Below are 115,343 nucleotides of genomic sequence, written 5' to 3'. Positions count from 1 at the left end.
TGCGTTTATTTGACTATAAATCTGTATGGACTTCCAATTATGGCAGGATAATTCAGAAGTTGGATGATGGCACATATCAACTTGTAAAAGGTGTATATTCAAGAACAACAAAGGAATTGACCTACACATTAGATAGGAATGTTTATTTCAAGTCTAAGAACAGATGGGGATATAGGAAGGAGAAAGTAACTGCCAGTAGCCTTGTAATTCAGATGTTTGTTGTAAATTATGACATGAAAAACAATACAATGGTATGGCATAAGAACAATGATATGAAGGATAATTACTACAAGCATTTATTCCCAGTCACAGATAAACAATACAATGAGATTTTGAGGGTACATGAACAGGACGGAACAATCACAGATAAACAGATTATGGAGAATGTCAATGCGGTAGAGTTTAAACCCGATGATTGGAAGCCTTGGTACAATAAAAGAACTTATGAAGGTGTAGGTTATGTAGGAGGAGATATTGATTATGAATCATACTCATTTATCAAGTGGAAGAATATGATCCAGAGGTGCTACAGTGATGTTGTGCATAAATTAAAGCCTTATTACATGGATAAGGAAGTTTGTATTGAATGGCAGAACTACCAAAATTTCAAGATATGGTTTGATGCACATTACATTCCTGGAACTAAGGTTGATCTTGACAAAGATCTTCTCTATAAGGAAGGTAATATATACAGTCCAGAAACGTGTGCATTTATGACTCATTTCTTGAATACAGTATTTGAAGATAGAGGAATTGAAAGCAATATCCAGCAGAATGATGATGGTACATATTCAGTATCAATAAATGTTCTTAATAAGAAAGTGGATATAGGTGTATTCGACACAGAGGAAGAAGCACATACTGGATTTATTGATGGTAAGATTGATTATATTTGTGACCTTGCAGAAAAGTGTAAGGGCAAAGTGCCAAATTATGTGTATGAAGGTATGCTGAATTATAAGATTGAGATTACAGATTAGGAGAATGGATAAATATATTGGATAGTATGTTTTATTATGAATAAATAACAAAATGATGTGGTTGTATTGATGAAAACTACAGTATATAGTGTTTTTTAAAGAAAAATTGTTGAAATCTAAAGAAAATGCTGGAAAGTATGTTACAATAAGGACAAGCTACTTAGAAAATTCTAAAGAAGTGCTTGCATAGTATGTATTGAGATGATACAATTATAAATGAGATAGTCTAAGAAATAGGTGGATTAGTTATAATATCCATACGTCCTGTAGAGGCAGTATTGTTAGGTTGTCTTGCATATGCAAGACAATTTTTATATATGAATAATTTGAAGGCAAGGCAAATGATGTACAATGGAAAAATTGAAAGATGTAGTATTAAGAAGAAAAAGAAAATAAATATAAAATCATTACTTTTATGGTATTTAGGAATAGTTATTTCTTTTTTACCAATTCTAATTGATATGATTGTATATTTATCTAAAAATGAAAACTTCACTAAGCAATACTGGATTGGGGTTTGTCTTAGGGGAGATGTGCTTTGGATTTTAGCAACTATTATCATACTTACAGCAATAGATTATTTTAGTAATGATGAGAAAAAAGGAACACTTAAATTAGTATGTGCAATTATCGGTATGGTGTTATGGGGAGTTGTATTTGCCGTTTGGAGTGTTTTTAAATATATTTATACTGTGGATTATGAAGGGAATTTTCCTATTATTGTAACATTTGCAGTTTCAGCAATTACATTAATGTGTTGTTCTCCATTACAAATTAAGATAGAGGAGGTAAAAGATTGATAATTTATTTTATAATTATATTATTGGTATTATTGTTTTTTGTTAGTGTTGTTCCAATTATGCAACTTCTTATATCTAATATGAATGCAGCAGATAAAGTTGAATACGAATTTCCATCGGAATTGTTTAGTAGCGATATGAAGGAATTGAAATATGAAAATATAAGTGATTCAAGAATTAATAGAATATCCATTCAGAATAGAGGGTCTGTTCGTTTGGCACAAGGAAATATTTTATCAAAAACAAGTTTGGAGGATAGAAAGGCAAAAGCTTATTCTGTTGAGTTGCCTTAAAAATAGGTATGAAGTTTGAAGAATATTGGAATGATATTTGCAAGATACATTTATTTACCAAACACTATTTGCTGTTGGCTGAAGAATTAGCCACCGAAGGGGATTTATTTTTACAACCATTGAAGGAACATAGGGATGCATACGATCATGTGATTAGAGTATATGCGACACGAAAAGGAATAAACAAAGTAAAAGATTCTGATTTATATATGCAAAAAAACATGACTAAAGCATTAGGGCATGAGTATAGAGCTTTTTTTGATACAGCAGATTGGTTAACATTGATTTGTAGAGAAAAAATAAATAATCTTCTTTACGGAAAGAGTAGAGAAGAAATTGAAAAAAAGTATTCAAAGTATAAAGAATTAAAGAAAATGCTCCTGGAACTACCGAATGAGATTGCTCAGTTACGTGAAAACAAAGATGTTGGAAAAGATAACATATCTCTTTTGGATGAAGTGGATCAATATGTGAAGATATTAGATAAATTGCTTTTATATTATAATGAATTGGTAATTGCAATCGAAAGGTTATAATGGATGGAATTAGTAATTATATAATATGTATTTAATTATGTAGGGTATATTGGATATTAGTTTATCTGATATGCCCTATTTTTTTTACTTTTTTGTTGGTGGATATGGTAAAATGGAGCATATAATCAATAATGTTGGGAGAAGTAAAAATGAGTGTTATATTTGGATATGTTATGGATAAGAAGGTTTATTTAGCAGCGGACAATAGAATAACAGATGCAGAGGGTAAATTCATATCGGATGATGATATAAAAATAGAAGTGGTTAATAATAATACGGCTGTAGTTTTTGCTGGAAACTATGGAGCACAATCTTTTTTTATGAAGTGCTATAAAGATATGCAAGGTTATCAAAATTGGTTTGTTAATGATCTTGCAAGTAATATATATTCGATGTGTAATGCAATTATCAATATGGATACTGAATGGGCAAAACTAATAGCAAATAGTAATGCTTGTTTTTTGGTTGCAGGAAGAACTGTAGATAGGAAAGCAAAATTGTTTGCAGTTACATTGAGGAAAAAACATATAGATTTAAAGCCAGTTTCAATGATGTTATTTCATCCTAATGATTGTGACTTTCAAACATGTGCAAATATTTTATGCAAAAACATAAAACAATATCCTGATGATTTTTCAAAATATACAATACATGAGATTTCAAAAATAAGTAATTTAGTAAGTGATTCTGGGAATGTGTGGATGTTTGATACAAAAAATGATGAAAGTACATTTGTTGCTTTGTAATTTATTATAATGGTTGGTCTGTATCAGATGGAATATATCTGACAATATCGCAAATATCACAATCAAGAATCCGACATAGATCATTAAGTGTCTTGGTAGATACATCTTTATTGTGTTTCAATCGGTGGAGTGTGCTGTGTGACATATGGTATTTATTTGTAAGTGTGTACAAGTTTTCACTTGATTTTTCAAGTGTATTCCAAAATGGTGAATAGTCAATCATCATAGCACCTCCGTTTCGCTAGTATATGAAACAAGTGTACTTTGTATTCTTTTACTTGAATGTCTTCGCAAAAACGAATATAATGAAAGTGTGAAGCTTTATAGTTATGAAAAAAATAAGAAGAGGAGAAATATGAGCTATGGCTATGATTAAGTGCCCTGAATGTGGTAAAGAAATTTCAGATCATGCAAAGGTGTGCCCTGAATGCGGATTTGCAATAAAAAAGAAGAGGGGAAAAGTGATTTTAATTGTTGCAATTGCTATTATAGTTCTTGTGATAGTGTCAACTGCTATTGTATTTATTTATAGAAATAAAGAAAAGCAAGAAAAGATAACTTCTATAAATGAAGTAATTCAGGAAATTGGAAAAGGCAACTTACCATCTCAAGATGCATATAATCAAATTATTTCCGACTATAATTCATTATCAGATACCGATAAAACTGAGATTGGTAATTGGAAAGTAGTAAGTAATTTGAAAGGGATTGATTTAGAGAAAGTTAACAAGATTTCTGAAAAAATTAATAAAATTAGCGATTCTAGTCCGTTTAATGAAATTGTCGAATTAAAAGAAGAGGTTGATTTGTTAGATTCTAATGTTCAGCAGTATATTGATTCTAGTAAATTAGAGAATTTAATGAAATTGACAGATATAGAAGAGGCAGCTTTAGCAGCATGTAAGAATATTAAATCTGTAATGAAAAATCAAGATAGTTTTGAAGTACAAAAGGTCACAGTAAAAAATGATCTTGATAAAAAGAATTTTTATTGGGTGCTTGTTGAATATTCTGGAACAAATAGTTTTGGAGGAACGTTAGATAAGACATCATGTTTTGGAATAACTTCAGATTTCGAAGATCCGTTTTTTGGTCTGGCACAAATAACTGGATATACCGACTATCTTGATAGTACAACATCATATAATGAATATACAAAATGTACAAAAAAAGAAGAAATAGTTGATCCAGATAAAATTACATACTATTTAAACAACTAAGCAGAATTACAGGGACTATTACCAAATGTAGTAGTCCCTTTTTTCTCATATTTCCTTTATTCTATGTGTAAATTCTGGATAAAAATTGCATAGACGATAACTTGCTATGGTGCATTTACGTTAGGGGGAGAGGATTTTGCAATTGATTTTATGACTCTGGTATAATAAAATAACGTAAATTATGGGTATAGGCGCAGGCTGACAGGTACTTATTTCTGCCATAGTTTTTCAGTACCCGGTATATAGCTAGGTACTTAAATCCCTGTGACTTAAGTGTACCCCCTCCCTGTTATAGGCTATTATCCTTTGCAAAAATAAGCGATTTTGAGATCAAATTGGCTTTGTAATTGCGTAGCTGATTAAGTTTACCTATGATGTATTATGAAGCAGATTTGGTGCGATTTCTATTGATTTTCTCTAAGGATATGGGGTTGTTTTTGTGGGGGACTGCATTTGGATTACCTTAAAATATCGTAAGAGTGTACTTATAGGTGGTTATAGGAATTTTACTGCGGAAAATATCGGTAAGGTGGAAATCGTCAGTCGGTATGTGTAACAACCAACTATATGACGGGAGAGAAAAATAAAGTCTTTTTGTGGTTTTTACTACCCCCTGACACGCTATATTATACTAAAAATTAAATCAAGTTCGATAGTCTGCTAAAACAATAGTAACATGTGAATACATCTACTATAGGTTATTTAAACGATACTAAACTATTCTAAAATGTAAATATACCCCACCCATATTTTGCATAGTAAAAATATATAATAAAAGTGTAGTCATATATAAAGACTGCACTTTTATTTTTTTAGGCTTCTTTTATCCTCTTGACTTTTTCCGTCTGTACTTCTGTACTTCCGTAATAGTTCCGTATATCGTCCATAGATAATTTTTTGTGGCTTCTTTTTCTGAATGATTCAGTATGAAAATACCACTTCTTTTTTTCTCTTGCCCACTTGAACCCTAAAGCCTTCAAAGTGTCTTTGTGTTCGTATGTGTTGCCATCTACCCATATCCAACAACCGACTATTTCAATATTGATATTCTGCAATGTGATAATACTTTGTAAAACTTCCCTTAACTTTTCATCTTCTGAAAAATCATACTTCATATTATCATAGCTCTTTTTGTCGGCGTCGCTTGTCTGCTCTGTCTTGTGTTCGTGCCTATCCTTTAACACTTTGAAAAGGTTGTCATATTCTGCATTGACTTCTTGCGTTGCCTTTGTGCTTCCGTTTGGGTTGTCTGGGTGGTACTTCTTTAATAGTTCTTTGTACTGTTTTCTTAATTCTTCCAGTGTTTCTACATTCTTAAAATATTTCATATAGAAAAACCTCCTTTAAAAATATATTGTTGATTGATTTGATAACTATATTATACACAGAAAAATGTGTATAGTCAATAAAATATACACAAAAGAGTGTGTACAAAATCAACAAGAATATTCACAGATATTTGTGCATATTGCCAATAGACTATACACAGATATCTGTGTATAATACAGTTACAAGGTCAAACAAAACAGACCTACACAAAATCAATCAAACATATTTAAGGAGGTAGTCATTATGACAAAAAAAGAATTAGAAGCAAAGGTTGAAGAAATCAGAAAGTACAAAACAATGATTGAGGAAGCAAGCAACATTGAAAAGGCTTTGGAAGCCGAGGTTATTTCTTATATGAATGAAAACAACCTTACAGAAGAACTTACAGACACGGCAAAAATTACCTATAAGTCACAGACAAGAGCAACGCTTGACAAGAAAAGACTTGAGGAAGATTTGGGAAGTCTGGAAGAGTACACCAAAACAACGACATACAGCGTATTACGAATTAAGTAATAAGTGGTTAGCAATCAACAGGGCAAAGGGTGGAGCAATCCACCCGATACCATCCAGGCAAGCGGTCAAGCCGTGGTATTCAATTACAACTTGCCTATCGGCTCAATAGTAGTCGTACAAAATCAATCAATCAATCAAAATACATATTTTAGGAGGTAGTAATTATGAACGCTAACAACAAGAATTATTCAATCAGACCATTAACAGAGGAAGAAAGAGTTTTTGCAGAAGAACATCACAATTTAATGTATCGCTATATGAGAATACATAGACTAGCTCCAGAAGAGTGGTACGACATTTTAATTATCCCATATCTGAATGCGGTGAAAAAATATCATGAATATGAGAGGTTACAGAGCCTTAAATTTGAGCAGATATTTTTCAGAACACTTGACAGTGCAAGAAGTAATTATTTACGAGATATGAACAGAGAAAAACATCGTCCGAAGAATGGTTTATTTAGTTATGATGCATTACTTGATGATGGTTTTGAAGAAAAAATTTTTGAATTTGAACTGATTGACCCATATACAAATGTTGAAAGACAGGTAATTTTAAAAGAATTATATAGAGAATTTTACAGAAAATGTACAGAGCGTGAAGCATGGGAGAACGATATTAGAAAAACTGAATTAGATATGCTGATTGAGGGACATACATTGAAGCAGATTTTAAGAACCACATTGAAGATGTATGGCGGATGTAATGATGACGGTTTGTATAGTTGGGGTTTAGATAACGACATTGAGAAGTTCAGAAAAATCTTCAAAGAGGTTTTTAGTATTTAATCAATGACAAAGTTGGGCGGTGTGTCAGAAATGGCACACTTGCCACCAATAGAAAGAAGATTATCGCATGGAAAATAAAGAGCAATTAAGACCATTGACAAGGGAAGAACGCAAGTTTTCAGAAGAGAATTACCATCTAATCATGGACTTTCTGAAGAAGTTAAAACTGGATGCAGAAGAATTTTTTGATATTGTTGTGTTTGATTTCCTGTTATCAGTAGAAAAGTATTTGAATGATCCGCAATTACAAGCGAAATGCAGTTTTGAAGCGGTTTCCTATATGTACATGAAAAGGGCGGTATTTGTTCACTTTAGAAAACAGAAAGCACAAAAGAGAAGTACAGGAGTCGGATCAAACATTAGTTTAGATTCAATGGGCATGAATATTTCTAATCATTCCACAATGGAAACAGCCTCTAATATGGAATATAGGGAAATGGTAAAGCAGATTGAAAACGGATTGACAGAAGAACAAAAGAAAATATTTTCTGACAAGGTAGAAGGCTATTCACTAAAGGAAATAGCGGATAATCACGGAATCAAACAGAAAAGAGCATATAAACAGTTTGACAAGGTAAAGCGAATTGTTACAGAAGTAATGGAAGCATAGAAAGGACGGAAAACAATATGTTTAATTTTAGAATCATCACAACAGCAGACGGAAACCAGATTATAGATAGAAGTCTTAAAACACCATATAATGCACTGACACCAACGCAAATGTTGGAATATACAGAACTTGATAATCAGATGGCATTTATGGACAGGATGGAACGCAAAGCCAAACAGAAAGCGGAGCATATGCGGAAACTTGCAAAGAATCCATTGTACAAAATGGCTTGTATGATTGGCTTGATATAAAAGAAAGAGAGGTAAGGCGAAATGATTACATCAAAATTTTTCAATATGGGACAGGTAGTAACTACAAGATCAATCAATGATCTTATGGCAGCGGAACAGAAATTTGCGATTGAGGTCACAGTTGCATTACAGAGATTTGCGGTTAAAGACTGGGGAGACATGAACACAGAAGACAAACAGACAAATGAGGATGCTTTGAATTATCCAGATGATTTATATGTTATGGGTGCTTACAATACCTCAAAAGGCAGAATTTGGATTATTACAAATCGAATCTCCGAAACACCAGGAGACAATGCGACAACAATTTGTTTCACGGATGAAAGATAAAAGGGAACTGTAAAGGATGGGACAGTCTGAAATAAGGCTGTCCTTAACAGAAAAGAGGTTGATATTATGGCTATAGTAATCACAAATGGAAACTATTATATATATCTGAATCAGAATGGAAAACATAGAAAAACAAAGGATGTTACACAGGCTTTACAGTATAGCACAATAAAAGAAGCTATTCGGTATATGAACCATGCACCGATAAAGACAGATGGTTATTATGTATATGACACATTTACTAATCATGTAATATGGAAGCATTTGACACCAGAAGAGAAAATTGAACTACAGGAACAGAAAAACGGAATTGGAAATGTAAAGAGAAGAAACAACGGCAGGATTAAGAGAAAGAAGTATTCACAGGCAACACGCAAACTAATATACAATAAATATGATGGTCGCTGTCAGTTATGCGGACGGAAAATATTGTTTTCTGAAATGTCATTAGATCATCATATAGCCTTATCAATGGGCGGTGTAGATGATGTTTCTAACTTAGAGTGTACTTGCTTGCCATGTAATCAATTCAAATCAAATATTGCACCGGAACTATTTGAGGATCGAATCAATGACATTTTTATGTACCAGATGGAAAAGAAAATAAAACAGCCGTGGAAATGGAAAGCAGTACATAAACTGATCTTATCCTGTATCGTGTGAATTTTGCTGACCTTGAAAAAATAGGGAAGGAGTGTTAGAATATACACAGAAATCAATGAATATTTGAATGGAGATATGTTAATGATAAATTATAATAAACTGATGCAGAAATTAAAAGAAAAAGGGATAACAACCTATATTATAAGGCAAAAAGGCTTAATTCCGCAGGGAATACTTACTAAAATGAAAATGTGTAGTGGCAATTCATGGGAAGAGATTGAAAATAATATAAAAGAATACAATGAAAAAGAAGATAATGTGAAAAAGGGAAGAGTGTTTGCTGGTGGTGATGTATCAACAAAAACCATTGAGGATATATGCCAACTTTTACAATGTCAGCCACAAGATTTGATTGAGTGGGAAGTGAAATTGAATCCAGAGCTATCTTATGAAAGTATTTGTGAGCGTGACAAGGCAGACACAGAATCACAGGATAATTAAAAAGGGCACTTGATTTCTCAAATGCCCTAGTGTATAATCTACTTAGAAAGTGAATCGGATATGACTCCGATTTGCCCTCAGTGTTAAAATGTTTATAAGAATAGCATCCTAAACTTTGGACGGTGTGGGATGCTATTTCTTTTTGTTATTATGATTATCTATGTAAGACAGAGCCGCAAAAACGACTAATAAAAGTGTAAGAACTTCCATTGTGTTCATAGGGCATCACCCTCCTTTGCAAACTAGAGGGCATCTAATAATCGGAAAATCACATCCTGCTTTCGTTTCAATTACACAATAACAGTATAGCATAAAGGGAACAGATGTTCAAACAAAAAAGAGGTAAATCTACTATATTATATATAGAAGAAAGACCTCTTATTTTTATGGCTGCTGTCTCTGGTGGATATTATCAACAGCCTTTTCTAATTCTATTGTCTGCCAGCGTTTGCGGATTACATCACTTTTCAGTTGTGCAAGTCGTTTGTTGGTGTATTTCTCAAACCAACGCATAAGGGATTTTGGAATGAATTTATCTGGTGTGTGTTGTAAAATGGAAAATAACATATCTTCCAGTTTAGACTGAATCTTATGTAGCATATCTTTGAAGCGGTTCGGCTTATGAATCTCAATGTAAATGTAAATCAACTCCTTCCTTATATAGTATAACGGAGATACGGAATATATACAAGGAATAAGGCAAAAATGACCTCAATTATTTTTTCAATATAAGGGGAATATTACTGAAAAAATGTGTATTAGTAAGTAGGAAGCAAAAAGAAATTTCAATAAAATTTCTGAAAATATGCAAAATAATAATTCAATAAAATTTCTGGGAGGTGTGTATTTATGGATGAACTGATAATGAATTTTGAAAACAAGATGCACTTAGAGGGAAAATCCGAAAAGACAATCAAAGTATATATTGCATCGGTAAAGGAATTTTTTAGATGGTTTAATGACAGCTTCGGTGATGTAGGATTTAAAAAGCTGTATAGGGAAAATATTCTGGAATACAAAAGTTATTTGAAGAATGTGAAAACTTGTAAGAGGACAGGACAGAATCTAAATGCGAAGTCCATCAATGCAAAGTTATCCGCACTCATTAAATATAATGAGCTGATGCAACCAGATAACATTGTAATAAGCAAAGCAGACTTGATAAAGGTACAAGCGGAGATAATTAGTCCTACTAATATCACGAAAAAAGAAGTTGAAGAGTTCAGACAAAGAGTGTTGCAATCTGAAGGATGTTCAGCAAAACGGAACTATGCCATTATTACCATTATGGCTTATGCCGGTTTACGAATATCAGAAGTATTGCATTTGAAAAAGGTAGATGTAAACACTGCTGCAAGCCAGATCAGAGTAGCAGACGGAAAAGGCGAAAAACAAAGAATTGTTATTATCAATTCAAAGGTTATCTCTGCTATAAGGGAATATCAGAGATCAGATAATGTGGAATCAGATTATTTATTCCATAACAGCAAAGGGAAGATTTTGAATCCGTCCACTATCAATAAAGTATTTGATGAATTTAGTGTTGATGGCTACCATATCCATCCGCATATGCTTAGACACTTCTTTTGTTATAACGCATTGGAGAGTGGAGCATATAGCATCAATGAGGTATCAAATCAAGCAGGACATACAAGTATAAAAACCACATTGAAGTATTTGAACCCTAACTTAGAGCAAATCAAGAAAAAGAGCGAATTATTATAAATTTTCTGGTAAGGAGGGGAAAATCATTTTCAAAATGTGCATTGTATATATGTAGGACACAAAAGGAAGGAGCGGTTGAGTGAACAAAGAACCGAAACCAATAACAAAGCAAACTATACTGCAAATTGTTATAGGAAGCATAATTGCTGTATTGCTGATAATTTACACATAATGGAGGTTAATTGAATATGGAAAAGTTTATTGAAGCTATGAGAGAAATGTCAAAGGAGATGGATAAGATGATGAACGGATCACAGGAGAACGCAGAGAACAGACAGGAGCTTTTTAACTTAGGATTTCAAATTGGTATGCAGACTGGAATTAAGTACATGATGGATAAGATCGAAAAGCAGTATGAGTTAGGAAAACCAATTCTTGCCAATGATAATCTGTATTGGTTAAAGGGAGCAAAGGAAAATTTGCGTGATATTATGGATGATATTGAAGCGGAATATAACGCAGAAATGAAAAAGAATGAATAAATTGGTTATCGTACACTATATCGTGTACAACGAAAACACTTGATTTACTAAGCAAAAATGTTTAGTAATTGCGATAACCTACCAAATTAATAGGGATTAAATTATATCGAGAATCATTCCTATGTAGTGAGTAATATTGAAAATGCGTACACTAATAAGTGCGTTAACTTACGACATTGAAAAAGCCTACTATATAGGGCATAAATAAGGAATTAAGCCCCAAAATGGCTTATCGTCAATAGAAAGCAATTTTTAGATGTAACAGGTATTATTACACAAAAACAACACAAGAAAGAGGGGCAATACAATGCAAATAAATATAGAAACAAAGTTCAACATCGGTCAAGAGGTCTATATCATCCAGAAAGCAAGGTCAAAAGAACCATGTGCAGCTTGTAATGGAGAAGGACATATTATTGTAGATGGTAATAGATTCTCATGTGATAAATGTTTTGGCACTGGTCGATTACACGGAAAGAGAAAAATATATCAATTAGCTGATAAAGACACCATTACTAATATCAAGGTATATAATTATCTGCTTAACACTGGTGGACACCACAACGAACCGAAAACAGTTGTGAAATATGGATTTGCTGATAGGAGCGACTATACAGATCAGAAGCTATTCCCCACACAGGAAGAAGCAGAAACCAGATGCAACGAACTTAATAAGGAGGTACAGTAACCCTGATTAAAAGTAAAAAAAATAATGATATGAAAAGCTATGCGGAGAAATTGAAAGCATATACCTATTACTCTTATATATCCTTAACTGCATGGATATTAAGCGGTGTAATACTTGCAGTTTTACTTATAATCGACATTAAATTACCAATTATCAGTTTAATGGTGTTATTGGTAGCTTGCGGAATTGATTTGTATATATATCATAAGAAGAAACAATTAGGAGTAGAGGAAGGAATTACACAAGCATTTCTTGTAAATGATGATACAGGCGAAAAAATCAAAATCAACATGCTAAAAATTGACAAGATGGAAGAGTTGTTGAATTTCTTAGGAATCGAATTTACGGAAAGCACTGTAGAGAATTAAATAAGGAGACTCAAGATGAGCATAAAAATTGAATACGACAAAGAAATAGATCAAGTGTTTATCAGTGGCGAAAACAAATCAATTCAAATAAATAGGATAGAAGTAGCAACAGTGGAAAAGATTCTGGAAGCATTGGAAATTCCATACACTGAAAAGTTGGGTGAGATCTTTTTATTTGATAAGGAAATAGCCGATGAAGATAAAACGACAATGTTATCTCAGCTTAAAGAATTGAGAGGAGGTCATGGATAATGGCAACAGATAGACAGACACCTTGCTTATACTATGTTTGTGCCGGACTTTGCACCAAAGGTAGAAAAGCGGATCACGTTCATTATTGCCAGCGCTGTAACAAATATAGACCGAGAGCAAGGGTAAGATATAAAAATCAAAAGAAGGAAAAGTTAGAGAAAATCAGGAAGAACGAGAGGTATTAGAATGAAGAGAAAATTGAAATTTTTTACATATGGATTCTATATAAGCATGGTTGTATGGGCGTGCGGTTTGGTCGCATCTCTGATTGTGGAAAATGTAACAATGAAAATCCTTTTGATTCTCATACCATTAGCAATATATTGGTTTTTCATAATAGGTAAAAGTATCATCGAGGAAAAAATGAGAAAATAAATTTACCACAAAAAGGGGAAAACATAATCTAAAAGGTGCATTATATAAGTGAAGAGGTAATAACAAATGAATGATGAGATTATCTTAACAGACAAAAATAATATAACAAGCGATGGAAAGAAATTTCCAAAAAATCCTAGACCAGAAGTGGTATATGGAGGAATCTTCCCAACAAAGGAAATGATTATAAAGAAGGTGAAGCAATGGCTATAACAATGCAAGATATTATTGAAAGCAACAGAATAAAGAGAGAAGCGTGTGAAAACTGCAAAGAGGATTTGAAAAATATTCTTACATCTGAACAGTTGGAAAAATTTGAGGATGCTTTTTACTCTGCTGTATAAGGTTATATTTTCACAAGGAAGGAGTAGTAATATTATGGAGACAAACAGTTTTAAATTGAACAATATTTTTGAAGAAAATGCAAAAGTATATCAGGCTAAGCCAGTTAGAGCAACAAAGTATCAGCCTGGTATGGAAACTGGATGGGTTGTATATATGCAGAATGAACCAAAACATGATATGGAAAACAATCTACATGAGGGCATGAAGTTCTTTGATGCAGAACAGGAAGCATGGGATTATATCAATGCAGATCACAAGCAGTATATTAACAAGAATGGTGTACCTACAGAAATAGCAGTAGTATATGAAGCACCAATGCCAGTATTACATAGAAAAGAAACAGATCCAGAAAAGAAAGTAGGATATACAGATTGTTTTCAAGGAAAGTATGCGTTACTTTCTAATGAGACAGAAATGTATGATTTCTTTATTTTGAAATATAATCATGAGACACCTGATAATTGGATTATACAGGATGCAGACGGAACTATTAGAGTTTGGGATCATAATAGTCCAGAGTGCTGCAATGAATTGTTTTTCGGAAAAGATGATGATTATGTCTGTGAGAAAGTTGCGGTATAACTTCTGAAATTTACATATGGAAAATAAGTCAAATTGATTGTATAATAAAATTGGTATTTAGGAAAACTTTCTAAATATGTTGGTTGATTGAAAAGGAAAAGCTATCGTGTTATGCGATGGCTTTTTCACTTTTTAGGGAGTTCGATAAGATTAGATTGTAGTATGAAAATGTAAGAAAATTCTGTAAGAAAATTCAAAAATTGCAAACTGATACATAAACCTTAATCAAAAAGATGATGAGTTCGAAAAGTTTAAGAAAATCAGGGGAATAATAAGATTTATGCTGATTTTTTAGCTTTTTTGTGAAGGGACTTAATACATATACACATAGAAAGTACAGGTATGTATCGAACTATGATTCGAGCATTTTTTACTGTAATAAAAATCTAAGAGTGTTGAACTTTATGGCATTTTTATGGCATGTAGATGAAAAAAAAATGAAGAATTTTATAGGAAAACTGGTTCGGAAATTATATGTGACTATTGACATAACCATCAATACTATTAGATAAGAAGAAACTCATACATATATAAGCCATCAGAAATAAACTAATCCGATGGCTTATACAGAAGAAATTAATTTGCGTAATATACTGATAAATTAATATGAGATGCAAAACTGTGGAAAATGCCACAGATTTTTTCTGGTTTTATTATATTTGTCAATAAATACACAATATATAGTATAAAATCTTAAATAAAAGCACTATATAATGCATTTCTTGCACCAAAAATGAAAGAACAATTTCATGTGGAATTTTACTGCTTTTTGTTTCGTATAGCTTGTTTTATTCCATAAGTAATAGTATTTAATTCCAAGCATTTTTTAATCAATTCATCTATATCGGTATCCTGTGTCGGCATTGTATATTCAAAATGGTAATCTAATTTTACATTACTAATAAAATCATTCAAGGATTTAATGATGTGTTCAAATAACCTTATGAAGTTAATTTTACATGGATGATGATTTATTAGTGCTTCATTTTTGGCAGCTAAAAGATATTCATGTAATTCATATATGAAACTTTCAAATCCGAAAAGAACATCATCTAACTTTTCAATGTCGGTTTTCTCATTTATGAGTATTAAATCAACAAATAGATTATAGTTTCCTTCTTCAAAGTTTATGTCGCTACATATGTCTGCATACGAATATAACAATTTTTGTTTTGCAGAAAAACTTTCAATATTACTATTGGTTTTCTGCAAATAATCTTCTCCAACAGTTTTTCCAAAACATGTTTCGGCATCACCGTGGAATAAAGGGAACTGGTATAATTTTTGAGTATAAGCAAATTCACCTTGAAAGTTTACTCGCATTGTTTTTACCAAATTGATCATATTTCTTCTATCGTCTGGTGTTTCACAGTAACTAAATTCATCTATGATTGTATCTGACAAATCCTTTAAATTCTTTTTCAGACGCATTAAATCAACTTCATATGGTTTATCCTGTATATAATATTCCATTCTCTTGATCCGTTCTTCATCAGATATATGCAGCATATCATGATCTGGGGAATAAATACCCATTGAATTTTGCAGGTAATGATTAGGAACAGAAACATTATCATTTAATTCTACCGTAGCGGTTGGAGATAAATATTTGATAACAAATTCCTCTGCATCCATATTCTCTTCTTTTGCAAAATCCTTAAATAGCAATATAAGATCGTCTCGTGAAATATTTTTTGTACGTCTATTTTCTATATTCGGCAGCCATGATTTGTTTTTGCCGATTTTTTCTGATAATTGGTATGCTGTCAAATTATGTTCTTTTCTTGTATCTATAATTAACTGTATTAGTTCGTCTGTTATTTTTATTTTTTTAGGGAACATGAAAAATTACCTCCTTAAATGATATGTACATATTATAATGTAAAAAGATAGATATGTAAACAACAAGCCTGTAAATACATAAAATGATAAAACATGTACATATTCAATAAAACAACTTGACAATATGTACATGCGGTGATATAGTAAGACCATGCAAGAGAGATACAAAGGTTTTCAAGACACATTACATCGTATTTCAAATGCAATTATAAAAGTGATTGGTACATAAAAGAAAAAGCCAATAGCAACAATCTGGATGCTGGTAACATCCAATGCTAAAGGCTCATGGTAATGTGACAAGTCTGGTAAACTTGACACACATATTGGTATCTAAAATACTATCATGAAAAAATCTTTTAGTCAAGCATTAGCTGTCTGCTAATGCTAATTTCCCAAACACATTTATATAGAAGAAACACAGTACCTTGACAACTTAATAAGAAATTCTGTATTACGGGGGAATTTCGTTTGTAAGAGGTGTATTAATAAGTAGAGGCACATGATAAGAGGAATCAGAGTGAGACTTATGTATTCTATTATGAAAAATCATTTTTCAAAAGGCGAATAAGTATATGGAGGGCAGAATGCCAATATATTTTTTAGCATTTAATGACGAGGGACAAGGAGGTGTGGAAAGCAATGACAAAGTTTGATTATGAAATCCTGATGTTGCTGAATGAGAAAAATGTGGATAATTCATTAAAAGCAATGAATATCTCACAGATATTAGAAGATATTTCAGTAGCAAAAAGGAAGTCGTACAGTACAGCTTATAGACATTTGCAGGAAATGACTAAGCAAGGATATGTGAAGTGTGGTCTTGTAGATGGATTAGCAAGTACATATTACATTGATGAACTAGGAAAAAAATATTGTAAAGCACAAAATTAAGGATGGTGTAAATGGCATACGGAAAAATTTATATTGCGGATTTGAGCAAGAAAGTAACGGATTTATTTAATGAGCTGATAGATGCAAAGAAATTGAATGAGAAAGAGTTTATCAGTTCTTTTAAAGAAAAATATCCTAAAGATTATGATTTGCTAGTCTACGAATGGGAATTTAAGGTACATGCATTCAAGAAGAATAAAAAAGGACACCCTGTACCTCATCCCATTAGACCAGACAGGATATTGAGTAATATGTATCGCAACTATTATTACAAGCTGATAAAGAAACCTAAGATACAGAAAGCCAAGGAGAATTATATTAAGAGGCTGAAATGTGAAATGGGTAAGATTGGTTACAAAATCAAAGAGAGCTCATTAAATAAAGGAAAATTTTCGGTAATTGATAAGAGCGATAGCAAGGATATTGCAACAGACCTTCAGTATCAAGAACTGAAAAAGGTTTGTAATCAGCTTATGGATAACAAAAAGAAGGGAGGTGCGAAGTAGTGAGTTTATCTATTAACAGGCTTGATGTAAATATAATGAAGATTCTTGCACAGGAAAAATGCTTTGATGAATTATGTGGTATGACAATCAACGAGATCAATACATTTTATGGTGAGGACGATTTACTTACTACAAGGCACAATTTGGTAATGCGTGTAAGAACATTGGTAAAAGATGGATATATGGAGAAAGGTATTAAAGACCATTTAGAATTTACCTATTTTATCACAGAAAAAGGATTAACAACAATTAAGTGGAATGGAGGAAAAGGCAATGAGCAATAGAGGTTTAGTAAATGATGTAGCAATAGTTGGTGTAGGTGGTGCAGGAACAAATATAGCCTTCTGCCTTGAAAAATTAGGATATACAACAATCCATATCAATTCAAGTACACAGGATGAATCAGCTATTAAAGGTGCAAAGAATATCAGACATTTAAAAGGGTTTAATGGGTGTGCTGGTAATCGTGCATTAGCAGAGAAGGCACTTGCTGAAAATATGGATATTGTAGATGAAATCTCTGCCCTTGAAGAATCTATTGTATATGTGATTTTTTCAAGTGCAGGTGGTACAGGTAGCGGAGTTTCTACAGCATTGATTGATATGTTGGTTGAGGAAACGGACAAGACTATTTGTGCAATCGTGGTACTTCCAGATAAAGACGAAGATTTTGATTTTCATGTAAACAGTTATAAGTGCTGCCAGGAATTACTTGAAATTGAAAATATGGGTTCTGTTATGTTCCTTGACAATAACAGTGGCAACAAGCAGACAATCAATAGTATCTGTACCACAATGCTTAACACATTTCTTTCAAACAATTCTGTATCGGAGTTAGGAAATGTAGACGAACAGGAAAAGAGGACTATTTTAAGCACACATGGAAGTATGGTGTTATCTGTTTTAGGAAATGAAAAAGCAAGTGCAGAAAAGGTTATTGAAATGCTTACAACGAACAATATCTTTGCACCAATACAGAGTGATGGAAAGTGTGAATATATCGGCATCATCAATTCTGCTAAGAAGATTAACAAGGACGATATTATTAAGATTGTTGGTATTCCAAGGCGAACATTTGAAGGCCATGGAAGTGACAAAACTATTACTGCTATATCCGGTTTATCATTCCCATTTGACCATCTTAACAGTATTAAGGAGATTGCAAAGCAGAAACATGATGAAAGAATCAATGCTGCGAAAGCAATTAAATCTAATGAGTTAGAAGATTTGGATTTTTCAGATGATATTGTGGTTGAAAAGGAGGAAAAACAGAAGCCTAAGAAGTTATCAAGACGAGATAAGTTGAAAATGCTTAGTAATTAAAAATGCAGATAGATAACAGAGAATGTATATATAGGCAATAGATAGACACTATTTGCATAACAGAAAAATACAGAAGTGAGGAGAACATATATTATGAGAAAGACAACAGCAAACAGATTATTAAAAGCAATCACAGACAATCTTGTATCAGTTACAAGTGCAGTAGTAAACCATGATGAAGGTATGAAAGAACCAATATCTGATGAAAAATTCAAGGAAGATTTGGAGTTCTATGTCAATTCGGGCATATTTGCCGATACGATTGATTTTTCGTATGAAAAAATTGCAGAAAATAAACTGCTCATTTCCATCGGGAAAGCAAGTTGTTACTGCTATGACGATATAGACGTGACATTGCAACTTAGTGATGGTGTAGATATGGAAACTGTCACAAAACAGTTGTATGAAGATCTCAATGAAAAATGGTCGGCATAAAGAGAGAACAATATATTAGAGGTCATTCAGTTTGAACGATAAAGGAAGTCACGAGATACTTTCTCATTCCTGCCTTATACAGAAGAAAGGAAGTATTTACCAATGGCAAAAGGATTAACAAGATGTAACATATGTGGGAAAGACAGTAGAGCAAGTATTTGAAAATCAGATGCTTATTAGCATCCATGATCGTGTCGGATATGGCAGTAAACATGATGGAAGCATGATTGATTTGGATATTTGTTGTGATTGTTTTGATAAGCTGATTGATGGATTCACAGAAAAATGTGCTATCAATCCTATTAAAGAGAATTATTAGAAAACGGAGGGATTAACAAATGAAAGGTACAGTAAAATTTTTTAACAACAGTAAAGGTTGGGGATTTATTACAAGTAAAGAAGGTTGGGAAGCATTCGTACATTACTCCAATATTGTAAATATGGAAGGTCGTAAGACATTAGATGAAAATGACATTGTTGAGTTTGAGTATGGAGAAAACTCTTTTGGTAGGGACAGCGCATTAAATGTACAGCCAATTCTTACAACACAGATGATAAAGAAATCATTGAAAGATGAACATTTACGCCTTAAAAAGATTGGACACAATTCATATTTGGTGATTGACGGAAATGACGTCATTCAAAGTCCAGAACAAGGCATGTCTTTTGAAGAACTTGCTGCATATGCTGGTTTTTCTGTCAGCGAAGAATAAAGGAGGATTAGAAAAATGAATGGGATTATTGAAGCTATTAAGGCTGCAAATGGAAGAACAGATATTACAGATACAGAATGGTATGCAATTATGAATGATTGTTGTTCTGTAGTGCTTAAGATTAAAAGACAGAATCAAACAATCGGCAAAATGAATGTCAATAGACATGAGGAAACTGTAGATACATATAAGTTTTCAAACTTCTGTAGCGATATGGATATTTCATCATATCAGATTTATAAGGAAGATATTGTATCTGTAAATGCTGAATATGACAAAGAGAAAGAAATTATACTGATTATTTGCAGATTAGAGAATGACATGGAAATTGATTTTGAGATGCAACCGTAAAAAATATTTTCCTAACGGAGAATATTAACAATAGGTGGGAGTCCTAATGAGGTATGTTCTCATTCCATCAAAACATAAACATAGAGGATCGGCGAAAAGTTGATCCTCACCTATAAAAATTTGGAGGACAAATAAAATGACAAAAGAACAGATTATTGAAAAAATTATGGGTGAGTACAAAACGTATGGGCTGACAAAGGAAATGGCAGAGATTATATATAATCTTGCAGTGGAGTTTGATGTGCCAAACGAAATGATTTATGAAGGAATGCGTTATTTATGTAATAATCAGTTTGGAATTGATGATATTACTGCATCTGAAGGTGTAGTACAGGGGGCATTGAATTATTCTGTTAATGATAGTATGAGAAGTAATCCAGGTGCATCAAGAGAATTGATCTCTAAAAATAAGGCTTGTGAAATTTTGGAGGAAGGAACAGAAAAACTCAGTGAGGGTTTTGCAAATATAGATTCGAAATTTCAGGAGATTGCAAAAGATCGTTTGAAAAAATTTGTAAAGGAACATATTTAAGAGATAGAGAAGCAGTTTAGAGAAACAATTTTTAGTATTTTATCCGAATAAAAACGGAGAATATTATAAATTACAGAGATATTTATTGCTATGAGATGATGCAACCGACTGTTGAAGCGAATAGTTACAATTCAGAACGGATTTACAAATCCCCTTTTATTAAAACAATTATCAGTGAAGATGCTGATTACATATTTGACGGAATCACAGGCACATTACCTATTTATTGGTGGTGTGCCTACATTAAATTGAAAAAGAGGTACATTTATATGGAACAGAGAGAAATCATATTAAGACAAAAGTTAGGTAAGCATGGCTATAAATTAAAAGGTGCAAATGAAAGATTCTTTGTTAAATGCACATATACAGACAAGGTAGCATCACCATTAGATGATAAGAAACAGCCAGTTTATATGACATTGGATGAAGTAGAAAAATGGCTGAACGACAGAATCAATGAAGAAAAGCAGAAGGAGCAGCTATGGAAAGACAAGCTCAATAAATATAAGAGCATTCTGAAATATCCACAGTATGCTGAGTGGTGCAAGGATGTTGTGTTTGATATTTTGAAGGAATATAAAGCAGTTATAAATGAAAATATCGACTTTATCAAAGCAGAGGTATTTAATTCCGAAAGTGAATTATACGCTTTTGTGGGATATAACGTGGAAAATATTTTGGATGAACTACAGATTCACAAATACGATATGTCAATGTCAGAGAGAATCAGAATTGCTTTTTCGGAGACATATTATAAAAAGTATGAAGAACTGAATGCAGATGTACTTGAAAAAGAAGTGGACGATGGAGAGTATATTTTACAGGATTTAGTAGGCGATGGCGAACTGACAGAGAATGATTTATTGGAGATCGCTTTCAATGACATTGGTGTTGATGGTCTGAAAAAATATATTTTGGAATAAGATTGGAGGAATGAGTTATTTATAAAGGATCTAATAAGACAGAAATGTACATAGTCAGATCACTCGCAATGACAAACTGGCTATGCAACAACGGATTTAAGATTTTAAAAGTCGAGGATTCGGAAAAAGATGATAAGTTAAAGGTTTTTTTATTTGAAGATTCGTCAGCTTTACACGACACTATGATGAAGTACAGAAAGAGAGTGTGAGTGTATGGCAAATGGCAAGCAGAATAAGAAAAAGACAAATTTAACATGGGAAGATTTTGAGACATATCTTCCTGATTATGGATTTGATGAAAAACAAATGGATTTTTTCAAGGATACATTTGAGATAATCACAACTAATCGAGATACAGACAAAGTTACTTGTTTTGCTAATAGATGCGGCATAGGAAAATCAACGTTTATTCATACATTTATGCATTGCTGCATTGGAGATAGTTTTTATGGTGGATGGCATAGACCTCAAGGATTATTAGTTATAACGGATTCAATTAAGAGATTAGAGGAGCTGTCCAGCACTAATAAAGACAGAATAGAAGCAGAAAAGTATTGGGGAGAAATTTTCAAAGAGTGGGGCATTGAATACCACTATAAGGAATTTGAAAAAAGTGTCATTGTACTGAGATCAGATGAACCATTTAAGGAGCAACTTATCAAGCAACATTATAAGCCAATAGTTCTACTTTCTACACAGCGTTATTTCATGTTAGGAGATAATATCAGAGAACAACTTTTCTCGTTTACTTATAATGGAGAAACATTAAAAAGAGATATTGTTATCTTTGATGAAAGCCCACAATTTTCAGAAACTGTCACAATCGACAGCGATAACTTGTCCAGAATCGAGGCGGCATTATATAAAGGGCTGTCCGATGAAGTTAAGGACAAGGAGTTTGTAATAAGAGAGTATAAGGCATTTAAGGATAGACTGCTTGAACAGATGGACGAGAAGGAAAAACTACTGAAGGATTCTAATGTTACTATATATTGGAAAGATACACGATATTCCAGTATAACACTAAATGATGATTTACTTTTTTCGGTATTGCAAGACAATATAGAGTCTTTGACAAAACAGTATAATTGCATATGGAAAGATATGCAGTGCTTAAAGGAGATTGCTAAGAATGGGGCAATATTTAATTCCGTAAAGAAAAAATATGGAAACTATGAACGCTCATTTGTGTTGGTCGTAGATAATAGGAATCATTTCTTTTTGGGACAAGATAAAAAGTTTTTTGTATTTGATGCAACGGCAGACATTGATCCGAGATATGACCTTGATTATGTGGAGATTGTAACAGGAGAAAAATATAATAAACCTTTGAATATGTTAATAACAAATGTTCAGATTTCCACTAGCAAAAATGTCATGTGTAAAGGAAATAAAAGAGCAATCACAACCTCAAATACTATCATTAAATACTTGAAAAATAAATTAAAACATGGCATAGGAAAGCAACGTGAAATTTTAATAGTAGTATATAGTGATTTGCTAAGACGATTTCAAAAGGAATTTGACAATGTAGGTTATTTTGGAAACCTTAAAGGATTCAATGATTTCAAGGATTTATACAGAATGGCACACATTGGAATGAACAGATTTCCTAACATGGCATATTTCTTTATATATTGCGGTTGTCATATGGAAATATACAGGCAGCTTATGGATATGTCAGAAGAAGAATCACTGGATTTCTTTAGTGCATTAAGTAAAAATCATAACAAGGAATACGAAAGTATTATAACATCCGTCATGCTTAGATGTGTGTTGGCTGATTTTGAACAGAATATATTTAGATTGGCAATCAGAAATTATAGCAATACGGAAAACGTTCATATCTGGACTTTCTACAATTCTAATGATTCACTGTACAGTGAGTTATCTTCAATGATCGAAGAAAGATATAAACCCTATGGAACAATATTCGAATATGAAGATACTCCCGAAGAATTACTAATTGAAAAGATTAGAGATAGAAAGCCACCAGAAGGAAAGAAAATGACAAATGCACAAAAGATTATAGAATGGTGTGATAAACAAGAATCTGGAAAAGTATTTAAGTTAAATGAGTTATTACAAGATACAGGAATGAATAATGATTCATTCAAAAATACTAGAAAAGATAATCAGACAATAAAAAAGTTATTTGATGATATGAAAACTGATAAAAGAGGTTATTACATGATTGTATAAATTTTTAGGGGGGATTCTCTAATATATTATATTAGGAAAACCCACCCAAAATGAGAATGGAAAAATAAATAAAGTTACAACTGATAATGATTTTCGTTTGATTGGACTGGCATATTGCGTAAGCAATGTGACAGGACATATCAACGAAAAAGGCTGACAGATTAGATTGCGAACTTGTTTAGCAAGATAAGATGGCAGACTAACAGGGTGTGGGATGTTCCCACTAATATATCCTACTTTCTTTGAAACCATCCTTTTCTACTAAGCTACACAACGCAATCAAAGATTGCTGTTCCGCTAAGTTGAAAAGCCTGCGCCAAAGAAAGTAACAAAGAAAGCGCATGAATCAGCGAATGTATCTAATAGAAACTTAATTTGAGCGTACATTGAATGGCTCAAAATATGAATTAAACATTATAATTCATACGATAAAGAGAGAGTATGTCGGCTGCCTATCGGCATCCGAAATAAGCACTCACTATTTATCGGAATGATAAGTTTACAATTTTTCACTTGATGGAAGGAGAATATTAAATTATGCGAATTTATAGCGAAATGGAATGTGATATTGGTTGCGAAGATGGTTACTTTTGTGAATATTATAATGAAGAGACTAAGAGCTGTAATTATCCCAATGTTTGTAATGTCTATAAAGAGAAAAAGGGATTATAAATATATGGAAGTTGAAATTTCACAAGCGTATGTGGATATGCATGAGTATTGATGAGTAAAGGAGATTTTAATAATGGTATTTAAGGAAGGACAAGACGTATATTTTTTGAACAGAATCAAAAAGAAACATCATAACGCCCATATGTGGGTTGTTGAACCTGCAATAGTAGTATCTGATAAAGGAAACAATCATAGAGTTGAGGTTAAAATTTCAGATCAGAATATTGTATCAATTCGTAGAGGAGTAATATTTGAAACTAAGGATAAGGAAAATGCAGAAGAAAAATGTGATTATTGGAATCATTGGGATAGATACCATAAGAGAAAACATAAGCATAAGAAGCATAAGTAGGGATAATTGATAAGTACAATTTTCATAAATAAAGGAGAGTTTAGAATGGCAAAAAATAATCAATTTTGTTATATGTGCGGTAAGTCCGTAAATGAAGTAAATAAATTAATTAAAGGTGAGTATGGTTACATCTGTGATAGCTGTATCAGTATAGCAAGTGACTTACTCAATGATGAAGAAGAGGAAAATATCGCAACTAATATGAAACTTGCTACACCTTCACAGATTAAAGCACATTTGGATCAGTATGTTATCGGACAGGATGAAGCAAAGAGAACACTTGCAGTTGCGGTATATAACCACTATAAGAGATTGAAACAGAATAAAAAATCTGATGTGGAAATTCAGAAATCCAATATTCTTATGATTGGTTCAACCGGCAGTGGTAAGACACTGATTGCCCAAAGTTTAGCAAAATTCTTAGGTGTTCCATTCGCTATTGCTGATGCTACAACACTTACTGAGGCTGGTTATGTTGGCGAAGATGTAGAAACAATGCTAAGAACACTCTTACAGAATGCGGATTATGATATTGAATTAGCACAAAGAGGAATCATCTATATTGACGAGATAGATAAGATTTCTCGTAAAGGCGAAAATATGTCGATTACTCGTGATGTATCTGGTGAAGGTGTGCAACAGGCACTTCTTAAAATCATCGAGGGTACAGTATCAGAAGTGCCGGTAACAGGCGGTAGAAAACATCCACAGGGAGAAACGGTTAAGATAGATACATCTAACATACTTTTCATTTGTGGTGGTGCATTTGATGGCATTGATAAGATTATCGGTAAGGGAGAGACGCATAATACTATTGGATTTGGTGCTAATATTGCCGATAAGAAAGAATCAGTTACCGACTTATCAAAGGTTGAGCAGCACGATCTTGTCAAGTATGGTCTTATGCCAGAACTTATAGGCAGACTTCCTATTATTACTGCACTTAGTCCGTTGTCAGAGGGTGATTTGGTACATATTCTCACAGAGCCAAAGAATGCCATAACAAAGCAGTACCAGGAGTTACTATCTATGGATGATGTGAAGTTAGAGTTTGAGGACGCAGCATTGAGAAAGATTGCAGAATTGGCTATTAAAAAGAAAACAGGTGCAAGAGGTCTTAGAAGTATCATTGAATCGGCTATGCAGAAAGTCATGTTTGATGTTCCTGATATGAGTAGTGCAAAGAAAGTTGTTGTAACTGCTGATTGTGTAGAAGGAAAAGCGGATGCACTTGTATATGGTGCAAGGGATAAGAAGATTGCTTAGTGTCGGTTAGCGTCCATTTGGACGCAGAGCGTGATCAACGACCACGAAATCGTGGGCGTTAAAATCTGGAAGGAGAATATACTATATGAATACATTTACAGTTACAACAGGCAACAAGAACGAGACAGAATTAGCAGAAATTACAAGGCTAATTAAATTAAATGATATGTGGTGCAGACAGTACCACAATGTTGTGACAAGTATATTTGAAAAACACAACAGCATTGATGATTGGTCACAGGATGAACTTATGAAGGTTGCATTATGCGGTGTGAAGTACATAAATTATGCGATTGATATTGATTCTGCAAATCACAGACTGGATAACGCATATCAGACCCCATTTGAAGTGAAACAAACAGCCTTTAATATGATAGATGCTTTATTTGGTCTTATTGGAAGAATCAAGCTGAAAAATCTGATTAAAATTTTCCCGATAGATAAGGAATATGATGGGGATAAATGGGGATGCAAAGACTACTTTTTCACAATGGATGTGTTGCGTGAAAGAGGACTTGATAATGCAGTTGGTCGTGATGGTGTATTTGATTTGCTATGGGATTATGAAAATCGAAAGTTAAGAAAATTGACAGTATTCTATATGAGTTGCATGAGTGCCATGTATCAGCGACAAACTGGTGTTACCTTTGCGGAAAAATTCTGCGAAGATAATAATATAGGTTCGTATAGTGTGGATCGTGAAAATGGCATTGTGATAGATAATCAAACTAGAAAAATTGCAAAATTGAGCAATAAGCCATCATTTATGCAGATTGTGAAGTAAAATTACATTTTTTGAAAAAGCGACCTTCAATATTGTGCCTGTGTAGGCAAGATATTTTTTTGAAAATCGGATGAAACTGTCGATTCAAATCTCCATATTTTTATCTGAATAAAGTGGTGGGTAGCCACTATAAAAACCCTATGTGCAGCGAAATAGTTTTGCGGTTGGAAATATCACCGTAGCTTGGAAAAGTAGACACATATACATCGAACATTAAGTGTGATATAATTTTTCTATAATAGATAACAAAGGAGTAAATATTTATGGAAAAATTACTACAATATACAGATTTTTTGTTAGCAATAGGTGTCATTCTTTTGTGGGTATTTTTAATTGTACTTTTTTTGAGTATGTGGATAGGAAGTAAATATACAAAACAGAAGTTTTTTAAAGCAGCTCGAAAATCATTAGAGTTTGAAAAAAATGAAGACATACTTAGTGAAATACGCAATGATTTCGAAGTATATAGAAAACATATGTTTGGATTTAAGAATAGTTCCATTATTGAATTGTGTCAAGAACTTGAACAAAAAATAAAATTAGAGGGGGACTTGGTTGTTGTTAGTAAATTGAATAAGATAATTACTTCTTTCAAGGATGAGTACAAATTTGATGATGAAAAAATGAATGAGGTTATTGAAAATGTTAGAAATAAATCGGGAAAAGGTGATGCTAGGAAAATTAGGGAATATTTAATCAGATTGAATGCTTATACTGATGGAATTTTATATGAAAAAGATAGACATTTAATAGATATACAAGATAAGCTAACACGAAGAAAATGGGTTAGCGTAATATGTGGAATTGTGGGATTTGTTGGAAGTATCGCATCAATATACAGTATATTTAAATAAATTTTTACCAACCGTCAATATTCGATGGTTGGTATTTTTTTGCGCAAAATCAGAAGTCAGATGGAGAATATTATATATAGAAAGACATTTTTACGAAAGGTGGTAGAGTATTATAGGACACGTTAAAGCAGGAAGAGTAAGGATATATAAATTAAATACATTCAAAGCATTAACAGATGAAGAGAATGAGATTTATAATGACAAGAAGAAAAAGAATGCAGATTTATTAGAAGTCATTCATAATAATAAATCTGTCAGAGAAGTATCAGATAAATACTTGAATGAAAGAAATGAGATTGCAATATTTGAGAATGATATTGTCAGACTTGCATTAGCTGATAGAGAGTGTGAGAAATGTGATTATCAGTTGTTGGATGAGATAATTTATATGGTAATCAACCATAATGAAATCTTGTGGCAGATTCTAAGAGATGGAATCAAAATCGGTGGTAAAGAATATATGTTATTTACTGCCACAACAGGACAGGTCAGAAATGTTACTGTTACTCTTATGAGGAAAGATTTTTTTGAAAAGCACAAAGGTTTTTTGATGGTAGGATTGACTACTGAAAGTATCAATGCTAATGGTGGTATGAATGTAGGAAAGTATTTGTCATATAATGCGTTATCTTTATCATCAAGTGTAAAACCTCAAACAGTAATAGATATTGACCGATGTATTGTTGTAGAAGGTTTTGAAACTGTTGTTACAGACAAGGTTAAGTATATTGATATTAAGACAGATAATAACGGACAATGTTATGTAAATGATATACCGAAAGAATACCAGACAAAGAGTATTTCTATTGAGCATACGGATGGTGCTGGTATGTTTATTCCAGGCGAATTACCTTCAAGCTGTCAGATAAGGGGCGGTTATATCAAAGGTGCTATGTTCCCATTTGACTTTAGACTGTTTACACATGAAGTATCAAATAATAGTGTTTTGGTTGATCCGTGGGGAACACCGCATGATGTAGAAGAGGAAGATATAAGGTACATCATTACAACAAGTCAGTTGAAGATGTGGAAACAGTATAACTCATGGGAAGATTACAAGACTAAGTTCAAGGAAAATAATCTGGAATTATCTATCAATTCTTATGCGAATACTCCTAAAGAAGAGGTCACATTCTCATATCAATTTTTACAGACACTTCCATATAATACCGATATTACAGAATTGTGTAAGTCTGCTATTGAAGATTTAACTAAGCTGAAAACAGATTTTGATTATATGAAGTCACAGCTAGGATTGACACTTGATGAAGTGACAAATGATGATACAGACGAAGAGACTAAAGAGCAGGAATCACAGACAGTAGATACAAATGTTGAAAGAGCCAATTATTATATTGCAAAGGCATTAGATATATACCCTCCACTTATTCACGATAAACATATTATGAATAAGGTACAAAGTCTATTCAAAGCAAAGAAAAGGGCATATATGGGCGGTAAACTTCCAATGAGAGGTTACTACAGTTATGTTGCACCAGATATGTATGCTTTTTGTGAATATCTGTTTATTGGTAATACTGACCCGCAAGGCTTAGTTCCAGAGAATTGTGTGTATAACAAATATTATGCTGAATGTGAAGATGTGGAAGAAGTATTATGTCTTAGAAGTCCACACTTATCAAGATATGAATATCCAAGACGAAAGTTAGTATCTTCTGATGAATGCAATAAATGGTTTGGATATATGGAGAGTGACACAGTTGTAAGCTCCCATGATTTAATTTCCAAGTCATTACAATGTGATTGGGATGGTGACGAGATTTTAGTATGCCCCGACAAAGCATTGTTGAAAGCAGCAGAATCATTACCACAAGAGCCATTATATTATGATATGCAGAAAGCAGAGCCACAGCAGATAACGAATGAGGCAATTTACAGCACTTTGGTTAAAGGTTTTAGCAATAATATCATAGGTGAATCAAGTAATGCTATTACAAAGCTGTGGAATGTTCCTGAGTTAGCAGATAATCCGCTTATGTATGATGATATGATAAATGTCATATGTGCATTATCAAATTATGCAATAGATTTTCCTAAGACTGGTAAGAATCTTGACATAGGCGAATATCAGAAGTTGTATAAAGAATTAGTTCCACCAGAGGATATAAGAGAAAAATTCAAGCCACAGAAGATTAAATATCCGCAATTTTTCAAATATGCCAAAGGTAAAAAATCTAATCTTGCTGAATACACAGATAGTCCAATGGATAGAATTGCACAATACATTGATAAAACAGTCGGTAGCAAGCATTATAAATATGAAATAGGAACTGATGAAGAATTTGATTACAGGCAGTTGATGAATAATTCTGTCGGGAAGAATAGCAAGCCATTATTTGAAGTCGATAGAACAGATGAAAGATATTTGAAAGCATATAATGTCTTGAACAGCAGGAAGAAAGCAAAACAGAAGTTATGTCAAGATGTTAAAAAGGAAATAGACAGGAAAAACACAGATACCAAAGAGATAACAGCTAAGTATGATGTATTTCATTATTACTGTATCAAAGAGATTAAGGATATTTTCACGGATAAAAATGGTATATTCAATGTTAATCTTGCAGTTAATTACATAATTGATATGGAATATAACAAAGGTGACTTTTATACCACAAGCAAGGATATTTTGTGGAAGTGTTTTGGTAATGTGATTGTAGATAATCTTAATCAGAATCAGAAAACTGGTATAACACTAAAGGAAAGACCAAGAATGTGTTATAAAAAAGCGGTTAGAGGTAATGATGAATTAGACCAGATGATTGCTGATAAGATGGAGCGAAAGAGTGTTGATATAACACGAGCGGATATGGATTATATGGGAGCAGTCCTTCAGACAAAGAAAAATGGTTCATATTATCAGAATGATATTGGGTTGCTATTTGTGTTATTGTGTCATTATAAGTATGCTAAACAGTCGGGACGATTAAAAGAAGATGGTTCATTCTATATCACAAGGAAAAAGCACAACACTATGATTAAGCCAAATGGTAAAAAGAAGAAAATCGACATATCCTATAATATGAATAAGATTATGGAAATGGTCGGTGCTAAATCTTACGCAGGAAGTTTTGCAAGGTTTATGAGTAGCGGTATTCAGATTGAAACTGATGAAAACAAAATCAGTATAAATCTTGATATTGAGGAAGAAGATAATACTGAGGTGTTATTTACAGTCCAAGATATTTACAATCCGATAATATATTTACAGGCATATAATGAAGATAAGGAACTATCGGAATGTGTTGTATGTGGTAAGCAATTTATTAAGGATAGAAATAAAAAGACCTGTAGTGATAAGTGTAAGAGTAAGTATCATAAAATATGTGTTGATAGAAATAATGATAAAAATAAGTCTGCTGCCATAGCAGATAAAAAAGCAATTTAATATTTTTGAATAAGAAACAGAGTATCAAAAAAGCCTAGAAAATAAGGGAACTTTGGTACTCTGATTTTATTTTTACAAAAATTATATAGGGAGAAGAACTAAAGATTTTTGAAATTTATTTCATAATAGCCGAATTATCGGTACTTTATTTCTGATCTCACGGAATTATCATTAAAGAAAGGAGACTTTTGATATGGATTTACAATTAAGAGCCAAAGAGTATCTGAAACGCTATGGCATAAAGAAAAAGTATCTGGCTTCTTTAGTTGGGATTTATCCAAGTCAATTGTCGCAATGGCTGTCTGGGGATTATGACTTAAACACGAACCAGATAAAAATAATTGAAGATTTTTGCAATGGTAAGTCTCAATATACAGAACTTAATTGACAAAATGATATAATAAATCCTTATAACTATATCACAAAACCAATTAAGAAAGCAATGTACATTATTGCTAAAATATCAATACCTGTATTTGTTAAAATTTCACAGAAAGGAGTGAGCAGAGAATGAGTAATAATCTGGATATTGATATTATGAAGCTGACATTGCCGAATGGAAGAACTTTAGAGAAGCAGATGAAGTATGAAGCAAAGCGATTCTTGAAGATTTTACAAGAGGAAATCGACAGATGGTATAGTTTATACTCACCTATAATATATCAAAGAACTTATGACATGCGAAATTCTATATATGCGGAGGATTTGGTACGAGTAAGCACTTCTGGTAATAAACTTCAAATAGAAATCAATTATGATGATACTGCATTTCATAAATCATTATGGCATGATAGTAAAATCAACTCAATCCTACTGATGAATGAAGGGTATCATGTGTCTAATGACTGGCACAGGGATATTGAAAATTTTGGCTATAGGGAAGGAGGTCACTTCCTGGAAAATGCCATAGAACGTTTTAACAAAGAAAATTACTTTGGTATTGATATTGAAATCAATTACTAAAGGAGGCTTATAAAATGGCTAATAACAATCTATTTACATTAGGATTGGATATAACGGCTACACAGAACAAAATGAGTAATCAGCTTAAACAGATAGCGAAAAATTTATCTGATAGCGATACTATTCGTGTGACTGGTGGTTTAGATATAACAAAATCACAAAACAAACTTCAACAGCAGTTGAATGACATTTCTAAGAATCTTAAAATCAATGTGGGAATAGTCAATATTGACACTTCCGCAATCAAGCAACAGCAAAATGCTATAAATCAGCAGATGAAATCTGGAATCAATGCAACAGGTGTTAAAATACCTTTTCAGTTTGATTTATCAGATGCAAATGCGGTTAAAGCAGAAATCAATAAAATCGTTGCAGACATCACCAATAATAAGGGTCAGTTAGTAAAATATAAAATCAATGTAGATGATAATGGACAGGCTACAAAAGCATTACTCACTTATAGGAATGAACTTAATGAGGTAACAAATGCTACATTAAAATTACAGTCTGTTGGTAAGTGGTATGATGCGAATGGTGTAGAACATAGCATTGTAAAATGGTCTGAAGGTCAGAAATCATTATCACAGAACATTGAAGCTACAGTAAAAGCTAATCAAAGACAGATGGAATCTGACAATCAAGTTATCCGTAAGAAACAGGAATTGATTGCACAGATGAAACTTCTTAATACACAGGCTGAAAAGGCTGGTATTTCTTTAAATTCTGATAATCAGAAATCGTTCAATGATTTATCTATCAATGCATCCACTTTAGATGATATTAAACAGTTAGAAAGTTATTTGCATTTGGCAAGAACCGAATATCAGACTTTCAATGCAGAAATTGCAAAGGGTACTCATGCAAGCTCATTAGAAGCTATGAAGAATACTTTAGCAACTATGCCACAGGAAATTGCTTTAATTGAAGCAAAATTCAATTCTATTAAAATGCCTGATAATGTAAAAACTCAGATTGAAGAGTTAAAGGCTTTAATGAAATCTATCAATAGTATTAGTGATCCGCAGGAAAAGATTGCAAAATACAATGAGATGGTATCTTCTTTGAAGAGTTTACAGAAACAGTATCAAGTTACTTCACAAGAACAAAAGAATCTAAATGCTGATATGGCAACTATGCAGGGTGCATCTACTCTTACTAATAGAATTATTTCATGGATGGGACAGAATAGAGAAGCCGCCGTACAGTATGACGCAGAGTTGAAACAGATAGTTGCTGATTTGCAGAACTGTAGTAATAAAACTGATTTAACAAGGTTACAGCAACAGTTTAGAGGAATACAAGCACAAGTTAAGGCTACAGATAGTGTGTCTACTGGATTCTTTGGTAATCTGAAAATGCAGTTAGGTGAAGCTATTAGCAATATGATGCGGTATCAGTTGGCTTACGAAATTATTCAAAAGACAACCAATGCTTTAAAAGCAATGATACAGTCTGTATCTGATTTGGACAAGAACCTAACTGAATTTAATAAGGTTGCTGATTTATCATATGAGCAATTATCCAATTTCTCGGATAAAGCATATGAAGCAGCAGATAAAATTGGCAGAACTGGTTCAGATATGATTGAAGCGGCTACAGAGTTTAAGAGGGCTGGCTATGACCTTGATAACAGTTTGCAGATGGGCGATGCAGCTCTTGTAATGACAAATGTTGCTGATGGTATTACACAGACTTCCGATGCGGCTAGTACACTGATTTCAGTATTAAATGGCTTTAATGTTGATGAATCGGATATTATGTCTATTGTTGACAAAATGAATAGTGTATCAAACCAAAGTCCTGTTGGATTTGATAATCTTGCAGATGGATTAGAGCGTGTTTCTGGTACAATGAATCAGGCTGGTAATAGCATTGATCAGACTATTGGTTTGTTGACAGGTGGTTTTACACAGCTTAGAAATATGGAAAAAGTGTCTACTGGTCTTATCGCAATCTCACAAAGATTGAGGGCAATAGACGAGGATGGAGAGGAAATTGACGGATTATCAGCAGAATTGGGAAAAGCTTTTGGTTCAATAGGAGTAAACATTGAGGATGCGAATGGTGATTTGCGTTCTACATATGATATTCTTTCTGACTATGCGAAGGTTTACCCAGAATTAACAAGTGAACAGAGACAATACTTTGGAGAACTTGCGGCTGGTAAACGACAAATTACAGTATTTAATGCTATTGTTGATGAAATGTCGGCAGTAGATAAAGCAATAGAACAATCTAAGGATAGTTTAGGCAGTGCAACAAACGAAAATGAGATTTACCGCCAGAGCATCGAGGGAATGAAAAATGAGTTCAATAACCAATTTCAGATGCTGAGTAAAGAAGTGATCTCTTCGGATTGGATTAAGGATTTAATATCTGCTGGAACTGATTTCTTAGGTGTATTAACAGATATTGTAAAACAGGATGATTTAGTTTCTGGTACTATCGGTGTTATAACCGAAGTACTTAAAACACTTGCATCTGTTTTGAAATCATTAACTGGTAATGATGGAATAGCAGCCTTGATTAAAGGCTTTATGACATATAAAACAGTTACAAAAGGAATTGACCTTTTCAACTTTATTAGTGGAAAGAAGAACACATTTACACAGACACAAAACGCTATGAACGCATTTTTCCAGAGTGCTGTCAATGGAAGTATGCAAGTCAAAGATGGCTTTTTGCAAGTGGGCGAAGCTGAAAAGCAGATGTTTAACAATTCCAATAAAAGCGGTTGGGGTATAAATTATCATTTATCATTGTTATTAGTGTACTGTGCCCACCCTTCTAAGGTTGTGTAATAATGCCACGTAATTAACGGACGGGAATAATCGCATGATAATAAATCATAAAAATAACCGAATATGCTGGGAAAGCACTTAAACTATATACCAAAGCGGAATGAGAAATCATAGACGTAATGTGTGAAGAAATTCAGAAAAAACATATAGTTGACATATGGTGAGAGCCTAAGTGTCTATTGTTGCAGGTACACGAAGTTTTGACTGCAATATGAGAGATTGAAAATGGTGCTGGTCTATAGGTAGATATGATATTCATATCGAAAGCAGGGGAGTTCCTAAGTCGTGCATACGATAAAAATATGACTATTTGATATATGCAAACTATGCTGACTTCTGAAAACAGATAGTATTATATAGTCGGAAATACCCTCAGAGGCTGACAAGGTTAGGCAGAATACAGGCGTAATTGTATTTTGCTTCAATATACAGTCCAACTACTATTGATTGTAGAGACTTAGTTTAAAGACTGGGTTGCATATAAAAGATTTTATAATTCGATAAATTACTACTTATATTTGTTTGAGATATAAGTTTGAATATAAGATATGTTCGCTGAAATGTCTGGTAAACATGTAAGCGGTGTTTGAGGCATATCTTAATAAATAATTGTGGAAAATATAAAAAATGTGGAGGTAACAGATAGGCACTATACAGTTACCAGATAAATAACTGATAGTGCCTGTTTGTGTTTATTGATAAAATGTGTGTTCAAAATATTTGAGCATAGATTTTTTGAATAAACTTTTTATGTTTTTTCAAATTAAATTTTCTTAATAAAGCCGAGAAAATGTGCGGTTATGCACACGATAATTTTAAGGAGGAATAGCAAAATGGCAAAAGTTGAAAGAATTGAATTTGAATCTGCTACATTATTTAAGGAGTTGGTAGATAAAGGACAGTTGAAAAGTCTTGTGAGTGTAAAGAGTTCACCATATCCGAAGTATTGTTTTAAGAATACCGACAAGGTAGCAGACATTGTAGGAAAGTTTGTGGCACAGCACAATCTAAAGAGTGATAGAAGTATTGATGATTGCTGGAAAACATTTGATAAGATAATTGTTAATGCAGAAGAAAAGCCACAGAGTATTGTTACAAGGAATCTTAAAGCAGTTAAGCGTATTGTTGATGAAGGATATGCCTATATGCTTAAAAGGACTTGTGTGGATCAGTACAAGAAGAAATGTTTTGTATTCTATGAGAATGACAGAATTTCAGAAATCAAGAATGAAGAGGATGCAATCAGTAGAGCAAAATATGAGGAAAAACATACATCCTCAAGAAAAGAAATGGCAGATACAAGAATGTCTGAATTGATTAAAAAAGCTATGGAGGTAAAATAAGTAATGGCAAACAAGAAGTATTTTTATAATGATTTTGATGGTAAAAAGGTTGAATATGTATTAGAAAAGGGCTTATCTCTTAGTCAGAAAATGAGTTTTGTTGTAGAAGTAGCAAGTACAGTAGTATCAAAAGAGGTTGGATATGCACAAGTGTTAAGACAGCCAATGTTTGAATACTGCCTTATTACATACTACACTAATATTGTTCTGTTTGAAAATGGAGAAGAGTTTAGTCTGGATAAGGTGGATAAATTCATTAAGGATAACAAGGAAAATGTTATTGATGTTATTCGTGAGAATACATCTGATGATGAGAGATCAGAACTTGACAATGCTTGTAATGAAGCTATTGAATACAGAAAGTTGCATTACAATGATTTGAAGGATGAGATTGAGGATTTATTACAGGTAGTCAGAGAGTTTGTTGTTAAGCCAGACTACATGAATGAACTTTTACAGGCTCTTACAAATGCTGTAAATACCTTTGCTGATAGGGGAGATATTGATTATGAGGCAGTAAATAAGCTGGTTGATATTATTCCTATTGTGCAGAAGTTGGATAGTAAAGATGTGGCAAAAGCCATTGTAAAAGAGTTCCATAATGACGATAAACCTTTATCGTATGATGCATCGAAGCAGCCTAAAAAGAGTGATAAGGGAAGAAAACAAAAGACCGAATTTGCAGTAGAAAAGGGCGAAAAGACTGAATAAATAAGGCTTTTTGCGTATATATGAGGACTGGGAAAAAAATCCTAGTCCTTATTTGTATGCAGAAAATATAGGATTAAATCATAGCAAAGAGGTAGTAAATGCTTTATCGACACATAAAAGTCGGGACTATTTATACAGAAAAACTCAAAAAAGAAATTCTTATTTTTATTTATTTTCCATAAGGGCAGTAGGTGCTTTTGTGTGAATAAATTTTTTTGAAAAATCGTTATCGTGAGTACTAAGATAGTATAGATAGATAACAGATAATATACAGATAAACAATAGCTGTAAAGGCTAAAAATTGAATTGGAGGTTATAGTACAATGAATAAACATTAAAACAAAACACTATATTGAATATACAAAAGATGGTATTACATACAGATAAATTCCTTGAAGGAGACAAAGAAGAATACCCATATCCATATGTATATATGTATGGGATATGACAAATCAAAAGTAGAAAATGTTTGGAATAGCTTGAATAAACTTATGAAATAGTTTGACAATTATGTAAAATCTAATAAAAAGAGGAGGTAAATAATGGAAAAATTTATTATAAACAGAGACGGAAGCATTGAGCAAGATCAGGTATTCTTATGTGATAGAATGCTCAATACTATTTGTGAAATATACCCTATAGATAATTTAAAAACGGATATGCATTTTGCATCAAATGATGAAGTATCATTTACATTGTACAAAAATAACAATAATGTATTTAATCCATTTTGGGATAAAATAGATGATTTGTCTATTATTTTAGTACAAGGAAAAGGATATTTTGAAATAGCTGTACCTAAGACGGACGATGGTGCAATTTTTAAAGAGATTACAGGTGTATCTCTCGGAGAAGCAGAAACTGCTCAGACAAATGTAACTTTAGAGATCAATACTGATGACGATATGGATAGAGACGATTATGTAGAGACAGTTTTATATAATGAAACAAATACAGAAGGATCTTTATTACATAGAATATTTAAAGTAATGCCACACTATACTATAGGTCATGTGGATGATTCTATAAAAAATATTCAGAGAACCTTTTCTGTTAGTGACACAACAGTATATGATTTCTTACAGCAAATAGCAGAAGAAATTGGATGTGTATTTGTATTCGATAATTTTTCTCGTACAGTAAATTGTTATGATCTGCAAGAACACTGTACCAATCCAAAATGTATCGCAGATAAAGATCATAGAAATATCATTAATGGAGTATGTCAACATTGTAATTCTTCTGATTATGTAGTGGATGGCTATGGAGAAGATACAGGTGTATTTATTGAAGGGGCTAGTCAGGAAGATAATACGACAGAAACTATCACTATTACTGGTGACAAAGATAGTGTTAAGAACTGCTTTAAAGTCGAAGGCGGTGATGATATCATTACCGATCGAATTGCAAGTAGGCTGATTGGTGGTAATTATATATGGAAATTTTCTGATTATCAAAAGTCTCAAATGTCAGAAAACTTACAAATAGCGTTGTCAGAATGGGAAAAATATGTTGCAACCCAACAAGATACTTACAATAAATATTGGGATAAATTAAGTGCAAATATTGACGAGATAAGCTATTATCGTGATTCTATGATGCCAAATGATGATACGGACGAAACTGCCGAATCTGTATGCCAGGAGATTTTTGGCGGCAATGGTAAAACAGGAAAAATAACATATGCTTGTCTGCAAAACAGAACAATGAATAAAACAATGTTATCTAACACTGTAAGTAATTTTGCCAAAGCGATTGCCCCACCAACTTACACAGTAGAATTAAATGACATTCACACAACTACTGAGACAGACGGTACTTTTACTATTATCAATAGCTTATCGTTTAAAGCACATATTTATCTCAAAGATGAATATGAAGATGATGGCATAACGTTAAAGGATGAATATACTTCGTCCACTATCACTCTTCCAGTAAAAAAGGGATATAAGTTATATGTTAATGAAAATGACAACAAAACATATACCTCTGATTACTTCTATTATTTAAAACAGCAAATAGATATCAAGCTAGAACAAGTAGATACCAAAGAAGAAGTAATGGTGTTTGATCCACCTCTTGATCCAACAACGAATAAATATCAGTCTGGTTATAATGCTGACAGTTTTGCAGAATATGATAACGAAACTAATACAAAGAACTTACAATCTAATCATTACACGATGTTTTGTATAGAACGTTTGCAGTCATATTTTGATGCGTATGAAGCTTGCAGTCAGGTCATTTCTAAGAAAAACGCAGAAATAGCATCCGATGATGCAACTGAAAAGGATAGGCTGTTAATGTATATTAAAGATGATAATACGAAAGAAGCAATCTTCGATTCTCTTCTCGGTAAGTATAAACGCAGAATGGAATGTTTGTCTGCAAGGATTTCATATCTTAACAAAAAGATTAAAACTCTTGAAGAAGAGAATGATGCGTTAAGTAATAAGATTAACGTTATTAGAAATAATTGTGATTTACAAAACTTTCTAACAAGAGTAGAAAATGCATTAGGGGGTAAGGATCTATGGATTGAGCTTTGCACTTTTAGACGTACTGATACATATAAAAATGATAATTTTATTGGAGAAGACCAACCTGAAAGTGTATTGATGGAAAACGTGGAAGAATTACTCAAACAAGCGAATATAGAAATAGAGAAAGCTTGCAAGGTGAATTATTCTACTACTGCTACAATAGCAAATCTTCTTACATTAAAAGAATTTGAACCATTTTGGGACAAATTTAAATTAGGTAATTATATTCGTGTTCGTGTAGATGAAGATATCTACACAATGAGAATTATTACTGTTTCTTTTGATTATTCAGATCTCTCGCACTGTTCTGTGGAATTCTCTGATACGATTAAGAATAAAGTATCTTCTGTAAATCAGGTAAAAGATATTCTCAAGCAGGCTTCCTCTATGGCAAGCAGTTATAGTTATGTGGCACGACAGGCTGACAAAGGCAGTAAAGCAAATCAGCAATTCCAAAATATGAAAGAAAATGGTCTTGATATTGCAAATACTATGATCAAATCTTCTGACAATCTTGATTTTGTATGGAACAAATATGGTTTTAAGGGCAGAGAATGGGATGATGTTAAAAATGAATTTGCACCTGAACAGCTTGCTATGACAAATAATCTTCTTGCGTTTACAAAGGATAGTTGGGAACATACCTGTGCTGCGATTGGCAAGATCAGTTATTTTGATGATATGGATCAGACTTATAAATGGGATTATGGTATCAATGCAGGAGTGTTGATCGGTGATCTTGTTATGTCAGAACAGCTTCGCATCATGAATGATTCTGGAAATTACTATATTGACAAGAATGGTTTCACAATGGTCAAAAAGGACAGTAACGGAAAGGTTCTTAGCGAGATTGCTATCAAACCCGAAAATCCATCTATGGTTTTATCACGTAACGGAAAGTCATTATTTGATTTCAATTCGGATGGTTTAGGTTGTTTGAGAATTGGTAGTGATACAAGTGGTATTACTTTTGACCAAAATGGTAATGCTGCGTTTGCAGGCAAAATCAGTTCTTCAAGTGGTGATATTGGTTCTTGGCATATTGATGGAAATGGTTTTTATGGTGAAGAAAATAAATCATCTTTTTTAACTGCTTATGGTAATCTAACAGATAAAGATTTTAACTTAGAGGGAATAAGTTTCCAGTCTACGTTTTATAACGGTAAACTTATATGTGGTGTAGCAAGTGATAGCGCAAGTTTAACTATTCCTGACACATCGCATGGTTATACAGATATGTCAGCAAGAGGATTTTTCTCCAAATCTAAAGGTATGGCTGATAATGAATGGTTAGTAAGAATAGATACAGAAGCAAAAAGGTTTATCACTGATGTAAATATTACAGCACCTAATATTGGAGATATATGTATTAGTAGTATTTCAAAGGTGTCATTTAATTCACCAAATGTAAAACAAAATTTAGAAAGTGAAACGTGGACTGATTATGATTATAGTATGTTGAAAGATATTACAGATATTATGGTAATTCCAGTTACACAAAGTTATGGAATTGTGACTTCTGAAAGTCATTCAAATGGCAAATTAACATTAACTATGACAAATATCAGTGGCGAAGCACATACTTTAGGATGCGTCGTATATCTTGTAGGATACAAAAAAATAAGCTCAAGTTCATGAGCTTATTCCTTAGTCTAGTATTTATATAATTATTTTGTATCATCATCTGCACTTATAACTGTAATTGTGCAATAGCATTCTGGTGCGCCAGATAAAAATCTTATTTGTGTAGTTCCTTCAGAAACAGCCGTTACAACACATGCATGATTATCATTGGTAGTTACATTCTCTACAGTAGCCACTTTTTCGTTTTTACTAATAAACCCTGTAGATGGCGAATGATATAATGTACCTCGTACTAAATTCACTTCCAATTTATGTGTCTCTCCAACTTTCATAGTAATTTCTTTTTCAACAAATTCTGCTGTGCTTGGTATAAGTGGTGTTTTTGTTGGTATTGGTGGCATTGTAGGCACTGGTGGTTTTTGGTTTTGCATAGCAGTAGGGACAGCAGTCTTCTTCACATTCTTCGTATTCTTCTTACTTGTATTCTTCTTACTCACACTACCAACAGTAACCTTGCAAGTATATTTCTTTTTGCCAACTTTAGCAACAATAGAAGCTTTCCCTTTCTTTTTTGCTTTTACCTTACCTTTTTTCGTAACAGAAGCTACTTTCTTGTTACTACTCTTCCATGTCACTTTCTTCTTGTTATTGAGAAGTCTCAGATTAATCGAACCACCGACCGAGAGGGTAGCTTTTGTTATGTTTAATTTGACTTTGGACTTTGCATCAACCGGTGCTGCTAAGGTAAGACAAAGTGACAGGATCAGTGTGATTGCTAATGATTTGTTAAATTTTTTCATCTTGTACCTCCTTTGATTTACGATATTTTACATTTAGATAAGTATAGCATAGATTGGGTGAGGGTGCAAGGAAGGTGGTAGCAAAGGTGGACATTGATGATCCTATGGCAGATGAGAAAATGACTTCTGCCTTTTATATTAAGGAGCGTGATAATATGTCAGGAATGAAAGGTATTTATAGGTTTAATCCTGCCTTGGTTGGAGGAATTATAGGATTGATTATTGATTTAATCTTATGCAAAATACTTCCCTAATAAAAATCCAACAACAGCACCTATAATCGTTATAATTGTTGAATATATCCAATAATGCTTGTTATTGTCTATCAGAGTTTGATTAATTTCTTTTAAGTTGTTATTGGTAGTTTGTAATTCATCAATCTTTGTATTACAAGTATCAATAAGTTTATTCTGAGTTTCAATCTGAGCATTTAACTTCATATTTTCATATTGGATAGCATCAAGTTTATTATTTGATTTCTGTTGTTCTTTTACCATAGGATTATCTGTTTTAAGTATTGGCGTTTGTTGAAAATTATAGTGAACAGGCGGTACAGAATCTAATAGTTTTTGAGGTTCGATATTTTTCAGTTGATTACTTAGTTCTGCTGGAGTTAGATTGATTTTATCCATAGAGGATATCCCCATTAAACAATTTTATTTATTATAACACATGTTAGTATAAAGGAGTGTGATTTTTATAGAAATGACAGACAGTAAAACTTTAGAAATGCCATTTTGGTTAAAATTAAATATGACAATTAAAGAGGCGGCAGCTTATTCAAATATAGGAATTAACAGAATTGAAGAGTTATTAAAACAACCGAAGTGCAATTTTGTACTTTATGTAGGAAATAAAAAATTGGTAAAGAGAAAAGAGTTTGAACAGTACATATCAAAGAGCATTGAATTATAAAAATTTTGGTGGTTTCAAAATTGCAGAACTTATGATATAATAATAGGCTGTATCAAACTCTTTATGCTTACACAGCAGGAAGGAGTTGATTTTACGGGCAAAGATTTAAAAGGAAGAGAGCTTGGTGTAGGAATATGCCAGCGAAAAGACGGATTATACACAGCTAGATTTGTTAGCAAGCGTACAGGAAAATCCGTTCAGAGATATTTTCCGAAGTTACAAGAATGCCGTAATTGGTACGCAGACGCTAGGTTCGAGGATGAACATGGTGGAATCAATGCTTGTGGTGATATGACAGTCACAGCTTGGTTTGAGTATTGGCTTGAAAATATAAAAGGTGATAGTATCAGACCTAACACGATAAGGAATTACAGAGAAAGGTTTGAACATAACATTAAAGACTGTATAGGAAGTATGATTTTATCAGATGTAAAACCGATGCACTGTCAAAATGTTCTGAATCAGATGAAGGATAATTATAGGACTTCAACAATCTATCAGACAAGAATTGCTTTGTATTGTATGTTTTCAGATGCAGTTGAGAACGATGTTATACTAAGAAACCCAGTAACAAAAGCAGTCAAGTACAATATTGGTAAAGAACCAAAGAAAGTAAGGGCATTGACAGTAGAAGAACAGAAGAAGTTCTTGGAAGTAGCGAAAGACTGTAGCAATTACAATCAGTTTGCATTTATATTACAGACTGGATTAAGAACAGGAGAAATGATTGGTCTTAAATGGTCAGACATTGATTTTGAGAAGAAAGTAGTACATATTCAACGATCAATGGAGTATCGGCATTCTGTAGGTGAGTGGAGAATAGGCGAGCCAAAAAGTAAGTCGGGGTATAGAGATGTACCTTTGACAGAAGCAGCAATTCAGTTATTGAAAACACAAAAAGAAAAAGTGAAAAGTCTTAAAGTTATCAATATGGATTTTTCGGAGTTTGTGTTTTTGAATCGTAAGGGCGAACCTACAAAAAATTCTGCATATGATACCACACTATTTAAGCTATGTGATAAAGCTGGTATTCCTCGTTTCTCGATGCACGTATTAAGGCACACATATGCTACGAGAGCGATAGAGGGTAATATGCGTCCTAAAACCTTGCAAGTAATATTAGGGCATTCTAATGTAGGAATTACCATGAATTTATATGTCCATGTGACAGAAGATGAAAAGGTAAAGGAAGTTGAAAAGATAGAAAAAGCCTTAAAAATTGTGTAGTAAATTGTGTAGTAAAATAACATAGAAAGGCGAAAACCCTTTAAATATAAGGATTTTCAGACAGGTATATTAAGATATGAAACTAGGAATTGTAGGATTACCAAATGTAGGAAAAAGTACATTATTCAATTCATTAACCAAAGCAGGAGCAGAATCAGCCAACTATCCATTCTGTACGATCGACCCGAATGTAGGTGTTGTTCCAGTCCCTGATGAGCGATTAGATGTACTGGCTAAGATGCATAACTCAGCAAAAGTCGTTCCTGCTGTGATTGAATTTGTTGATATAGCCGGTCTGGTAAAAGGTGCATCCAAAGGCGAAGGACTTGGTAACCAGTTCTTATCCAATATCCGTGAGGTAGACGCAATCGTGCATGTAGTACGTTGTTTTGAAGATACAAATATTGTTCATGTAGATGGAAATATTGATCCATTAAGAGATATTGAAACGATCAACTTAGAACTTTTATTCTCTGATCTAGAAATATTGGAAAGAAGACATGCAAAGTTAGTCAAGAGTGTAAAGGGCGACAAATCACTCACAAAAGAGCTTGATCTGGTAGAACGTTTACAAAAATTCTTAGAAGACGGTTCTTTGGCAAAGAATTTTGAAGTAGTCGATGAAGAGGAAGAAAAGCTGCTTGCAAGCTTTAATCTTTTGACGTACAAGCCTACAATCTATGCTGCAAATGTCAGTGAAGATGACTTAGCAGATGACGGAGCATCCAACGAGCAGGTGGCAAAAGTTAGAGAATATGCCAAGAAAGAGGGATCAGAAGTATTCGTGATCTGTGCGCAGATCGAGCAGGAGATTGCAGAACTTGATGACGAAGAAAAGAAGATGTTTTTAGAGGATCTTGGCTTGAAGGAGTCCGGACTTGAAAAACTGATCCGCGCAAGTTATTCGTTGTTAGGTCTGATCAGTTACCTGACATCCGGTGAAATGGAAACAAAAGCATGGACGATCGAAAAAGGAACAAAAGCTCCACAGGCAGCAGGAAAGATTCATTCCGATTTTGAACGTGGATTTATTCGTGCAGAAGTTGTCAGCTATGAGCATCTTGTAGAACAGGGAAGCATGAATGCAGCAAAAGAAAAAGGTCTTGTACGAAGCGAAGGAAAAGATTACGTGGTACAGGATGGGGATGTTGTTTTATTCCGTTTTAACGTATAATCGGACAAAACGAAAACTGTTGCATAGAAATGGAGATTGATATGGGAGCAGATGTAAGATTTCCTCATCTGGGAATTGTAATCGATTCGTTGGGGAAAACAATTAATATAGGAAATTTTTCAATCGCATATTATGGAATCGTCATAGCACTCGGAATGGTTGCCGGCTTTTTTATGGCAAGCTGGCAGGCAACACGCTTAGGGCAGGACAAAGATATTTATCTGGATCTTGCCTTATGGGATATTATTTTTGCTATCATTGGTGCGAGACTGTATTATGTTATCTTTAGCTGGGATTATTATGGAAAACATCCCATGGAGATCTTAAATACGCGTGGCGGTGGCATGGCAATCTACGGTGGTGTGATTGCCGGAGTTCTAACAACGTTTATTTTTGCAAAAGTAAAGAAACTGTCTTTTTTTGATCTGACAGATGCAGCATGCGGAGGTCTTTTGGTAGGGCAGATCTTTGGCCGCTGGGGAAACTTCTTTAACCGTGAAGCGTTTGGCGGATATACGGATAATCTTTTTGCCATGCAATTAAAACGTTCGCAGGTGCGTGCCGGAGATATGACAAAAGATGTCTTAAAGCACCTGGTCAATATTGATGGGATACAATACATACAGGTGCATCCGACATTCTTATATGAATTGTTATGGAATATAGGAGTTTTGGCAGTTGTTCTTCTTTGGACGAAGAAAAGAAAATATAAAGGACAGTTATTTTTAATCTATCTTTGCGGTTATGGACTCGGAAGGTGCTGGATCGAAGGACTTCGAACCGATCAGTTGAAATTCTTTGGTACACAGATTGCCATATCACAGATACTTTCTGCTGTCTTATTCCTCGGAGCGGCAGGTATTTTGCTCTGGAAGGCAGTCAAAGCAAAAAGAGAGAAGAATGCACAGGAATCCATTGTAAAAGATTAAGAGAATCCATGATTTTAAAAGATATTTTATTGGGATAAAAAGAAAAAGAATAAAAAGTATAAGAGTTTTGGAACTGACATCGCTCAAAATCGGTCAGATACGAGTGTATGTTTGGAACAAAACTCTTTTTTTTCCAAAAAAATACTTGCCTTATTCCCAAAAAAGATATAAAATATGATAGTAAGTGGTGAGAAGTGGGGTAAAGTGGTGAATGAATCCCTTTTAGTGGGGTGACAAGCCATACGCTGAGAGTAGGAGGTGATAATCATGTTCATGGGACAATACGAGCATTCGATCGATACCAAGGGCAGAATTATCATTCCTGCAAAATATCGCGAAGAATTGGGCGATACTTTCGTAGTGACCAGAGGTCTGGATGGATGTCTTTTTTTATATCCGCAGGCAGAATGGGCACAATTTGTAGAGAAGTTACAGCAGCTTCCTTCTAACCAGAATACGAGAAAAATTCAAAGACAATTCTTATCCAAAGCGATGGAGGTTTCATTAGACAAGCAGGGACGTATTTTGATTCCGGCTTTACTTCGCACCAGTGCAGCATTAGAAAAAGAAGTTACATTTGTTGGTATGATGAACCGAATTGAAGTCTGGGATAAGAACCGCCTGGAAGCACAGGAGATGCAGGATGACGATGAAGTATTAGAAGAAGCAATGGATGAGCTTGACATTTCATTGTGATCTAGGGAAAACAGATAGAAAGGCAGAAGGAGAGAACATGGAATTTAATCACAAATCTGTACTTCTTGATGAAGTGATCGCCGGACTTGCGATCAAACCCGATGGAATCTATGTGGATGGTACTCTGGGTGGAGCAGGACATGGCAGTGTCGTATGTTCTAAGCTTGGAAAGAACGGCAGATTTATCGGATTGGATCAGGATGAAGATGCTATTGCGGCAAGCACAAAGAGATTAGAACCTTATCAGGACAAAGTGACAATTGTTCGCAGCAACTATTCTGATATGGTGAATGTATTACATGATCTTGGTGTAGAAAAAGCAGACGGTATTACTTTGGATCTTGGTGTTTCTTCTTTTCAACTGGACACCGGAGAAAGAGGGTTTTCTTACCGGTTTGATGCACCATTGGATATGCGTATGGATAACCGTCAGGAACTGACAGCATATCAGGTTGTAAATGAATATACAGAAAGTGAACTCTACCATATTATTAAAAATTATGGTGAAGATAAATTTGCGAAGAATATTGCAAAAAATATTGTGATCGCAAGACAAAAGGAACCTGTTAAGACAACAAAGGAACTGGCTGACATCATCAGCTATTCCATTCCAATGAAGGTAAAAAAGCAGGGCGGACATCCTGCAAAGAGAACATTTCAGGCGATTCGTATTGAGGTGAATCATGAACTGGAAGTTTTAGAACGAAATATCAATGATATGATCGATCTTTTAAATCCTGGGGGAAGATTTTGTATTATCACATTCCATTCTTTAGAAGACCGTATCGTGAAGAAGGCTTTTCGGACAGCACAAAATCCGTGTACATGCCCACCGGATTTTCCGGTTTGTGTATGTGGTAAGAAACCAAAGGGGAAAATGGTATATCGGAAACCGGTATTGCCATCGGATGAGGAATTGGAAGAAAATCCTCGTTCAAAGAGCGCAAAGCTCAGGATTTTTGAACATATTTAAGGAGAGGAGCAGCTTGTATGGATATGGACTGGGAAAACTACAGCCGAATGCGTAAGAGTAACGGAGAACGACAGCGTAAGAACAGTTATCGGACACAATCGTATATTGACGGAAATACAGTGTATAAGACAGATGCTCTGCCAAAGAGGAGAGAGCGGGAAGAAACACAGCGTCAGGTACAAAGAACACCGCAGAGAAAACCGGTGCGTATGGCAGGGATCAGCGCAAAAGGTTTTGCTTTTTTGAGTGTTATGACAGCAGTCGTGCTGTTCTTTGCATTTCAATATCTTTCGACACAATATCAGGTGAACCACACCAAAGAAGAAGTTGTGGCATTGCAGTCTGAGATTGCCGATGAGAAGGAAGATTATGAAAGTGACTATCAGGCGATCACAGATTCTGTTGACCTTGCAGAAATTTATGAAAAAGCAACGAAGAAGCTGAAGATGGTTCAGGCAGAAAGTAACCAGATCTACAAATATAAAAACAGAAAAAGTGATATGGTCAAGCAGTATGCCGATATACCAAGCAAATAAGAAAAAAGATAACAGGCTGGCACAGATATTTTTGGAAAAATATTTGTGAACAGCCTTTTTGTAAAAAAAGGTTTAACGAAAAAATAGCATATGGAGGCTGAAATGGGAAGACGTGCGATTGATACCAGAAAAAAGATCAAAATAGGAACAAGAACGATGTTTTTGCGTATTTTTTGCGTATTTGCCGTAATTATTTGTGCTGCAATGTTTTTAGTAGGCAGAATTTTTTACCTGAATAAGACGAAAGGAAAAACATACGAAAGAAAAGTGCTTTCGCAAAAAAGTTACAGTACGAATGAGATCGCATACCGCAGAGGAGACATTACGGACCGCAATGGCAATAAATTAGCGACGAGTAAAAAAGTATATGATCTGGTGTTAGATCCACAGTTGATCTTAGAAGATGATAAATATGTTGATGCAACAGCCAAAGCGCTAGAAAAGGTTTTTGAAATCTCTAACAGTGCATTTAACAAAATATTAAAAGAAAAATCAGATGTCCGGTATTATGTAATGAAAGATTACAAAGGATTAAAGAAAGAGAAAGTCAAAGCGTTCAAAGCATTGGCAAAAAAGGATAAAAATATCAAAGGTGTCACTTTTGACGAAAGATATAAACGATATTATCCATATTCCACGGTAGGAAGTAAAGTCGTAGGGTTTTGCTCGACGGATAATACCGGTGTATGGGGCATTGAAAGCAGGTATAACAGCAGTCTGAATGGAGTAAGTGGAAGAAGATATGGCTATTTTAATACCGATCTGGATCTTGTAGAGACTGTCAATGAACCGACAAACGGAAACAATATCACGTCTACGATCGATGTCAATGTGCAGGGAATTTTAGAGAGACATATGAATACCTTTCAGAAGAATACAGGATCAAAGAATATGGGATGTATTATTATGAATCCGCAAAATGGCGAGATTTATGCGATGTCATCATATCCTGAATATAATCTGAACAATCCACGCGATCTTTCTGCATTCTATTCGCCAGAAAAGATTGATAAGATGAGTGATAAAAAGAAGACAGAAAATCTGAACAAGATCTGGCGAAATTATTGTATCAGCGATGCCTATGAGCCGGGATCAACATTTAAGCCAATGACAGTAGCAGCCTGCCTGGATGAAGGTGTGACAACCGGAAGCCGTGCGTATCATTGTGATGGTTATCAGGTGATCAATGGAGTCAGGATCAAATGTGTGGCATATTCCAGAGGCGGTCATGGCACGATCAATATCTGCCAGAGCCTGATGGAATCGTGTAATGATGTTTTGATGCAGCTTGGTGCGGATCTTGGAAAAAGGAAGTTCTTACAATATGTTAATGAATTCGGATTTGGAAAGAAGACAGGGATCGACCTTCCGGGCGAAGCAACAGGAGGTGTCTTTACAAATGATACGATGCATGCTGTTGAGCTTGCTACTTCAAGTTTTGGTCAGGGACAGACTGTAACGATGATCCAGATGGCGGCAGCGTTTTCTTCTGTGATCAATGGTGGAAATTATTATGAGCCCCATGTTGTAAAAGAAGTAAAAAGCGAAAATGGAGCAGTGCTTGAATCCAATGATAATGCATTGGTACGCCGTGTGATCACGGAAAACACAAGCAAAAAGCTTCGCAAATATCTGTATAAAACAGTCGAAGAAGGAACCGCATTGCCTGCAAAAGTAGCAGGTTATCAGATTGGCGGAAAAACCGGTACTGCAGAAAAGCATCCGACAGGACGAGGCAATTATCTGGTATCGTTTATCGGATTTGCAACAAAAGATAACCCGGAAGTTATGATCTATGTTACGATCGATGAGCCACATGTAGCAGACCAGGCACATAGTACCTATGCAACACAGTTTTCAAGTGAAGTCTTAAAAGAAGTGCTTCCTGTACTGGGAATGTATCAGGATTCTTCTACGAAAAAAGCAGATAAGACAAAAGCTTCTGATATTAAGCTTCCGTCTACAAAGGAAGCACCGGATGGCGGCTATTCCGATGGCACTTATTCAGTTGCAGGTGATCAGACAGACGGTACGGACACAGCAAATACCGCATCTCCTGTACCGAGTGCAGAATAAAGCCATGCAATTTGTATAGACCGAAAAAATGCCGGATGTACAATATATGTAATAATACATTCCGGTAAAACAGTCATATGTACATTTTTATCAAAATAAAAATATAGAAAAAGACAGTGTCATTTCACAGATGCAAACGGTATGAAGGTAAAAGCAATGTGCATGCTTTTTTCATACAGTAAAGTAGTAAAAACATCTGTGAAAGCAAGACAGGGAGTTTTATGAGAAATTGTAAAACAGCACAAAAACAAAGAATCTTTTTCGTATTTGTCATAGTTATTTTATGCTCATTTTTGCTGAGTGCAAGACTGGTGTATCTGATGGTGATAAAGGCAGATCATTATGCCAAAAAAGCCAAAGAAGTACAGCAAAGAGAAAGAGCAATCAAAGCAGAAAGAGGAAAGATCTATGATAGAAATGGTATTTTGATCGCGGCCAATAAACCCGTATCAACGATATCGGTCATTCATAATCAGATTAAAGATAAAGAGACTGTGATACGGAATCTGTCCGTTTTATTAGACATTGATGAAGAAAAGGTGCGAAAACGTGTCGAAAAGAAATCATCACGCGAAAAAATAAAATCGAATGTAGAAAAAAATATCTCCGACCAGATCAGAAAACTAAATATGGCAGGCGTGATGGTAGATGAAGATTATAAACGATACTATCCATATGGCAGTCTGGCTTCTAAGGTGATCGGCTTTGCCGGAGGTGATAATCAGGGAATCTTAGGGTTAGAAGCAACGTATGATTCGATGTTAGCCGGGCAGGATGGCAGTATTCTGACTTCTACGAATGCCAGAGGAATCGAGATTGAAGGAGCAGTAGAAAACAGGATTGAACCGGTTGCCGGAAACGATCTGTATTGTTCTTTGGATGTCAACTTGCAAAAGTTTGCACAGCAGGAAGCAGACAAAGTCATGAAAGCAAAAAAGGCAAAAAATGTCCGTATTATTATGATGAATCCACAGGATGGGCAGATCTATGCCATGGTCAATCTGCCGGAATTTGATCTGAATGATCCGTATAAGACCGATCAAAAGGTGCAGTTATCGGAAAAAGGAACACAGGATTATCTGAATCAGAAATGGCGAAATCATTGTGTCAGTGATACCTATGAACCGGGTTCGACCTTTAAAGTAATCACGGCAGCTTCTGCATTAGAAGCCAATGTTGTAAAATTAAATGATACGTTCCAATGTCCGGGATATAAGGTGGTCGAAGACCGAAGGATCCGCTGTCACAAGACAACAGGACATGGGACAGAGACATTTGTACAGGGGGTACAGAATTCATGCAATCCGGTCTTTATGGAAGTCGGTGCAAGACTTGGCACAGAGCGTCTGTTTCAATATTTACAGAAGTTTGGTGTGTTAGAAAAAACCGGGATCGATCTGTCCGGAGAAGCAGCTACGATCATGCATCAAAAGAAAAATGTTGGTGCGGTAGAGCTTGCTACAATGACATTTGGACAGTCCTTTCAATTAACACCACTGCGGCTGCTGACATCCGTAAGTGCCGTGATCAACGGAGGGCGGTTAGTGACACCACATGTTGGTGTTTGCATGGAAAACATACAGCAGTCTTATGTCAGAAAGTTAAAATACAAAGAGAAAGCTGATGTGTTAAGCAGTCAGACCTCTGAAACCATGAAAGAGATCTTAGCTTCCGTGGTATCCGAAGGATCAGGAAAAAAAGCGGCTGTGTCAGGTTACGATGTCGGTGCCAAAACCGGAACATCCGAAAAGCTGCCAAGAAGCAGTAATAAATACATTGCATCGACACTTGGTTTTGCTCCGGCAAAAAATCCGATCGTCTTAGCAATCGTGTTGATCGATGAACCGGAAGGCATTTATTACGGAGGTCAGATCGCAGCTCCTGTGATCTCTAAATTGCTGGATAATGCATTGCCTTATCTGGGGGCAAAAAGGAGTGTGCAAAAAAAGAAGTAGTAGTTGATTTCTATACCTTGTTGCATTAAAATAAAATGTATGTGTGCCTATGCTCCTTTCAAAGTGAAACGCATTTTGAAAGGAACATTTGTAACGAAAAAGAAAGGAGTCCGCAAGGACAAACATGAGTTTGGTGAGAAAAATGGAATTTAAGGACAAGACGTTTTTGGTAGTAGGTACAGGAGTAAGCGGAATTGCGGCTGTTAAGCTTCTTGGCAGAATGGGGGCTAAGATCATACTTTTTGACAGCAACGCCAAATTAGACTGCGAAGCAGTAAGGGGAAAAATTCCTGAAGAGATAGAATTTGATTTTGTATTAGGAGCCATTCCGTCATCTGTCATGGATAAAGTCGATATTGCAATATTAAGTCCGGGAGTTCCAACCGATCTTCCGTTTGTATTAGAAATGCAAGAGCATAATATTAAGATCTGGGGTGAGATTGAATTAGCATACCGTTGCAGTAAAGGAAAACTGCTTGCAATCACCGGAACGAATGGAAAGACAACGACAACTGCGTTGGTGGGCGAGATATTAAAGACTTATTATAAGAGTGTCTTTGTAGTGGGAAATATCGGACTTCCTTATACAGAATATGCATTGGATATGACAGAGGATTCTGTTACGGTAGCAGAAGTCAGCAGTTTCCAGTTAGAAACAATCCATAAATTTCATCCACAGGTCAGTGCAATCTTAAATATCACACCGGATCATTTAAATCGTCATCATACGATGGAATGTTATGCGGAAACGAAAGCACGTATTGCAAAGAACCAGACAAAAGACGAGATCTGTGTCCTGAATTATGAAGATGCCTATTTGCAAAAACTTGCAAAAGACATGAGTGCAGATGTATTTTGGTTTAGCAGTGAGCATATATTAGAACGTGGTATATGGCTTGAAGGCGAGCAAATCTATTATTGTGATACCGAAAAGATTCCGGTTTGTACGATCCACGATATGAATCTGCTTGGAAAACATAATTACGAAAACGTAATGGCTGCGATTGCGATCACAATGCATGCGGGTGTTCCGATAGACTGTATCCGTCAGGCAATCCGTGATTTTCAGGCGGTAGAGCACAGAATTGAATTTGTCAAAGAAGTCAATGGTGTCCGTTATTATAATGACTCTAAAGGAACGAATCCGGATGCTGCGATCAAAGCAGTAGAAGCCATGGTTCGTCCAACGATTGTGATCGGTGGCGGCTATGATAAGAAAAATACGTATGAAGAATGGATTGCTTCTTTTGGGGATAAAGTAAAATGTTTAGTTCTCCTTGGAGAGACCAAAGACGCAATTGCTGCTACAGCAAAAAAAGCCGGATTTACGAATATTATTATGACGCAAAGCTTGCAGGAAGCCGTAGAAGTCAGCAGCCGCGAAGCAAAGAGCGGAGATGCTGTATTATTGTCCCCTGCCTGTGCAAGCTGGGATATGTTTAAAAGCTATGAAGAGCGTGGAAAACTTTTCAAGGAATATGTAAGAGCATTACAGTAACTTTCCTGAAGAATAAAGGGAGGTATTTATGGAATATTCACAAGGAGGCAGCTATAGGAGGCAGCCGGATACGCGTCGTCCGAATACGAGAACAGGATCGGCATCATACAATTCATATGCATCGGAAAGGAAAAGAAGACGTTCTATGCGTTATGTGACACAATATGATTTTGCGTTGCTTTTTCTGACGATCGGAATTGCACTGTTTGGTGTATTGATGATCTATAGTGCCGGATATTATACAGCTTCATTAAGAGGTGATCCGCTGTTTTATGTTAAATCCCAGGTAAAGGGACTCTTCCTGGGTTTTTTAGTTATGATTCTGGTATCCCGCCTGGATTATCAGGTGTTAATGCATAAGATTGGATTTTTACATTCGTCCTTATCACAGATATCGTTGATCTTTGCGTATATTTTACAGATTATGGTTTTGTTTGTCGGTGTGGAAAGAAATGGTGCGAAGCGTTGGCTTGATCTTAAAGTGATCCAGTTTCAGCCGTCAGAGATCTCAAAGATTGCTACAATTTTATTTTTGGCATATGCAATCTATAAAAACCGCAGGGCACTGGACAATAAATGGGGAATCGGCGCATTACGCCTGTTGGTCTATATAGGACCGCTGATCATAATTATCTTGAAAGAGAATATGAGTTCTGCGATTATTGTCGGCATGATCTTCTTTTGTATGTGTCTTGTCGCAAGTAATAAGAAAGCTTATTTTTTGGCTGTTTTTGTTGCATTGGCAGCGGCAGGTGTTCTTGTGATCCTGTTTGCAGATCCATTCCGTATGGAACGTATCCGTATGTGGCTTGATGTAGAAAACTACGGACCGGCATTTCAGATTCGTCAGGGGCTATATGCCATTGCATCGGGAGGACTTTTTGGAAAAGGCTTAGGACGCAGTATGCAAAAACTCGGATTTATCCCGGAAGCGTATAATGATATGATTTTTTCGGTGATCTGTGAAGAGCTTGGAATTGTAGGTGCGATTCTTGTGATCGTGGTATTTGCAGCATTATTATGGCGCATTGTCATGATTGCCTGTCATGCACCGGATATGTTTGGAACCATGCTTTGTGTCGGTGTTTTAGTACAGCTTGCAGTTCAGGTGCTGATCAACATAGCGGTTGTAACCAATACGATTCCATCAACCGGTATTCCAATGCCACTGATCAGTTTTGGCGGTACATCCGCTACGATCATAATGGCGGAGATCGGTCTGGTATTAAGTGTGTCCCGTCAGATCAAACAAAAATAGAAAAAGAGGTGGCTGGTTGTTATGAGATGGTATCATAAAGTTTTGATCCTGCTTGCATTGGTCGTATTGCTCGTCCTTTTCGTATTCTTTGGAATGAAGATCACGACCGTACATGTAGAAGGAACCCGGATGTATTCAGCTGATGAGATCAAACAATCGGTATTTTCGAGAAAATATGCGGATAATGAGTTTTTTTTCTGGATCTATCAGAAGATGTATGGAATCAATACGCTTCCTTTTGTTGAGGAGATTGATGTTTCGTATGATTCATTAAATACGATCACATTACATGTTTACGATAAAAAGATCAGTGGATGCATTGAATATATGGGACAATATATTTACTTTGATAAAGACGGAATTGTCTTGCAAAGTATGAAAGAGAAAAAAGAAGATGTTTTGGTTGTAAATGGTATCAGGTTTGGTACATTTACAGTAGGAAAAGCATTCAATGTCAAGGATGATACATTATTTCAGACAATCATGAATCTGTCACAGCTGATCTCACATTATAAGATATCGGTAGACAAGCTGCAGATAGAAGATAAAGATATTTTGCTGTTATCGGGTGATATTAAAGTTACTCTTGCGAGAAAGACAATGTATGATGATGAGATGTCTGCGTTATCGGATGTTTTAAAGACAGCAAAGAAAGAAAAACTGAAAGGAACGATTGATATGCAGAACTTTCAGGCAGGTGATAAGATTGTTTTAAAAAGTGAAAAAAAGAAGGTTACAAAAAAATCGGAGAAATAGTTCAAAAAAACGAAAAAAAAACAGATATTCTCTTGATTATTGAAGTCTAAATAGGTATTATATATATTAGTGCAATTAAAAATGAAAATAGATTTTTTATTTTAATGGCGAAAATTGTCTTAGAGCAGGAAAAAATTGCCTGTTTTATTAGAATGAGAAAGATATATTCCTATTATACCCCTAAAGTGTAAAAAGGATAAAGGAGGAGCAGCTTTGTTAGAGATTAAGTCAGAAAATTCAGAATTTGCAGCAAAGATCATTGTGGTCGGAGTCGGTGGCGGCGGAAACAATGCCGTCAATAGAATGATAGATGAAGGAATCGTTGGTGTTGAGTTTATTGCCATTAATACAGACAGACAGCATTTATCAAATTGTAAAGCAAACAATACATTACAGATTGGTGAGAAGTTGACAAAGGGACTTGGAGCAGGTGCAAATCCGGAAGTTGGAAAAGCAGCAGCAGAAGAGAACAAAGAAGAGATCACCAATATGATCAAAGGAGCGGATATGCTCTTTGTTACCTGTGGCATGGGTGGCGGAACGGGAACAGGTGCAGCTCCGGTTGTAGCAGAGATTGCTAAAAATCTTGGTATTCTTACTGTCGGTGTTGTTACGAAACCGTTTACTTTTGAAGCAAGAAGCCGTATGAACAACGCGTTATCCGGTATTGAACGTTTAAAAGAAAACGTAGATACGCTGATCGTTATTCCAAACGACCGTTTGTTAGATATTGTAGACCGCCGCACTTCTATTCCTGATGCTCTTTTAAAAGCAGATGAAGTTTTACAGCAGGGTGTACAGGGTATCACAGATTTGATCAATGTACCGGGTATGATCAATCTGGATTTCGCTGATGTACAGACCGTTATGAAAGACAAAGGAATTGCCCATATTGGCATTGGTACAGGCAGTGGTGATGAAAAATGCGTGGATGCAGTAAAGCAGGCAATTTCAAGTCCGTTGTTAGACACAACGATTGAAGGTGCTTCTCATGTTATTATTAACATTTCAGGTGCTGTTGCTTTACAGGAAGCAAATGAAGCAGTATCTTACATACAGGAATTAACGGGAGAAGATACGAACATCATCTTTGGTGTAGTAGATGGTGGAGAGGACGCAGGGGATACAGTACAGATTACTGTTATTGCAACCGGATTAGAGAATGATGGAATGGGAGCATTTACTTCCATGAAACAGGAAAAGCCCGCAGCTCCTAAAACGAACTTCCCGACAAGAGAAGGTCAGATTCCGACACCACGTAAGATAGATCCAAAGCGCGTGACTCCAATACAGACAGCAAGACCGGTCACACCGGCACCAACAGGAAATTTAAGCCGACAGTCAGCAGATGATTCCGGTATTAAGATTCCTGAGTTCTTACAGAGAAAAAGATAATAGCAAAAGGCAAGATAAAAGGAAAGTCCGGATAGGTTTGTTCTATTCGGGCTTTCCTGCATTATATTAAAAATCCAGCCGAAAGGATTCGTTTTGAGAAGATAGAGGGCAAATAAAAAAAGAAAAGAGGCGTAGATGAAAAATATGATATCAAATAAGGATGAGAATTGGAAGATAGTCAGGAATCGGGTATGTATCAGGGCTTTATTGATCTTTTTAGGTGCATTGTTGATGCAAATGCTTGCCTATATGGTCTGTATGATCGTTATGACGATTCATGTTACGGTATTTGACAAGAAAAATGTCGAGATATTGCAGCAGATTGCACAGGCAAATACGAAGAAAGGACCTTTTTTGATCTGGGTTTCTTTTGTTAGTGCACTTCTTTGCCTGATCTGGTGTGGAATTCTTTATAAGAAGTCGAGCTGGAGAGTGCATCCTTTTTCGTATAAGAAAGCCTTTGCGTTAAAAAATTGTGGTATTCTTTTTAGCACAGCAGTAGGCGGCTGTATTGTGTTGACGGCATTACTTTCTATAGCCGGTGCACTTTTCCCAAAGATATTTGTACAGTATAACCAGGTAATGGATCATTTGTCGGCTGACAGTATTGGAATTACCATGTTTTATGTATTGTTAGTGGGACCGATTTCCGAAGAATTTATTTTTCGCGGAGCAATTTTAGACCGTTTTCATTTGGCGTTTCCGTTCTGGATCGCTAACACATTACAGGCATTCCTTTTTGGGGTATATCATATGAATCTGATACAGGGATTATATGCATTTCTTTTAGGAATTCTTCTGGGAATGATTCGTTATGTTACAGGTACGATCCTTGCTAATATTACAGCACACATTCTTTTTAATGGAACATCGTATGCGATTTCGGCGATCAGTGCGGTAAAAGGAGCCGCTGCCCCATGGATCACAATCGTACTTTTTGCTGTCGGAATTGTATTGTTTCTGGTTGGAACAGCCGGGTTACGAAAAGAATACCAAAAGAAGATGCTGCGGGAAGAACAATCCTGAATTTTTACAGGTTCTGGATAGCTGATAAGAAGGCGTTGACGGGGGAAAACAAGCTTTCTTGCCAATGGATTTTGTGGTACAATAAATAGTAAGGGAAAAAGCACTATAAACACGGAGGAGGAAACTGTGCGAAAAGATAAAAAAGTAATTGGAATTTGTGTCGCATCCATGCAAAGTGACAGTTGGGAAAAGCATGTGCGTGCGATTTGCAAAGAAGCAGGAAAAAGAGATTATACCGTTATGATCTTTAATACATTCCAGCGCTTATATGAGGTGACTAAGTTTGGTAAAGGGGAAGTCAGAGTATTTGATATGATTCCTTTTCATAAGCTTGGGGTTTTGATCGTTTTTTCTGAGTCGATTGCAAATGATGAGATATCAGAACAGCTGGTACAAAAAGCAAAAGATGCCGGTGTGCCTGTTATTACGATAGACAGAAGGATGAAAGGCTGCCATAACGTATTATTTGCATATGAAGAATCCTTTGAAAAAGTAGTTCGTCATGTGATCGAAGATCATGGCTGTAAAAAGATTAATTTCATGGCAGGTTTTGAACATAATGAGTTTTCGGATGCGAGAATCGGCATTTTTAAAAAAGTCTTAGAACAGAATGATCTGGCCTTTGAGCCGGAACGACTGGCTTATGGACAGTTTTGGGAGATGCCGGCAAGACATGCATGTGAAGAATGGGTTGCAAAGTGGCAGCGTGGAGAACAAAGCATGCCGGAAGCAGTGATCTGTGCAAATGATATTATGGCATTGACAGTAATGAATGTTTTAACGAATCATGGTATTTGTATTCCAAAAGATGTTATTGTGACCGGCTTTGACGGATTAGAGTTAGAGCAATATTGTACTCCGAGATTGACGACAGCAACAGATGATGTCCGCCAGATCGGAAAGAGTATGTTAGACATTATTGATCGTTGTATTGAAAATCCGACAGAAGAACCCAAAGATTTGTATATTCCGTTTCATACCCGGTTTACGGAATCCTGTGGCTGCAAACCGATCAAGAGTTGCAATCCGAATGAACGGATCATGCAGCTTTACGGATATGCGGCTGAGATGCGTCAGCAGTCAACCGATACGTTCTTTATGATGACAACGCTGACAGATGGATATTCTGCTGTAGAAATGGGAAATAAATTAAAAGACTATCGTAAAGCAATTGATGCAAAACATATGATGCTTTTTTTGGATCCTTCTTATTATAAGGAGACAGATATCCCGACAAACCATTTTGAAAAAGACTCGTATGTTTTGTTTACACAATTAAAAGATAATGTATACGATGTTCCGTTAGAAGAAGTAAAGAAAGATGAATTTATAGATAAGATCTGCTGGATGGCAGAAAAAAAGGAGCCTTTATTATTTATTCCAATCCATTGTCAGGAGGAAAACTATGGATTTATGGTAACAACATATGATTATGAGGGAAAAGATACCAGGGCATTTTATGAATTTGTATTGGGGTTAGATCAGGTGTTAGGAACAATCCGCAGACAATCCCAGCTTCATCGTAGTTATGTCACGGATGCCTTGACCGGTCTGTATAACAGAAGGGGCTTCTATCTTCGTTTTGAAAAGAAGATGAAGCAGCTTGCCGATAAGGATAAATATCTTTTTATGGCATCTGTGGATATGGATGGATTAAAGTTTATCAATGATACATATGGTCATGCTGAAGGAGATTTTGCAATCAAACGTTTGGCAGAAATTTTGCAGGAAATGGTAACGGATGAGCACGGAATCTGTGCTCGTTTCGGCGGTGATGAATATATGGTTGTGCAGCTTATGGAAGCAGAAAAAATAGATCATGATTTTTGTGACCATTTTGAGCAGCGGCTTCAGGATAAGATCAGGCAGGACAACCAAAAGAAAAAAGCGGTCTATGAATTAAGTGCCAGTTGTGGGGTGATTGGCAGAAAGATTCAGAATGCAGAGGAAATTGATACTATGATGAAAGAAACAGATGAGAAGATGTATCAATGCAAATGCAGGCATCATAACAGCAGAGCAGCCAGAAGCAGACAGAAAAGTATGTAATAGTCTATTGGGGAGGAAAGCAAATGCGTAAAGTAGAGACTTTTGATTATGAGAATATACAACATGTTTTTTCACTTTTATCAAAATGCACAGAAGATTATTTGTTTATATATGATTTTCCGGCAGATGAATATGCGATATCAGCAAGTGCAACAGAGACATTTATGCTCGAGGAGCCCGAGTTTGATCATGCAACAGAGATCTTAATGAATGTCTGCCATCCGGAAGACAGAAAGCTGTTAAGAGATAACTTGCAAGGGATCATAGATGGTACAGTCAGAGAGCATAATTTGGAATACCGGTGGCTTGGCAGAAACGGACATTCAATCTGGATAAGTTGTAGAGGACAGGTTGTCTATGATCAGAACGATCATGCTAAGTACATGGTAGGAAGGATCACAGAGCTCGGAAGACGGAATATGATCGACAACACAACAGGATTATATCGTGAGATACGATTGAAATCGGATCTTACAAAGAGAGTTTTAACAGGGGATAAGAATGGATTTTTGTTACGGATCGGTATTGATAATTTTAAGACAGTCAATGATAAGTTTGGCAGAAATTTTGGAGACAGTGTATTAAATTCTGTAGCAGAATGCATTCGGGAATGTGTTGATGAACACGGCAGAGTATACCGGATGGATGGTGATGAAATGATGGTCGTAGCAGAAGTAGCTGACTATGATCAAAAAGAAGATCAGGCACGTACTTTATATCACAAGATCCGTCAGCGTGTCGATGAGTCGATTGCAGCCATGGGATATAAGCATTTTCATACGATTTCCGCTGGTGGAACTTATTTTAAGCCGAGAATGCAGGATGTTAATACTTTATTAGAGCAGGCAGAATTTGCATTGCATGAAGCAAAGCAACGTGGAAAGAATACATATGTGAGGTATCAGGAAGATACCTATCAGGCATTTGTTAAACGAATGGATATTCAGGAACGGTTACGTCGTTCCGTTGAAGAAAATTACAAGGGCTTTGAATTATATTACCAGCCGATCGTTAATACCCGGAAGAAAAAAATCCTTGGGGCAGAGGCATTGCTTCGCTGGCAGGATGATGTAGTAGGCCGATTATCACCGGCAGAGTTTGTACCATTGTTAGAAGAAAGTGGGTTAATCATTCCGGTAGGACGCTGGATTATCCGGACTGCATTAGAACAATGCCTTTGCTGGCAGAAGAAAGATAAAAATTTTCGTATGAATATCAATCTTTCTTCAATACAGCTAAAGAAGAGCGATGTGATTATGGATATTGAAACGATCATGCAGGAATTAGGAATCGGCAATCACAATGTTCTGTTCGAAGTAACGGAAAGCGGAGAGTTAGAATCAGACAGTATAACACAAAAGATATTGTTTTCATTCCGCAAGAGAAACTTAAATCTTGGAATTGATGATTTTGGTACCGGATATTCTAATTTCCGCTATGTCAAGGAAATGATGTTTGATTTAGTTAAGATCGATCAGGCGTTTATCCGTAATATCACGAAAAGTCAATATGACTATCTTGTTGTAAAACAGATGACAGAACTTGCACACAGCCTGAATCTGAAAGTATGTTATGAAGGCGTTGAGACAGCAGATGATCTGGAATGTGTTTTGGACCTGAATCCGGATTATATTCAGGGATATTATTTTGCCAAACCAACGACAGCAAGTGACTTTGAGACACGTTATCTGTGTATGGAACAGAAGTTTTAAAGAAAGGGAACAAAAAGTATGGCATGGTATGATTCAGCAGTTTTTTATCATATATATCCATTAGGATTATGTGGATGCAAAAAGGAAAATACAGGAGAAGCAGAATATCATTTTGATATTTTGAAAGAATGGGCACAGCATATTGCAAAGATGAATTTTACGGCAATTTATATCGGACCGTTGTTTGAATCGGTGGGACATGGATATGAGACAACTGATTATAAGAAAGTAGATATACGTCTTGGGAGCAATCATGATTTTAAAGAATATGTGCAATATTGTCACGAGTTAGGACTTCATGTGATTGTCGATGGTGTCTTTAACCATGTGGGACGTGAATTCTTTGCATTTCGTGATGTTAAAGAAAAAAGAGAAGCATCCGCATATTGCAATTGGTTCTGTAATCTGAATTTCTCGGGAAACAATGAATATAATGACGGATTTTGTTATGAGAACTGGGGCGGATACAACTTGCTTGTTAAATTAAACCAGCAAAATCCACAGGTACAGGAATATCTTTTTGATGTGATCCGCTTCTGGGTATCGGAGTTTGATATTGACGGTATTCGTCTGGATGCAGCAGATGTATTGGATTTCGGCTTTATGAAAGCTATGCGGCAGGTTGCTAACGACGTTAAAGAAGATTTCTGGCTGATGGGTGAAGTGATCCATGGTGATTACAGCCGTTGGGTAAACGATGAGATGTTACATTCGGTGACAAATTATGAATTGCACAAGGGTTTGTATTCCGGTCATAATGACCATAATTATTTTGAAATCGCACATTCGATCAAGCGTCTTAACGATATCTGCCGTGGACGAAGACTATATACGTTTGTTGACAATCATGATGTAGCAAGGATTGCAAGTAAATTGCAAAATAAAGCACATCTGCCGTTGGTTACAATTCTCTTATATACAGTCTATGGTATTCCTTCTGTCTATTATGGCTCGGAATTTGGAATCGAAGGACAAAAAGAGCAAGGTTCAGACTGGAATCTGCGTCCTGCATTGTCGTTGGCTGATTATGCAGATGCCTATGAGAACAATGAGATTACAAAGCTTTGCCGGAAGTTAGGACAGCTTAAAAAAGAGTATGCAGAATTGACGAATGGAACCTATCAGGAGTTGATTCTGACAAACAGACAATTTGCTTTTGGACGGATTCTGGATGGAAAAGAGTGCATCAGTGCATTGAATTGTGATGATGCCCAAGCTTCGTTTGAGATTCCGTTATGCTGTCAGAATGCAACAGCAAAAGAACTTTTAGATCAGGAGGCTGTTCTTTATGAAGTGACAGACCGGCAGACACTAAAAGTAACATTACCGGCAAATACCGGAACGGTCTTTTATGTAGAGTAAAAAAGACGGTAACATTGTTGCGTCAGATCAGTAAAAAAATCTTGCATACTAGAGAAATTTTCTAGAATAACCATGAAACGATACTAATCGTATCTGATAAAAAACATCCTGCTAAAAGATAGGTACCCGGAATCTGTGATATCCGGCGATAATAGTACATATCAAAATGCAGGATGTTTTTTCTTTTCATTTTTTATCTTAGTTTGCATCAAATAGTTTTATACCATCGTCCTGTCCATATACAGCAAAACCGGCAAAGTTTTGTGCTTCTAATTTATTTAAGAACTTTCCGAGTTTCTTTGGACGGGCAAATACAGAAACCATATATTCGTTACGGAGAGATTCTGCGTAAACCAGGGCATCGGCAAAAGTATCAGGATCATAGAAGACCGCAATGCGCTTTTTCTGTCCCGGAATCGTATATCCCTGTTCTATTAAGATACCAAAAATTCGTTCAAAACCGATCGAAAATCCGACAGCAGGAATATCTTCATTTAAGAACTTACCGATCAGATTGTCATAACGTCCGCCACCGGCAACAGCACCACTGTATCCTTTGGCTTCGACTTCAAAGATCGTACCGGTGTAATATCCCTGACCACGTACCAAAGAAGGTGTAAAAGTAATTGCGATCGTGTCATTCGAAACTTTCTTTACTGTATCCATGATATATTTCAGACTTGTTACATATTCTGCATCACAAACCTTGGCAACGGAATCCAGATCAAGAGAGCCGCTTTCAAAAAGAGAGATAAATTTATCTATCGCATTCTGTGAAAATTCTGCCTCTGTCAGTTCTGCTTTGACACCGGCAATACCGATCTTATCAAGTTTATCAAAGATGATCGCTAATTTCTCATTATCGCTTTCCTCAAATCCTGCATAGGCAAAGATACTTTTTAAGATACGACGGTCATTGATCTTAACCGTGAAATCAGAAATACCGATCTTTTTAAGTGCTTTTGTTGTAGTAAGGATCAGATCAACTTCAGCGTCAGAAGATGGATTACCGATAATATCGATATCACATTGCATAAATTCACGAAGACGGCCTTTTTGCGGACGCTCTGCACGATATACACGATCCATCTGGATGACTTTAAACGGAGTCAGCAGATCGTTTCTGTTATTTGCAAAGTAGCGGGAAAGCGGAAGCGTCAGATCGTAGCGCAGTCCCATATCGGATAATGATTTTTCATCGGCATTTCCTGATGCAAGAGCCGATGAAAGCTTTTGTCCACGCTTTAATATCTTAAAGATCAGATTTAAGTTTTCGCCACCTTCACTTTTATCTAAGTTGACGGCATCTTCGATGATCGGGGTTGTAATGCGGGAAAAACCGGCATTCTGATAGGTTTCTAAGATCGCATTTTGTAAATAATCGCGAATGGCTGCTTCCTGTGGTAAATAGTCTTTCGTTCCTTTTACTGGAGTTGATTTCATATATGTCATCCTTTCCTGTTCATAAGATTACAAATTTTCATGGTTTGTCTCTGTTTATCGTAAAATAAAGCCTAAACATATTTACTTTATCATAATTTACTGTATTCAGCAAGGAAAAAGAAAGTCAGATTGTCAACAGAAATGGAATAGAAAGCGAAAGCGTCAGAAAACGAAAAGAAAATTTTGACTTCTTTTCTGGAATGGTGTAAAATTAGTTATTAATATGCTGGTTCGAAAGAATCACAGCAGAAATAAAGCCGGAATAAACGGTAAGAAAACGACTATGGAGGAAATATGGACAAGAAGTTAAAAGTTGGTATCCTTGGTGGTACCGGAATGGTAGGACAGAGATTTATTTCATTATTAGAGAATCATCCTTGGTTTGAAGTAGTTGCAATTGCTGCAAGCCCACGTAGTGCAGGCAAGACTTATGAAGAAGCAATTGGCGGACGCTGGAAAATGACAACTCCTATGCCGGAAAAGGTAAAGAAGATTGTTGTACAGGATGTGAGCAATGTAAAAGAAGTTGCTGCCGGCGTAGACTTTGTATTTAGTGCCGTGGACATGACAAAGGACGAGATCAAAAAGATCGAAGAAGAATACGCAAAAACCGAAACTCCAGTTGTTTCCAACAATAGTGCGCATAGATGGACACCGGATGTCCCAATGGTAGTGCCTGAGTTAAACCCGGAGCATTTTGAAGTTATTGAAGCACAGAAGAAACGTCTTGGAACAACAAGAGGTTTTGTCGCTGTCAAACCAAACTGCTCAATCCAGAGTTATACACCTGCATTAACCGCATTAAAGAAAGCAGGATTTGAACCTAAGACAGTTGTTGCTACAACATATCAGGCAATCTCAGGTGCGGGTAAGACATTTAAGGACTGGCCGGAGATGGAACACAATATCATCCCGTTTATTGGCGGTGAAGAAGAAAAGAGTGAGCAGGAACCACTCCGTATCTGGGGACATGTTGAAAATGGCGAGATCGTAAAAGCAGACAGTCCTGTTATTACAACACAGTGTATCCGTGTACCTGTATTAGATGGTCATACAGCCGCTGTATTTGTTACTTTTGAAGAAGGTAAGAAGCCAACGAAAGAGCAGATCATTAAAGTATGGAGAGAATTTAAAGGACTTCCACAGGAATTAGAACTTCCTAGTGCTCCAAAGCAGTTCATTCAGTATTTAGAAGAAGATGACCGTCCACAGGTTGCATTGGATGTGGATTTTGAAAATGGCTTTGGTGTTTCTATGGGAAGATTAAGAGAAGATACTGTTTTTGATTACAAGTTTGTTGGTCTTTCTCATAATACAGTTCGTGGTGCTGCCGGTGGTGCATTGCTAACAGCAGAGCTTCTTACAGCAAAGAAATACATCACTGCAAAATAAGAAACAGACAGGAAAAAGCTCATAAGGGGGATTGGATATATGGCAAATAACAGATATCGAATTTTGGTAAAGGGAATTGTACAAAAAGACAATAAGTTTCTTATTGTCGAAAAATGGTATGATGACAATATTGTAGATCCTTACCAGTGGGAATTTGTAGATGGCGAAGCAGAATTCGGAGAATCTCCCGATGCTGCTGTTGTACGCATTATTCAAGAGCAGACAGGGCTTACTTCTGTTGTTGACCGGATTTTGTATACATGGACTTTTATGATCGGTTCAGAATGTAATCTCGGACTTTCTTATCTTTGCCTTACGGACATGGATGAAGATACGGTTGTCTTATCGGAGGACCTAAACAACGCAAAGTGGATCGAGGCGGATGAGATTGAAGATTATATAAATAACAAGAGAATGATCGAAGATCTTAAGAATGCAGAATTATATTAAAAAGGGTGCATCTGTCAATTTGGTTGACAGGTGCTCTCTGTATGTATAGGGCTGTGCAAAAAAAAGAAAACAGGAGGGATAAAATGTCTGCAATTTTGATTAAAAATGGGCATCTGGTCGATCCGGCAAACCAAAAAGATGAAGTTTGCGATATTTTGATACAGGACGATAAGATAGCAAAGGTTGCTGCAAATATCACGGATAACGAAGCACAGGTGATTGATGCGGCCGGAAAATATGTAATGCCTGGACTGATCGATCTTCATGTGCATTTAAGAGAACCGGGCTTTGAGTACAAGGAAACTATTGAAACCGGAACAAAAGCAGCAGCACATGGTGGTGTAACCTCAATCTGTCCGATGCCAAACACAAAGCCGGTAATCGACAGTGCCGAGCGGATCAAAGATCTTTTAAAAAGAGCAAAAGACGCACCAGTACACGTTCTTCCGATCGGAGCTGTTACGATCGGTCAGGAGGGTAAAGAATTAACTGATATTGCTGCTATGAAAGAAGCCGGAGCCGTTGCATTAAGTGAAGACGGTAAATCTGTCATGGATACACTGGTCTTTCGCAAAGCATTATGGAAAGCAGCAGAATGTAATATTCCGATGTTTTCGCATTGTGAAGATAAAAGCTTAGTCGATGGCGGAGTCATGAATGCAGGTGCAAAAGCAAAAGAATTAGGACTTCCGGGTATCACCAATGCGGTAGAAGATGTGATCGTGGCAAGAGATATTATTATGAGTAAGGAAGCAGGCTGTCAGCTTCATTTGTGCCATTGTTCGACAAAAGACAGTGCTGTTTTGATCAAAATGGCAAAAGAACAGGGACTTTCAGTAACCGGAGAAGTCTGTCCGCATCATTTTACGATGTCAGATGACCAGATCACAGAGGATCATGGCAGATTTAAGATGAATCCGCCTCTTAGAAGCAAAGAAGATGTAGAAGCATTAAGAGGGGCACTCCGCGATGGCATTATGGATGCAATCTCGACCGATCATGCACCACATGGAGCCAAAGAAAAGAACCAGTCGATGAAAAAAGCACCATTTGGTATTGTCGGTATTGAAAATTCTTTTGCATTAGGATATACCGAATTAGTAAAAAAAGGATACCTGACTTTGTCACAGCTTGTAGAAAAAATGAGTGTAAATCCGGCAAAGATTTTGCATATTGATAAAGGAAATTTAGCACAGGGCAGAACAGCCGATGTTATTATTGCAGATCTGTCAACCGAATATGCGATCGACACAAACGATTTCTTTTCAAAAGGAAAGAATACACCATTTGAAGGAAAGAAAGTATACGGACGGATAGAGACAACGATCGTAGACGGAAAGATCGTATATCAGTTCGAAAGTGAAAAATAAGTATTTTCATAGAATATGGAACAGATAAGAAAAACAGGATAGAAAACAGATATTCATACGAAGAAAGGTGGAAATCAGAGATGATCAATAAGTTAGTAGAAGAAATTAAAAAGAAAAATGCACCGATCGTTGTAGGATTAGATCCTATGTTAAATTATGTACCGCAGCAGATTCAAAAAGCTGCTTTCGAAGAATATGGTGAAACCTTAGAAGGTGCTGCCGAAGCAATCTGGCAGTTTAATAAAGGGATCGTAGATGCAACATACGACCTGATTCCGGCAGTAAAGCCACAGATCGCCATGTATGAGCAGTTTGGTCTTCCGGGAATGGCAGCCTTTAAGAAAACAGTGGATTATTGTAAAGAAAAAGGTCTGATTGTGATCGGTGATGTCAAGAGAGGCGATATCGGATCAACTTCTGCTGCATATGCAGTCGGTCATCTTGGAAAAGTACAGGTTGGAAGTAAATCCTATTATGGATTTGATGAAGACTTTGCAACGGTTAATCCATATCTGGGAAGTGACGGTATCAATCCGTTTCTGGATGTTTGTAAGGAAGAAAAGAAAGGAATCTTTGTATTAGTTAAGACTTCAAACCCATCAAGTGGGGAATTTCAGGATCAAAAGATTGATGGCAAGCCTTTGTATGAATTAGTCGGTGAAAAGGTCGCACAGTGGGGAGAAGAGTGCATGGGAGATACTTACAGTTATGTCGGTTGTGTAGTAGGTGCAACGTATCCTGAGATGGGCAAGGTTCTTCGTAAGATCATGCCAAAGACATATATTCTTGTGCCGGGGTATGGCGCACAGGGTGGTACCGCAAAAGATCTTGCTCCATATTTTAACAGCGATGGACTGGGTGCGATCGTAAATTCTTCAAGAGGAATCATTGCTGCTTATAAGAAAGACACCTATGCAAAATACGGTGAAGCAAATTATGCAGATGCTTCTCGTCAGGCTGTTGTTGATATGATTGAAGATATTAACAGTGTATTATAGGAGGAAGAGAATGGCAGACAAAATGAAAAGCACAGCGACCGTTGACAGTCAGGTGATGCTGTCAGACGGAATCTACAGTATGTGGTTAAAGTTTCCGAAAGAACAGGATGTTGCAAGTAAAGCAGTTCCGGGACAGTTTATTTCGATGTATTGTAAAGAGGGAAGCCGTCTGCTTCCAAGACCAATCAGCATTTGTGAGATCAATAAAGAAGAAAGTATGCTTCGCGTTGTATATCGCATAGCCGGTCAGGGAACCAAAGAATTTTCAACGATGCAGGCAGGAGATACGATCGAGATCGTCGGTCCTCTCGGCAATGGCTTTGCATTAAAAGAAGGGAAAAATGTTTTGATCGGTGGCGGTATTGGAATTCCTCCTATGCTTGCACTTGCAAAAGCATTAAAAAAGGATGTAACGGTTGTTTTAGGATATCGAGACAGTAATCTTTTCTTAAAAGAAGAATTTGAACCATATGCCAAAGTGGTGATCGCAACAGATGATGGCAGCGTTGGAACAAAAGGAAATGTAATAGATGCGATCCGCGAAGAAGAATTAGAAGCGGATACACTTTATGCCTGTGGGCCAATGCCAATGCTTCGTGGTGTTAAAGCCTATGCCGAAGAAAAAGACATCTTAGCACAGGTTTCACTCGAAGAAAAAATGGCATGTGGAATCGGTGCCTGCCTTGGATGTGTATGCCAGTCCAAAGAAAAAGACAGCCACAGCCATGTAAATAACAAGAGGGTATGCAAGGATGGACCTGTTTTTGATGCCCGTGAGATTATATTGTAGGAGGAAAAAAGATGAACTTATCCGTTGATTTTGCGGGAGTGGAAATGAAAAATCCGGTAACAACAGCTTCCGGTACATTTGGATCGGGTGCAGAATTTGCAGAATTTGTTGATCTGAACGAGTTAGGTGCTGTTACGACAAAAGGAGTTGCCAATGTCCCATGGGAAGGAAATCCCACACCAAGAGTATGTGAAACCTATGGCGGCATGCTTAATGCGATCGGTTTACAGAATCCGGGAATTGATGTATTTGCAAAAAGAGACATTCCTTTTTTAAAACAATATGATACCAAGATTATTGTCAATGTATGTGGAAGAACAACAAAGGATTATGTAGAAGTGGTAGAGCGTTTGAGCCAAGAAGATGTTGATCTGTTAGAGATCAACATTTCGTGTCCAAATGTCAAAGCCGGTGGAATTGCCTTTGGTCAGGATCCAAAGCAGGTAGAAAAGATTACATCAGAGATCAAAGCAAAAGCAAAGCAGCCTGTTATCATGAAGCTTAGTCCAAATGTAACAGACATTACGGTTATGGCAAAAGCAGCGCAGGAAGGCGGAGCGGATGCTATATCTTTGATCAATACCTTAACCGGAATGAAGATTGATATCAACCGTCGTGCTTTTGCATTGGCAAATAAGACAGGCGGTATGTCGGGACCGGCAGTAAAGCCGGTAGCAGTCCGTATGGTTTATCAGGCAGCACATGCTGTAACAATCCCGGTACTTGGTATGGGGGGGATCGCAACAGCAGAAGATGCTTTGGAATTTATCATGGCAGGTGCAACAATGGTTTCAATCGGTACAGCTAATTTTCATAATCCGACAGCAACCGTAGATGTGATCCGTGGAATGGAAGCTTTTATGCAAAAGAATGGTGTAAAAGATATTAAAGAATTGATCGGATGTGTAGAGTAAAGATAGAAAAAACCTAAAATAAGGAGGTTACAGATTAAGATGGAAGCATATAAGAAAGAATTTATAGAGTTTATGGTAGAAAGTAACGTATTAAAGTTTGGTGATTTTACATTAAAGAGTGGAAGAAAATCCCCATTTTTTATGAATGCAGGTGCATATGTAACAGGAGCACAGCTTCGTAAGCTCGGTCAGTATTATGCAAAAGCGATCCATGAACATTATGGCGATGACTTTGATGTATTATTTGGACCGGCATACAAAGGAATTCCGCTTAGTGTAGCAACAACGATCGCTTTTAGTGAGATGTATGGAAAAGAGATCCGTTATTGTTCAAACAGAAAAGAAGTCAAGGACCATGGTGATACCGGAATCCTGCTTGGAAGTAAGATTCAGGATGGAGATAAAGTTGTGATCATTGAAGATGTTACGACATCCGGAAAGTCGATCGAGGAAACTTTCCCAATCATTAAAGCACAGGGTGATGTAGAGATCATCGGTCTTATGGTTTCATTAAATCGTATGGAAAGAGGTCTGACATCGAATGCCAGTGCATTAGATGAAATACAGGAAAAATATGGCTTTGGTGCAAATGCGATCGTCACAATGGAAGATGTTGTGGAATGCCTGTATAACAAAGAGTGCCAGGGAAAAGTATTGATTGATGATACCTTAAAAGCTGCGATTGATAAATATTATGAAGAATATGGTGTAAAATAGTATAAAAATGGAGGCTGTTTATGGAAAAAGTATATAAAACTATGAAATCCGTTGGTGCGTTTAATGTTGTAATGGGTATTTTGATGATCGTATCAGGTATTTGCTTTGGTGTAGCAGTAATCGTCAAAGGTGCAAAACTTCTGAAACACCGTTCAGATCTGATCTTCTAATGCAATATTTGGTTTTAAAGTTTCTGGATGATTTTTCCTGTCTGGCAGGAGACTGCCCATCTAGTTGTTGTATAGGCTGGAAGATACTTGTCGACAAAGAAGCATATGAGCGCTTTAAGCAAATAGAACCAAAGTGGCTGCAAGAAGAAATCTTACAGGGTATTGAAGAAAAAGACGGTAAGTATTATTTTAAAAATCAAAAAGATGGAAGCTGTATTATGCTGCAGCAGGATCATCTGTGTAAGATTCAAAAACATACCAAAGAAGCAATGCTTTGCAATACATGCCGGAAATATCCGCGGATATCAAATCGGATAGAAGACATTGTCTGTATTTCCATGGCAGCATCCTGTCCGGCATTTGCACGTAGACTGGTTACTGAAAAATTGCAATGGAAATGGATAGATAAGCAAAAAATAACATTGGTTTCATTATGTGGTATCAAAGCATTTGATTCGATTCTGTCTTTTCAAAAAGAGATGGAAGAAATTGCGATACAATATGAAAAGCAGCAGGAAAAAGAATGGATCATTTACCAATGCTTTGAAAAGATGGCAGATGATTTATTAGAAATACTTCCATATTTTCGTGAAAAAGATGATTTTTTTCAATATTTGTCTGCGCTGGAAGAAGACAGAACCGATGAAGAATGTTTTACGGTCTGTACTGCCTTTTGTACATTGAATCAGACAGAGTGGGTTTGTTTGAAGGAAAATTATATTTCTTATCGGACAGCTGGTTGTCTGATGGAATATCCTAAGATGGGAATACAGGAGGTTTATATACAAAGTTGTGCAGAACTTTTTGTGATTCGTTTACTTGTTTTTTGTATTTTTCTACAGAAAAAAAGAAAAGTAAGGGTCGGGGAATGGGAGCAGGCGATTGGTTTAGTATACCGTTTATGTGTTCATGGAGAGAAAGTATCGCAAAAATTACAGGAAATTTTTGAAAACTTTTTTCGGACTCCTTTTTTATGGAGTTTTATCCTGCTTTGAGAACAAAAAAGTGCCAGTATAAATGAGGTGTAATAGAAAAGAATGCCATGATAAAAGGGGCATTCTTTTCTATTATGCTGAAATATAGAAAAGACATTTGTATGAAATGTAGAAAATAGGAAATAGACAAGAAAAAGCTTTACGATAAGAGAAAAATTATATATTATGAGTTTAGGTTTTGAAAACGGAGGGGAAATGAAACCATGAAAAAGAAGGTATGCACAAAGGAATCATGCAGGAAAAATGGGGGCACTGTTACAAAAATTTCTTTGTGGGAATGAGAGGACAAATGAAAATAGCATTTTGGAGTAATGTTAGGGGACAAGCAGGTGTAACAACAAACATGATATGTGTATCGGCACTGATTACGCTTGGAGGAATTGGAAGAACCGTATTATTAGAAAATCACTATAGTGCGTATGGATTAAGTGAAATGCTTTTGCAGGGAGATAAGATTGAATCGTTAAGAGAGTATGGAGAATATTTTAATCGTTATAGCATTGAATATATTATGAAACGATTATATTCAGGAGAAGATGGTGAAAAACTGATCCATCAGGCATCTATTCCACTTTTATTTTCGAATATGCATTATGTACCGCAAAGTCAGATTGTTAACCGTGAAGTGTTTGAATATGAATTTCATATAGTGAAAGAAAAATTATTTGAAGCATTAGAAACGACATCCGATTATGTTTTTATTGATACAGAGGCAAACCGGAACTTAAGTACAAATATCATTTTAGAAGAGGCAGATCTTGTTGTTGTCAATCTGGATCAGAATCCTATGCATGTGAAGGACTATTTTGATCATTATGCATCTTTACAGGAAAAGACTGTCTTTCTGGTAGGAAATTACAGACCGGAAGTATCTTATAATATTCAGGAAATTTGTAAAGAATATTCTGTAGAGCGTGATCGTATTGTCGGTCTGCCATATCATTTTGAACTCGAAGAAAGTGTAAAAAATGGAACAGTCTTATCGTTTTTGAATCGTAGTTACTTTCAGCCAATGAATAAAGAAAATGAATATTTTGTCCGCCAGTTAAAAAGAGCATGTAGAATGATACGAAAAAAATCAGTTGCATGCCGTAGAGAAAAAATGAGATTTAGTAAAGAAAATCAGATCGGAGAAGTTTTTTCAATCATGTAAGCCGGATGATGACATGAACTCTGGAATACCAGAGAGAAGAAATTCTTTGGATCATGTAAATAGTATTTCTTGCGATTATAGTCTACAGGGCGTATAATCAGCTATAGATATGGAGAGTGTGAACAAAAGAGGAGAAATGCTATGGATGTATTGGCTTATCTGAAGCAAAGACAGAATGAATTGGAAAAAAAACGGCACCCATTGAGTGACAGGGATTCATCGTTTCGCTATTTATATGCATTTGGTGTCTCTGTTATGGCAATGGGCGATATGAAGGCAATAACAGAATTACAGGATCGATTTCAATTTTTTTTAGAATGTCTTTCAATACCGGCTGAACAAAGAGAGCAGTTGATGACAGATATCAATGATCATTTTGAATATCGTCTGAGTGAGTGTATCCAGATCTTAAAGACAAAGGAAATTCAATATTGTTTTTTTTGTGATTTGTATCATTTGATGCAGAATGTCGTCTGGGCAGAAGCCTATTGTAAAAAAGTATTGCGTAATTATTTTGATATTTTTCATATGTCAGAGCATGAAATTGCGTTTTTTGAACAGTTTTCAAAGGTTGCTATGCAAAAAGATCTAAACAGAGCAAAAGAGTTATATCATGAATTTCTGGAAGAGGGATTTGATATTTCGTACAGAACACTACGCTATTTTTTCCCGGAATTTGAAGAGGAAGATTTTTTCCGGGATATTATTGTTAAGGCAGGTAAGACATTTCATCTGGATAAACCAACACAAGTAAATGGAGATATTGTGGTAGAACGTGGTGGCTCTCTGCTTTTGGATGGTGCACATTTAAAAATTAAGGGAAGTATTCTGGTGCAGGGTGGAAGAATTCGAATCAAAGATTCTGAAATTACAGTTCTATCCTGCTCACAGGATGTATTTATGCATGTCGAAGATGCAGCAGTCGTTCGGATTGATCATGCAAAAGTACAATGTCAGGGATTTTGTGGCTTTTTAGAGCAGTCATCAGGAAGATTGTTGATCGAAGAAAGCGAATTTTTACAAACAGATGTACAACGTGCTATTACATTTTGTGGAATTTATGCTAAGATAGAACGCTGTACTTTTTCAGAAGCAGCACAGGGGTGTATTCAGATATCGGATTCTGCAAAATTATATATGAAGTGTTGTGCTTTTATACATGCAAAAGCATCCTATGGTGCAGCTGTTTTTTCGGATTCGATTGATACTGTTGCCATCTATGATTGTTCTTTTGATGACTGTAAGGCTGCATATCTTGGAAGCGCAGTTTATTTTCAGTACCAAAAATTAGGACAGGTGGTGAAAAATTGTGTTTGCAGGAATTGCATACCATCAGAAAATGCAATCTTTAATACCTATGATGATGATTTTGAACCGCTTGAGGCAGAGAGATTCCTCGCACAACGAAAATCGGATCTCTGACATTTGAGCTAATGATAAGTTCTTAAATATTGTTTTTGCACACATGTCGGACAGGAGGAACAAATGATAGTTGATAATCTTACTAAATTTAATCAAAAGAAAAAGCTATGGATGACTCCTAAGCATCCAATGTATATCAGAAGTGTCGATTTTAAGATTTTATATGGTGCTGCAATCTTGATCCAGGCAGAAATTGACTCTTTTTCCAATCCCTTAAATAATTTTGAGCTGGAAAGACTTTTGGTATCCGGTCTTCATTTAGAACGTGAGCAGATGGCAAAAGTACTTTCTGTTGCAAAAGAGGAAGAAAAAGTATATGCTGCTTTACAAAAACAGCTTATATCAGAGAGGGAAAAATATCTGCTTTTGTTAGATATGATCAATGTCAGCCTATCAAAAGAAAAGCTTCCGGTAAAGGAAAAGGAGCATATTGAACAGGTCCGTAATCAATTGAAAGTTAATGGAAAATGTATGACATTGATCTATGAATTTTCTATAGCAGCAAACCGGGAAGATGTAACACGATGCAGAGAAATTTTGCATAGGATGCATTTGCAGGATATGGAACTGACTCCGCTGGATATGAAATATTATATTATGCGTTTGTGGGGGACTATGGACTGTACACAACAGATGCTTGTAGAAGCAAAAGAAGTGAGGATCGCAGAGCGTTGTCAGATATTAGAAGATCTTGTGCTGACAAAAGGAATGCGTCTGATCTTTGATCATTGCGAAGTGCGCATTCATGGAAATATCTTACTGGATGGAGGGGAATTGATCATTGAAGACAGCAAAGTAATCCGAAAAGGCGATTCTCATCGGGCATGTTTTAACATGAAGTCTGTCTATAGCAGAATTTTGATCGATCGAAGTGAGATGGATTGCCGGAATTTAGGAATGCTGGTACGTGCAGAAGCCGGAAACCTGTTGATCAGGGATTCTTTGATCTACCAGACAACAAGAGGAGCTGCAATCCGTTTTTGGGGTAATGCAGTAAAGATTGTGAATACTACTTTTTATAATTGCTATTCTCCGGAAGATGGGGGTGCGATCATGATCCGTACGCCAGAAGGAGAAGTAACGAAATGCCGTTTTCGCAATTGTGAAGCCAGACGCGGCGGTGCTGTGTTTGGTGTGGAGGGAAATAAGATTACACATTGTGTTTTTGAGGAATGCTGCGTGGCAGAATATGGAGCGGCTATTTTCTATCATGGATTTGTCCGGGCCAATATGCATCATCTTCGATATAAGAATTGTTGTCCGGAAGGAGCAGAAACTGTACAATATCTGGCACCAATGGCAACATTTCACATTACGGGAGAATATCATATTACGGTTTCAACAATTATAGATTGTCCTGTTATTGTGGAAACTGAAGGAAATCTTGTAATTGAAAATGCGAATATATATTTAAATTATTCCATCTGCTGCAGGGGCGGTTTACAGATGAAAAATGTACATATGATCAGCACACATTTAAAAGATACGGATATGATCATATTGGAACACAGCAGAAATTGCAGGATTCATCATTGTGAATTTAATGGAATGTGTAAAACCGGCGGGATTAGTGCATCCGGAAGCAGGATTATGATATCAAATTCACTTTTTCGTAACATGAGTGGTGGAAGAGCAATATATGATGCGTTTTCACCGGATATTAGAGAAACGATTTTTAATTATTGTGAAAAAGGTGCTGTATTTTGTCAAAATGGAGAGATCAAGCGTTGTGTGTTTGTGAATTGTCGTGCAAAAAATGGTGCAGGTGTATCCATGTATGGTACGAGAGGTGTGATAGAACAATGCAGCTTCAGAAGATGCATTGCCGATCACACAGGAGGAGCAGTAGACAGAATGCTCGGACAGCGTGTGATAAAATGCACTTGTGAAGATTGTAAACCAAATGATATATCGTAGAGACAAATTGTATGATTTTTTGGATCGTGCGAACCTGTATAGTTGCATGATATAAAAAAAGTTTGTATAAGATCGTGTCAGGTGATATATGTAAAAACAGGACAAGAGAAAAGGTTTTATTGGAAGCGTTCTGTCGAGAGTATACTATTATGTAAGGGAGAAAATATATGACAGGAAAATGGAAATGTGTTTGTGGATGGCTTTTGTGTATCTGTCTTTTGATTGGAATTATACCGACAGCTACGGTAAATGCGCAGGAAACGGCAGTAGCAGATTATGTAACGGTTCAGGACGAGACTTCTTTTATGAGAGCGTTGGCTCAGGGAAAAAATATCCTTGTCGATGGCAGAATTACGATAGGAAGTGAAGTAGAATCAAATGGTCAGATGCGTCCGGTGCAGATTCCGGGGGGAACTGTTATTACAGGAAATGGGACAGGCAGTATTACAAGCCGTTCACCGATTCAGATCGTCGGAGATGATGTACGGATTTCTGATATAGAATTGGTTTTTAGTTCCAGTAACAGCTTAAATAGTGTGCCGCATCGTGAGATCTTTTTAGCCGGGCATAGCCTGACTTTAGATAATGTCAGTACTTATCTGGAAGGCGCAGCAGGATCTCTTGGAGGTCTGGGCGGAACAGAAAAAGAATTGCTGCCATCTGTTTATGCCGGTGCATATTATGATACTTTCTGTGGAAATATGGCGAGACTGATCATAGAACATGCCAATAAAATGACTGTTTTTCAAAAGATAGAGCTGAGTCATGATGCAGTGAATGGGCAAAGAACAGGTTATAATGGGGAGGCATGGTTTCAGTCGGATGCAGCAGTTAAGATTCGTGAAGGAATTGCAGCACAAAGTAATGGTTTGGTAAATATTTCTTTCATTGGCGATGGAAGTGATGAATTAAGTCTGAGCTATGTGAAAGGAAATATAAACACAAAGATGTCGCTTCAGGGCTGTACGCTTTTTTGCAATCAGATAGAAAGTGTTTCACAGATTGTTTTAGAAGAAAACGGATGTTTACAGCCTGGAAGCCAAACACAGCAATTAGAAAATGTAACAATAAAGAAGGGCGGATGTCTGGATCTTTCTTCCATTTCCGGTGCGAAGATTGCAGGTAGTTTTACCGGTGGATCAAACGAAGCATATGGCATTTTAGTTCTTTCATCAAATGGTGGATTACAGATTGATGGCCAGATACAGGGGGTAACACAATTCCAGACAGGCAATCGAGTGATTTCAGGCGCATTGTATGATAAACATACATATATCCGTTCGGCATATGGAAAAGCCGGAAACTTTATTTTGTCACAAAAAGATATCAATAATAAGTATAGCCTGATCCATAAGGATGGAGGATGGACGGTATATCGTAATTATGTAGAGTCTGTCAGAGAAGTAGATGATCTGGAAGTTATATCGTGTCCGGAACAGGTAAATATGAATGAAATGACAGATCCCCAAGCAACAGCTTTGAAGCTGATCTGGAAAGATTCACAAGGTAAACGCTATGAAACAGATGAAGTGGAACAGGAACAGTTTTATGATGCGATGGTTGCAATCCGTTCTTCTTACTGGCAGTCAAATCAGGCAGAGGACCAAAAACAGACAGACTGGATCTGTCCAATTCATTTAGAAAGCGATGAAGAAGCACCGGATACTTACTACTTGGTATCTCATGGTGAAATGAAAGCCGGAGAATATACATTATTATTTTTTAAAGAGCCGTTAGAAGAAGAATTAGTAACGGTGGCAGATGTAAAAGCACAGAAGAGTAATATCTTAAAAGAAGTTATGATACGTTTTGTACAGGAATCGGAACAACCGGTTATTCCGACAAAAAAACCGGAGCAGACAGCTAAGCCAACAAAAGAGCCGGAACAGACTGCCAGCCCGACACAAAGCCCGGAAGCAAGCAGCAAACCGAGTGCAACACCGGCAGTAAGCAACAAACCGAGTGCGACACCGGAAGTAAGCAGCAAACCGAGTGCAACACCGGAAGTAAGCAGCAAACCAAGTGCAACACCGGAAGTAAGCAGTAAACCAAGTGCAACATCGGAAGTAAGCAGCAAACCAAGTGCGACACCGGAAGTAAGCAGCAAACCGAGTGCAACACCGGTAGTAACAGAAACGCCGGTAACACCGGAGAAACCAAATGCTACGATTATACCGACAGTAAAGCTGGAGCAGGCTGCCAGTCCGACACAAACTCCGTTAAAAAGCAATGTGCCAGGTCCGAAACCAACGGCTACAGTAAAAGCGGCTGTTACATCAAAGCATAAGCAAAAAGGCACGTTTTTTACTAAAGCAAGGGTTCGTAAGAAAGTTCTTTGGATTTATTGGAAGAAGCCGGCAAAGAAACCGGCAGGATATCAGATCATCTATGCAGCAAATGCTAAAATGAATAAGAAAAAGACGATTACAATAAAGAAAGGAACAATCGTTTCACGAAAACTGACAGTAAAGAAAAAAGGGAAGAAGTATTATTTTAAGATCAGAACATATCAAAAAATATCAATAGGGAAGAAAAAAAGAACTGTATATTCGGACTGGTCAAAGGTATATATTGTAAATACATAATACTTGCAAAAGGAAATTTTTTGTAAACTTGACAGCATGATAACGTCTATTGTACAATGATTCATGTTATACATTAAAATGATAGGAGTTGATTTTTTTTGGATTCAAGTGACGCCTGGAGGATAATTACGCTATTTATCCTATTGGTTCTCTCTGCTTTCTTTTCATCGGCAGAGACATGTCTTACCACAGTAAACAAAATGAGAATGAAATCTATGGCAGATGAAAAAGTGAAAAATGCCAGGATTGTTTTAAAATTGATCGAAAACCAGACAAAAATGTTAAGTGCTATATTGATCGGAAACAACATTGTGAACCTGACAGCATCTTCCTTAACAACTTCATTTGCTATTCAGATAGCACAAAAGTCAGGTTTTTCTGAAATGACAAGTATTATTACCGGAGCTGCAACTGGTATTTTAACGGTACTTATTTTGATTTTTGGAGAAATCGTTCCAAAGACATTGGCAACGATGAGTGCGGAAAGGCTGGCACTTACATATGCAAAACCGGTATATGCGGTTACTACGGTATTAGCTCCGGTTGCTTTTTTGATGAATCAGATTTCAAAAGGATTATTAATTATTCTTAGAATTGATACCAAAAAACAACCTGCTATTACAGAAAATGAACTTCGAACAATTGTCGATGTCAGTCACAAGGAAGGTGTCATTGAAAGTGAAGAACGTCAGATGATCACAAATGTGGTTGACTTTGGTGATTCTCTGGCAAAAGATGTTATGGTGCCTAAGATGGATGTTGCATTTGCTAATGTTAAGCTTTCTTATAATGAATTAGTAGAATGTTATTCTGTCGATAAATTTACAAGAATGCCGGTATATAGTGAAAGCCGTGATAATGTTGTAGGAATCATTAATCTGAAGGATCTGTTCTTTTATCAGGGATCAAAGAAAGATTTTTCTATCGCAGATGTTATGCGTGAACCTTACTTTACATATGAATATAAGAAGATTTCAGAATTGTTTTTTGAAATGAAGAAGAAGTCCATTCCTATGGCAATCGTATTAGATGAGTATGGATCAACTGCAGGTATGCTGACGATTGAAGATCTGATCGAGGAGATTGTTGGCGAGATCCGTGATGAATATGATGCCAATGAAGAAGATGAGATCACGAAGTTAGATGATGAAAATTATATTCTACTTGGTGTTGCAAAATTAGATGATATTGATAAAATATCAGGAATTAAGATTGAGTCTGAGGATTATGATTCGATTGCCGGTCATGTTATTAATCTGCTGGATCATTTTCCGCAGGCAGGTGAATCAGTCAGTGATCAGTTTGCCCGCTATACGGTATTAGAAGCAGAAAAAAATCATATTGATAAAGTTAAGCTTCATTTACTTCCTAAGCCAAAAGAAGAGGAAGAAGCCGCAGAGAATTCTATATAGTAATTTAAAGATCCAAGCGTAATACGCTTGCAGCACTTCGTGCTGTATTTGATTTTGTCACTCTTGATTTCTGCAATGGAAAGCAAAAGCAACCTTTCCTGTGTTGCAGATCTATAACGTAATATACGATTGAAAAAAAGCAAGTGTCAGTAAAACCGGCATTTGCTTTTTTGATGATAACTTTTTTAAGAATCTTATTTTAGAAAATAATAAAAGACAATATGTTAAAAAGAACAAGAAAAGTTGGCGAAAATTAAAAAAAGATGTGAAATTGTCAGAAAACTATTGCAAAATTCTAAAATAAGATGTACAATTAAAACATAAAAAGATAGCGACGAAAATCGTGTATATCAAGAAGGAGGCGGATATGCGTAAGAAATCCCATATTTCCTTAGCTTGGTATCTGATGAATAGTGAGGGAATGGAATCCATACAACGTCACAGAGGATTGTTCTACATTGGTAGTGTATTACCGGATTGCTTACCTAGTTTTATAGTAAGAAAACATACGATGGAAGATTCCTTTGGCGTAGTGGAGAAAGAACTCAGAAAGATGGTATCACATTATAACCCACGAGAGGGTTTGAATAGAAGATTTTTCATTCATTTAGGCGTGATTACACATTATATTTCTGATTACTTTACCTTTCCACATAACGTAAATTACAACGGAAAATTAAAAGATCATTGTATTTATGAGGAAGAATTAAAACATGCAATTCGTTCCTATGTAAAGAGTCCGGAGGCAGTAAGAAAGCGTTTAGGGGAAAGAGTTCACAGCCCGGAGATGATTTTAGCGTTTATCAAACGAATGTATCAGCTATACTCCCAGACGGAAAGCGGAGTTACTCGTGATTGCGAGTATATTGTGTGTTTGAATCATACAATAGTCGATGCGATATTGTTATTCTTTGAGAAAGGTTATAATCTATCTGCCTATGCATCGGTATCTTGTTAGGATATGGAAGGCAGTAGGTTTTATGAGGACTGAGCTGTACGGCGACAAGGAGCCATTTACAAAAGGTGTTTCCCTTTATGTAAATGGTTCCTTTTTTGTGCCGTATTATATTCAACAAAGAAAAGTCAAAAATAAAATTAAAAATGTCTGTTTATTTTGATAAGTGGTTAAAAAAGGGGGAGAGTAACTGGAAATGGTCATTGTTTGTGCTGGCTTTTTTGATATATAGTTCTTGACAAAGGGGAATGGAAAATATAAAATGAAAATTGTTTTCAAATTACGGTGAAAATGATAGGAAAGAAAGAGGATATATAAAATGCAAGAACAGGGAAAAGAAAGCTCGACAGATAGTCAGAATAAAAAAAAGGAAAACAATCTAAAAGAGAAAAAAGATCTGATATGCTGTCATGATGCAGGATTAGGATATGAAAACAAATCGATTATTGAACATTTTAATTTTGAAGTGCAATCAGGCGATTATGTCTGTGTGGTTGGAGAAAACGGTTCCGGGAAAAGTACATTATTAAAGACGATTTTGGGGTTGATCAAACAGGTAAGTGGTGAAGTAGTATTGAGCGATGATATTAAAAACGGTGCGATCGGTTATCTGCCCCAGCAGACACAGGTACAGCGGAACTTTCCTGCCAGCGTTATGGAAGTCGTGATGTCAGGATTTTTAAATCAGAAGAAAAGATTTACTTTTTATCGCAACGAAGACAAAAAGAGAGCAATCTACAATATGAAACGTTTAGGAATTGAGTCATTACAAAAAGCCTGTTATGGCAATCTGTCGGGTGGACAGCAGCAGCGTGTTCTTTTAGCAAGAGCATTATGTGCCGCAAGAGATATTTTAGTATTAGACGAGCCGGTAACGGGACTGGATCCAATGGCAGCAGCAGAATTGTATGATAACCTGCATAAACTTCATCAGGAAGGCATGGCAATTGTCATGGTTACACATGATCTGAAAAGTACTGTACATTGGGCAGATAAAATATTACATTTGAGCAATGGATCTTATTTCTTTGGCAGTGTACATGAATATATGGATTCTGACTTTTCGGATATCTTTAGTATTCATTCATAAGAAGAGTGTTTAAGATAGAAATGTTCATTTATACAGAAAGGAAGAAAAATGAGTTTTATAATAGAAATGTTTAGTTATCCCTTTATTGTAAGGGCATTTATTGTAGGCGTGCTGGTATCACTTTGTGCAGCACTTCTTGGTGTCAGCCTTGTATTAAAACAATATTCGATGATCGGAGATGGATTATCTCATGTATCATATGGTGCACTTTCAATCGCCTTAGCATGCAATGTTGCACCATTAAAGGTGTCGATACCGGTAGTGATTGCTGCCGCTTTTTTACTTTTGCGTATGACAGAAAAAGGTTTGATGAAATCGGATGCAGCGATTGCAGCAGTATCTGCATCGGCTCTGGCGATTGGTGTCAGTGTAACTTCTTTGACAACAGGCATGACAACCGATGTCAATAGTTATATGTTCGGAAGCATTTTAGCGATGACCAAGGATGATGTTATATTATGTGTCTTGCTTTCCTGTGTTGTCCTGGCACTTTTTATTGTATCATATCATAATATTTTTGCCGTGACCTTTGACGAAAATTTTGGAAAGGCAACCGGTGTAAAAGTTTCTTTTTATAACAGTATGATTGCAATTTTAACAGCCGTCACGATCGTTCTTGGTATGCAAATGATGGGAGCTATGCTGATTTCGAGTCTTTTGATCTTTCCTGCACTTACTTCCATGCGTTTGTTTAAGAGTTTTAAGGGCGTGATCGTAACATCAGCAGTTTTATCTGTTGTTTGCTTTACCATTGGTTTAGTGATATCATATCAATCAGCAATGCCTGCCGGTGCAAGTGTGGTACTTGCTAATCTAGGTGCATTTCTGGTCTTTTTCCTTCTACAGAAAGGAAAAGAATTATTAGGAATCCATCCGGCATCATAAGAAAAGACAAACAGATGGGAGAATATAAATGACAGTACAGGAGTATTTAAAAGAGAAACCATTGTTGTTTGACGGAGCAATGGGGACGTATTTAGTAGAAAAGCATCCGGAAACCGTAAAAAGAAATTGTGAATTTATGAATATAGAACATCCTGAATGGGTACAAAAGATCCATGAGAAATATTTAAAGGCCGGTGCTGTAGCGATCAAAACCAATACATTTTCAGCAAATACAGTTGTATTACAGCAGCCGGTTGAAAATGTAAAAGAAATGATAAAAAAAGGATATCAGATCGCTCAAAATGCGATCAAAGATTTTGCCGGAGAGCGTTTTATCTTTGCAGATATTGGTCCGGTTCCTGTCAATGAAGAGAGGGATCTTTTGGAAGCGTACAAAGAAATTGCAAATACCTTTCTGGAGTGTGGAGCCCAAAATTTTCTTTTTGAAACCATGGAGAGCAGAGAAGCCATTGAAGAAATTGCATCGTATATCAAAGAGAAAGCACCGGGAAGTTTTATCGCTGTATCTTTTGCGGCTTCGCCGGAAGGCTATACCCGAGGGGGTTTCTTTGTGAAAAAGCTTTTTTGGGATTTACAGCAGTCTGAAAGCATTGACGCACTAGGATTTAACTGTGTGTCAGGACCGAAACATCTGTTAGATCTTGTACAACGTCTAGATAAAAAGAAAATAAAAAAATATCTTACGATCATGCCAAATGCAGGATATCCTACTCTTTTAGGAAACAGAATGTACTATGAGCAAAGCTATACCTATTTTAGCAATAACATTGAAAAGCTGTTAGAAGAAGGCGTTGCAATGGTTGGAGGCTGTTGTGGTACACGTCCGAAAGATATCAAAGGTGTTGCGGAAATGATGCAGCAAAAGCAGGACCGGTTTGTAACATGGATTGAAAAAAGAGATCGGAAGCTTGTACAGGCAGCAGGATACAAAGAGGAATTAGAAAGCACACATATTGTTGCAAATAAAAATGAACATAATACATTTGCAAAGAAACTTTTTGCAGGAGAAAAAGTCATTGTCGTTGAGTTAGATCCGCCGATCGAACCGGATATTGATTTCTTTATGGAAGGTGCAGCACGTTATAAATACGCCGGGGTAGATGCGATTGATATCGCAGATTGTCCGATCGCAAAAGCCCGTATTGACAGCAGTATCTTAGCTTGCAAAGTGACAAGGGAATTAGGTCTGACTACAATACCGCATATGACTTGCCGTGATCGCAATATCAATGCGACAAAAGCTCTTTTGCTCGGACTTAACGTGGAAGGTGTCAATAATGTACTTACCGTAACAGGAGATCCTGTTCCGACAGCTATGAGAGATCAGGTCAAAACGATGTTCAGTTATAATTCTGCGATGTTAGCAAGACATATCCAGTCGCTGAATGAAGAGGTATTTGAAGAAAATCCATTTATGGTGTCAGGTGCATTAAATATCAATGCATTACAATTTGATTCGCAGATCCGTCATGCCAAAAAGAAAATAGAAAACGGTGTGTCAGTTTTGTTTACACAGCCGGTATTATCAGAGCGTGGATTTGCAAACCTGAAACGAGCAAGAGAAGAATTGGATGTAAAGATCTTAGGTGGTATCATGCCGGTTGTCAGTTATCGGAATGCTTGTTTTATGAATAATGAGATGGCGGGTATTGATGTACAGGATACGATCGTTTCAATGTATCAGGATAAGAATCGTGAAGAGGGAGAAGAACTGGCATATCGCATTTCGACTGCCATTATCGATAAGATTACCGATTATGTAGATGGTTATTACCTGATCACACCATTTAAACGTGTAGAACTTTTGCTTCGTATTATTCATTATGTGAAAAATAAAAATAACAGATAAGTGCAGTTAGGGATGAAGAAAAGTAAAGAGAAAATGTAAGATCATGTTTCATTTTTCTGTTATCATTGTAGTTATAAAAAGGCTAAATTAGCATTGTAAAAGTGAATTAAGCAAAAAAACAAAAAAAATCAAAAAAAAAGCTTGCTTTTTTTGAAAATCCATTATATAATGGTCAAGTGCTTGCGGGAAAGCAAGCAAATGATGGGCTATCGCCAAATGGTAAGGCACTGGACTCTGACTCCAGCATTTCAAGGTTCGAATCCTTGTAGCCCAGTTAAACCGGTTTTAACTGGTTTTGATTACATAATGATGGGCTATCGCCAAATGGTAAGGCACTGGACTCTGACTCCAGCATTTCAAGGTTCGAATCCTTGTAGCCCAGCTTTTGCACAGATAAAGATCTGTGCTTTTTCTTTCGGCGTGTGGCTCAGTTTGGTAGAGCGCGTCGTTCGGGACGACGAGGCCGCAGGTTCGAATCCTGTCACGCCGATATTTTTTAATCCTTGTGGATATGGATCTTTTATTATATAGGTTCATTTCATAAGGATTTTTTTATGGAATGGAAAAATCCTTATACGGTAGTAGAATATCAGCAGGAATTGTTAACGCAATTCTTGTAGTGTAAAGTGAATTTTGCAATTTTTTCTATAATAGGAACGTTTTCTTTCATAGACTTGTCAAATATCATCTGTTATAATAGAGACTGATATGCAGATCTGTGTCAGCGCTGTTATCGCAGACTCTGTATTGCAAAAAAAGAAAAAGAGTTTAAAGCAGCACAGAAAGGAATTAAGATGACAAAGATAGAATTTATCCGTGGGGAAATGATGGCAGCTATGAAAGCAAGAGATAAGAAGAGAAAGGATGTTTTGTCCATGCTTCTTACTGCACTGAAGAATAAAGCGATTGACAAGAGAGAAGATCTGACCACAGAAGAGGAAGACCAGATCATTTTAAAGCAGATCAAACAGACAAAAGAAACATTAGAGATGACTCCGGCAGATCGTACCGATATCATCGAAGAATGTGAATATACGATCAAAGTTCTTGAAGAGTATGCACCAAAGATGATGAGTGAAGATGAGATTACGGCGGTGATCAAAGAAGTGCTTTCAGGACTTGCAATCGAGACACCGACAGCAAAAGACAAAGGAAAGATAATGAAAGAACTGATGCCAAGAGTGAAAGGTAAGGCGGATGGTAAAGTGGTCAATCAGGTGCTTGCGTCTATGATGGAGTAAGATAAAGGGAAAAGAATGACAAAACAGGAAGGGAATAGAAAGCATGAAAACAGTATGGTTAGTAATACCATGTTATAATGAAAAAGAGGTGCTGCCGGAGACTTCAAAGCAATTAAAACAGATCATGCAGGATCTGATAAAGAAAGAAAAGATCAGCAGTGAGAGCCGTGTGGCATTTGTAAATGATGGATCAAAAGATACAACATGGAACATCATTTCACAATTGCATGAGGAAGATCCGATTTTTGTCGGTATTAACCTTGCACATAACAAAGGACATCAAAATGCATTGTTTGCCGGTTTGATGACCGCAAAAGAGTATGCAGATGCAGCAATTTCGCTTGATGCGGATCTACAGGATGATGTTGGTGCGATCGAAGAATTTATTGATAAGTTCAATGAAGGAAAGGACATTGTATACGGAGTACGTTCGGCAAGAACAACCGATACAAAGTTCAAAAGAGGCACAGCACATGCATTTTATAAACTGATGAAGATGATGGGAGCAGATACGATAGAAGATCATGCTGACTATCGCTTGATGAGTAAAAGAGCATTAGACGCATTATCGGAATATGAAGAAGTGAATCTTTTCCTGCGTGGCATGGTTCCGATGATCGGTTTCGAGACAGATGTGGTATATTATCAGAGACATGAGCGCTTTGCCGGAGAATCAAAATATCCATTAGGTAAAATGCTTTCGTTTGCGGTAGAAGGAATTACTTCTTTTAGTACAAAACCGATCCGTATGATCACCGGTCTTGGCTTTTTTATTTTCAGTGTCAGCATTGCTTTATTGATCTATTTCCTGATCGTATGGGCATTAGGATATACTGTGACCGGATGGACAACGATTGTTATTTCTGTATGGGGAATTGGCGGATTACAACTTCTTGCATTAGGTGTAATCGGTGAATACATAGGAAAAACCTATCTGGAAGTAAAGAAACGTCCACGTTATAAGATCGAGAGTATTCTTTATACAAAATAGAAAATACAAAGATATGACCGTTTTTACATCACTATGGATAAAAAGTGAAAAACTGCAGTAGAACAATAGGAAAAAGAAACGTCCTGTTATTGTCAGTCAGTATTCAGATTGACAATAACAGGACGTTTTTGACTGAAAAATGAAAGTAATGCTTAATCATCTTCTTCTGCAGATACAGAAAGAATCTGTCTCTTACGTGCCATTTCATCGCTATCTAAGTATTCATCATAAGTAGAGATCTTATCGATCAGACCACCCGGTGTGATCTCCATGATACGGTTCGCAATTGTCTGGATAAACTGGTGATCCTGTGAGGTGAACAGTACAACACCGTTAAATTTGATCAAACCATTATTTAAAGCAGTGATCGATTCCATATCCAGATGGGGAGTCGGTTCATCCATGATCAGGACATTGGATGCCAAGATCATCATTTTTGAGAGCATAACACGTACACGTTCACCACCGGATAATACATTAACTTTTTTGATTCCGTCTTCGCCAGGGAAAAGCATTCTTCCAAGGAAGCCTCTGACATAGGTCGGATCTTTTTCGGGTGAGAATGGCATCAGCCAGTCAACGATCGTTTCATCACGATTGAAAAGCTCGGTATTGTCCTTTGGAAAATATGACTGGCTTGTTGTAACACCCCATTTGTAAGTTCCTTCATCCGGTTCCATTTCGCCGGCAAGGATCTGGAAGAGTGTTGTAGCGGCAATTGTATTGCTTCCGACAAAAGCAACTTTATCTTCTCTGTTAATAATAAAAGAAATATCATCTAATACTTTGACTCCATCGATCGTTTTAGAAAGATGTTCTACGGTAAGTACCTCATTTCCAATCTCACGTTCCGGACGGAAATCAATATATGGATATTTACGGCTGGATGGTTTGATATCATCCAGTTCGATCTTTTCTAATGCACGTTTACGGGATGTAGCCTGCTTTGATTTCGAAGCATTTGCGCTAAATCGCTGGATAAAGTCCTGCAATTCTTTAATCTTTTCTTCTTTCTTTTTGTTTGCTTCTTTCATCTGTTTTAACATCAACTGGCTTGACTCATACCAGAAGTCATAGTTGCCGGCATAAAGCTGAATCTTGGCATAGTCGATATCAGCAGTATGGGTACAGACTTTATTTAAAAAATAACGGTCATGGGATACAACAATGACTGTGTTTTCAAAGTTGATCAAAAACTCTTCTAACCAGCGGATCGCATCAAGATCCAAATGGTTGGTCGGCTCGTCGAGTAACAGGATATCGGGATTGCCGAAAAGTGCCTGGGCAAGCAGGATCTTAACCTTATCGCTGGCAGGAAGCTCACTCATCATCTGGTAATGAATCTCTGTCGGAATACCAAGACCATTTAACAGCATGGCAGCATTGGATTCAGCTTCCCATCCGTCCATATTAGCAAACTCTGCTTCTAATTCACTGGCTTTGATACCGTCTTCTTCTGTAAAATCCTCTTTGGCATAGATCGCATCTTTTTCTTTCATGATTTCATAAAGACGTTCGTTTCCCATGATAACGGTATCCATAACAGAATAAGCGTCATACTGGAAATGATCCTGTCGTAAGAAAGAAAGACGCTGTCCCGGAGTGATAATGACTTCTCCTTTGGTCGGTTCGATCTCTCCTGTCAGGATTTTTAAAAAAGTTGACTTACCGGCACCGTTTGCACCGATCAGACCATAGCAATTTCCTTCCGTGAACTTAATATTTACGTCTTCAAAAAGTGCTTTTTTGCCAAGACGCAATGTAATATTACTTGCTTGAATCATATTAACCTCATTTCTATCATTATATTTTGCGTTCCATTTTCTCATATCCTATAAAATCGCAGATCGATAGGATATAAGCATACATAATCTATTGTACAGAAAATTACAGATTTTGCAAGAAATATTTTGACATTCGAAAGATAAGTGTAGTAAAATAAAAATAGTATGCTGTAATATATCGGATCCGACAGAAAAAAGCATTCGATCATGCTTTTTTTCTCTTTCAAAAAGAAATGCAACATACATAACAGGGGACAAGGATGCTTAGAGATAAAGGATATATTTCTAAGCGTGGAAATGAGGATAAACATGAGCATAGATAAAAAGATACTGTCAACGATGCAAGAGGAGAACGATATGACGCAAAAAGAAGCAGGCAGCACAGGAAAAAGACATTTGCATTCGACTCTTTTTTCCGTATCAGCAGGCAGAGTTCTGACTCTGGGGGTGACGCAGGTAGAAGATGGGGTGCAATTTGCCGTCTATCTTCCTGATCATCAGGAACGCTATTTAAAGTTATATAAGAAAGGAAGAAAAAAGCCGGATTTTGAAATTCTATTGACAGAAGAATTTCAAGTAGGCGGAATTTATCTGATCACATTAGAAAAGAAAGCACGAAAAAGCAAAGACGACAGAGCCGTAGAGGAGATTCTGACGCAGGAATACGAATATATGTATGAAGCGGATGGAAAAGAATTTGTCGATCCTTATGCTGTCTTTATAACAGGAAGAGAAAGCTGGGGAAAAAGAAGACCGGTTCCTGTCCGTGGCGGGATCTGTCTGGAAACGTTTGACTGGGAGGACGATATCTGTCCACAGATTCCTTACAATGACATGATCCTGTATCAGATGCATATGAGGGGATTCACAAAGCACAGTTCTTCAAAAGTAGAGCATAAAGGGACATTTCGTGGTCTGATCGAAAAGATTCCCTATCTGAAAGAATTAGGGATCAACGGAGTGATGCTGCTTCCGGTTTATGAATTTGATGAGATCCGCAACCGGCAGCAGGATTATCAAATACCTGCCGATACGATGCCAAAAGCAGAAGAGAAGACAGTATTGCTAAATTACTGGGGATATGGTACGAAAAATACCTATTATTTCGCTCCAAAAGTTTCTTATGCCAGTGATAAGACAAGACCATCCATGGAATTTAAAGAAATGGTCAAAGCATTGCATGCAAACGGCATAGAAATCATCATGGATATTTATTTTACACCGGGAACAAATTTGTTTCTAATGACAGATTGTCTCAGAAACTGGGTAATGCAATATCACGTCGATGGTTTTCGTGTCAATCAGGAAGTAATGCCATCGCTGACACTTGCTTCGGATCCGGTTCTATCGGGTGTGAAAATATTTGGAAATTACTGGGATGTAGCGGCTCTTTCCCAAGCCGGTATCTCAAGCCGCAAGAACACATTAGCAGAATATAATGAAGGATTTTTATGCAATGTCCGACGCTTCTTAAAAGGAGATGAGGGCATGGTAGAAAAGGTCGTACATTCTTTTGCAAGAAATGAAAGTGCTTATTCGGTGGTCAATTTCATTACCCATGTCAATGGCTTTACGTTAATGGATCTGGTATCATATGATATCAAGCATAACGAAAGCAATGGAGAAGGTAACCGGGATGGTGCAGAGATCAATTATAGTTGGAACTGTGGTGTGGAAGGAAAGACCAGAAAGCGGACGGTTATGGATCGTCGTATGACACAGATCAGGAATGCCTTTTTGATGCTTCTGACAAGTCAGGGGACGCCGATGATCCTTGCCGGAGATGAATTTGGCAATACGCAGATGGGAAATAATAATGCCTATTGCCATGATGATGAAGTGACCTGGCTGAACTGGAATAAGACCAAAAGATCGGAAAGTATTTTTACTTTTGTAAAAAATATGATCGCGATGCGTAAAAGTTTTCGTGTCTTTCGACAGGATCATCCGTTACAGATGATGGATACGCTTTCCTGTGGTATGCCGGATCTGTCTATGCATGGAGTACAGGCATGGAGACCGGATTATTCGAATTACAGCAGAATGCTTGGTATGCTTTATTATGGAGCATATACTGCTGAGTGGGATGGTCGTTCGGTATATCTGATCTATAATATGTATTGGGAATCGAAATCCTTTGATCTGCCGGATCTGCCAACCAATGGAAGCTGGAAAGTGATGGTAGATACCTATGACAATACCTTTGATGCATCTCTGCTTTCCGTTCCGAAAACGGCTGCAGAAAAAAAGAGAAAGAAGAAAGCAGAACCGTATATTTCAAGAAAAACAGTAGTTGCTCCAAGATCGATCGTTATATTTGTGGAAGTATAATGGGGATAGAAATATAGCAATAGTATGTAGGCTGCCTTTTGGCAGCCTCATGCAGCTTTTATGCATGATCCGTATCGGAATATCCTATCGCAAAGATCAGATCGGATCATGGATACAGGATATTCCAAAGCCGGGATATTGGCGAAAAGAATCTTAGATGCATTTATGACATCAGATCATGGTTTTCGGCAATTTCCTTGTAAAGATGAAGGGTACAGACTTCATCCGGCTCATAATGCGTACAATTCTTACATGTTACATTGTCACCGGCTGTTGAGTTTGTACAATGACATTCACCGTTTGGTGCATACTGTGTACAGCGTTCTGCGACTTTTTTCATTGTTTTTGCATCTTTTTTCATGGTTTCCTCCATTCTGCACAATGTGCTTTTTCATAGTATATATAGAAGACAGCGTGTTTGCTCTAAAAGGAATTGATGGATAGTCAATCTCGATTTAGACACGATGTCGTGATAGTAGTATGCTCAAAAAAGGAGAATTTATGATCGTTTTTAAAATTTTAGATACAAAAGATATGATGTCACATTTGTTATTGAAAGAAACCTTTGACAACTGGTTTTTAGTAGAAGCACAGGTGACAACATTTGCCCGTCTTGGCATAGCAGGCAGGAGAAATAGAAACTGGTATGATCAGGAAAACGATCAGACAGATCTGATCGGCTGGGGAGAAATGCGACCGTTCTTGTTTCAATATATTCGTGGGAAAAGATCACCGGAAGCATTTACATTTTCTTTAAAATTGTCAGAAATGGCAGCAAAAAACTGGATAAGAGAAGAAGGTCTGTATCAAAGGCTTCATGATAAAAAAGTGGAACTTTTGTTGCAATTTAGATATGAAAAGGATAGTTTATATTTGGTCACAGGAATTTCACAATTAGAATTTACAATGGATAAACGCGACGAAAATTCGTGGGATCTTCTTGTACCGCAAATTTTAAAAGCACTAAAAATTTCATTTGATAAAAATGTCTAATATATAATCAGCCATTTGCAAAACAAATCCCTGTGTTATAACAAATGTCCTAACAACAAAATGTTAAAATGCGTCACATCTTAATGGATCAGATTGTGTTTCTATTTCTTTTTATTTTGGGATAGACACGGCAGCTGATTAGAATTTTTGATTTTTAATCTTTTTTGCTTATTGGGCGCGGGTCATAACTATAGGGGCGACTCAGACCGGTCCTGCCCCTATATCAGATGAGAGCGCCCATAATCAGAGCAAAAAAGAAAAAAATCTTAAAAATTCTTATCAGATGAAACAGTGCTTCCCAAATGAAAAGAAATAGAAACACAATTCAAAAGTATGAATATGACGCATTCCTTTTTTGATGTAAGGTGGTTTCAGGGGCATTTTGATTTGCAAATGGCTGTCAAATACATAATAGAAAAGAGGTAATTGTATGTTAAAAACGCTTGGAGCGCAAGTCAAAGAATACAAAAAAGATTCTTTGCTAACGCCTGTTTTTATGATTCTGGAAGTTTTATTTGAGACTATTATCCCTTTGATGATGGCATCGATCATTGATGATGGTGTAAAAAAAGGAGATATGCGTCACATATATCTGGTAGGCGGCTGTATGGTCATTACGGCATTATTAGGTTTACTGACAGGTATTCTTGGCGGTAAATATGGAGCCAGTGCGTCAACAGGCTTTGCCAAAAATATCCGAAAAGCAATGTATGATAATATCCAGACATTCAGTTTTTCAAATATTGATAAGTTTAGTACGTCTGGTCTTGTTACCAGAATGACAACCGATGTGACAAACTTGCAAAATGCCTATCAGATGATCCTTCGTATGTGTATGCGTGCACCTGCGAGTCTGATCTGTGCAATGGCAATGGCATTTTATGTTAATGCAAAAGTGGCAAGTGTCTATCTGATCGCAGTTATTTTACTTGGTATTATTCTATTCTCGATTATTAAAGTAACGATGAATTACTTTGATAAAGTGTTCAAACGTTATGATAAATTAAATGAGAGTGTGCAGGAAAATGTATCAGCGATTCGTGTTGTCAAAGCCTATGCAAGAGAAGAGTATGAACAGGAAAAGTTTTCTACGGCAAGTAACAACATTTATAAAATGTTTGTCAAGGCAGAAAGTCTGATTGCTTTGAATAATCCGATCATGCAATTTACGGTATATAGCTGTATTTTGTTGATCAGTTGGTTAGGTGCGAATATGATCGTTGGTTCAGCCATGACAACCGGTGAATTAACTTCGCTGCTTGCTTATTGTATGAACATTTTAATGAGTCTGATGATGCTTTCGATGGTATTTGTTATGATCACATTAAGTATCGCAAGCGCAGAGCGTGTTACGGAAGTTCTGAATGAAAAAGCAGATATTTGCAATCCCGAAAATCCGGTTATGGAAGTAAAAGACGGATCGGTTGTATTTGATCATGTGGATTTCCGTTATAAAAAAGATGCACCGGATTATGCATTAAAGGGGATTGACCTGTCAATCCGTTCGGGTGAAACGATCGGTATCATCGGTGGAACCGGAAGTTCAAAATCCAGTCTTGTCAATCTGATCAGCCGTTTATATGATGTAGAAAACGGAAGTGTGCTTGTTGGCGGAAAAGATGTCAGGGAATATGATTTGGAAGTACTTCGTAATGAAGTGGCTGTTGTGTTGCAAAAAAATGTACTTTTTAGCGGTACGATCTTAGATAATCTTCGCTGGGGAGATAAGGAAGCAACAAAAGAAGAATGCATTCGTGCATGCAAATTAGCTTGTGCTGATGAGTTCATCCAAAAACTTCCGAATGGATATGAGACATATATTGAACAGGGTGGTACAAACGTATCAGGCGGTCAGAAGCAGCGTATCTGTATTGCAAGAGCCTTATTAAAGAAACCAAAGATTTTAATCCTTGATGATTCTACAAGTGCTGTCGATACGGCTACGGATGCCAAGATCCGTAAAGCTTTTGCCGAAGAAATTCCGGGAACAACAAAGATCATTATTGCGCAGAGAATTTCGAGTGTATCAGGCTGTGACCGTATTATCGTTATGGAAGACGGTCAGGTGGACGGCTTTGATACCCATAAGAATCTGATTGAAAACAATCAGATCTATCGTGAAGTATATGAGTCACAGACAGGTGGCGGCAGCGGTGACTTTGATGAAGAAGGAAAGGAGTGATTGGATGGCAGAAAAAAAGTTTGAAAAAGGAAAAGAGAAAAAAGGATTAATGATGCCGGGGAAAAAAATTGAACATCCGGGGAAATTATTTGTCCGTCTGATGAAATATGTGTTAAAGAATTATACATTTTCCAGCGTTGTCGTTGTTGTCTGCATTATTGTCAGTGTTTTGGCAAATGTGCAGGGAACGATGTTTATCCGGTCTTTGATCGATGATTTTATTGAACCGATGTTAAAAACGTCTAAAACTGACTTCGGACCATTGGCACATAAGATCCTTCAGATTGCATGTTTTTATCTGATCGGTGTAGCAGCATCATATATTTATAACCGTGTAATGGTCAATGTGACACAGGGAACGCTTCGTAACCTGCGAAATGATATGTTCCATAAGATGGAACTGCTTCCAATCCGTTATTTCGATACGCATTCCCATGGTGATATTATGTCTATGTATACAAATGATATTGATACATTGCGTCAGATGATCAGCCAGAGTATTCCACAGACGATCAATAGCGCGATCACGATCGTCAGTGTTTTTGTCTGCATGGTTGTCCTGAGTATTCCACTTACGGTTGTTACACTTCTGATGGTTGGCATTTCGATCTTTATGACAAAGAAGTTAGCAGGGCTTAGTGGAAGATATTTTGCGGCACAGCAAAGAGATATTGGTTCTGTCAATGGATTTATTGAAGAGATGATGAGTGGTCAGAAGGTAGTAAAAGTCTTTTGCCATGAAGAAGAAGCGATCGAAGAGTTTGATAAAAGAAATGAAAAGCTTTTTGACAGTGCAAACAACGCGAATAAGTTTGCTAATATATTAATGCCGATCAATGCACAGATCGGAAATGTCAGCTATGTGCTTTGTGCGATCGTTGGTGGTCTTATGGCGTTAAAAGGCGGTTTTTCTTTGACAATCGGTAAGCTGGTAAGTTTCCTGACTTTTAATAAATCATTTAATATGCCGATCAACCAGATCAGCCAGCAGATCAATGCGATCGTTATGGCACTTGCCGGAGCAGAGCGAATCTTTGCTCTCTTGGATGAAGAACCGGAAGCGGATGGCGGATATGTGGAACTGGTCAATGCAAAGGAAAGTGAAGACGGAACGATCATAGAATCCCAAGAACGTACCGGACTTTGGGCATGGAAGCATTTCCATCAGGAAGACGGAACGACAACATACCGAAAGTTACAGGGGAAAGTTATCTTTGACCATGTGGATTTCGGTTACAATGAAGATAAGATCATTTTGCATGATATTGAAATGTATGCACAGCCGGGACAAAAGATTGCATTTGTAGGAGCAACCGGTGCCGGTAAGACGACGATCACAAATCTGATCAACCGTTTCTATGATATTCAGGACGGTAAGATCCGATATGATGATATCAATGTCAATAAGATCAAGAAAAAAGATTTACGACTGTCTCTTGGAGTTGTTTTACAGGATACGCATCTGTTTACAGGAACAGTAGCAGACAATATCCGTTATGGTAAGTTAGATGCGACAGACGAAGAAGTCATAGCAGCAGCAAAGCTTGCGAATGCACACAGCTTTATCAAACGTCTGCCAAATGGTTATGATACGGTATTGACCGGAGATGGTGCAAGTTTAAGTCAGGGTCAAAGACAGCTTCTTGCGATAGCAAGAGCAGCGATCGCGGATCCTCCGGCATTGATCTTAGATGAAGCAACCAGCTCGATCGATACAAGAACAGAGCGCCTGGTACAGGAAGGTATGGACCGCCTGATGAAAGGAAGAACTACTTTTGTCATTGCTCACCGTCTGTCAACAGTCCGTAACAGTGATTGTATCATGGTTCTTGAAGACGGAAGAATTATTGAACGAGGAACGCATGATGAACTGATCGATAAGCAGGGCAAATATTACCAGTTATATACCGGTAAGATCAGTAATGACCTTGCAGGATAAAAGAGTAAAATTGCAAAAGCAATTCTTATGGTGCAACGTGCTGACGTTGCACCTTTTTTATGTTAAAATAAGAGTATCTTATTTTATGGGAAGGTGGTTTTATTATGGATCAGAGATATCAGAAATTAATGGATTGTTACGCTTGCTTTCAAAAGAAGATTTCTTTTGTGCCACAGGTAGCACTTGTACTGGGTTCAGGACTTGGAGATTATGCAAATGATATTAAAGTTGTGGCAGAACTGGATTATAAAGAGATTGATGGATTTCCGACATCGACGGTACAGGGACATGAAGGAAAGTATATTTTTGGTTATGTGGGAACAGTTCCTGTGGTATGTATGAAAGGACGTGTGCATTATTACGAGGGATATGATATAAGTGATGTTGTTTTACCAATCCGTCTGATGAAACTGATGGGAGCAAAAGTGCTTTTTTTAACCAATGCATCGGGCGGGATCAATACGGAATTTCGTGCCGGTGACCTGATGCTGATACAGGATCAGATATCTGATTTTGTACCTTCTCCATTGATCGGAGCAAATATGGAAGAGCTTGGAACACGTTTCCCTGATATGAGCGAGATCTATGATAAGAAATTACAGGAGATCATAAAAAAGACGGCAGCGGTCAATGACATTCCATTGGAACAGGGCGTTTATATCCAGCTTACCGGACCGAACTTTGAATCACCGGCAGAAGTGCGTATGTGCCGTATCCTTGGTGCCGATGCAGTTGGAATGAGTACCGCTTGTGAAGCAGTAGCGGCAAACCATATGAGAATGCATATCTGTGGCATTTCGTGTATTGCAAATATGGCATGCGGCATTACCCCAAATCCATTGACTCATAAAGAAGTACAGGAGGCAGCAGACCGTGTTGCACCACGTTTTAAGAAGTTAGTGACTAAGAGTATTATAAATATTGCAAAAGAAATTCCTTTAGATGAGTAGGAGGGGTGCATCATGAAGATTCGTTTTTATCATGCGAGGATTCTGACGATGAAAGAGAAGGAAGCCGTCTTTGAAGGGGAAGTACATATAAAAGATGACTGGATCGTTTATGTTGGAACTGCCAAAGATGCACCAAAAGATAGCTGGGACCGTGAAATTGATGCAAACGGAAATCTTTTAATGCCGGGCTTTAAAAATGCGCATACCCATTCTGCAATGACATTGCTTCGTTCCTATGCGGATGATCTTTCCTTGCAAGACTGGCTTTATCAAAAAGTTTTCCCAATCGAATCCAGACTGACAGATGATGCGATCTACTGGGGAAGTGTTCTTGCGATCATGGAGTATCTTTCCGGTGGGATCACAGCCGGTTTTGATATGTATATGCGATGTGAGCATACTGCAAGAGCTTCTCTTGATACCGGATTCCGTATGGTCTTTTGTGGCAGTGTCAATGATTTTACCGGTTCGGTACCACAGATGGAAGAAGATTATTATCGTTATAATGATGAAAAAGCAGATTTGTTATCTTATCAGCTCGGTTTTCATGCAGAATATACGACAAAGCGTGAGATTTTAGAGCAGATCGCAGCGTTATCACAGAAACTAAAAGCACCTGTCTATATGCATAACTCCGAGACAAAAAAGGAAGTGGAAGAGTGCAAAAAACGATACGGTAAGACACCAATGACCTTTTTAGACTCGATTGGAATGTTTGAATATGGCGGAGGCGGTTTTCATTGTGTGCATATGACCAAAGAAGATATGCTTCTTTGTCAAAAGAAAAAGATCTGGGTGATCACCAATCCTTCTTCAAATTGTAAACTGGCAAGCGGGATCGCTCCGATTCGGGAAATGGATGCAATGGGAATTCCACTTGCAATCGGAACAGATGGTGCGGCAAGCAACAATTGTCTGGATATGTTTCGTGAGATGTTCTTAGTGACAGGCTTGCAAAAACTACGTTGTAAGGATGCGGCAGCAATGGATGCAAACCGTGTCTTGCAAATGGCAACGACAGGAAGTGCCCATGCGATGGGACTAGACGAATGCGATACATTAGAAGCAGGAAAAAAGGCAGACATGATCCTGATCGATCTTGCCTGCCCGAATATGCAGCCGATTCATAATATAACAAAAAATCTTGTTTATAGTGGAAGCAAACAAAATATTAAAATGACAATGATCAATGGACGCATTTTATACGAAGATGGTCGTTATCATATCGGTGTAGAGGAAAAAGAAGTGTATCAGCGGGTTAATTCCGTTTTATTCCGATAAAGATTCCCAGCGCTGCATCAACTCTTCTAAGCGTGCATCATTTTCGGCACGTTTTTTAGAAAGTTCCTGTAACTTTGCAACATCATTGCCATTTGCCGGATCAGAAAGTTCAGTATCAATCTGTTCGTTGTCACTTTCGAGTTCTTCAATCTCGGTTTCTACTGCCTGAAGTTCTTTTTCTAACTTTCTCTGGCGTGCCTGTTCTTCTTTTTGCTGCTGCCAGCTAAGCTTTGTATCGGAAGCTGTGGCAGTTGCAGAAGCGGTTACGTCAGAGACTTTTGTCTCTGTCTGTAAATGCGCCTGTTCCATTGCGTCTTTTTTATCCAGATAATAATCATAATTACCAATATAGTTTAACATGGTCTGCGATGTCAGATCCAGAATGCGGTGTGCCGTCGTATTGATGAAATAACGGTCATGCGAAACATAAAGAACCGTTCCTTCAAAATGGTTGATCGCATTTTCAAGGATGGCTTTGGAGTCGATATCCAAATGGTTCGTCGGTTCATCCAGGATCAAAAAGTTTGCATCCGACAACATTAGTTTGGCAAGGGAAACACGACCGCGCTCTCCACCACTTAAACTTTTGATCTGTTTAAAGACATCATCTTCTGTAAAAAGAAATGCAGCTAGCAGATTGCGGATCTCTGTATTGGTCATATTTGGATATTCATCCTGAATTTCTTCAAAAAGTGTTTTTTCCATATGCAATACATGGTGTTCCTGATCGTAATATCCAATCTCTACATTGGTTCCAAGCGTGATCGTTCCACTATCAGGTGTTAAAAGATCATTGATCATTTTTAAGATCGTTGTCTTACCGGAACCATTGTCTCCGATGATCGCAACGTGTTCTCCGCGTTTGATCTCAAAATCAATATTTTCAAAAAGAACATGATCGGCAAAACGTTTTGAAAGTCCCTTAACCGTTAATACATCATTACCACTTTGGATCTTTGGTGTAAAAAGCAGATGCATTTTGGTATTTTCCTCTATCGGTTTATCGATCCGTTCGATCTTGTCTAACATTTTTTCGCGGCTTTCGGCACGTTTGATCGACTTTTCCCGGTTAAACTGCTTTAACTTTGCAATGACTTCTTCCTGATGTTTGATCTCTGCCTGCTGGTTTAAATACTGCTTTTGCAAAGAATCAAGGATTTCCTGCCGTTTCTTTGTATACTCGGTATAATTGCCAAGATAGACTCTGGATTTTGTCTGACGGATCTCGATCACTTTTGAGACAATCTTATCAAGAAAATAACGATCATGTGCAACGATCAGTACCGCACCGTTGTATTGTGCGAGATAACCTTCTAACCAATGGATCGCATTCAGGTCTAAATGGTTGGTAGGCTCATCGAGAATGATCAGATCCGGTGCTGTCAGAAGCATTTTTGCAAGAGCAACTCTTGTCTTTTCTCCTCCGGAAAGGGAGGCGATCTTTTTGTCAAAATCTTCATTTTCAAAGCCGAGTCCTTTTAAGACACCGACTAATTCACTCTGGTAAGCATATCCGTTGATCTGGTCAAAACGATGCTGTGCATGATCAAATTGTTTGATCAAAGCTTCTAACTCTTTTCCGTCTGCTTCGTTCATCTGTGCCGACAAGGAAGCAATCTTTCGTTCGAGAATGCCGACTTCAGGCTTGGCATCTTGCATTTCTTCTAAGATCGTACGGTCGGATGCATATTCCTGATTCTGTGCCAGATAACCAACGGTCGTATCTTTTGAAAGAATAATATCACCGCTGTCGGCACTAAGCTGCCCCATGATGATCTTGATCAAAGTGGATTTGCCGGAACCGTTCACTCCGACAATGGCCGCTTTTTCCTGTTCGTTTATATGAAAAGAAATATCTGATAATACGGTTTCACCAACAAATGATTTGTCGATATGACTACATTGTAAAATCATTTTTCTTCCTCCTTTGCAAGTACACTAATGCGTCCATTATAACGGAAATGAAGGAAAAATTCCAGTCTGCTTTATCATCTGGATCTTGCAGCGCTGGCGGCAGATCATAGCACGCAACGATAGGAAAAACACCGGCTGAGGATAGTGTGCAGCAGACGGATCATATAAGAGTGTGATCGTCTTGTAAACACGAAAAAAATTCGTTATAATATAATTTTATAGGATAAATACAGCTGTGGGAATACAGACATTGCGGATGTAGACATTATGGATGCCCTGATCCTATAAGAAAAAAATTTCAAAAGCAGTAAAATAACAGGTACAAATGCTTTTGAAAGAGCAAATGAAGGAGCAGATACAGAATGACAAAAAAAGAATTTTTAGATTTGGTAAATATACATAAAGTGATTTTAGATGGTGCAACCGGATCCAATCTACAAAAGAGAGGAATGCCAACCGGTGTCTGCCCGGAAGAGTGGATCTTAGAAAATGCAGATGTCATGTGTGGATTGCAAAGAGAATACATTCAGGCAGGGACGAATGTGCTATATGCACCGACATTTTCAGGAAACCGTATTAAGCTAGAAGAATATGGACTTGCTGATAAATTAGAACAGATGAACACGGATCTGGTCGCTATTTCAAAAAGAGCGATTCAGGAAGAACATGCCGAAGGCAAAGTCTTTATAGCCGGTGATATCACGATGACAGGTGTTCAGGTAGAACCACTTGGACCAATGCCATTTGAAGAATTAGTTTCGGTCTATAAAGAGCAGATCACCTGTCTGGATAAAGCAGGTGTGGATCTTCTGGTCGTAGAAACCATGATGAGCTTGCAGGAGTGCCGTGCGGCTGTGATCGCAGCAAAAGAAGTGACAACACTTCCTATTATGGTTACTTTGTCTTTTAATGAAGATGGACGTACTTTGTTTGGAACGAACCCGGAAACAGCAGCATTAGTATTAACAACATTGTCAGCGGATGCGATCGGTATAAACTGTTCGACCGGTCCGGAAAAGATGATACCGGTTATCGAAAAGATGTCAAAATATACGGACATTCCATTAATCTGTAAACCGAATGCAGGACTGCCTCAGATGGTGGATGGCGAGACCGTTTATGATATGGATGCGGATACTTTTGCAAAAGAAATGCTGGTTCTTGCACAAAAAGGTGTGGATATCTTAGGCGGATGCTGTGGAACTACACCGGAACATATTCAAAAAATGGTCAGTGCATTAAAAGAAGAAAACCTTTATGATAAGACAGCGTACCCTGAACGGATCGGTAAAGCGGTCCGCAGAGCTGTTTCAAGTGAACGTGCAACAAAAGATATTGATCTGGATGGAGCTTTCGGTATTATTGGTGAAAGGATCAATCCGACTGGAAAGAAAGCGTTACAGGCAGAGCTTCGGGAAGGCTGTCTGGATATTGTAACAGATATGGCGGAGGCACAGGAAGCAGCCGGAGCATCAATTCTTGATGTCAATATGGGTATGAATGGTATTGATGAAAAAGAAATGATGTTAAAAGCAGTCAAAGAATTAAGTGTGATCACGGATCTGCCGCTATCGATCGATTCGAGCCATGTGGATGTGGTAGAGGCAGCCCTTCGAATCTATCCGGGACGTGCTTTGATCAATTCAATCTCATTAGAGCCGGAGAAATTTGAAAAACTGATCCCAATCGCTAAAAAATACGGAGCAATGTTTATTTTACTTCCGTTATCGGAAAAAGGACTTCCAAAGGATATTCAGGAAAAGAAAGAGATCATTCATATCATTTTGGATGCGGCAAAGAAGCAGGGACTTTGTAAAGAAGATGTGATCGTTGACGGCCTGGTTGCAACCGTAGGAGCAAACCGTTTGGCTGCCATTGAGACATTAGAAACGATCTCTTATTGCAAAAATGAACTGGGAGTTGCTACAGCGTGCGGTCTTTCCAATATTTCTTTTGGCCTGCCGGAACGAATTTTTGTTAATAGTGCATTTATGGCAATGGCGATTCAGAACGGTCTGACGATGGCAATCGCCAATCCGTCACAGGAACTTTTGATGCATGCGGTTTATGCGGCTGATCTTCTTTGTAACAAGCCGGATTCGGATCTTCGTTATATTGAGCGTGTGTCACAAAATAAGATTTCGGTCGTGGATGGCGAAGTAGATGCAGATGTTGCAAAAAAGGCAGTCAAAAAGACGGATACCGGTGTTGTTGATACAGAAGGAAAAGACGCTCTTTTTACTGCAGTTGTTAAAGGAAGAAAAGAAAAGGTACTTGAGCTGGTAAAAGAAAAGATTGCAAATGGAGAAGATGCACAGGGAGTGATCGATCAAAGCCTGATCCCGGCTATCAACCATGTAGGAGAGCTTTTTGACAAGCAGATCTATTATCTGCCACAGTTGATCTCCAGTGCAGAAGCAATGGAAGGCGGAATTGATCTGTTAGAGCCGGAACTTGCCAAAAATCGTAGTGCAAAATCATTAGGAACAGTCGTGATCGCAACCGTAGAGCATGATATTCATGATATCGGTAAAAACCTTGTTGCATTGATGCTTCGTAATTATGGGTATAAAGTGATCGATCTTGGAAAAGATGTACCTGCGGATGTCATTATTGATACAGCGATCAAAGAAGATGCCGATATCATCGGTCTTTCTGCATTGATGACAACAACTATGATGGAAATGAAAAAAGTAGTAAATATGAAGAAAGAACAAAATGTTCGTGCAAAAGTAATTATTGGCGGTGCTGTGATCACACAGGGATTTGCTGATGAGATCGGAGCGGATGGCTATTCAAAGGATGCACAGGATGCGGTCGAAGTTGTCGGCAGACTGCTGGCTGATTAAGAACAAGGAGAAACAGATGGAAGAAAAAACAATAGACGTTATCATACCAACGTATAAACCCGGAAAGGAATTTCAGGAGTTACTAAAACGGTTGATGAAACAAAAGAAAGCATTCAATAAAATATTTCTGTTACAAACCATTGAGGATGGCGAAAAGCCAATGGAATCTAATGATCCTAAGATCGAAGTATATCCGATCGCTAAAAAAGATTTTGATCATGGACACACCAGAGCATATGGTGCGTCGCTTTCGAAAGCAGATTATGTGATGTTTATGACACAGGATGCGATGCCTGTTGATGACAGACTGACGCAGGAACTTTTAAAAGGTTTTACGATCGAACCGACTGTTGCAATCGTGTATGGCAGACAGTTAGCAAGACCGGATGCTGACATTACCGAGAAAATGACAAGAATACACAGTTATCCTGATAAAAGCAGTCTAAAGACAAAAGCCGATTTAGAACAGCTTGGTATCAAGACTTATTTTTGCTCGGATGTATGTGCGGTATATGATAAGAAAGTATATGATGAGCTGGGAGGCTTTGTTTATCCGACTATTTTTAATGAAGATATGATCATGGCGTCGAAAGTGATCCAGAGTGATCATAGTGTGTATTATGCAGCAGATGCCAAAGTGATCCATTCACATTCGTATACCTGTAAGCAGCAATTTGTCCGTAACTTTGATCTGGGCGTATCACAAAAGCAATATCATGAAGTATTTGAAAATATTTCTTCTGAAAAGGAAGGCGCCGGATATGCTAAGGAATTGATCGTTACATTATGTAAGAAAATGCATTTTGCAAAAGCAATTTATTTTGCATGGCAATGTGGTTTCCGTCTGGCAGGCTATCGTCTTGGATTGCATTATGATAAGCTGTCAAAAAAAATGATCCTTCGCTGTACGATGAACAAAGGATATTGGGACAAAGAGGTATAAAAAGGAGTGAGAAAGGTATATGGATCAGATTAAGATAAAACGACTTGAAGTATTTGCAAAACATGGGGTTCTGACCGAAGAAAATGTATTGGGACAGAAATTCCTGATCTCAGCAACGTTGTATTGTGATACGAAAAAAGCCGGTAAAAGCGATCAATTAGAAGATTCCGTGAATTATGCGGCAGTAGCAAAGCTGATCGAAGAAGAGACTAAGCAGGAGACTTTCTGTCTGTTAGAACGACTGGCATGGCATCTGGCAAAAAAAATCTTACTTACTTTTTCACAGATCGAAAAGGTTGATATTGAGATCGAAAAGCCATGGGCTCCGGTCATGCTTCCGCTTGATACGGTTTCCGTGTGCATCAGCAGGGGATGGAATACAGCCTATCTTAGCATTGGATCTAATCTTGGTGAGAAAAAAGATAATCTTTTACAAGCGATCCGTTTATTAAATGAAGATCCTTTGACAAAAGTGACAAAGCAGTCTTCGTTTATTGAAACAGAGCCTGTTGGTTATACCGAGCAGGATGATTTCTTAAATGCCGCTTTGGAAATAAAGACACTTCGCACACCCGAAGAACTTCTGGAATTGATCCATACGATCGAACAGGAGTTAAAGAGAGTGCGAAAGATTCATTGGGGACCCCGCACGATCGATCTGGACATTATCTTATTTAATGATCAGATCATACAAAAAGACGATCTGATCATCCCGCATATTGAGATGACAAACCGCCTTTTTGTATTAGAACCGCTTTGTGAGATCGCTCCGTATGTGATCCATCCGGTATTACACGAAAGCGTGCTCGCATTAAAACAGAAATTGTTATAAACAGAATCAAATGTTCTATTTATTGAAATGTAATTCTTTGGAAGATTCTAAAGAAAGATCCATGGCATATAAAACGCTCTGGTCATATTTTTCATAAAGAAGGTACTTCTTTGTCAGATGAAGATAATTGAAGTTGCCTTCTTTTAATTTTCGTAATGTTTTACTTTCTACATCCAGTGCATAGAGTCCGTTCGCTGTACCGTTATCAATCTGGCAATAAACGGTCTGACCGTCTTCGCTGACATTGTAAGTTGCCAGACGGTCAGAGATCAATGTTTCTACACTGCCACCATCTAATGGCATTCTTTTTAAAGCATAGTTCGCATTCATATCCATAAAGTAAAGATAATCACCCTGTAATGTTAATGCCGTATAGTTTCCGTCACTTAAGACCGTATCATTAGAACCGTCTGTTGCGACAGAATGGATCGCATGATCCGAAGAAGCACCACTATAATAGATTGTCTGTCCCTTTACGGCATATGGTGCACAAGGCTGTTCTAAGATTTTAGTGTCTTTTTTGCCATCAATCGAAGCAGAGTATAATTCCAAGCCTTTTTTTTGATCATAATGCTGATAATAGACATTGTTTCCAAGAAGGCAGGCAACCTGTGTCGGATCGTCATAGAGCTGCTTTAAGTTTGTTCCGTTCGTATTGATACGGTAAAGCCCGGTGCTGCTGAGTGCAAGCAAGGCATCTTTATCAATTTCTTTTTTGTCATTTCGTCTGGTGTAGTACAGATATTTTCCGGCACCATTCAGATAGCTGACATTGTCCGAAAAAATCTGCTTTGGATTTTGCAAGTCGGAACTCATAGAGTAAAGTGTGTTCTGATCATATGGATTTGCAAAATAGATCTTGTCATCTATTTCACAGAACAGTCCGCCATTTAACAGATTGGAACTGGTATTACCAAGCGTATTCTCATCGTTATAAGAGGTACGGTTTAACAAACGAAAACCGATAGCCAGTACGATGATCATTACCGCGGCAACAGCGATCAAAATAATATTTTTTCTTTCTTTTTTCATATAATCCCTCATTTCGATATATAGGAACTCTCGGTATCTTATCAAAACGAATCCTTTCGGTTAGAGTTCCGTTCAGAAGATTCCAAAAGTTCATATATTTGTTTTTTTCTTTGTAATTATCTTTCTAAATTATATATGTATTCTTCTGTACTGTCAAAATGGAATTCTCAAAATAAGATGAGTAAACAGCGTTGCCGATTTTGGTAAGCAGAGTGCAAAAATGTCTGTATTGTTCATATAAAATCTATTGCCAGTAATATGGATTGAGGATATAATATTATGGGCGTAAATGCGGTGAGAATATAAAAGCAGAGTATCAGGATTCTGAATAAGGGATTCTGTATAGAAGACTTTTGGAATAAAAACCGAAAAACAAAATGGTACATCATTTTGGCAGAAACCCAAAAGAATGGCTTCATGGAAGCAGACAGCACCAACTATTTTTTGAAATGAATAATAGAAAATACTGTACTCTCGGAATCTTCTGAACAAAAAATTTCGAGAGTATATAATCAAACGCAGGAGGATGAAAATGTTAAAATTAGCAAACGTATTTTCGAATCATATGGTTTTACAGCGTGACAAGAATATCGCTGTATGGGGAGAATGTGATCAGACAAAAGTAACAGGTGAATGTAATGGAAAGAAAGTGACAACGTCTGTGGAAGATGGCAGATTTATGTTATATTTTCCACCGATGGAAGCAGGCGGCCCATATGATATGAAGATCACATGTGACGGAGCAGAAGTGGCATATCATGATATCATGATCGGTGAAGTCTGGTTCGCAGGAGGCCAGTCGAATATGGAACTCGAATTGCAAAACAGCTTTGAAGGTGCAAAAGCTGTTGAAGCTGTTGTCGATGAAAATGTTCGTTATTATTATGCTCCAAAGAAACCGTTTGAAGGTGAAGAGTTAGATAAAGAGCTTGCCAAGACATCATGGGAACTTCCTACAAAAGAAAATGCAGGAAGATGGTCAGCAGTAGCTTATTATTATGCAAGAGAATTAAGCCGCAAGCTTGGTGTATGCGTCGGTATTATCGGCTGTAACTGGGGAGGCACTTCCGCATCCTGCTGGATGAGCCGTGAAATGCTTTTAGAAAGTGATAAGACACGTTCTTATGTCGATGAATATGATGCGATCGTAAAAGACCAGGACTACGATGCGTATGTGAAAGAAAGAGAAGAATATATTATCTACCAGACAGAGTTTGAAAAGAATGTATCACATTATTATGAAACCTGCGAACATCCGACATGGGATGAAGCGATCAGCCTCTTTGGGGAAAATAAATATCCGGGACCGATGGGACCGCTTTCGGAATTCCGCCCGTCCGGTCTGTATCAGACAATGGTATCAAGGCTGATTCCTTATACGATTGCCGGTTTTATTTATTATCAGGGCGAAGAAGATGATCATAAACCGACAACCTATTATGAACTTTTGTCTGCATTGATCAAACAATGGCGCAAGGACTGGAATGATGAGACATTGCCATTCCTTGTCGTACAGCTTCCGGTCTTTCAGAATGAAGGAGAGCCTGATTTTAAGAACTGGCCTCTGATCCGTGAAGCACAGATGCGTGTCTACCAGACGATCAAAAATACCGGAATTGCTGTTATTCTTGAAAACGGAGAATATGGAAATATTCATCCGACACGCAAAGAGCTGGTAGGAAAAAGACTTGCAAAACAGGCATTGTATCATGTGTACCAGCTGATCGGGGAAGAAGAAGCCTTTGGACCGGTCTATCAGTCTTCTTATGTACAGGATCAGACGATGGTATTACAATTTGCACATTGTAAAGACGGATTCGATGTGCGTGGTGAGTTAAAAGGCTTTGAACTTGCCGGACCGGATAAAAACTATCAGAAAGCAGATGCCGTGATAGAAGGATCACAGATCCTTGTCAAAGCAGATACTGTCAAAGAACCGAAATATGTCAGATATGCATGGACGAATTATCAGGAGATCACATTGTTTGGAAAGAATGGAATCCCGGTTGCACCATTCCGCACGAGCCGTCTGGATGGAAGCTGTGTAACAGGAAGCCGCCTGAGCAATGAAGGTGTAATGTAGTATGTTACATGGAATGCAAAAAGGATAACCTGTCTGATAAATCAGAAATAGAGGAGAGTCAGAGGGTGTCAGTTGACGCAAAATGCTGTATGCGTTATAATGAAGTGATAGCTCGGTGTATGGCAGAAAGCCAGAACCGATCATTGAAAGAAAATGGAGGAAATAATATGGCTGGAAAGAAAAATATTTTGACCTATGAAGGTTTAAAAGCATTAGAAGATGAGTTACAGGATTTAAAGGTAAACAAACGTAAAGAAGTAGCCGTAAAGATCAAAGAAGCCCGTGAACAGGGTGACTTATCAGAGAATGCCGAGTATGATGCCGCAAAAGACGAACAGCGTGATATCGAGATCCGTATCGAAGAGATTGATAACATCTTAAAGAATGCAGAAGTCGTAGTAGAAGATGATATTGATGTCAATGTAGTAAATGTAGGCAGCAAGGTTAAGATAAAGGACTTGGAATTTCCAGATGAAGAGCCGGAAGAATATAAAATCGTCGGATCAACAGAAGCAGACTGCCTGAATGGTAAGATTTCCAATGAATCACCTGTTGGTATTGCTTTGATCGGTTCTAAAGTAGGTGATGTTGTAACCGTAGAATCGAATACAGGCGATATTATCAAGTATGAAGTGCTTGAGATCCAGAGAGCAGTGATGTAATTCAGGAAGGGAGAAACAAAACAGTGGCAGAGCAGCAGAAGAAGCCTCAGGGACAGCAGGATGTAAATCAGCTTCTGAAGGTAAGAAGAGAAAAGTTAGAAAATTTACAAAATGAAGGAAAAGATCCTTTTGTCATTACAAAATATGATGTAACAAAGCATTCTAAAGAAATTAAGGAACATTTTGATGAATTAGAAAATACAGAAGTATCGATCGCAGGACGTATGATGTTTAAACGTGTCATGGGAAAAGCATCTTTCTGTAACATTCAGGATCTTCAGGGCAAGATTCAGGCATATGTGGCAAGAGATGAGATCGGTGAAGACAGTTACAAAGACTTTAAGAAGTATGATGTCGGAGATATTCTCGGTATCAAAGGTACAGTCTTTAAGACAAAGACCGGAGAAATCTCTGTTCATGCAACGGAAGTTACTTTATTATCAAAGAGTCTTCAGATCTTACCGGAGAAATATCATGGTTTAACAGATACAGATACCAGATATCGTCAGAGATATGTGGATCTGATCATGAATGAAGATGTAAAAGATACCTTTGTAAAGCGTTCGAAAGTGCTTAGCAGTATTCGTAAATTCTTAGATCAGAAAGATTTCATGGAAGTGGAGACACCAATGCTTGTTTCAAATGCCGGTGGTGCGGCTGCACGTCCGTTTGAGACACATTTCAACGCATTGAATGAAGACTTAAAGCTTCGCATTTCATTGGAATTATATTTAAAGCGATTGATCGTTGGCGGTATGGAACGTGTCTATGAGATTGGACGTGTATTCCGTAACGAAGGTCTTGATACAAGACATAATCCGGAATTTACTTTGATGGAATTATATCAGGCATATACGGACTACCACGGTATGATGGATCTGACAGAAGAATTATTCCGTTATGTTGCAAAAGAAGTAAACGGAACAGAAGTATTAACATATGGTGAGCATACATTAGATCTTTCAAAGCCGTTTGAACGTATCACAATGGTAGACGCTGTTAAGAAATATGCCAATGTGGACTTCAATGAAGTACCGGATACGGAAGCTGCAAAGAAGTTAGCGGACGAGCATCATATCGCATACGAAGAGAGACACCAAAAAGGTGATATCTTAAATCTCTTCTTTGAAGAATATGTAGAAGAACATTTAATCCAGCCAACATTTGTAATGGATCATCCGATCGAGATTTCTCCTTTGACAAAGAAGAAACCGGAAGATCCTGCTTATGTAGAGCGTTTCGAAATGTTTATGAATGGCTGGGAAATGTGTAATGCATACTCAGAATTAAATGATCCGATCGATCAGCGCAAGCGTTTTGAGGCACAGGAAGAAGCATTTGCAGCTGGTGATGATGAGGCAAACCATACGGATGAAGATTTCCTGAATGCACTGAGCATTGGTATGCCTCCAACAGGTGGTATTGGTTATGGTATTGACAGAATGGTTATGATCATGACAAATTCACCGGCAATCAGAGATGTATTGCTCTTCCCGACGATGAAGAGCTTGGATAAATAAACCTAGTGTTTATGCGGGGTTGAGGCATTTGAGTACGTCAAAGGACGCATTAAAAGACGCATTTTGACATAGTCATTTACATCAGTATGAAAGAATACACAATCTGAAAAGAAAAAGATTCAATCAAATATGAACTACTAAGAGGACATTTTCTAAAGAAATTTAGAAGATGTCCTCTTTTTTGCGTTATGGAGAAAATACGTCATTTGTTATGAAGTCAAAGTGAAAGGAGCACAGCAATGAATGAATCAAAGAAGAAAGATAGATATGAGGATGCAAAAAAGTTTGTAAGATATTCAGATGGTGCAAAAATGTACAGTATGGGAATGACAAAATTTCAAGAAGTGGCTAAGGATGCCAAGGCTTGTTATAAAATTGGTCAGCTTGTACTTGTTAATACAGAAATATTGGATAAGTATCTTGAAACTTTTCATATTACAGATTCTGAGTTTTATAAGTAGGTGATGTTATGGTAAATACATTGAGTGGTTCAGTTTGTGCCTATAGAAAAGAAACTGTAAAACCAAGATTTATTCGTATTGATGAGGTAATGGCTTTATTAGATGTAACACAAGATGAGGCAATGGATATAGCGTTGGCTGCTGGAGCAAGATATCAGCTTGCAAAGATTATATTAGTACATAAGGAAAGGTTGATGAAATTTATGAAACATTCTGCAAGAGTTCCTAGTTCAAATAAAATTGTGGAAAAGAAGTTTGTGAGAATCGGAGAGGGTTCAATGACTTACAGCATAGGACATCATAGATTTATCGAAATGGCTAGAGCAGCTGGAGCTGTATATAAGATAGGCGAAGCAAAAGGAAATACTATTCTGATTAATCTGGAGGTGTTTGATGAATATATGGAGCAATTCAGAGAACCGCCAACAGAAATGAAACATCCATTGCCAAATGTGAAAGGAGACTGATGAATGAGTTACTCATATAAGTGCTATTCAGATACAAAGGATTTTATGAAAAAATTTGTCAATGCAGAGGAAGGAGCGATTATTTATGGGATAAGTAAATCGAGAATCATAGTAATTGCGAGAGAGGCAGGAGCAGTCTATAAAGTCGGTAATTCAGCATTAATCAATACGGAATTATTTGAAAAATATCTTGAACGATTCAGAGAGCCGGCAAGAGAACTGCCTAAGCATACATGGAACAAATTAAAGGAAATGACAAATACACCAAAAACTGGTGAAAATTCGTAAAAATACACCAGTGGTGTCACTTCCGTAAAATTAAAGTGCATTGTAGAATATCAATTGTCCAAGAGAGATTGGACGTAACAATTGAATAATCAGTTACAGATTTGCAAAGTAGTTTGCACTACAGAATTTCTGTAGGTAGTAAAATTACGGGGCATGTACCTGGAAGATGAAAGTCACAGCTATCATATTAGTAGTCTGATGGATCGAAAGATGAAGGGCGAGAAGCTGGATGGAAATCTGGTAAAAGGAATCGGCATGTTGCGTAAGGATAATTAACCACAGAGGGCGAGAAGTTCGTCCTTATCCTCAAAAGGCTAAAAGAGGAGATAGTGCTTCTGATAATTCAGAAGGGCGTCGTGAAACACATTTTGTGGCTCGTCTGTAACTCCCGGAGGTGAGAACACCTCTTTGTACACGGGGCGATATAGGAGTCTAGAAGACTGGCGTGTACCTACATGCTTAGCATTAAGCATAGCCATGTAGACTATATCACTTCCAAATTCAAATTTTGTCTATATGGCAACTAATTTGAAGGAGGATAAAGTGATGATGGGATTTAGCATAGCATTTATAATTATTGTTCTTATCGTATTGTATTCATTAGCAAGGACAGCAGGTGAGTCGGACAGGATATTGGAAAATATAAGAGAGCAATCACTCCTTGGAAGGGAGGAGAGCTCTGGTGGGAACAGTTGAAAAAAGAGATAAGCATAAGAAACGCAGGTTTGTATCTCCAGAAGAAAAGCTTGAAAGAGAATTAAAAGATTGTATGCATTGTAGATTCTTCTGGGGACATAACAACAGATGTGCCAATGGAACATGTTGTAAACCATCTAAGAAAAAAGAACAGAAACTTCCGACGGAATGTGTCGGATGTCCATATTATCAAGGGAATGGTTATTGTTTTCCTTGTATGCGAAAGCTGATAGGAAAGTAGGTGGTTAAGATGTTCAAGTGGCTGTTTAAGAAGAAAGGATGTGCAAAACATATGAATAACAAGTTAGAAGTAATCGGCATTGATCATGGTTGGTCAATGATGAAAACAATCTCTCAGGTATTTGTCACAGGAGTTAAGGAGATTACAACAACTCCGGCACTTTTCGGCGATGTACTTGAGTATGAAGGAAAGTTCTATAAGGTTGGAACTGTGAGGCAGGAAGTAAAGGATACAAAGGTCGAAGATGACAGCTTTTATCTTCTCACTCTTGCAGCAGTTGCTAAGGAACTTAAAAGAAGAGGTCTTGCAGAGGCAAAGGTATTCCTTGCCGTAGGACTACCACTTACAAGGTTTGGAGCAGAGAAGAATGATTTTATCAAGTACCTGACAAAGAATAAGCGTGTAAGCTTCAAATATGAGAATGAGCCGTATTATATTGAAATTGATGATGTGGCAGTATTCCCTCAGTGTTATGCAGCAGTAGTGGACAAGATTCCTACAATGGCAAAGAAAACGCTGATAGTAGATATCGGTAGCTGGACAATCGACATTATGCCGGTAATCAACAAGTCACCGGATGAATCAAAGTGTGTGACGATACCAAAAGGTCTTATTACCTGTATGCGTTCTATCAATGAACAGTGTGTAAGACAACTTAACGGAGAGGTAGACGAGTCAGAGATACAGAACATCATGCGGTATGGCAGGTCAGATATTGATGATGAATACTTTGCCATTATCAAGGCAGAGATAGAGGATTTTGTTGATAAGGTATATAACTCAATCCGTGAGTTTGGGTATAACTTAAAGACTACACCGATTGTATTTGTCGGTGGCGGGGCAGTTGTGATGAAGAATTTTGGTAGTCATGATGCTAAGAACATTTCCTATAACCTTGATGTAAAGGCAAATGCAAGAGGATATGAGCAGCTTGCCACAATGGGACTTAAAAGCACTAAGCGATTATCATAAGGAGGCAGATGATGGGAAGAAGACTTGAATATGAAGTAAAAACTTCTGTCCGCCTCAACATGAGCAATCCTCAGCATGTGAAAATCAATGATGTGATTCAGAACCTTGATCCGAAGATTTTCAAATCTAAGAACCAGTTCATTATAGATGCGATTCAGTTCTACATTGATAATTATGGAAAAGAAACTTTTGTTATCAAGAAGAAGGAAAAAGAGAGGGCTGAATATATCCGGTCAGAAGATATTGATGACATTAAGGAAGAAGTCATTGAAGCAGCAACCAATGAGGCTAGGAAAGAGGTCATAAGGCTGTTAGGCGGAGTGATATCCGGAATGAATGTTGGTCAGCCGGTAATAATGCAGGCAGCCAATAGTGAAGCACAAGAACCTACAGAAGATGTTATGGACGATGCAGATGTTGCAGGACTTGCAATGGGATGGATGTCGAAAGGAGACTGATTATTATGAGAAGAGTTATGGGAGCCGTAGGAACAGTAATTTTAGAGATAC

At 36.8% G+C, this 115,343-nt stretch carries 114 protein-coding genes, 3 tRNA genes and 1 pseudogene (1 of these 118 running past the window's edge); 106 read left to right on the top strand and 12 right to left on the bottom strand.

The window, feature by feature from the left end:
• From H8700_RS10820 to H8700_RS10800, 5 genes are all read left to right on the top strand, one after another.
• Positions 1 to 980 carry the 3' portion of a hypothetical protein gene (locus H8700_RS10820; protein ID WP_249305642.1) on the top strand. 97 nt of this gene lie to the left of the window's left edge, so 980 of the gene's 1,077 nt are visible here — the last part of the coding sequence; its start codon lies off the left edge, out of view; its stop codon occupies positions 978 to 980.
• Between the two features lie 278 nt (positions 981 to 1,258).
• The gene (locus H8700_RS10815) at positions 1,259 to 1,780 is read left to right on the top strand and encodes a hypothetical protein (protein ID WP_249305641.1); all 522 of its coding nucleotides are present in this window, start codon (positions 1,259 to 1,261) and stop codon (positions 1,778 to 1,780) included.
• Positions 1,777 to 2,073, top strand: a complete 297-nt coding sequence (locus tag H8700_RS10810; protein ID WP_249305640.1) for a hypothetical protein — start codon at positions 1,777 to 1,779, stop codon at positions 2,071 to 2,073. Before H8700_RS10815 ends, H8700_RS10810 begins: the two co-directional genes overlap by 4 nt.
• An 8-nt stretch (positions 2,074 to 2,081) precedes the next feature.
• Entirely contained in the window at positions 2,082 to 2,609 is a 528-nt protein-coding gene (locus tag H8700_RS10805; RefSeq protein WP_249305639.1) for a hypothetical protein, read from the top strand.
• A 149-nt stretch (positions 2,610 to 2,758) separates the two neighbouring features.
• Positions 2,759 to 3,355 (top strand): hypothetical protein, encoded by a 597-nt coding sequence (locus H8700_RS10800; RefSeq protein ID WP_249305638.1) that lies wholly within the window; start codon positions 2,759 to 2,761, stop codon positions 3,353 to 3,355.
• Between the two features lie 4 nt (positions 3,356 to 3,359).
• Here H8700_RS10800 and H8700_RS12490 read toward each other — a convergent pair whose 3' ends face one another.
• The gene (locus tag H8700_RS12490) at positions 3,360 to 3,578 is read right to left on the bottom strand and encodes a helix-turn-helix domain-containing protein (protein ID WP_249305684.1); all 219 of its coding nucleotides are present in this window, start codon (positions 3,576 to 3,578) and stop codon (positions 3,360 to 3,362) included.
• Between the two features lie 139 nt (positions 3,579 to 3,717).
• Here H8700_RS12490 and H8700_RS10790 point away from each other — a divergent pair, with 139 nt between their 5' ends.
• Entirely contained in the window at positions 3,718 to 4,575 is an 858-nt protein-coding gene (locus tag H8700_RS10790; protein WP_249305637.1) for a zinc ribbon domain-containing protein, read from the top strand.
• A gap of 812 nt (positions 4,576 to 5,387) precedes the next feature.
• On the opposite strand, the gene H8700_RS10785 is transcribed toward H8700_RS10790, so the two are convergent.
• Positions 5,388 to 5,903: a J domain-containing protein gene (locus H8700_RS10785; RefSeq protein ID WP_249305636.1), complete on the bottom strand. Its 516-nt coding sequence runs from the start codon at positions 5,901 to 5,903 to the stop codon at positions 5,388 to 5,390.
• Positions 5,904 to 6,147: 244 nt separating this feature from the next.
• On the opposite strand from H8700_RS10785, the gene H8700_RS10780 reads away from it, so the two are divergent.
• The 7 genes from H8700_RS10780 (at position 6,148) to H8700_RS10750 (ending at position 9,503) form a co-directional block, all read left to right on the top strand.
• Positions 6,148 to 6,420, top strand: a complete 273-nt coding sequence (locus H8700_RS10780) for a hypothetical protein (RefSeq protein WP_249305635.1) — start codon at positions 6,148 to 6,150, stop codon at positions 6,418 to 6,420.
• A 164-nt stretch (positions 6,421 to 6,584) separates the two neighbouring features.
• Positions 6,585 to 7,208, top strand: a complete 624-nt coding sequence (locus H8700_RS10775) for a hypothetical protein (protein ID WP_249305634.1) — start codon at positions 6,585 to 6,587, stop codon at positions 7,206 to 7,208.
• A gap of 67 nt (positions 7,209 to 7,275) precedes the next feature.
• Complete coding sequence (locus H8700_RS10770; RefSeq protein ID WP_249305633.1) at positions 7,276 to 7,818, top strand: ECF-type sigma factor; 543 nt, start codon at positions 7,276 to 7,278, stop codon at positions 7,816 to 7,818.
• A 17-nt stretch (positions 7,819 to 7,835) separates the two neighbouring features.
• Complete coding sequence (locus H8700_RS10765; protein ID WP_249305632.1) at positions 7,836 to 8,069, top strand: hypothetical protein; 234 nt, start codon at positions 7,836 to 7,838, stop codon at positions 8,067 to 8,069.
• A 21-nt stretch (positions 8,070 to 8,090) separates the two neighbouring features.
• Entirely contained in the window at positions 8,091 to 8,399 is a 309-nt protein-coding gene (locus H8700_RS10760; protein WP_249305631.1) for a hypothetical protein, read from the top strand.
• 66 nt (positions 8,400 to 8,465) lie between these two features.
• Positions 8,466 to 9,062 (top strand): HNH endonuclease, encoded by a 597-nt coding sequence (locus H8700_RS10755; protein ID WP_249305630.1) that lies wholly within the window; start codon positions 8,466 to 8,468, stop codon positions 9,060 to 9,062.
• An 81-nt stretch (positions 9,063 to 9,143) separates the two neighbouring features.
• Positions 9,144 to 9,503: a helix-turn-helix domain-containing protein gene (locus H8700_RS10750; RefSeq protein WP_249305629.1), complete on the top strand. Its 360-nt coding sequence runs from the start codon at positions 9,144 to 9,146 to the stop codon at positions 9,501 to 9,503.
• Positions 9,504 to 9,887: 384 nt separating this feature from the next.
• On the opposite strand, the gene H8700_RS10745 is transcribed toward H8700_RS10750, so the two are convergent.
• Entirely contained in the window at positions 9,888 to 10,151 is a 264-nt protein-coding gene (locus H8700_RS10745) for a hypothetical protein (protein WP_249305628.1), read from the bottom strand.
• Positions 10,152 to 10,352: 201 nt separating this feature from the next.
• On the opposite strand from H8700_RS10745, the gene H8700_RS10740 reads away from it, so the two are divergent.
• The 8 genes from H8700_RS10740 (at position 10,353) to H8700_RS10705 (ending at position 14,320) form a co-directional block, all read left to right on the top strand.
• Positions 10,353 to 11,228 carry a tyrosine-type recombinase/integrase gene (locus H8700_RS10740; protein WP_249305627.1) on the top strand — a complete coding sequence of 292 codons (876 nt, stop codon included), beginning with the start codon at positions 10,353 to 10,355 and terminating at the stop codon, positions 11,226 to 11,228.
• 188 nt (positions 11,229 to 11,416) lie between these two features.
• Positions 11,417 to 11,710 carry a hypothetical protein gene (locus tag H8700_RS10735; protein WP_249305626.1) on the top strand — a complete coding sequence of 98 codons (294 nt, stop codon included), beginning with the start codon at positions 11,417 to 11,419 and terminating at the stop codon, positions 11,708 to 11,710.
• 307 nt (positions 11,711 to 12,017) lie between these two features.
• A complete protein-coding gene (locus tag H8700_RS10730) occupies positions 12,018 to 12,398 on the top strand; it encodes a hypothetical protein (protein ID WP_249305625.1) in 381 nt (126 codons plus the stop codon).
• A 29-nt stretch (positions 12,399 to 12,427) separates the two neighbouring features.
• Positions 12,428 to 12,766, top strand: a complete 339-nt coding sequence (locus tag H8700_RS10725) for a hypothetical protein (RefSeq protein ID WP_249305624.1) — start codon at positions 12,428 to 12,430, stop codon at positions 12,764 to 12,766.
• 15 nt (positions 12,767 to 12,781) lie between these two features.
• Positions 12,782 to 13,018, top strand: a complete 237-nt coding sequence (locus H8700_RS10720; RefSeq protein WP_249305623.1) for a hypothetical protein — start codon at positions 12,782 to 12,784, stop codon at positions 13,016 to 13,018.
• A 441-nt stretch (positions 13,019 to 13,459) separates the two neighbouring features.
• Positions 13,460 to 13,606, top strand: coding sequence for a hypothetical protein (locus H8700_RS10715; RefSeq protein ID WP_249305622.1), 147 nt, complete (start codon positions 13,460 to 13,462; stop codon positions 13,604 to 13,606).
• Positions 13,597 to 13,737 (top strand): hypothetical protein, encoded by a 141-nt coding sequence (locus H8700_RS10710; RefSeq protein WP_249305621.1) that lies wholly within the window; start codon positions 13,597 to 13,599, stop codon positions 13,735 to 13,737. The genes H8700_RS10715 and H8700_RS10710 overlap by 10 nt, the downstream gene beginning before the upstream one ends.
• Positions 13,738 to 13,771: 34 nt before the next feature.
• A complete protein-coding gene (locus H8700_RS10705) occupies positions 13,772 to 14,320 on the top strand; it encodes a hypothetical protein (RefSeq protein ID WP_249305620.1) in 549 nt (182 codons plus the stop codon).
• Between the two features lie 759 nt (positions 14,321 to 15,079).
• On the opposite strand, the gene H8700_RS10700 is transcribed toward H8700_RS10705, so the two are convergent.
• Positions 15,080 to 16,162 carry a helix-turn-helix domain-containing protein gene (locus H8700_RS10700; protein ID WP_249305619.1) on the bottom strand — a complete coding sequence of 361 codons (1,083 nt, stop codon included), beginning with the start codon at positions 16,160 to 16,162 and terminating at the stop codon, positions 15,080 to 15,082.
• 639 nt (positions 16,163 to 16,801) lie between these two features.
• Here H8700_RS10700 and H8700_RS10695 point away from each other — a divergent pair.
• From H8700_RS10695 to H8700_RS10590, 24 genes are all read left to right on the top strand, one after another.
• A complete protein-coding gene (locus H8700_RS10695; RefSeq protein WP_249305618.1) occupies positions 16,802 to 17,053 on the top strand; it encodes a helix-turn-helix domain-containing protein in 252 nt (83 codons plus the stop codon).
• A gap of 11 nt (positions 17,054 to 17,064) precedes the next feature.
• Positions 17,065 to 17,559 carry a hypothetical protein gene (locus tag H8700_RS10690; protein ID WP_249305617.1) on the top strand — a complete coding sequence of 165 codons (495 nt, stop codon included), beginning with the start codon at positions 17,065 to 17,067 and terminating at the stop codon, positions 17,557 to 17,559.
• On the top strand, positions 17,559 to 17,843 hold the full coding sequence (locus H8700_RS10685) for a hypothetical protein (RefSeq protein ID WP_249305616.1): 285 nt from the start codon (positions 17,559 to 17,561) through the stop codon (positions 17,841 to 17,843). Before H8700_RS10690 ends, H8700_RS10685 begins: the two co-directional genes overlap by 1 nt.
• Positions 17,833 to 18,882, top strand: coding sequence for an FtsZ/tubulin family protein (locus H8700_RS10680; protein ID WP_249305615.1), 1,050 nt, complete (start codon positions 17,833 to 17,835; stop codon positions 18,880 to 18,882). The genes H8700_RS10685 and H8700_RS10680 overlap by 11 nt, the downstream gene beginning before the upstream one ends.
• A gap of 93 nt (positions 18,883 to 18,975) precedes the next feature.
• On the top strand, positions 18,976 to 19,317 hold the full coding sequence (locus tag H8700_RS10675) for a hypothetical protein (RefSeq protein ID WP_249305614.1): 342 nt from the start codon (positions 18,976 to 18,978) through the stop codon (positions 19,315 to 19,317).
• Between the two features lie 133 nt (positions 19,318 to 19,450).
• Positions 19,451 to 19,636: a hypothetical protein gene (locus H8700_RS10670; RefSeq protein ID WP_249305613.1), complete on the top strand. Its 186-nt coding sequence runs from the start codon at positions 19,451 to 19,453 to the stop codon at positions 19,634 to 19,636.
• Positions 19,637 to 19,655: 19 nt separating this feature from the next.
• Complete coding sequence (locus H8700_RS12595) at positions 19,656 to 20,030, top strand: cold-shock protein (protein ID WP_408610856.1); 375 nt, start codon at positions 19,656 to 19,658, stop codon at positions 20,028 to 20,030.
• A 15-nt stretch (positions 20,031 to 20,045) separates the two neighbouring features.
• Positions 20,046 to 20,381 (top strand): hypothetical protein, encoded by a 336-nt coding sequence (locus tag H8700_RS10660; RefSeq protein ID WP_249305612.1) that lies wholly within the window; start codon positions 20,046 to 20,048, stop codon positions 20,379 to 20,381.
• Between the two features lie 136 nt (positions 20,382 to 20,517).
• Positions 20,518 to 20,913 carry a hypothetical protein gene (locus H8700_RS10655; RefSeq protein WP_249305611.1) on the top strand — a complete coding sequence of 132 codons (396 nt, stop codon included), beginning with the start codon at positions 20,518 to 20,520 and terminating at the stop codon, positions 20,911 to 20,913.
• Between the two features lie 269 nt (positions 20,914 to 21,182).
• Positions 21,183 to 21,836 (top strand): hypothetical protein, encoded by a 654-nt coding sequence (locus H8700_RS10650; protein ID WP_249305610.1) that lies wholly within the window; start codon positions 21,183 to 21,185, stop codon positions 21,834 to 21,836.
• 44 nt (positions 21,837 to 21,880) lie between these two features.
• The gene (locus H8700_RS12590; RefSeq protein ID WP_408610855.1) at positions 21,881 to 22,045 is read left to right on the top strand and encodes a DUF5659 domain-containing protein; all 165 of its coding nucleotides are present in this window, start codon (positions 21,881 to 21,883) and stop codon (positions 22,043 to 22,045) included.
• 4 nt (positions 22,046 to 22,049) lie between these two features.
• Positions 22,050 to 24,038: a hypothetical protein gene (locus H8700_RS10645; RefSeq protein ID WP_249305609.1), complete on the top strand. Its 1,989-nt coding sequence runs from the start codon at positions 22,050 to 22,052 to the stop codon at positions 24,036 to 24,038.
• 537 nt (positions 24,039 to 24,575) lie between these two features.
• On the top strand, positions 24,576 to 24,710 hold the full coding sequence (locus H8700_RS12255) for a hypothetical protein (RefSeq protein ID WP_283242250.1): 135 nt from the start codon (positions 24,576 to 24,578) through the stop codon (positions 24,708 to 24,710).
• A 73-nt stretch (positions 24,711 to 24,783) separates the two neighbouring features.
• Positions 24,784 to 25,062, top strand: coding sequence for a hypothetical protein (locus H8700_RS10640; protein ID WP_249305608.1), 279 nt, complete (start codon positions 24,784 to 24,786; stop codon positions 25,060 to 25,062).
• A gap of 45 nt (positions 25,063 to 25,107) precedes the next feature.
• Entirely contained in the window at positions 25,108 to 26,328 is a 1,221-nt protein-coding gene (gene clpX / locus H8700_RS10635) for an ATP-dependent Clp protease ATP-binding subunit ClpX (RefSeq protein ID WP_249305607.1), read from the top strand.
• An 85-nt stretch (positions 26,329 to 26,413) separates the two neighbouring features.
• On the top strand, positions 26,414 to 27,112 hold the full coding sequence (locus tag H8700_RS10630) for a hypothetical protein (RefSeq protein WP_249305606.1): 699 nt from the start codon (positions 26,414 to 26,416) through the stop codon (positions 27,110 to 27,112).
• A gap of 263 nt (positions 27,113 to 27,375) precedes the next feature.
• The gene (locus tag H8700_RS10625; protein WP_249305605.1) at positions 27,376 to 27,966 is read left to right on the top strand and encodes a hypothetical protein; all 591 of its coding nucleotides are present in this window, start codon (positions 27,376 to 27,378) and stop codon (positions 27,964 to 27,966) included.
• Between the two features lie 277 nt (positions 27,967 to 28,243).
• A complete protein-coding gene (locus tag H8700_RS10620; RefSeq protein WP_249305604.1) occupies positions 28,244 to 31,372 on the top strand; it encodes an RNA dependent RNA polymerase in 3,129 nt (1,042 codons plus the stop codon).
• A gap of 193 nt (positions 31,373 to 31,565) precedes the next feature.
• Positions 31,566 to 31,760, top strand: coding sequence for a helix-turn-helix domain-containing protein (locus H8700_RS10615; protein WP_118148418.1), 195 nt, complete (start codon positions 31,566 to 31,568; stop codon positions 31,758 to 31,760).
• A 122-nt stretch (positions 31,761 to 31,882) separates the two neighbouring features.
• Positions 31,883 to 32,335: a hypothetical protein gene (locus tag H8700_RS10610; protein WP_249305603.1), complete on the top strand. Its 453-nt coding sequence runs from the start codon at positions 31,883 to 31,885 to the stop codon at positions 32,333 to 32,335.
• Between the two features lie 14 nt (positions 32,336 to 32,349).
• Positions 32,350 to 35,136, top strand: coding sequence for a phage tail tape measure protein (locus H8700_RS10605; protein ID WP_249305602.1), 2,787 nt, complete (start codon positions 32,350 to 32,352; stop codon positions 35,134 to 35,136).
• A gap of 833 nt (positions 35,137 to 35,969) precedes the next feature.
• Entirely contained in the window at positions 35,970 to 36,479 is a 510-nt protein-coding gene (locus H8700_RS10600) for a hypothetical protein (protein ID WP_249305601.1), read from the top strand.
• A 3-nt stretch (positions 36,480 to 36,482) separates the two neighbouring features.
• Positions 36,483 to 37,190, top strand: coding sequence for a hypothetical protein (locus H8700_RS10595; RefSeq protein ID WP_249305600.1), 708 nt, complete (start codon positions 36,483 to 36,485; stop codon positions 37,188 to 37,190).
• 542 nt (positions 37,191 to 37,732) lie between these two features.
• Positions 37,733 to 41,371, top strand: coding sequence for a hypothetical protein (locus H8700_RS10590; protein WP_249305599.1), 3,639 nt, complete (start codon positions 37,733 to 37,735; stop codon positions 41,369 to 41,371).
• Positions 41,372 to 41,400: 29 nt separating this feature from the next.
• On the opposite strand, the gene H8700_RS10585 is transcribed toward H8700_RS10590, so the two are convergent.
• The gene (locus H8700_RS10585) at positions 41,401 to 42,117 is read right to left on the bottom strand and encodes an Ig-like domain-containing protein (RefSeq protein WP_249305598.1); all 717 of its coding nucleotides are present in this window, start codon (positions 42,115 to 42,117) and stop codon (positions 41,401 to 41,403) included.
• Between the two features lie 86 nt (positions 42,118 to 42,203).
• Between H8700_RS10585 and H8700_RS10580 the strand changes: the two genes are divergently transcribed.
• Complete coding sequence (locus tag H8700_RS10580; protein WP_249305597.1) at positions 42,204 to 42,371, top strand: hypothetical protein; 168 nt, start codon at positions 42,204 to 42,206, stop codon at positions 42,369 to 42,371.
• On the opposite strand, the gene H8700_RS10575 is transcribed toward H8700_RS10580, so the two are convergent.
• The gene (locus H8700_RS10575; protein WP_249305596.1) at positions 42,351 to 42,749 is read right to left on the bottom strand and encodes a hypothetical protein; all 399 of its coding nucleotides are present in this window, start codon (positions 42,747 to 42,749) and stop codon (positions 42,351 to 42,353) included. The two genes, H8700_RS10580 and H8700_RS10575, sit on opposite strands and share 21 nt — an antisense overlap.
• 58 nt (positions 42,750 to 42,807) lie before the next feature.
• Here H8700_RS10575 and H8700_RS10570 point away from each other — a divergent pair, with 58 nt between their 5' ends.
• From H8700_RS10570 to H8700_RS10490, 17 genes are all read left to right on the top strand, one after another.
• Complete coding sequence (locus tag H8700_RS10570; protein WP_330606365.1) at positions 42,808 to 43,032, top strand: excisionase; 225 nt, start codon at positions 42,808 to 42,810, stop codon at positions 43,030 to 43,032.
• Positions 43,033 to 43,095: 63 nt separating this feature from the next.
• A complete protein-coding gene (locus H8700_RS10565; protein ID WP_249305595.1) occupies positions 43,096 to 44,259 on the top strand; it encodes a tyrosine-type recombinase/integrase in 1,164 nt (387 codons plus the stop codon).
• 76 nt (positions 44,260 to 44,335) lie between these two features.
• On the top strand, positions 44,336 to 45,433 hold the full coding sequence (gene ychF, locus H8700_RS10560) for a redox-regulated ATPase YchF (RefSeq protein WP_249305594.1): 1,098 nt from the start codon (positions 44,336 to 44,338) through the stop codon (positions 45,431 to 45,433).
• Between the two features lie 29 nt (positions 45,434 to 45,462).
• Entirely contained in the window at positions 45,463 to 46,362 is a 900-nt protein-coding gene (gene lgt / locus H8700_RS10555) for a prolipoprotein diacylglyceryl transferase (RefSeq protein WP_249305593.1), read from the top strand.
• A 267-nt stretch (positions 46,363 to 46,629) separates the two neighbouring features.
• Positions 46,630 to 47,058: a division/cell wall cluster transcriptional repressor MraZ gene (gene mraZ / locus H8700_RS10550; RefSeq protein ID WP_022140839.1), complete on the top strand. Its 429-nt coding sequence runs from the start codon at positions 46,630 to 46,632 to the stop codon at positions 47,056 to 47,058.
• 37 nt (positions 47,059 to 47,095) lie between these two features.
• Positions 47,096 to 48,031 carry a 16S rRNA (cytosine(1402)-N(4))-methyltransferase RsmH gene (gene rsmH / locus H8700_RS10545; protein WP_022140840.1) on the top strand — a complete coding sequence of 312 codons (936 nt, stop codon included), beginning with the start codon at positions 47,096 to 47,098 and terminating at the stop codon, positions 48,029 to 48,031.
• A gap of 17 nt (positions 48,032 to 48,048) precedes the next feature.
• Positions 48,049 to 48,567 carry a hypothetical protein gene (locus H8700_RS10540; protein ID WP_249305592.1) on the top strand — a complete coding sequence of 173 codons (519 nt, stop codon included), beginning with the start codon at positions 48,049 to 48,051 and terminating at the stop codon, positions 48,565 to 48,567.
• A gap of 102 nt (positions 48,568 to 48,669) precedes the next feature.
• Positions 48,670 to 50,643, top strand: a complete 1,974-nt coding sequence (locus H8700_RS10535) for a peptidoglycan D,D-transpeptidase FtsI family protein (RefSeq protein WP_249305591.1) — start codon at positions 48,670 to 48,672, stop codon at positions 50,641 to 50,643.
• Positions 50,644 to 50,864: 221 nt separating this feature from the next.
• Entirely contained in the window at positions 50,865 to 52,598 is a 1,734-nt protein-coding gene (locus H8700_RS10530; RefSeq protein ID WP_249305590.1) for a peptidoglycan D,D-transpeptidase FtsI family protein, read from the top strand.
• 142 nt (positions 52,599 to 52,740) lie between these two features.
• The gene (murD, locus tag H8700_RS10525; protein ID WP_249305683.1) at positions 52,741 to 54,096 is read left to right on the top strand and encodes a UDP-N-acetylmuramoyl-L-alanine--D-glutamate ligase; all 1,356 of its coding nucleotides are present in this window, start codon (positions 52,741 to 52,743) and stop codon (positions 54,094 to 54,096) included.
• A gap of 28 nt (positions 54,097 to 54,124) precedes the next feature.
• The gene (locus tag H8700_RS10520) at positions 54,125 to 55,354 is read left to right on the top strand and encodes an FtsW/RodA/SpoVE family cell cycle protein (RefSeq protein ID WP_249305589.1); all 1,230 of its coding nucleotides are present in this window, start codon (positions 54,125 to 54,127) and stop codon (positions 55,352 to 55,354) included.
• Between the two features lie 21 nt (positions 55,355 to 55,375).
• Positions 55,376 to 56,110: a cell division protein FtsQ/DivIB gene (locus H8700_RS10515; RefSeq protein WP_249305588.1), complete on the top strand. Its 735-nt coding sequence runs from the start codon at positions 55,376 to 55,378 to the stop codon at positions 56,108 to 56,110.
• 213 nt (positions 56,111 to 56,323) lie between these two features.
• The gene (ftsZ, locus tag H8700_RS10510) at positions 56,324 to 57,505 is read left to right on the top strand and encodes a cell division protein FtsZ (RefSeq protein ID WP_249305587.1); all 1,182 of its coding nucleotides are present in this window, start codon (positions 56,324 to 56,326) and stop codon (positions 57,503 to 57,505) included.
• Positions 57,506 to 57,640: 135 nt separating this feature from the next.
• The gene (locus H8700_RS10505; protein WP_022140591.1) at positions 57,641 to 58,531 is read left to right on the top strand and encodes a CPBP family intramembrane glutamic endopeptidase; all 891 of its coding nucleotides are present in this window, start codon (positions 57,641 to 57,643) and stop codon (positions 58,529 to 58,531) included.
• Between the two features lie 126 nt (positions 58,532 to 58,657).
• The gene (locus H8700_RS12355; RefSeq protein ID WP_249305586.1) at positions 58,658 to 60,580 is read left to right on the top strand and encodes a GGDEF domain-containing protein; all 1,923 of its coding nucleotides are present in this window, start codon (positions 58,658 to 58,660) and stop codon (positions 60,578 to 60,580) included.
• A gap of 23 nt (positions 60,581 to 60,603) precedes the next feature.
• Positions 60,604 to 62,292 (top strand): putative bifunctional diguanylate cyclase/phosphodiesterase, encoded by a 1,689-nt coding sequence (locus H8700_RS10495; RefSeq protein ID WP_249305585.1) that lies wholly within the window; start codon positions 60,604 to 60,606, stop codon positions 62,290 to 62,292.
• Between the two features lie 18 nt (positions 62,293 to 62,310).
• Positions 62,311 to 63,654 (top strand): alpha-amylase family glycosyl hydrolase, encoded by a 1,344-nt coding sequence (locus tag H8700_RS10490; protein ID WP_249305584.1) that lies wholly within the window; start codon positions 62,311 to 62,313, stop codon positions 63,652 to 63,654.
• Positions 63,655 to 63,715: 61 nt separating this feature from the next.
• Here the strand turns inward: H8700_RS10490 and H8700_RS12240 are convergent, their stop codons facing one another.
• Together H8700_RS12240 and hisS are read right to left on the bottom strand one after the other, a co-directional pair.
• Positions 63,716 to 63,844 carry a hypothetical protein gene (locus tag H8700_RS12240; protein WP_283242249.1) on the bottom strand — a complete coding sequence of 43 codons (129 nt, stop codon included), beginning with the start codon at positions 63,842 to 63,844 and terminating at the stop codon, positions 63,716 to 63,718.
• Positions 63,845 to 63,852: 8 nt separating this feature from the next.
• Positions 63,853 to 65,097 (bottom strand): histidine--tRNA ligase, encoded by a 1,245-nt coding sequence (hisS, locus tag H8700_RS10485; protein WP_249305583.1) that lies wholly within the window; start codon positions 65,095 to 65,097, stop codon positions 63,853 to 63,855.
• 294 nt (positions 65,098 to 65,391) lie between these two features.
• Here hisS and asd point away from each other — a divergent pair, with 294 nt between their 5' ends.
• The 23 genes from asd to H8700_RS10370 all read left to right on the top strand — a co-directional run bounded on the left by asd (position 65,392) and on the right by H8700_RS10370 (position 88,414).
• Positions 65,392 to 66,489: an aspartate-semialdehyde dehydrogenase gene (asd, locus tag H8700_RS10480; RefSeq protein ID WP_022140596.1), complete on the top strand. Its 1,098-nt coding sequence runs from the start codon at positions 65,392 to 65,394 to the stop codon at positions 66,487 to 66,489.
• A gap of 39 nt (positions 66,490 to 66,528) precedes the next feature.
• The gene (locus tag H8700_RS10475; protein WP_249305582.1) at positions 66,529 to 66,939 is read left to right on the top strand and encodes an NUDIX domain-containing protein; all 411 of its coding nucleotides are present in this window, start codon (positions 66,529 to 66,531) and stop codon (positions 66,937 to 66,939) included.
• Positions 66,940 to 67,022: 83 nt separating this feature from the next.
• Positions 67,023 to 68,309, top strand: coding sequence for a dihydroorotase (locus H8700_RS10470; RefSeq protein WP_249305581.1), 1,287 nt, complete (start codon positions 67,023 to 67,025; stop codon positions 68,307 to 68,309).
• Positions 68,310 to 68,389: 80 nt separating this feature from the next.
• Positions 68,390 to 69,307, top strand: a complete 918-nt coding sequence (pyrF, locus tag H8700_RS10465) for an orotidine-5'-phosphate decarboxylase (RefSeq protein ID WP_249305580.1) — start codon at positions 68,390 to 68,392, stop codon at positions 69,305 to 69,307.
• 10 nt (positions 69,308 to 69,317) lie between these two features.
• Complete coding sequence (locus tag H8700_RS10460; protein ID WP_249305579.1) at positions 69,318 to 70,097, top strand: dihydroorotate dehydrogenase electron transfer subunit; 780 nt, start codon at positions 69,318 to 69,320, stop codon at positions 70,095 to 70,097.
• A gap of 11 nt (positions 70,098 to 70,108) precedes the next feature.
• Entirely contained in the window at positions 70,109 to 71,011 is a 903-nt protein-coding gene (locus H8700_RS10455) for a dihydroorotate dehydrogenase (protein ID WP_022140601.1), read from the top strand.
• Between the two features lie 39 nt (positions 71,012 to 71,050).
• Positions 71,051 to 71,728 carry an orotate phosphoribosyltransferase gene (pyrE, locus tag H8700_RS10450; RefSeq protein ID WP_022140602.1) on the top strand — a complete coding sequence of 226 codons (678 nt, stop codon included), beginning with the start codon at positions 71,051 to 71,053 and terminating at the stop codon, positions 71,726 to 71,728.
• Between the two features lie 20 nt (positions 71,729 to 71,748).
• On the top strand, positions 71,749 to 71,898 hold the full coding sequence (locus H8700_RS10445; protein ID WP_022140603.1) for a hypothetical protein: 150 nt from the start codon (positions 71,749 to 71,751) through the stop codon (positions 71,896 to 71,898).
• Positions 71,898 to 72,893, top strand: coding sequence for a flagellin lysine-N-methylase (fliB, locus tag H8700_RS10440; protein ID WP_249305578.1), 996 nt, complete (start codon positions 71,898 to 71,900; stop codon positions 72,891 to 72,893). The genes H8700_RS10445 and fliB overlap by 1 nt, the downstream gene beginning before the upstream one ends.
• Before the next feature lie 289 nt (positions 72,894 to 73,182).
• Positions 73,183 to 74,046, top strand: coding sequence for a P-loop NTPase family protein (locus H8700_RS10435; protein WP_249305577.1), 864 nt, complete (start codon positions 73,183 to 73,185; stop codon positions 74,044 to 74,046).
• Between the two features lie 141 nt (positions 74,047 to 74,187).
• Positions 74,188 to 75,468, top strand: a complete 1,281-nt coding sequence (locus tag H8700_RS10430) for a right-handed parallel beta-helix repeat-containing protein (protein WP_249305576.1) — start codon at positions 74,188 to 74,190, stop codon at positions 75,466 to 75,468.
• A gap of 63 nt (positions 75,469 to 75,531) precedes the next feature.
• Positions 75,532 to 77,385: a right-handed parallel beta-helix repeat-containing protein gene (locus H8700_RS10425; protein WP_249305575.1), complete on the top strand. Its 1,854-nt coding sequence runs from the start codon at positions 75,532 to 75,534 to the stop codon at positions 77,383 to 77,385.
• A gap of 167 nt (positions 77,386 to 77,552) precedes the next feature.
• A complete protein-coding gene (locus tag H8700_RS10420) occupies positions 77,553 to 79,970 on the top strand; it encodes a hypothetical protein (protein ID WP_249305574.1) in 2,418 nt (805 codons plus the stop codon).
• A gap of 98 nt (positions 79,971 to 80,068) precedes the next feature.
• Positions 80,069 to 81,382, top strand: a complete 1,314-nt coding sequence (locus H8700_RS10415) for an HlyC/CorC family transporter (RefSeq protein ID WP_249305573.1) — start codon at positions 80,069 to 80,071, stop codon at positions 81,380 to 81,382.
• A 367-nt stretch (positions 81,383 to 81,749) separates the two neighbouring features.
• Positions 81,750 to 82,340 (top strand): zinc dependent phospholipase C family protein, encoded by a 591-nt coding sequence (locus tag H8700_RS10410; RefSeq protein ID WP_022140757.1) that lies wholly within the window; start codon positions 81,750 to 81,752, stop codon positions 82,338 to 82,340.
• 316 nt (positions 82,341 to 82,656) lie between these two features.
• Entirely contained in the window at positions 82,657 to 83,427 is a 771-nt protein-coding gene (locus H8700_RS10405) for a metal ABC transporter ATP-binding protein (RefSeq protein ID WP_249305572.1), read from the top strand.
• 48 nt (positions 83,428 to 83,475) lie between these two features.
• Positions 83,476 to 84,312: a metal ABC transporter permease gene (locus tag H8700_RS10400; protein ID WP_249305571.1), complete on the top strand. Its 837-nt coding sequence runs from the start codon at positions 83,476 to 83,478 to the stop codon at positions 84,310 to 84,312.
• A 28-nt stretch (positions 84,313 to 84,340) separates the two neighbouring features.
• Complete coding sequence (locus tag H8700_RS10395; RefSeq protein WP_249305570.1) at positions 84,341 to 86,182, top strand: bifunctional homocysteine S-methyltransferase/methylenetetrahydrofolate reductase; 1,842 nt, start codon at positions 84,341 to 84,343, stop codon at positions 86,180 to 86,182.
• A gap of 202 nt (positions 86,183 to 86,384) precedes the next feature.
• A tRNA-Gln gene (locus tag H8700_RS10390) sits at positions 86,385 to 86,456 on the top strand.
• A 36-nt stretch (positions 86,457 to 86,492) separates the two neighbouring features.
• A tRNA-Gln gene (locus H8700_RS10385) sits at positions 86,493 to 86,564 on the top strand.
• A gap of 34 nt (positions 86,565 to 86,598) precedes the next feature.
• Positions 86,599 to 86,672, top strand: a tRNA-Pro gene (locus H8700_RS10380).
• 304 nt (positions 86,673 to 86,976) lie between these two features.
• Positions 86,977 to 87,423, top strand: coding sequence for a GatB/YqeY domain-containing protein (locus H8700_RS10375; RefSeq protein WP_249305569.1), 447 nt, complete (start codon positions 86,977 to 86,979; stop codon positions 87,421 to 87,423).
• Positions 87,424 to 87,466: 43 nt separating this feature from the next.
• Positions 87,467 to 88,414: a glycosyltransferase family 2 protein gene (locus H8700_RS10370; RefSeq protein WP_249305568.1), complete on the top strand. Its 948-nt coding sequence runs from the start codon at positions 87,467 to 87,469 to the stop codon at positions 88,412 to 88,414.
• 152 nt (positions 88,415 to 88,566) lie between these two features.
• Here H8700_RS10370 and H8700_RS10365 read toward each other — a convergent pair whose 3' ends face one another.
• Entirely contained in the window at positions 88,567 to 90,198 is a 1,632-nt protein-coding gene (locus H8700_RS10365) for an ABC-F family ATP-binding cassette domain-containing protein (protein ID WP_249305567.1), read from the bottom strand.
• A 309-nt stretch (positions 90,199 to 90,507) separates the two neighbouring features.
• Here H8700_RS10365 and H8700_RS10360 point away from each other — a divergent pair, with 309 nt between their 5' ends.
• A complete protein-coding gene (locus H8700_RS10360) occupies positions 90,508 to 92,529 on the top strand; it encodes an alpha-amylase family glycosyl hydrolase (RefSeq protein ID WP_249305566.1) in 2,022 nt (673 codons plus the stop codon).
• 163 nt (positions 92,530 to 92,692) lie between these two features.
• On the opposite strand, the gene H8700_RS10355 is transcribed toward H8700_RS10360, so the two are convergent.
• Positions 92,693 to 92,890: a hypothetical protein gene (locus tag H8700_RS10355; RefSeq protein ID WP_022140765.1), complete on the bottom strand. Its 198-nt coding sequence runs from the start codon at positions 92,888 to 92,890 to the stop codon at positions 92,693 to 92,695.
• A 140-nt stretch (positions 92,891 to 93,030) separates the two neighbouring features.
• Here H8700_RS10355 and H8700_RS10350 point away from each other — a divergent pair, with 140 nt between their 5' ends.
• From H8700_RS10350 to H8700_RS10330, 5 genes are all read left to right on the top strand, one after another.
• The gene (locus tag H8700_RS10350) at positions 93,031 to 93,522 is read left to right on the top strand and encodes a DUF5721 family protein (RefSeq protein WP_249305565.1); all 492 of its coding nucleotides are present in this window, start codon (positions 93,031 to 93,033) and stop codon (positions 93,520 to 93,522) included.
• Positions 93,523 to 93,952: 430 nt separating this feature from the next.
• Positions 93,953 to 95,704: an ABC transporter ATP-binding protein gene (locus H8700_RS10345; protein ID WP_249305564.1), complete on the top strand. Its 1,752-nt coding sequence runs from the start codon at positions 93,953 to 93,955 to the stop codon at positions 95,702 to 95,704.
• Between the two features lie 4 nt (positions 95,705 to 95,708).
• Positions 95,709 to 97,643 (top strand): ABC transporter ATP-binding protein, encoded by a 1,935-nt coding sequence (locus tag H8700_RS10340; RefSeq protein WP_249305563.1) that lies wholly within the window; start codon positions 95,709 to 95,711, stop codon positions 97,641 to 97,643.
• 104 nt (positions 97,644 to 97,747) lie between these two features.
• Positions 97,748 to 98,593 (top strand): purine-nucleoside phosphorylase, encoded by an 846-nt coding sequence (locus H8700_RS10335; RefSeq protein WP_249305562.1) that lies wholly within the window; start codon positions 97,748 to 97,750, stop codon positions 98,591 to 98,593.
• A gap of 12 nt (positions 98,594 to 98,605) precedes the next feature.
• Complete coding sequence (locus H8700_RS10330) at positions 98,606 to 99,874, top strand: amidohydrolase family protein (protein ID WP_249305561.1); 1,269 nt, start codon at positions 98,606 to 98,608, stop codon at positions 99,872 to 99,874.
• On the opposite strand, the gene abc-f is transcribed toward H8700_RS10330, so the two are convergent.
• Positions 99,863 to 101,788, bottom strand: a complete 1,926-nt coding sequence (gene abc-f, locus H8700_RS10325) for a ribosomal protection-like ABC-F family protein (RefSeq protein ID WP_249305560.1) — start codon at positions 101,786 to 101,788, stop codon at positions 99,863 to 99,865. The two genes, H8700_RS10330 and abc-f, sit on opposite strands and share 12 nt — an antisense overlap.
• A gap of 362 nt (positions 101,789 to 102,150) precedes the next feature.
• On the opposite strand from abc-f, the gene H8700_RS10320 reads away from it, so the two are divergent.
• The 3 genes from H8700_RS10320 to folK are packed head-to-tail and all read left to right on the top strand — an operon-like array spanning position 102,151 to position 106,412.
• Positions 102,151 to 104,637: a homocysteine S-methyltransferase family protein gene (locus H8700_RS10320; RefSeq protein WP_249305559.1), complete on the top strand. Its 2,487-nt coding sequence runs from the start codon at positions 102,151 to 102,153 to the stop codon at positions 104,635 to 104,637.
• Between the two features lie 16 nt (positions 104,638 to 104,653).
• Positions 104,654 to 105,580 carry a glycosyltransferase family 2 protein gene (locus H8700_RS10315; protein ID WP_249305558.1) on the top strand — a complete coding sequence of 309 codons (927 nt, stop codon included), beginning with the start codon at positions 104,654 to 104,656 and terminating at the stop codon, positions 105,578 to 105,580.
• Positions 105,581 to 105,599: 19 nt separating this feature from the next.
• Complete coding sequence (gene folK, locus H8700_RS10310) at positions 105,600 to 106,412, top strand: 2-amino-4-hydroxy-6-hydroxymethyldihydropteridine diphosphokinase (protein WP_022140580.1); 813 nt, start codon at positions 105,600 to 105,602, stop codon at positions 106,410 to 106,412.
• Positions 106,413 to 106,427: 15 nt separating this feature from the next.
• Here folK and H8700_RS10305 read toward each other — a convergent pair whose 3' ends face one another.
• Positions 106,428 to 107,444, bottom strand: coding sequence for a DUF5050 domain-containing protein (locus H8700_RS10305; protein ID WP_249305557.1), 1,017 nt, complete (start codon positions 107,442 to 107,444; stop codon positions 106,428 to 106,430).
• A 532-nt stretch (positions 107,445 to 107,976) separates the two neighbouring features.
• On the opposite strand from H8700_RS10305, the gene H8700_RS10300 reads away from it, so the two are divergent.
• The 11 genes and pseudogenes from H8700_RS10300 (at position 107,977) to H8700_RS10255 (ending at position 115,292) form a co-directional block, all read left to right on the top strand.
• On the top strand, positions 107,977 to 109,527 hold the full coding sequence (locus H8700_RS10300; protein ID WP_249305556.1) for a sialate O-acetylesterase: 1,551 nt from the start codon (positions 107,977 to 107,979) through the stop codon (positions 109,525 to 109,527).
• A gap of 167 nt (positions 109,528 to 109,694) precedes the next feature.
• Positions 109,695 to 110,189, top strand: a complete 495-nt coding sequence (greA, locus tag H8700_RS10295) for a transcription elongation factor GreA (protein WP_022140583.1) — start codon at positions 109,695 to 109,697, stop codon at positions 110,187 to 110,189.
• Between the two features lie 23 nt (positions 110,190 to 110,212).
• A pseudogene (gene lysS, locus H8700_RS10290) lies at positions 110,213 to 111,697 on the top strand (lysine--tRNA ligase); the annotation flags it as partial.
• 251 nt (positions 111,698 to 111,948) lie between these two features.
• The gene (locus H8700_RS10285) at positions 111,949 to 112,170 is read left to right on the top strand and encodes a DUF6462 family protein (RefSeq protein ID WP_005340583.1); all 222 of its coding nucleotides are present in this window, start codon (positions 111,949 to 111,951) and stop codon (positions 112,168 to 112,170) included.
• An 8-nt stretch (positions 112,171 to 112,178) separates the two neighbouring features.
• A complete protein-coding gene (locus tag H8700_RS10280) occupies positions 112,179 to 112,637 on the top strand; it encodes a DUF6462 family protein (protein WP_004611514.1) in 459 nt (152 codons plus the stop codon).
• A gap of 3 nt (positions 112,638 to 112,640) precedes the next feature.
• Positions 112,641 to 112,925: a DUF6462 family protein gene (locus H8700_RS10275; protein ID WP_005340582.1), complete on the top strand. Its 285-nt coding sequence runs from the start codon at positions 112,641 to 112,643 to the stop codon at positions 112,923 to 112,925.
• Positions 112,926 to 113,078: 153 nt separating this feature from the next.
• On the top strand, positions 113,079 to 113,201 hold the full coding sequence (locus H8700_RS12235; RefSeq protein WP_004611516.1) for a hypothetical protein: 123 nt from the start codon (positions 113,079 to 113,081) through the stop codon (positions 113,199 to 113,201).
• Positions 113,202 to 113,471: 270 nt separating this feature from the next.
• A complete protein-coding gene (locus H8700_RS10270) occupies positions 113,472 to 113,621 on the top strand; it encodes a hypothetical protein (protein ID WP_015567903.1) in 150 nt (49 codons plus the stop codon).
• Positions 113,608 to 113,862, top strand: coding sequence for a hypothetical protein (locus H8700_RS10265; RefSeq protein ID WP_004611518.1), 255 nt, complete (start codon positions 113,608 to 113,610; stop codon positions 113,860 to 113,862). Before H8700_RS10270 ends, H8700_RS10265 begins: the two co-directional genes overlap by 14 nt.
• A gap of 9 nt (positions 113,863 to 113,871) precedes the next feature.
• Positions 113,872 to 114,834, top strand: coding sequence for a ParM/StbA family protein (locus tag H8700_RS10260; protein WP_005340580.1), 963 nt, complete (start codon positions 113,872 to 113,874; stop codon positions 114,832 to 114,834).
• An 11-nt stretch (positions 114,835 to 114,845) separates the two neighbouring features.
• Positions 114,846 to 115,292 carry a hypothetical protein gene (locus H8700_RS10255; protein ID WP_005340579.1) on the top strand — a complete coding sequence of 149 codons (447 nt, stop codon included), beginning with the start codon at positions 114,846 to 114,848 and terminating at the stop codon, positions 115,290 to 115,292.
• Positions 115,293 to 115,343 lie beyond the last annotated feature (51 nt).

Origin of the sequence: Jutongia hominis (assembly GCF_014384965.1) — a bacterium.
Classification (GTDB): domain Bacteria; phylum Bacillota; class Clostridia; order Lachnospirales; family Lachnospiraceae; genus Butyribacter; species Butyribacter hominis.
This window is presented reverse-complemented; position numbering and strand designations above follow the sequence as displayed.

Bases quoted from the DNA above. Each gene is read 5' to 3' on its own strand.
- H8700_RS10805 (WP_249305639.1), top strand. From the start codon at position 2,082: ATGAAGTTTGAAGAATATTGGAATGATATTTGCAAGATACATTTATTT.
- H8700_RS10800 (WP_249305638.1), top strand. From the start codon at position 2,759: ATGAGTGTTATATTTGGATATGTTATGGATAAGAAGGTTTATTTAGCA.
- H8700_RS12490 (WP_249305684.1), bottom strand. From the start codon at position 3,578: ATGATTGACTATTCACCATTTTGGAATACACTTGAAAAATCAAGTGAA.
- H8700_RS10790 (WP_249305637.1), top strand. From the start codon at position 3,718: ATGGCTATGATTAAGTGCCCTGAATGTGGTAAAGAAATTTCAGATCAT.
- H8700_RS10785 (WP_249305636.1), bottom strand. From the start codon at position 5,903: ATGAAATATTTTAAGAATGTAGAAACACTGGAAGAATTAAGAAAACAG.
- H8700_RS10780 (WP_249305635.1), top strand. From the start codon at position 6,148: ATGACAAAAAAAGAATTAGAAGCAAAGGTTGAAGAAATCAGAAAGTAC.
- H8700_RS10775 (WP_249305634.1), top strand. From the start codon at position 6,585: ATGAACGCTAACAACAAGAATTATTCAATCAGACCATTAACAGAGGAA.
- H8700_RS10770 (WP_249305633.1), top strand. From the start codon at position 7,276: ATGGAAAATAAAGAGCAATTAAGACCATTGACAAGGGAAGAACGCAAG.
- H8700_RS10765 (WP_249305632.1), top strand. From the start codon at position 7,836: ATGTTTAATTTTAGAATCATCACAACAGCAGACGGAAACCAGATTATA.
- H8700_RS10760 (WP_249305631.1), top strand. From the start codon at position 8,091: ATGATTACATCAAAATTTTTCAATATGGGACAGGTAGTAACTACAAGA.
- H8700_RS10755 (WP_249305630.1), top strand. From the start codon at position 8,466: ATGGCTATAGTAATCACAAATGGAAACTATTATATATATCTGAATCAG.
- H8700_RS10750 (WP_249305629.1), top strand. From the start codon at position 9,144: ATGATAAATTATAATAAACTGATGCAGAAATTAAAAGAAAAAGGGATA.
- H8700_RS10740 (WP_249305627.1), top strand. From the start codon at position 10,353: ATGGATGAACTGATAATGAATTTTGAAAACAAGATGCACTTAGAGGGA.
- H8700_RS10735 (WP_249305626.1), top strand. From the start codon at position 11,417: ATGGAAAAGTTTATTGAAGCTATGAGAGAAATGTCAAAGGAGATGGAT.
- H8700_RS10730 (WP_249305625.1), top strand. From the start codon at position 12,018: ATGCAAATAAATATAGAAACAAAGTTCAACATCGGTCAAGAGGTCTAT.
- H8700_RS10725 (WP_249305624.1), top strand. From the start codon at position 12,428: ATGAAAAGCTATGCGGAGAAATTGAAAGCATATACCTATTACTCTTAT.
- H8700_RS10720 (WP_249305623.1), top strand. From the start codon at position 12,782: ATGAGCATAAAAATTGAATACGACAAAGAAATAGATCAAGTGTTTATC.
- H8700_RS10715 (WP_249305622.1), top strand. From the start codon at position 13,460: ATGAATGATGAGATTATCTTAACAGACAAAAATAATATAACAAGCGAT.
- H8700_RS10710 (WP_249305621.1), top strand. From the start codon at position 13,597: ATGGCTATAACAATGCAAGATATTATTGAAAGCAACAGAATAAAGAGA.
- H8700_RS10705 (WP_249305620.1), top strand. From the start codon at position 13,772: ATGGAGACAAACAGTTTTAAATTGAACAATATTTTTGAAGAAAATGCA.
- H8700_RS10700 (WP_249305619.1), bottom strand. From the start codon at position 16,162: ATGTTCCCTAAAAAAATAAAAATAACAGACGAACTAATACAGTTAATT.
- H8700_RS10695 (WP_249305618.1), top strand. From the start codon at position 16,802: ATGACAAAGTTTGATTATGAAATCCTGATGTTGCTGAATGAGAAAAAT.
- H8700_RS10690 (WP_249305617.1), top strand. From the start codon at position 17,065: ATGGCATACGGAAAAATTTATATTGCGGATTTGAGCAAGAAAGTAACG.
- H8700_RS10680 (WP_249305615.1), top strand. From the start codon at position 17,833: ATGAGCAATAGAGGTTTAGTAAATGATGTAGCAATAGTTGGTGTAGGT.
- H8700_RS10675 (WP_249305614.1), top strand. From the start codon at position 18,976: ATGAGAAAGACAACAGCAAACAGATTATTAAAAGCAATCACAGACAAT.
- H8700_RS12595 (WP_408610856.1), top strand. From the start codon at position 19,656: ATGAAAGGTACAGTAAAATTTTTTAACAACAGTAAAGGTTGGGGATTT.
- H8700_RS10660 (WP_249305612.1), top strand. From the start codon at position 20,046: ATGAATGGGATTATTGAAGCTATTAAGGCTGCAAATGGAAGAACAGAT.
- H8700_RS10655 (WP_249305611.1), top strand. From the start codon at position 20,518: ATGACAAAAGAACAGATTATTGAAAAAATTATGGGTGAGTACAAAACG.
- H8700_RS10650 (WP_249305610.1), top strand. From the start codon at position 21,183: ATGGAACAGAGAGAAATCATATTAAGACAAAAGTTAGGTAAGCATGGC.
- H8700_RS12590 (WP_408610855.1), top strand. From the start codon at position 21,881: ATGTACATAGTCAGATCACTCGCAATGACAAACTGGCTATGCAACAAC.
- H8700_RS10645 (WP_249305609.1), top strand. From the start codon at position 22,050: ATGGCAAATGGCAAGCAGAATAAGAAAAAGACAAATTTAACATGGGAA.
- H8700_RS12255 (WP_283242250.1), top strand. From the start codon at position 24,576: ATGCGAATTTATAGCGAAATGGAATGTGATATTGGTTGCGAAGATGGT.
- H8700_RS10640 (WP_249305608.1), top strand. From the start codon at position 24,784: ATGGTATTTAAGGAAGGACAAGACGTATATTTTTTGAACAGAATCAAA.
- clpX (WP_249305607.1), top strand. From the start codon at position 25,108: ATGGCAAAAAATAATCAATTTTGTTATATGTGCGGTAAGTCCGTAAAT.
- H8700_RS10630 (WP_249305606.1), top strand. From the start codon at position 26,414: ATGAATACATTTACAGTTACAACAGGCAACAAGAACGAGACAGAATTA.
- H8700_RS10625 (WP_249305605.1), top strand. From the start codon at position 27,376: ATGGAAAAATTACTACAATATACAGATTTTTTGTTAGCAATAGGTGTC.
- H8700_RS10615 (WP_118148418.1), top strand. From the start codon at position 31,566: ATGGATTTACAATTAAGAGCCAAAGAGTATCTGAAACGCTATGGCATA.
- H8700_RS10610 (WP_249305603.1), top strand. From the start codon at position 31,883: ATGAGTAATAATCTGGATATTGATATTATGAAGCTGACATTGCCGAAT.
- H8700_RS10605 (WP_249305602.1), top strand. From the start codon at position 32,350: ATGGCTAATAACAATCTATTTACATTAGGATTGGATATAACGGCTACA.
- H8700_RS10600 (WP_249305601.1), top strand. From the start codon at position 35,970: ATGGCAAAAGTTGAAAGAATTGAATTTGAATCTGCTACATTATTTAAG.
- H8700_RS10595 (WP_249305600.1), top strand. From the start codon at position 36,483: ATGGCAAACAAGAAGTATTTTTATAATGATTTTGATGGTAAAAAGGTT.
- H8700_RS10590 (WP_249305599.1), top strand. From the start codon at position 37,733: ATGGAAAAATTTATTATAAACAGAGACGGAAGCATTGAGCAAGATCAG.
- H8700_RS10585 (WP_249305598.1), bottom strand. From the start codon at position 42,117: ATGAAAAAATTTAACAAATCATTAGCAATCACACTGATCCTGTCACTT.
- H8700_RS10575 (WP_249305596.1), bottom strand. From the start codon at position 42,749: ATGGATAAAATCAATCTAACTCCAGCAGAACTAAGTAATCAACTGAAA.
- H8700_RS10565 (WP_249305595.1), top strand. From the start codon at position 43,096: ATGCTTACACAGCAGGAAGGAGTTGATTTTACGGGCAAAGATTTAAAA.
- ychF (WP_249305594.1), top strand. From the start codon at position 44,336: ATGAAACTAGGAATTGTAGGATTACCAAATGTAGGAAAAAGTACATTA.
- lgt (WP_249305593.1), top strand. From the start codon at position 45,463: ATGGAGATTGATATGGGAGCAGATGTAAGATTTCCTCATCTGGGAATT.
- mraZ (WP_022140839.1), top strand. From the start codon at position 46,630: ATGTTCATGGGACAATACGAGCATTCGATCGATACCAAGGGCAGAATT.
- rsmH (WP_022140840.1), top strand. From the start codon at position 47,096: ATGGAATTTAATCACAAATCTGTACTTCTTGATGAAGTGATCGCCGGA.
- H8700_RS10540 (WP_249305592.1), top strand. From the start codon at position 48,049: ATGGATATGGACTGGGAAAACTACAGCCGAATGCGTAAGAGTAACGGA.
- H8700_RS10535 (WP_249305591.1), top strand. From the start codon at position 48,670: ATGGGAAGACGTGCGATTGATACCAGAAAAAAGATCAAAATAGGAACA.
- H8700_RS10530 (WP_249305590.1), top strand. From the start codon at position 50,865: ATGAGAAATTGTAAAACAGCACAAAAACAAAGAATCTTTTTCGTATTT.
- murD (WP_249305683.1), top strand. From the start codon at position 52,741: ATGGAATTTAAGGACAAGACGTTTTTGGTAGTAGGTACAGGAGTAAGC.
- H8700_RS10520 (WP_249305589.1), top strand. From the start codon at position 54,125: ATGGAATATTCACAAGGAGGCAGCTATAGGAGGCAGCCGGATACGCGT.
- H8700_RS10515 (WP_249305588.1), top strand. From the start codon at position 55,376: ATGAGATGGTATCATAAAGTTTTGATCCTGCTTGCATTGGTCGTATTG.
- H8700_RS10505 (WP_022140591.1), top strand. From the start codon at position 57,641: ATGAAAAATATGATATCAAATAAGGATGAGAATTGGAAGATAGTCAGG.
- H8700_RS10495 (WP_249305585.1), top strand. From the start codon at position 60,604: ATGCGTAAAGTAGAGACTTTTGATTATGAGAATATACAACATGTTTTT.
- H8700_RS10490 (WP_249305584.1), top strand. From the start codon at position 62,311: ATGGCATGGTATGATTCAGCAGTTTTTTATCATATATATCCATTAGGA.
- H8700_RS12240 (WP_283242249.1), bottom strand. From the start codon at position 63,844: ATGAAAAGAAAAAACATCCTGCATTTTGATATGTACTATTATCGCCGG.
- hisS (WP_249305583.1), bottom strand. From the start codon at position 65,097: ATGAAATCAACTCCAGTAAAAGGAACGAAAGACTATTTACCACAGGAA.
- asd (WP_022140596.1), top strand. From the start codon at position 65,392: ATGGACAAGAAGTTAAAAGTTGGTATCCTTGGTGGTACCGGAATGGTA.
- H8700_RS10475 (WP_249305582.1), top strand. From the start codon at position 66,529: ATGGCAAATAACAGATATCGAATTTTGGTAAAGGGAATTGTACAAAAA.
- H8700_RS10470 (WP_249305581.1), top strand. From the start codon at position 67,023: ATGTCTGCAATTTTGATTAAAAATGGGCATCTGGTCGATCCGGCAAAC.
- pyrF (WP_249305580.1), top strand. From the start codon at position 68,390: ATGATCAATAAGTTAGTAGAAGAAATTAAAAAGAAAAATGCACCGATC.
- H8700_RS10460 (WP_249305579.1), top strand. From the start codon at position 69,318: ATGGCAGACAAAATGAAAAGCACAGCGACCGTTGACAGTCAGGTGATG.
- H8700_RS10455 (WP_022140601.1), top strand. From the start codon at position 70,109: ATGAACTTATCCGTTGATTTTGCGGGAGTGGAAATGAAAAATCCGGTA.
- pyrE (WP_022140602.1), top strand. From the start codon at position 71,051: ATGGAAGCATATAAGAAAGAATTTATAGAGTTTATGGTAGAAAGTAAC.
- H8700_RS10445 (WP_022140603.1), top strand. From the start codon at position 71,749: ATGGAAAAAGTATATAAAACTATGAAATCCGTTGGTGCGTTTAATGTT.
- fliB (WP_249305578.1), top strand. From the start codon at position 71,898: ATGCAATATTTGGTTTTAAAGTTTCTGGATGATTTTTCCTGTCTGGCA.
- H8700_RS10435 (WP_249305577.1), top strand. From the start codon at position 73,183: ATGAAAATAGCATTTTGGAGTAATGTTAGGGGACAAGCAGGTGTAACA.
- H8700_RS10430 (WP_249305576.1), top strand. From the start codon at position 74,188: ATGGATGTATTGGCTTATCTGAAGCAAAGACAGAATGAATTGGAAAAA.
- H8700_RS10425 (WP_249305575.1), top strand. From the start codon at position 75,532: ATGATAGTTGATAATCTTACTAAATTTAATCAAAAGAAAAAGCTATGG.
- H8700_RS10420 (WP_249305574.1), top strand. From the start codon at position 77,553: ATGACAGGAAAATGGAAATGTGTTTGTGGATGGCTTTTGTGTATCTGT.
- H8700_RS10410 (WP_022140757.1), top strand. From the start codon at position 81,750: ATGCGTAAGAAATCCCATATTTCCTTAGCTTGGTATCTGATGAATAGT.
- H8700_RS10405 (WP_249305572.1), top strand. From the start codon at position 82,657: ATGCAAGAACAGGGAAAAGAAAGCTCGACAGATAGTCAGAATAAAAAA.
- H8700_RS10400 (WP_249305571.1), top strand. From the start codon at position 83,476: ATGAGTTTTATAATAGAAATGTTTAGTTATCCCTTTATTGTAAGGGCA.
- H8700_RS10395 (WP_249305570.1), top strand. From the start codon at position 84,341: ATGACAGTACAGGAGTATTTAAAAGAGAAACCATTGTTGTTTGACGGA.
- H8700_RS10375 (WP_249305569.1), top strand. From the start codon at position 86,977: ATGACAAAGATAGAATTTATCCGTGGGGAAATGATGGCAGCTATGAAA.
- H8700_RS10370 (WP_249305568.1), top strand. From the start codon at position 87,467: ATGAAAACAGTATGGTTAGTAATACCATGTTATAATGAAAAAGAGGTG.
- H8700_RS10365 (WP_249305567.1), bottom strand. From the start codon at position 90,198: ATGATTCAAGCAAGTAATATTACATTGCGTCTTGGCAAAAAAGCACTT.
- H8700_RS10360 (WP_249305566.1), top strand. From the start codon at position 90,508: ATGAGCATAGATAAAAAGATACTGTCAACGATGCAAGAGGAGAACGAT.
- H8700_RS10355 (WP_022140765.1), bottom strand. From the start codon at position 92,890: ATGAAAAAAGATGCAAAAACAATGAAAAAAGTCGCAGAACGCTGTACA.
- H8700_RS10350 (WP_249305565.1), top strand. From the start codon at position 93,031: ATGATCGTTTTTAAAATTTTAGATACAAAAGATATGATGTCACATTTG.
- H8700_RS10345 (WP_249305564.1), top strand. From the start codon at position 93,953: ATGTTAAAAACGCTTGGAGCGCAAGTCAAAGAATACAAAAAAGATTCT.
- H8700_RS10340 (WP_249305563.1), top strand. From the start codon at position 95,709: ATGGCAGAAAAAAAGTTTGAAAAAGGAAAAGAGAAAAAAGGATTAATG.
- H8700_RS10335 (WP_249305562.1), top strand. From the start codon at position 97,748: ATGGATCAGAGATATCAGAAATTAATGGATTGTTACGCTTGCTTTCAA.
- H8700_RS10330 (WP_249305561.1), top strand. From the start codon at position 98,606: ATGAAGATTCGTTTTTATCATGCGAGGATTCTGACGATGAAAGAGAAG.
- abc-f (WP_249305560.1), bottom strand. From the start codon at position 101,788: ATGATTTTACAATGTAGTCATATCGACAAATCATTTGTTGGTGAAACC.
- H8700_RS10320 (WP_249305559.1), top strand. From the start codon at position 102,151: ATGACAAAAAAAGAATTTTTAGATTTGGTAAATATACATAAAGTGATT.
- H8700_RS10315 (WP_249305558.1), top strand. From the start codon at position 104,654: ATGGAAGAAAAAACAATAGACGTTATCATACCAACGTATAAACCCGGA.
- folK (WP_022140580.1), top strand. From the start codon at position 105,600: ATGGATCAGATTAAGATAAAACGACTTGAAGTATTTGCAAAACATGGG.
- H8700_RS10305 (WP_249305557.1), bottom strand. From the start codon at position 107,444: ATGAAAAAAGAAAGAAAAAATATTATTTTGATCGCTGTTGCCGCGGTA.
- H8700_RS10300 (WP_249305556.1), top strand. From the start codon at position 107,977: ATGTTAAAATTAGCAAACGTATTTTCGAATCATATGGTTTTACAGCGT.
- greA (WP_022140583.1), top strand. From the start codon at position 109,695: ATGGCTGGAAAGAAAAATATTTTGACCTATGAAGGTTTAAAAGCATTA.
- H8700_RS10285 (WP_005340583.1), top strand. From the start codon at position 111,949: ATGAATGAATCAAAGAAGAAAGATAGATATGAGGATGCAAAAAAGTTT.
- H8700_RS10280 (WP_004611514.1), top strand. From the start codon at position 112,179: ATGGTAAATACATTGAGTGGTTCAGTTTGTGCCTATAGAAAAGAAACT.
- H8700_RS10275 (WP_005340582.1), top strand. From the start codon at position 112,641: ATGAGTTACTCATATAAGTGCTATTCAGATACAAAGGATTTTATGAAA.
- H8700_RS12235 (WP_004611516.1), top strand. From the start codon at position 113,079: ATGTACCTGGAAGATGAAAGTCACAGCTATCATATTAGTAGTCTGATG.
- H8700_RS10270 (WP_015567903.1), top strand. From the start codon at position 113,472: ATGATGGGATTTAGCATAGCATTTATAATTATTGTTCTTATCGTATTG.
- H8700_RS10260 (WP_005340580.1), top strand. From the start codon at position 113,872: ATGTTCAAGTGGCTGTTTAAGAAGAAAGGATGTGCAAAACATATGAAT.
- H8700_RS10255 (WP_005340579.1), top strand. From the start codon at position 114,846: ATGGGAAGAAGACTTGAATATGAAGTAAAAACTTCTGTCCGCCTCAAC.